This is a genomic window from Aliiroseovarius zhejiangensis, from assembly GCF_014656375.1.
GTDB classification, from domain to species: domain Bacteria; phylum Pseudomonadota; class Alphaproteobacteria; order Rhodobacterales; family Rhodobacteraceae; genus Aliiroseovarius; species Aliiroseovarius zhejiangensis.
Map to the genome: position 1 here is coordinate 339,498 of NZ_BNCH01000002.1, position 114,129 is coordinate 453,626.

Annotated in this window: 106 protein-coding genes, 2 tRNA genes and 1 other RNA gene (2 of these 109 running past the window's edge); 67 read left to right on the top strand and 42 right to left on the bottom strand. The window is 61.8% G+C overall.

Annotated elements, in window-relative coordinates:
* Positions 1–345, top strand: the 3' portion of a protein-coding gene (locus IE188_RS06365; protein ID WP_191285626.1) for a hypothetical protein. Its footprint begins 126 nt before the window's first position; only the last 345 of its 471 coding nucleotides appear in the window; the start codon falls outside the window, past its left edge; it ends in the stop codon at positions 343–345.
* An 18-nt stretch (positions 346–363) separates the two neighbouring features.
* Here the strand turns inward: IE188_RS06365 and IE188_RS06370 are convergent, their stop codons facing one another.
* On the bottom strand, positions 364–1,503 hold the full coding sequence (locus IE188_RS06370) for a PQQ-dependent sugar dehydrogenase (RefSeq protein ID WP_191285627.1): 1,140 nt from the start codon (positions 1,501–1,503) through the stop codon (positions 364–366).
* Between the two features lie 390 nt (positions 1,504–1,893).
* On the opposite strand from IE188_RS06370, the gene IE188_RS06375 reads away from it, so the two are divergent.
* Complete coding sequence (locus IE188_RS06375; protein ID WP_191285628.1) at positions 1,894–2,352, top strand: MmcB family DNA repair protein; 459 nt, start codon at positions 1,894–1,896, stop codon at positions 2,350–2,352.
* Between the two features lie 82 nt (positions 2,353–2,434).
* Here IE188_RS06375 and IE188_RS06380 read toward each other — a convergent pair whose 3' ends face one another.
* A complete protein-coding gene (locus IE188_RS06380) occupies positions 2,435–2,644 on the bottom strand; it encodes a DUF6324 family protein (RefSeq protein WP_191285629.1) in 210 nt (69 codons plus the stop codon).
* Positions 2,645–2,750: 106 nt separating this feature from the next.
* Between IE188_RS06380 and IE188_RS06385 the strand changes: the two genes are divergently transcribed.
* A tRNA-His gene (locus IE188_RS06385) sits at positions 2,751–2,827 on the top strand.
* A gap of 80 nt (positions 2,828–2,907) precedes the next feature.
* Here IE188_RS06385 and IE188_RS06390 read toward each other — a convergent pair.
* Together IE188_RS06390 and IE188_RS06395 are read right to left on the bottom strand one after the other, a co-directional pair.
* Positions 2,908–3,735, bottom strand: coding sequence for a hypothetical protein (locus IE188_RS06390; protein ID WP_191285630.1), 828 nt, complete (start codon positions 3,733–3,735; stop codon positions 2,908–2,910).
* A gap of 107 nt (positions 3,736–3,842) precedes the next feature.
* Positions 3,843–4,178: a DUF6476 family protein gene (locus IE188_RS06395; RefSeq protein ID WP_229836566.1), complete on the bottom strand. Its 336-nt coding sequence runs from the start codon at positions 4,176–4,178 to the stop codon at positions 3,843–3,845.
* Here IE188_RS06395 and IE188_RS06400 point away from each other — a divergent pair.
* The 6 genes from IE188_RS06400 (at position 4,177) to IE188_RS06425 (ending at position 9,714) form a co-directional block, all read left to right on the top strand.
* Positions 4,177–5,223, top strand: coding sequence for an RluA family pseudouridine synthase (locus IE188_RS06400; RefSeq protein ID WP_191285631.1), 1,047 nt, complete (start codon positions 4,177–4,179; stop codon positions 5,221–5,223). The two genes, IE188_RS06395 and IE188_RS06400, sit on opposite strands and share 2 nt — an antisense overlap.
* A 23-nt stretch (positions 5,224–5,246) precedes the next feature.
* Entirely contained in the window at positions 5,247–6,692 is a 1,446-nt protein-coding gene (gene cls, locus IE188_RS06405) for a cardiolipin synthase (RefSeq protein WP_191285632.1), read from the top strand.
* Between the two features lie 182 nt (positions 6,693–6,874).
* Complete coding sequence (rpoH, locus tag IE188_RS06410; protein WP_191285633.1) at positions 6,875–7,771, top strand: RNA polymerase sigma factor RpoH; 897 nt, start codon at positions 6,875–6,877, stop codon at positions 7,769–7,771.
* Between the two features lie 115 nt (positions 7,772–7,886).
* Positions 7,887–8,876: a Gfo/Idh/MocA family protein gene (locus tag IE188_RS06415; RefSeq protein ID WP_191285634.1), complete on the top strand. Its 990-nt coding sequence runs from the start codon at positions 7,887–7,889 to the stop codon at positions 8,874–8,876.
* Between the two features lie 11 nt (positions 8,877–8,887).
* The gene (locus IE188_RS06420) at positions 8,888–9,157 is read left to right on the top strand and encodes a DksA/TraR family C4-type zinc finger protein (protein ID WP_191285635.1); all 270 of its coding nucleotides are present in this window, start codon (positions 8,888–8,890) and stop codon (positions 9,155–9,157) included.
* 68 nt (positions 9,158–9,225) lie between these two features.
* Positions 9,226–9,714: a GNAT family N-acetyltransferase gene (locus tag IE188_RS06425; protein ID WP_191285636.1), complete on the top strand. Its 489-nt coding sequence runs from the start codon at positions 9,226–9,228 to the stop codon at positions 9,712–9,714.
* A gap of 73 nt (positions 9,715–9,787) precedes the next feature.
* Here the strand turns inward: IE188_RS06425 and IE188_RS06430 are convergent, their stop codons facing one another.
* Entirely contained in the window at positions 9,788–11,614 is a 1,827-nt protein-coding gene (locus tag IE188_RS06430; protein WP_191285637.1) for a M3 family oligoendopeptidase, read from the bottom strand.
* A gap of 186 nt (positions 11,615–11,800) precedes the next feature.
* Between IE188_RS06430 and IE188_RS06435 the strand changes: the two genes are divergently transcribed.
* Positions 11,801–14,341: a penicillin-binding protein 1A gene (locus IE188_RS06435; RefSeq protein WP_191285638.1), complete on the top strand. Its 2,541-nt coding sequence runs from the start codon at positions 11,801–11,803 to the stop codon at positions 14,339–14,341.
* Between the two features lie 578 nt (positions 14,342–14,919).
* Entirely contained in the window at positions 14,920–17,703 is a 2,784-nt protein-coding gene (locus IE188_RS06440) for a ribonuclease E/G (RefSeq protein WP_191285639.1), read from the top strand.
* Positions 17,704–17,761: 58 nt separating this feature from the next.
* Here IE188_RS06440 and IE188_RS06445 read toward each other — a convergent pair whose 3' ends face one another.
* Positions 17,762–17,989, bottom strand: a complete 228-nt coding sequence (locus tag IE188_RS06445; RefSeq protein ID WP_191285640.1) for a sulfurtransferase TusA family protein — start codon at positions 17,987–17,989, stop codon at positions 17,762–17,764.
* Between the two features lie 114 nt (positions 17,990–18,103).
* On the opposite strand from IE188_RS06445, the gene IE188_RS06450 reads away from it, so the two are divergent.
* The 3 genes from IE188_RS06450 to IE188_RS06460 all read left to right on the top strand — a co-directional run bounded on the left by IE188_RS06450 (position 18,104) and on the right by IE188_RS06460 (position 21,565).
* Positions 18,104–18,856 (top strand): cytochrome c biogenesis CcdA family protein, encoded by a 753-nt coding sequence (locus tag IE188_RS06450; protein ID WP_191285641.1) that lies wholly within the window; start codon positions 18,104–18,106, stop codon positions 18,854–18,856.
* A 76-nt stretch (positions 18,857–18,932) separates the two neighbouring features.
* On the top strand, positions 18,933–20,195 hold the full coding sequence (locus IE188_RS06455; RefSeq protein WP_191285642.1) for a hypothetical protein: 1,263 nt from the start codon (positions 18,933–18,935) through the stop codon (positions 20,193–20,195).
* The gene (locus IE188_RS06460; protein WP_191285643.1) at positions 20,192–21,565 is read left to right on the top strand and encodes a cytochrome P450; all 1,374 of its coding nucleotides are present in this window, start codon (positions 20,192–20,194) and stop codon (positions 21,563–21,565) included. Before IE188_RS06455 ends, IE188_RS06460 begins: the two co-directional genes overlap by 4 nt.
* A 3-nt stretch (positions 21,566–21,568) precedes the next feature.
* Here the strand turns inward: IE188_RS06460 and IE188_RS06465 are convergent, their stop codons facing one another.
* From IE188_RS06465 to ssrA, 7 genes are all read right to left on the bottom strand, one after another.
* Entirely contained in the window at positions 21,569–21,796 is a 228-nt protein-coding gene (locus IE188_RS06465; protein WP_191285644.1) for a ribbon-helix-helix domain-containing protein, read from the bottom strand.
* Positions 21,793–21,978: a DUF4169 family protein gene (locus IE188_RS06470; RefSeq protein WP_191285645.1), complete on the bottom strand. Its 186-nt coding sequence runs from the start codon at positions 21,976–21,978 to the stop codon at positions 21,793–21,795. Before IE188_RS06470 ends, IE188_RS06465 begins: the two co-directional genes overlap by 4 nt.
* Positions 21,978–23,372 carry a class II fumarate hydratase gene (gene fumC / locus IE188_RS06475; protein ID WP_191285646.1) on the bottom strand — a complete coding sequence of 465 codons (1,395 nt, stop codon included), beginning with the start codon at positions 23,370–23,372 and terminating at the stop codon, positions 21,978–21,980. The genes IE188_RS06470 and fumC overlap by 1 nt, the downstream gene beginning before the upstream one ends.
* Positions 23,373–23,513: 141 nt before the next feature.
* A complete protein-coding gene (locus IE188_RS06480; RefSeq protein WP_191285647.1) occupies positions 23,514–24,032 on the bottom strand; it encodes an SspB family protein in 519 nt (172 codons plus the stop codon).
* Between the two features lie 66 nt (positions 24,033–24,098).
* On the bottom strand, positions 24,099–25,367 hold the full coding sequence (chrA, locus tag IE188_RS06485) for a chromate efflux transporter (protein ID WP_191285648.1): 1,269 nt from the start codon (positions 25,365–25,367) through the stop codon (positions 24,099–24,101).
* Positions 25,368–25,665: 298 nt separating this feature from the next.
* A complete protein-coding gene (locus tag IE188_RS06490) occupies positions 25,666–26,091 on the bottom strand; it encodes an ester cyclase (protein WP_191285649.1) in 426 nt (141 codons plus the stop codon).
* A gap of 148 nt (positions 26,092–26,239) precedes the next feature.
* Positions 26,240–26,590: a transfer-messenger RNA gene (gene ssrA, locus IE188_RS06495) on the bottom strand.
* Between the two features lie 65 nt (positions 26,591–26,655).
* On the opposite strand from ssrA, the gene IE188_RS06500 reads away from it, so the two are divergent.
* Positions 26,656–27,474, top strand: a complete 819-nt coding sequence (locus IE188_RS06500) for a hypothetical protein (protein ID WP_191285650.1) — start codon at positions 26,656–26,658, stop codon at positions 27,472–27,474.
* Between the two features lie 7 nt (positions 27,475–27,481).
* Here the strand turns inward: IE188_RS06500 and IE188_RS06505 are convergent, their stop codons facing one another.
* Complete coding sequence (locus tag IE188_RS06505; protein WP_191285651.1) at positions 27,482–28,201, bottom strand: FadR/GntR family transcriptional regulator; 720 nt, start codon at positions 28,199–28,201, stop codon at positions 27,482–27,484.
* A 115-nt stretch (positions 28,202–28,316) separates the two neighbouring features.
* Here IE188_RS06505 and IE188_RS06510 point away from each other — a divergent pair, with 115 nt between their 5' ends.
* From IE188_RS06510 to IE188_RS06565, 12 genes are all read left to right on the top strand, one after another.
* Positions 28,317–29,069 (top strand): DUF2182 domain-containing protein, encoded by a 753-nt coding sequence (locus IE188_RS06510; protein ID WP_191285652.1) that lies wholly within the window; start codon positions 28,317–28,319, stop codon positions 29,067–29,069.
* A gap of 1 nt (position 29,070) precedes the next feature.
* On the top strand, positions 29,071–29,706 hold the full coding sequence (locus tag IE188_RS06515; RefSeq protein WP_191285653.1) for a DUF1326 domain-containing protein: 636 nt from the start codon (positions 29,071–29,073) through the stop codon (positions 29,704–29,706).
* Positions 29,707–29,728: 22 nt separating this feature from the next.
* A complete protein-coding gene (gene acuI / locus IE188_RS06520) occupies positions 29,729–30,721 on the top strand; it encodes an acryloyl-CoA reductase (protein ID WP_191285654.1) in 993 nt (330 codons plus the stop codon).
* Between the two features lie 169 nt (positions 30,722–30,890).
* Positions 30,891–31,340: a DsrE family protein gene (locus tag IE188_RS06525; RefSeq protein WP_191285655.1), complete on the top strand. Its 450-nt coding sequence runs from the start codon at positions 30,891–30,893 to the stop codon at positions 31,338–31,340.
* A gap of 196 nt (positions 31,341–31,536) precedes the next feature.
* Positions 31,537–32,763, top strand: a complete 1,227-nt coding sequence (locus IE188_RS06530) for an aminotransferase class V-fold PLP-dependent enzyme (protein WP_191285656.1) — start codon at positions 31,537–31,539, stop codon at positions 32,761–32,763.
* Between the two features lie 183 nt (positions 32,764–32,946).
* Positions 32,947–34,152, top strand: coding sequence for an SAM-dependent methyltransferase (locus IE188_RS06535; RefSeq protein WP_191285657.1), 1,206 nt, complete (start codon positions 32,947–32,949; stop codon positions 34,150–34,152).
* 140 nt (positions 34,153–34,292) lie between these two features.
* Complete coding sequence (locus IE188_RS06540; protein WP_191285658.1) at positions 34,293–34,733, top strand: TrgA family protein; 441 nt, start codon at positions 34,293–34,295, stop codon at positions 34,731–34,733.
* Between the two features lie 13 nt (positions 34,734–34,746).
* The gene (locus IE188_RS06545) at positions 34,747–35,868 is read left to right on the top strand and encodes an NUDIX domain-containing protein (protein ID WP_229836621.1); all 1,122 of its coding nucleotides are present in this window, start codon (positions 34,747–34,749) and stop codon (positions 35,866–35,868) included.
* 71 nt (positions 35,869–35,939) lie between these two features.
* Positions 35,940–36,977: a cysteine synthase A gene (locus tag IE188_RS06550; RefSeq protein ID WP_191285660.1), complete on the top strand. Its 1,038-nt coding sequence runs from the start codon at positions 35,940–35,942 to the stop codon at positions 36,975–36,977.
* Positions 36,974–39,463 carry a DUF3772 domain-containing protein gene (locus IE188_RS06555; protein ID WP_191285661.1) on the top strand — a complete coding sequence of 830 codons (2,490 nt, stop codon included), beginning with the start codon at positions 36,974–36,976 and terminating at the stop codon, positions 39,461–39,463. Before IE188_RS06550 ends, IE188_RS06555 begins: the two co-directional genes overlap by 4 nt.
* Positions 39,456–40,172, top strand: coding sequence for an alanyl-tRNA editing protein (locus IE188_RS06560; RefSeq protein WP_191285662.1), 717 nt, complete (start codon positions 39,456–39,458; stop codon positions 40,170–40,172). Before IE188_RS06555 ends, IE188_RS06560 begins: the two co-directional genes overlap by 8 nt.
* Before the next feature lie 123 nt (positions 40,173–40,295).
* Positions 40,296–40,385 (top strand) — tRNA-Ser (locus tag IE188_RS06565).
* Positions 40,386–40,432: 47 nt separating this feature from the next.
* Here IE188_RS06565 and IE188_RS06570 read toward each other — a convergent pair.
* The 3 genes from IE188_RS06570 to IE188_RS06580 form a co-directional block, all read right to left on the bottom strand.
* Positions 40,433–40,600 carry a DUF2256 domain-containing protein gene (locus IE188_RS06570; protein WP_191285663.1) on the bottom strand — a complete coding sequence of 56 codons (168 nt, stop codon included), beginning with the start codon at positions 40,598–40,600 and terminating at the stop codon, positions 40,433–40,435.
* Positions 40,584–42,116 (bottom strand): cryptochrome/photolyase family protein, encoded by a 1,533-nt coding sequence (locus IE188_RS06575; RefSeq protein WP_191285664.1) that lies wholly within the window; start codon positions 42,114–42,116, stop codon positions 40,584–40,586. Before IE188_RS06575 ends, IE188_RS06570 begins: the two co-directional genes overlap by 17 nt.
* Before the next feature lie 165 nt (positions 42,117–42,281).
* Positions 42,282–43,055, bottom strand: a complete 774-nt coding sequence (locus tag IE188_RS06580; RefSeq protein ID WP_229836568.1) for a DeoR/GlpR family DNA-binding transcription regulator — start codon at positions 43,053–43,055, stop codon at positions 42,282–42,284.
* Positions 43,056–43,227: 172 nt separating this feature from the next.
* Here IE188_RS06580 and phnD point away from each other — a divergent pair, with 172 nt between their 5' ends.
* From phnD to IE188_RS06640, 12 genes are all read left to right on the top strand, one after another.
* Entirely contained in the window at positions 43,228–44,202 is a 975-nt protein-coding gene (gene phnD, locus IE188_RS06585) for a phosphate/phosphite/phosphonate ABC transporter substrate-binding protein (RefSeq protein ID WP_191285666.1), read from the top strand.
* A 56-nt stretch (positions 44,203–44,258) separates the two neighbouring features.
* Positions 44,259–45,035, top strand: coding sequence for a phosphonate ABC transporter ATP-binding protein (phnC, locus tag IE188_RS06590; protein WP_191285667.1), 777 nt, complete (start codon positions 44,259–44,261; stop codon positions 45,033–45,035).
* Entirely contained in the window at positions 45,032–45,835 is an 804-nt protein-coding gene (phnE, locus tag IE188_RS06595) for a phosphonate ABC transporter, permease protein PhnE (protein WP_191285668.1), read from the top strand. The genes phnC and phnE (IE188_RS06595) overlap by 4 nt, the downstream gene beginning before the upstream one ends.
* Positions 45,832–46,641: a phosphonate ABC transporter, permease protein PhnE gene (gene phnE, locus IE188_RS06600; protein WP_191285669.1), complete on the top strand. Its 810-nt coding sequence runs from the start codon at positions 45,832–45,834 to the stop codon at positions 46,639–46,641. The genes phnE (IE188_RS06595) and phnE (IE188_RS06600) overlap by 4 nt, the downstream gene beginning before the upstream one ends.
* Positions 46,642–46,660: 19 nt before the next feature.
* Positions 46,661–47,566, top strand: coding sequence for an HAD-IIA family hydrolase (locus IE188_RS06605; protein ID WP_191285670.1), 906 nt, complete (start codon positions 46,661–46,663; stop codon positions 47,564–47,566).
* A gap of 162 nt (positions 47,567–47,728) precedes the next feature.
* Positions 47,729–48,142 (top strand): hypothetical protein, encoded by a 414-nt coding sequence (locus IE188_RS06610; protein WP_191285671.1) that lies wholly within the window; start codon positions 47,729–47,731, stop codon positions 48,140–48,142.
* A gap of 101 nt (positions 48,143–48,243) precedes the next feature.
* Positions 48,244–49,521, top strand: coding sequence for a PqqD family protein (locus IE188_RS06615; protein ID WP_191285672.1), 1,278 nt, complete (start codon positions 48,244–48,246; stop codon positions 49,519–49,521).
* Positions 49,518–50,105 carry a PepSY domain-containing protein gene (locus tag IE188_RS06620; RefSeq protein ID WP_191285673.1) on the top strand — a complete coding sequence of 196 codons (588 nt, stop codon included), beginning with the start codon at positions 49,518–49,520 and terminating at the stop codon, positions 50,103–50,105. The genes IE188_RS06615 and IE188_RS06620 overlap by 4 nt, the downstream gene beginning before the upstream one ends.
* Complete coding sequence (locus tag IE188_RS06625) at positions 50,106–50,771, top strand: response regulator transcription factor (protein ID WP_191285674.1); 666 nt, start codon at positions 50,106–50,108, stop codon at positions 50,769–50,771. It abuts the gene before it with no gap.
* Positions 50,768–52,153 (top strand): sensor histidine kinase, encoded by a 1,386-nt coding sequence (locus IE188_RS06630; protein WP_191285675.1) that lies wholly within the window; start codon positions 50,768–50,770, stop codon positions 52,151–52,153. The genes IE188_RS06625 and IE188_RS06630 overlap by 4 nt, the downstream gene beginning before the upstream one ends.
* A gap of 300 nt (positions 52,154–52,453) precedes the next feature.
* Entirely contained in the window at positions 52,454–52,870 is a 417-nt protein-coding gene (locus IE188_RS06635) for a universal stress protein (protein ID WP_191285676.1), read from the top strand.
* Positions 52,871–52,914: 44 nt separating this feature from the next.
* On the top strand, positions 52,915–54,582 hold the full coding sequence (locus IE188_RS06640) for a BCCT family transporter (protein ID WP_191285677.1): 1,668 nt from the start codon (positions 52,915–52,917) through the stop codon (positions 54,580–54,582).
* A 54-nt stretch (positions 54,583–54,636) separates the two neighbouring features.
* On the opposite strand, the gene IE188_RS06645 is transcribed toward IE188_RS06640, so the two are convergent.
* Genes IE188_RS06645 through IE188_RS06660 form a run of 4 tightly spaced genes read right to left on the bottom strand, consistent with a single transcriptional unit; the run spans position 54,637 to position 58,854 of the window.
* Complete coding sequence (locus IE188_RS06645; RefSeq protein ID WP_191285678.1) at positions 54,637–55,419, bottom strand: dimethylarginine dimethylaminohydrolase family protein; 783 nt, start codon at positions 55,417–55,419, stop codon at positions 54,637–54,639.
* A 14-nt stretch (positions 55,420–55,433) separates the two neighbouring features.
* The gene (locus tag IE188_RS06650) at positions 55,434–57,026 is read right to left on the bottom strand and encodes a 5-guanidino-2-oxopentanoate decarboxylase (RefSeq protein WP_191285679.1); all 1,593 of its coding nucleotides are present in this window, start codon (positions 57,024–57,026) and stop codon (positions 55,434–55,436) included.
* Positions 57,023–58,210: a pyridoxal phosphate-dependent aminotransferase gene (locus IE188_RS06655; protein WP_191285680.1), complete on the bottom strand. Its 1,188-nt coding sequence runs from the start codon at positions 58,208–58,210 to the stop codon at positions 57,023–57,025. The genes IE188_RS06650 and IE188_RS06655 overlap by 4 nt, the downstream gene beginning before the upstream one ends.
* Positions 58,207–58,854 carry a TetR/AcrR family transcriptional regulator gene (locus tag IE188_RS06660; RefSeq protein ID WP_191285681.1) on the bottom strand — a complete coding sequence of 216 codons (648 nt, stop codon included), beginning with the start codon at positions 58,852–58,854 and terminating at the stop codon, positions 58,207–58,209. The genes IE188_RS06655 and IE188_RS06660 overlap by 4 nt, the downstream gene beginning before the upstream one ends.
* A gap of 82 nt (positions 58,855–58,936) precedes the next feature.
* On the opposite strand from IE188_RS06660, the gene IE188_RS06665 reads away from it, so the two are divergent.
* Genes IE188_RS06665 through IE188_RS06680 form a run of 4 tightly spaced genes read left to right on the top strand, consistent with a single transcriptional unit; the run spans position 58,937 to position 62,077 of the window.
* Positions 58,937–59,737: an ABC transporter ATP-binding protein gene (locus IE188_RS06665; protein ID WP_229836571.1), complete on the top strand. Its 801-nt coding sequence runs from the start codon at positions 58,937–58,939 to the stop codon at positions 59,735–59,737.
* 32 nt (positions 59,738–59,769) lie between these two features.
* Positions 59,770–60,543, top strand: coding sequence for a transporter substrate-binding domain-containing protein (locus IE188_RS06670; protein ID WP_191285682.1), 774 nt, complete (start codon positions 59,770–59,772; stop codon positions 60,541–60,543).
* Positions 60,544–60,551: 8 nt separating this feature from the next.
* Positions 60,552–61,304 (top strand): ABC transporter permease, encoded by a 753-nt coding sequence (locus tag IE188_RS06675; RefSeq protein ID WP_191285683.1) that lies wholly within the window; start codon positions 60,552–60,554, stop codon positions 61,302–61,304.
* Complete coding sequence (locus IE188_RS06680) at positions 61,301–62,077, top strand: ABC transporter permease (RefSeq protein WP_191285684.1); 777 nt, start codon at positions 61,301–61,303, stop codon at positions 62,075–62,077. The genes IE188_RS06675 and IE188_RS06680 overlap by 4 nt, the downstream gene beginning before the upstream one ends.
* On the opposite strand, the gene IE188_RS06685 is transcribed toward IE188_RS06680, so the two are convergent.
* From IE188_RS06685 to IE188_RS06700, 4 genes are read right to left on the bottom strand one after another with little or no spacing between them, the layout of a single operon-like run.
* Positions 62,074–62,988 (bottom strand): alpha/beta fold hydrolase, encoded by a 915-nt coding sequence (locus IE188_RS06685; protein ID WP_191285685.1) that lies wholly within the window; start codon positions 62,986–62,988, stop codon positions 62,074–62,076. The two genes, IE188_RS06680 and IE188_RS06685, sit on opposite strands and share 4 nt — an antisense overlap.
* A 55-nt stretch (positions 62,989–63,043) precedes the next feature.
* Positions 63,044–64,063 carry a TRAP transporter substrate-binding protein gene (locus tag IE188_RS06690; RefSeq protein WP_191285686.1) on the bottom strand — a complete coding sequence of 340 codons (1,020 nt, stop codon included), beginning with the start codon at positions 64,061–64,063 and terminating at the stop codon, positions 63,044–63,046.
* A 13-nt stretch (positions 64,064–64,076) separates the two neighbouring features.
* A complete protein-coding gene (locus IE188_RS06695) occupies positions 64,077–65,390 on the bottom strand; it encodes a TRAP transporter large permease (RefSeq protein ID WP_229836572.1) in 1,314 nt (437 codons plus the stop codon).
* Positions 65,387–65,902 carry a TRAP transporter small permease subunit gene (locus tag IE188_RS06700; RefSeq protein WP_191285687.1) on the bottom strand — a complete coding sequence of 172 codons (516 nt, stop codon included), beginning with the start codon at positions 65,900–65,902 and terminating at the stop codon, positions 65,387–65,389. Before IE188_RS06700 ends, IE188_RS06695 begins: the two co-directional genes overlap by 4 nt.
* A 111-nt stretch (positions 65,903–66,013) precedes the next feature.
* Between IE188_RS06700 and IE188_RS06705 the strand changes: the two genes are divergently transcribed.
* A complete protein-coding gene (locus IE188_RS06705; protein ID WP_229836574.1) occupies positions 66,014–67,846 on the top strand; it encodes a Na/Pi cotransporter family protein in 1,833 nt (610 codons plus the stop codon).
* Between the two features lie 66 nt (positions 67,847–67,912).
* Positions 67,913–68,176, top strand: a complete 264-nt coding sequence (locus IE188_RS06710) for a hypothetical protein (RefSeq protein ID WP_191285688.1) — start codon at positions 67,913–67,915, stop codon at positions 68,174–68,176.
* A gap of 28 nt (positions 68,177–68,204) precedes the next feature.
* Here the strand turns inward: IE188_RS06710 and IE188_RS06715 are convergent, their stop codons facing one another.
* Both IE188_RS06715 and IE188_RS06720 read right to left on the bottom strand, forming a co-directional pair.
* Positions 68,205–69,983, bottom strand: coding sequence for a beta-N-acetylhexosaminidase (locus tag IE188_RS06715; protein ID WP_191285689.1), 1,779 nt, complete (start codon positions 69,981–69,983; stop codon positions 68,205–68,207).
* 1 nt (position 69,984) lies between these two features.
* Positions 69,985–70,740 carry a GntR family transcriptional regulator gene (locus IE188_RS06720; protein ID WP_191285690.1) on the bottom strand — a complete coding sequence of 252 codons (756 nt, stop codon included), beginning with the start codon at positions 70,738–70,740 and terminating at the stop codon, positions 69,985–69,987.
* Positions 70,741–70,961: 221 nt separating this feature from the next.
* Between IE188_RS06720 and IE188_RS06725 the strand changes: the two genes are divergently transcribed.
* The 11 genes from IE188_RS06725 to IE188_RS06775 all read left to right on the top strand — a co-directional run bounded on the left by IE188_RS06725 (position 70,962) and on the right by IE188_RS06775 (position 82,233).
* Positions 70,962–71,894, top strand: coding sequence for a carbohydrate ABC transporter permease (locus tag IE188_RS06725; protein WP_191285691.1), 933 nt, complete (start codon positions 70,962–70,964; stop codon positions 71,892–71,894).
* Position 71,895: 1 nt separating this feature from the next.
* Positions 71,896–72,738, top strand: coding sequence for a carbohydrate ABC transporter permease (locus tag IE188_RS06730; protein WP_191285692.1), 843 nt, complete (start codon positions 71,896–71,898; stop codon positions 72,736–72,738).
* A gap of 21 nt (positions 72,739–72,759) precedes the next feature.
* The gene (locus IE188_RS06735) at positions 72,760–73,965 is read left to right on the top strand and encodes an ABC transporter substrate-binding protein (RefSeq protein ID WP_191285693.1); all 1,206 of its coding nucleotides are present in this window, start codon (positions 72,760–72,762) and stop codon (positions 73,963–73,965) included.
* Positions 73,966–74,043: 78 nt separating this feature from the next.
* The gene (locus tag IE188_RS06740; RefSeq protein ID WP_191285694.1) at positions 74,044–75,144 is read left to right on the top strand and encodes an ABC transporter ATP-binding protein; all 1,101 of its coding nucleotides are present in this window, start codon (positions 74,044–74,046) and stop codon (positions 75,142–75,144) included.
* Positions 75,141–76,277 (top strand): Gfo/Idh/MocA family protein, encoded by a 1,137-nt coding sequence (locus tag IE188_RS06745; RefSeq protein ID WP_191285695.1) that lies wholly within the window; start codon positions 75,141–75,143, stop codon positions 76,275–76,277. The genes IE188_RS06740 and IE188_RS06745 overlap by 4 nt, the downstream gene beginning before the upstream one ends.
* The gene (locus IE188_RS06750; protein WP_229836576.1) at positions 76,274–77,278 is read left to right on the top strand and encodes an SIS domain-containing protein; all 1,005 of its coding nucleotides are present in this window, start codon (positions 76,274–76,276) and stop codon (positions 77,276–77,278) included. Before IE188_RS06745 ends, IE188_RS06750 begins: the two co-directional genes overlap by 4 nt.
* Entirely contained in the window at positions 77,275–78,327 is a 1,053-nt protein-coding gene (locus IE188_RS06755; protein ID WP_191285696.1) for a tagatose-bisphosphate aldolase, read from the top strand. Before IE188_RS06750 ends, IE188_RS06755 begins: the two co-directional genes overlap by 4 nt.
* Positions 78,324–79,235, top strand: coding sequence for an ROK family protein (locus IE188_RS06760; protein WP_191285697.1), 912 nt, complete (start codon positions 78,324–78,326; stop codon positions 79,233–79,235). Before IE188_RS06755 ends, IE188_RS06760 begins: the two co-directional genes overlap by 4 nt.
* The gene (locus IE188_RS06765; RefSeq protein ID WP_191285698.1) at positions 79,228–80,469 is read left to right on the top strand and encodes a class II D-tagatose-bisphosphate aldolase non-catalytic subunit; all 1,242 of its coding nucleotides are present in this window, start codon (positions 79,228–79,230) and stop codon (positions 80,467–80,469) included. Before IE188_RS06760 ends, IE188_RS06765 begins: the two co-directional genes overlap by 8 nt.
* The gene (gene nagA / locus IE188_RS06770) at positions 80,466–81,605 is read left to right on the top strand and encodes an N-acetylglucosamine-6-phosphate deacetylase (protein ID WP_191285699.1); all 1,140 of its coding nucleotides are present in this window, start codon (positions 80,466–80,468) and stop codon (positions 81,603–81,605) included. Before IE188_RS06765 ends, nagA begins: the two co-directional genes overlap by 4 nt.
* A gap of 145 nt (positions 81,606–81,750) precedes the next feature.
* On the top strand, positions 81,751–82,233 hold the full coding sequence (locus tag IE188_RS06775; RefSeq protein WP_191285700.1) for a fasciclin domain-containing protein: 483 nt from the start codon (positions 81,751–81,753) through the stop codon (positions 82,231–82,233).
* Positions 82,234–82,324: 91 nt separating this feature from the next.
* Here the strand turns inward: IE188_RS06775 and IE188_RS06780 are convergent, their stop codons facing one another.
* Complete coding sequence (locus tag IE188_RS06780; protein WP_191285701.1) at positions 82,325–82,816, bottom strand: hypothetical protein; 492 nt, start codon at positions 82,814–82,816, stop codon at positions 82,325–82,327.
* Positions 82,817–83,035: 219 nt separating this feature from the next.
* On the opposite strand from IE188_RS06780, the gene IE188_RS06785 reads away from it, so the two are divergent.
* Positions 83,036–84,919, top strand: coding sequence for an SLC13 family permease (locus tag IE188_RS06785; protein WP_191285702.1), 1,884 nt, complete (start codon positions 83,036–83,038; stop codon positions 84,917–84,919).
* A gap of 4 nt (positions 84,920–84,923) precedes the next feature.
* Here the strand turns inward: IE188_RS06785 and IE188_RS06790 are convergent, their stop codons facing one another.
* From IE188_RS06790 to IE188_RS06810, 5 genes are all read right to left on the bottom strand, one after another.
* Positions 84,924–85,709 (bottom strand): carnitinyl-CoA dehydratase, encoded by a 786-nt coding sequence (locus tag IE188_RS06790; protein ID WP_191285703.1) that lies wholly within the window; start codon positions 85,707–85,709, stop codon positions 84,924–84,926.
* The gene (locus IE188_RS06795; protein ID WP_191285704.1) at positions 85,710–87,740 is read right to left on the bottom strand and encodes an acetate--CoA ligase family protein; all 2,031 of its coding nucleotides are present in this window, start codon (positions 87,738–87,740) and stop codon (positions 85,710–85,712) included.
* A gap of 262 nt (positions 87,741–88,002) precedes the next feature.
* On the bottom strand, positions 88,003–89,163 hold the full coding sequence (locus IE188_RS06800) for an acyl-CoA dehydrogenase family protein (RefSeq protein ID WP_191285705.1): 1,161 nt from the start codon (positions 89,161–89,163) through the stop codon (positions 88,003–88,005).
* Positions 89,163–90,557 carry a carnitine 3-dehydrogenase gene (locus IE188_RS06805; RefSeq protein WP_191285706.1) on the bottom strand — a complete coding sequence of 465 codons (1,395 nt, stop codon included), beginning with the start codon at positions 90,555–90,557 and terminating at the stop codon, positions 89,163–89,165. The genes IE188_RS06800 and IE188_RS06805 overlap by 1 nt, the downstream gene beginning before the upstream one ends.
* The gene (locus IE188_RS06810) at positions 90,554–91,465 is read right to left on the bottom strand and encodes a BKACE family enzyme (protein WP_191285707.1); all 912 of its coding nucleotides are present in this window, start codon (positions 91,463–91,465) and stop codon (positions 90,554–90,556) included. The genes IE188_RS06805 and IE188_RS06810 overlap by 4 nt, the downstream gene beginning before the upstream one ends.
* Positions 91,466–91,545: 80 nt before the next feature.
* On the opposite strand from IE188_RS06810, the gene IE188_RS06815 reads away from it, so the two are divergent.
* The gene (locus tag IE188_RS06815) at positions 91,546–92,520 is read left to right on the top strand and encodes a GlxA family transcriptional regulator (RefSeq protein WP_191285708.1); all 975 of its coding nucleotides are present in this window, start codon (positions 91,546–91,548) and stop codon (positions 92,518–92,520) included.
* On the opposite strand, the gene IE188_RS06820 is transcribed toward IE188_RS06815, so the two are convergent.
* From IE188_RS06820 to IE188_RS06835, 4 genes are read right to left on the bottom strand one after another with little or no spacing between them, the layout of a single operon-like run.
* Positions 92,495–93,151: an NnrU family protein gene (locus IE188_RS06820; RefSeq protein WP_191285709.1), complete on the bottom strand. Its 657-nt coding sequence runs from the start codon at positions 93,149–93,151 to the stop codon at positions 92,495–92,497. The two genes, IE188_RS06815 and IE188_RS06820, sit on opposite strands and share 26 nt — an antisense overlap.
* Before the next feature lie 39 nt (positions 93,152–93,190).
* Positions 93,191–94,150 carry a glucokinase gene (locus IE188_RS06825; RefSeq protein WP_191285710.1) on the bottom strand — a complete coding sequence of 320 codons (960 nt, stop codon included), beginning with the start codon at positions 94,148–94,150 and terminating at the stop codon, positions 93,191–93,193.
* Positions 94,147–95,478: a GH1 family beta-glucosidase gene (locus IE188_RS06830; RefSeq protein WP_191285711.1), complete on the bottom strand. Its 1,332-nt coding sequence runs from the start codon at positions 95,476–95,478 to the stop codon at positions 94,147–94,149. Before IE188_RS06830 ends, IE188_RS06825 begins: the two co-directional genes overlap by 4 nt.
* Positions 95,479–95,511: 33 nt before the next feature.
* Complete coding sequence (locus tag IE188_RS06835) at positions 95,512–96,573, bottom strand: LacI family DNA-binding transcriptional regulator (protein WP_268246018.1); 1,062 nt, start codon at positions 96,571–96,573, stop codon at positions 95,512–95,514.
* Between the two features lie 285 nt (positions 96,574–96,858).
* On the opposite strand from IE188_RS06835, the gene IE188_RS06840 reads away from it, so the two are divergent.
* From IE188_RS06840 to prfB, 6 genes are all read left to right on the top strand, one after another.
* Positions 96,859–98,211, top strand: coding sequence for an ABC transporter substrate-binding protein (locus tag IE188_RS06840; RefSeq protein ID WP_191285713.1), 1,353 nt, complete (start codon positions 96,859–96,861; stop codon positions 98,209–98,211).
* A gap of 83 nt (positions 98,212–98,294) precedes the next feature.
* On the top strand, positions 98,295–99,290 hold the full coding sequence (locus IE188_RS06845) for a carbohydrate ABC transporter permease (protein ID WP_191285714.1): 996 nt from the start codon (positions 98,295–98,297) through the stop codon (positions 99,288–99,290).
* Positions 99,287–100,423, top strand: coding sequence for a carbohydrate ABC transporter permease (locus IE188_RS06850; protein WP_191285934.1), 1,137 nt, complete (start codon positions 99,287–99,289; stop codon positions 100,421–100,423). Before IE188_RS06845 ends, IE188_RS06850 begins: the two co-directional genes overlap by 4 nt.
* Before the next feature lie 3 nt (positions 100,424–100,426).
* Positions 100,427–102,085 (top strand): alpha-amylase family glycosyl hydrolase, encoded by a 1,659-nt coding sequence (locus IE188_RS06855; RefSeq protein ID WP_191285715.1) that lies wholly within the window; start codon positions 100,427–100,429, stop codon positions 102,083–102,085.
* Complete coding sequence (locus tag IE188_RS06860; RefSeq protein ID WP_191285716.1) at positions 102,086–103,195, top strand: ABC transporter ATP-binding protein; 1,110 nt, start codon at positions 102,086–102,088, stop codon at positions 103,193–103,195. It begins immediately after the preceding gene.
* 90 nt (positions 103,196–103,285) lie between these two features.
* On the top strand, positions 103,286–104,413 hold the full coding sequence (gene prfB / locus IE188_RS06865) for a peptide chain release factor 2 (RefSeq protein WP_191285717.1): 1,128 nt from the start codon (positions 103,286–103,288) through the stop codon (positions 104,411–104,413).
* A gap of 24 nt (positions 104,414–104,437) precedes the next feature.
* Here prfB and IE188_RS06870 read toward each other — a convergent pair whose 3' ends face one another.
* A complete protein-coding gene (locus IE188_RS06870; RefSeq protein WP_407648178.1) occupies positions 104,438–105,241 on the bottom strand; it encodes a lytic murein transglycosylase in 804 nt (267 codons plus the stop codon).
* 214 nt (positions 105,242–105,455) lie between these two features.
* Between IE188_RS06870 and IE188_RS06875 the strand changes: the two genes are divergently transcribed.
* Positions 105,456–106,244, top strand: coding sequence for a DUF2189 domain-containing protein (locus tag IE188_RS06875; protein ID WP_191285718.1), 789 nt, complete (start codon positions 105,456–105,458; stop codon positions 106,242–106,244).
* 99 nt (positions 106,245–106,343) lie between these two features.
* Here the strand turns inward: IE188_RS06875 and IE188_RS06880 are convergent, their stop codons facing one another.
* The 4 genes from IE188_RS06880 to bcp form a co-directional block, all read right to left on the bottom strand.
* Positions 106,344–106,856: a bactofilin family protein gene (locus tag IE188_RS06880; RefSeq protein WP_191285719.1), complete on the bottom strand. Its 513-nt coding sequence runs from the start codon at positions 106,854–106,856 to the stop codon at positions 106,344–106,346.
* Positions 106,846–108,150 carry a M23 family metallopeptidase gene (locus IE188_RS06885; protein ID WP_191285720.1) on the bottom strand — a complete coding sequence of 435 codons (1,305 nt, stop codon included), beginning with the start codon at positions 108,148–108,150 and terminating at the stop codon, positions 106,846–106,848. The genes IE188_RS06880 and IE188_RS06885 overlap by 11 nt, the downstream gene beginning before the upstream one ends.
* A gap of 204 nt (positions 108,151–108,354) precedes the next feature.
* The gene (locus IE188_RS06890; protein WP_229836578.1) at positions 108,355–109,242 is read right to left on the bottom strand and encodes a ferritin-like domain-containing protein; all 888 of its coding nucleotides are present in this window, start codon (positions 109,240–109,242) and stop codon (positions 108,355–108,357) included.
* On the bottom strand, positions 109,239–109,721 hold the full coding sequence (gene bcp / locus IE188_RS06895) for a thioredoxin-dependent thiol peroxidase (protein ID WP_229836581.1): 483 nt from the start codon (positions 109,719–109,721) through the stop codon (positions 109,239–109,241). The genes IE188_RS06890 and bcp overlap by 4 nt, the downstream gene beginning before the upstream one ends.
* A 118-nt stretch (positions 109,722–109,839) precedes the next feature.
* On the opposite strand from bcp, the gene IE188_RS06900 reads away from it, so the two are divergent.
* Both IE188_RS06900 and queA read left to right on the top strand, forming a co-directional pair.
* Entirely contained in the window at positions 109,840–113,469 is a 3,630-nt protein-coding gene (locus IE188_RS06900) for an AsmA-like C-terminal region-containing protein (protein ID WP_191285721.1), read from the top strand.
* Positions 113,470–113,532: 63 nt separating this feature from the next.
* A protein-coding gene (queA, locus tag IE188_RS06905) for a tRNA preQ1(34) S-adenosylmethionine ribosyltransferase-isomerase QueA (protein ID WP_191285722.1) crosses the window boundary here: on the top strand, positions 113,533–114,129 show its 5' portion. It continues 465 nt past the right edge of the window; only the first 597 of its 1,062 coding nucleotides appear in the window; its start codon is at positions 113,533–113,535; the stop codon falls past the right edge of the window.

The window sequence follows — 114,129 nt, forward strand, 5'->3', positions numbered from 1 at the left end:
ACACCACATCCGTTGGGTGACCCGATGCACTGCATCCAGTCCGAGCGGCTGCCAAGCGAGGCCTTTTGTGCTCCGAATGGCGGATGGGGGCTGTTGAATGATGCCGGGGTTCCGGCGCTTGTGTCGGTCACCATGGATTGGAAAACCGCGCATGAGCATCAACTGGGCAAACTGACCGCGATTGCTGGTCCCAAGGCGGTGCGGTTCAATGCGCAACATGGCGTGGGCACAGGCAGCAATCTGAGCTATGAATGGAAATTCACGCTCGACCGCCGCACGGGCGATGCAACCTGGTTCTCAAAGGCGGGTGAACGGGTGCCCTATCGTTGCGAGTTGCAAGGTTGAGACCGGGGCAAGGGCCGTTCAAGGTGCCGTCAGGCGCAGGAGCCGTCCGCCTTTTCTGTCCTCCAGGACCCAAAGCGCCCCGTCCGGACCTTGTTCGACGTCGCGCAGGCGGCGGTCCCAGCTGAAGCGTTCGACCTCGCGCGCGGTGTCACCATTTATCTTGACGCGGATCAGCGCGCGGCTGACCAGACCTCCGATCAAGGCATCCCCCCGCCAGTCAGGAAACATATCGCCGTCATAGATCGCCAGCCCGGATGGTGCGATACTGGGCACCCAGAAGGCGGCTGGCGCGGCAAACTCGGGGCGCGTGTCGTGGTCGGGGATCGCTTTTCCGCTGTAATGGTCGCCCATCGACACAACAGGCCAGCCATAGTTCCGGCCCTTCTTGATCAGGTTCAATTCGTCCCCATGGCGCGGCCCCATCTCGTGCGTCCAAAGGCGGCCCTTCGCGTCAAAGGCAATGCCAAGAAGGTTGCGGTGGCCAAGGGTCCAGAAGCTTTTTGCCAGGTCGCCCTTGTTTTGAAACGGGTTGTTGCCCGGCACTGAGCCATCATCGTTCAGCCGGATGATCTTGCCAAGCGCCATGTCCCAACGCTGCGCCGGGGTCTGCTCCTGCCGGTCGCCCGAGGTGATGAACAGCTTGCCCGCCTGCGCTGAGCCTTTCGGGCCAAAAGCGATCTTGTGGGAAAAATGGCCGGACCCCGGCCGATGGGGATGCTGGCTCCAGATCCGTTGCAGGTTGGTCAGGGCAGGGCGGTTTCCCCGGACAAGCGTGCCGCGCACCACAGCGGCCCCGCGCGTCACCCCGCCATCCCGGCTTTCCACAAAGGACAGGTAGATCAGCCCGTTCTTGGCAAAATCGGGGTGTGGCACGACGTCCCCCATCCCGCCCTGCCCCCCGACGACAACGCGCGGCACGCCGCGGACGGCGCGCCGTGTGCCATCGGTTGTCACCAGGAACAGTTTGCCTGGCCGGGTGGTGACCAGAAGCTCTGAATTGCTGATGAAGCTCATCGCCCAGGGGCGATCGAACTGGGCAATCTTGGTCGCAGTCAGTGTGCTGCCGGCGCTGCCTTCGGTGGTGAAGGCCACGGCGGTTGTTGCCAGGGCGATCAGGGCGGACAGGTTCAGGAACAGGGCAAGGGTCAGGCGTTTCATGGGACCTCCGGCGGGCGTGGTTGCAGGTGTGCAGGCAGTCTAGGACAAACGGAGATGATGCCGCGAACACAACCATGTGAGCCGCCGGGACGGTGCGACAAACCGGGAAAGAAAGGCGGGGAAAGGTGGCGGAACCGCACGCATCCGTCGGGGTCTGAATTCCCGAGGACCTGTATTTACAGGTGGGCGCCGGGTAACCGGACCAGGATCCGGACAGAGCCAGCTCCCTCGGAATTGCTTAAGGCCACTGGAATTGTACCCACGTGAGACGAGAAGGGCAGAAGCCGCCTCGACCTAGATAGGCGGCACGTAATGGCGTTACAAGGGGAGAGTTCGGAAGGATTGGTGAAGCGGTTGACAAAATGTTCACGAAATGTTCATGCTTGTCGCATGGAATTACCACATCAAACCCTGATGCCCGGCCAGGTGCTGGCGCGCGGTGTGTGCCGCCACATGCTAAGCCATGGGTTCGTCACTGTCGAAGAGCTGGTGCCGACGCGGGGGCTGCGGGTGGACGTGATGGCGCTTGGTCCCAAGGGCGAGATCTGGGTGATCGAATGCAAGTCCTCTCGGATGGATTTCCTGTCGGATCAGAAATGGCAGGGTTATTTGGAATGGTGTGACCGCTATTTCTGGGCGGTGGACGCCGATTTCCCGACCGAGCTTCTGCCCGAAGAGACCGGTCTGATCATCGCGGATGGGTATGATGCCGAGATCCTGCGCATGGGGCCGGAGGACAAACTGCCGCCCGCCCGCCGCAAGGTGATGGTGCAGAAATTTGCCACCCATGCGGCGCGCCGGCTGCAGGGGTTTCGCGACCCCGGCGTCGCGGCGCTTGTGAATATCTGACGTAACAGGGGCGTTGCCCCTGCGCGCGAAATCCTTCGGGATTTCACGCTACCCCAGGATATTTCTGGCCAGAAGAAGCCGGTTATTTCTTTTTTGATTTGGCGCTGTCGGCCAGGGCGCGGGCCTGCTGGGCGGCGACGCGCAATTCTTCGGCGATTTCCTCGGCCTCTTCCGGTTCGAAATCCATCGGCAGTTCGACCCCGCCGCCTTCGACGTAGAGCCGCACCATCCCAAGCGACGTTGGGCCGATCTGAAGGTTGGCGTCGATGTCGCTTTCGTCGTTGATGCCCATGTCTTCTCTCCTGAAAAACTCTCCTTGGGGTTAGAGGCGTTTCGTGCATTTTTCAAGCGGCGACCTCTTGCAATGCCCGCGCGTGGCGGGTAAATGCGTCCTGCGTGCCGACATAGCTCAGTAGGTTAGAGCGCTTGATTGTGGATCAAGAGGTCCCCCGTTCGAGCCGGGGTGTCGGTACCATTCTTTCGCGACAACCCGAAGCATGCATCTGCTTGCCAGTGTCCTTGGCGAAATGCCGTTGGCAGAGGCGCATCAAGGCGTCATAGGTCTTGCGCTTCGGTCCAGTCGTCGGGAAACCAGGCTTTGATCAGGCCGTCCGTATCGGCATTGAGCAGCGCGGCAACCAGGCGCCGAAAATCCGGGTCTTCCACGTATCGTGGCCACCGTTTCGATTTGGAAATGGTGTCGACATCCTGTTGTCGATCAAACGAACTTCCGCCACCGGCAGTTGTCATGGCGCCCAGATCCAGTCTTTTTGGGTCAAGCCCGACGCTTTCCAGAATGTCTTTGCGATAGGTTTGATCGGCGCCCCATTGATCATAGATTACCGGGTGCACATCATCTTCGGATGCCGTTTGCAGATAGGCTTGATAGGTGCCTGGCAGCCAGGCTTCCAGATGTTCAAGCGACTTTCTCAATCTTGGGGGTCTCGTGATTTCATTCCGCAGTTTCGTCAGACTGGAAGCGATCAGATTGAGCGGGCTTCTTATGATCAGAAAATCGGCTGTCGGTTGAGCATTGATGCCGCTTTCAGCGTGCAGCCGGGCCCGTTCTTCGGGTCGCGGTGACATGATCTCATAAGAGATGATCAGGTCCGTTGCGGAGGATCTCTTGTCAAGCAGCCGGTGGAAATGATGGTTCTTTTCGCGATGGATATTGGCGCGATGTTTGCGCAGATGGCCGTTGTGGACGAAGTTGCAATACGAAAACCCCGTGAATGGATCGCCCTCGCGGCAATTGTTCAGGAAGATGGTTGTCTCGATATCGATGTTTCCCATGAACCATTCGATTATAGCGTGGTTGCCAGATCGCGGAATGCCGAAGAAACGCCAAACGCGCGGGTTTGTTGGAAGGATTTCGGTGGTCATGGCGTGGATGTGGCGTCTTTCATGTCGGGTCTGCGCGCGAGCGGGCGCAGTCACTATCGTTGAATAAGCGCAGGGAAATCAACGCCTGACTGCATGAAGCCGAGGCTTTACCTGATCTTGACCCGCTTGGTCAGTTGGCCGTTGGTGCGGTCAAAGATAAGGATGTCGCCATCCGACACCACCGCGATCCAGTCCGGGCCGAAGGTCACGGCCTGGGCGGTTGCGCCATCGGGCAGGGTGATCTGGTCGGGCAGGGTGGGTAATGTGCTTGTTTCGGGCGCGGTTTGCGAGAACCGCATCACCACGACCGTGACCAGCACGACGAGCGCCACGATCGTCGTAATCGTCATTGCCGTCACCAGCGTCTTCAGGTATCGCACGGTGCCTGTGCCGATGCTGCCTTCAAGGGCTGCGTCCAGATCCTGTTCAGGAGTGTCGTTCATGTCGTCCTCGCACCGTATCATTGAGGTGATCATCGCGGAGAACCCGCCCAAGCGTCTTGATAAGGCGATTGCGCGCGATGTGCCAGAGGCAGCGAACCTGTCGCGGTCGCGGCTGGCGCGCTTGATTGCTGACGGGGCCGTGCAGCGCGATGGTAAGGTGATGGACGACCCGCGCGCGAAGGTGGCCGAGGGCGATGTGTTCGAAATTCACGTGCCCGAGGCCGAGGAAAGCCATATCGGGCCGGAAGACATTCCGCTTGAGATTGTCCATGAGGATGCTGATTTGATCGTGGTGAACAAACCGGCGGGCATGGTGGTTCATCCGGCACCGGGCACGCCGACGGGCACGTTGGTCAATGCGCTTTTGCATCATTTCGGGAGGGAATTGTCCGGTGTTGGCGGGGAAAAACGCCCGGGCATCGTGCATCGCATCGACAAGGATACTTCGGGTTTGTTGGTGGTGGCCAAGTCGGATGCGGCCCATCACGGGCTGGCCAAGCAGTTCGAGGCGCACAGCGTCGAGCGTCGGTATCATGCCGTGACCCATGGCGCGCCTGACAAGGGCGACCCGCGTCTGGGCGGCATCAAGGGCACCAGTTTCGAGCCGGGCAACATCCTGAAAATCACCACGCAACTGGCGCGGCACAAGACGGATCGGCAGAAGCAGGCGGTGCTGTTCTCGGGTGGGCGCCACGCGGTGACGCGGGTCCGCACGGTCGAGGTATTCGGCGACCCGGCGCAGGCGGCACTGATAGAATGCTGGCTGGAAACCGGGCGCACCCATCAGATCCGAGTGCATATGGCCCATGCGGGGCATGGGTTGATCGGTGATCCCATTTATGGCGGGCGGCGGAAGTTGAACGTCAAGGCGATCGGTGCAGAGGCGGTCGAGGCGGCGCGCGCCTTCCCGCGCCAGGCACTTCATGCGGCAACGCTGGGGTTCATCCATCCCGTCACCGGTGAAAACTTGCGCTTTGACGCACCGATGCCCGCAGATATGGTGGCCCTGATCGATACGCTGCGAGCGGGTGCACAGACCCACTGACAGTCGCGATGCAAGAGGCGAGCATGACCAACCTTTCCTGGGCATCCTGGGGTGCCATCTGGGCTGTCCTGCTGTTCGCGGTGGACCTTGCGACCATCGCGCGGGCGGTCACGCGAGAACATCGCTCGCCCGCGTCGCGGCTGGCCTGGAGCGTGGTGATCATGACCCTGCCGCTGGTGGGGGTGATTGCCTATTTCTTTCTTGGCGACACCAGCGCCGATCGAAAATCAGACAAGAAGCTCAAGGATTTACGGCGTGAGCTTCGCCGGCGGCCCGATGCGGATATGCCGCAGGCCAACCTGCCCCTTTTGTATCGACAGGCGTTTGCGCGCGCGGCGTCGGTGAACGGGTTTCAGCCGGTTTCGGGCAATCGGGCGCGGGTGACGACCGACAGCAACGAAAGCATGGACTGGCTGGTGGACGATATCGAGGCCGCCACGGATCATGTGCATATCCTGTTCTATATCTGGCTGGCGGACGGCAATGGCACCCGCGTGGCCGAGGCGCTGATCCGCGCGGCGGGGCGTGGGGTCAAGGTGCGGGTGATCGTCGACGGGCTAGGATCGCGGCGGTTGTTGTCCGATCCGCTATGGGCGCGGATGAAAGAGGGCGGCGTTGATACCGTGGTTGCCTTTGCCTTCCGGTTTCCGCTGATTTCGGCGTTTATCCGCAGGCTGGATATCCGCAACCACCGCAAGATCGTGGTGATCGACCATGCCACCACCTATGTGGGCAGCCAGAACTGCGCGGATGCGGCGTTTCGGGTGAAGGCCAAATACGCGCCCTGGGTCGATGTCATGTTGCGTGTGACCGGCCCGGTGGCCTGGCAGGCACAGCGGCTGTTCGTGTCGGACTGGATGGTCAATGGCGGTGACGACATTGCCCGGTATCTTGACCATGTGCCCGAAGTGCCGAAAGAGGGCTTCCCGGCGGTGATGGCTGGCACGGGACCGACCGAAAGCGTTCAGGCGGTGCCGGACATGATGCAGATGCTGCTGGCCGCGGCCCAGCACGAGGTGATCATCACCACTCCCTATTACGTGCCGTCCGAGGCGCTGCACCAACAGATCTGTGCTGCCGCCCTGCGCGGGGTGCGGGTGCGGTTGAATGTGCCTGCCACAAATGACAGCCTGATCGTTGCCTTTGCCTCGCGCAGTTTCTATCGGTCTCTGCTGAAATCCGGGGTCGAGGTCCATGAATTTCAACCCGGTCTGTTGCATGCCAAGATCCTGAGCATCGATGGCACCGCCGCCCTTGTCGGGTCGCCGAACCTTGACCAGCGAAGCTTTGATTTGAACTATGAAAACAGTATGATGCTGGTCGATCCTGATGTGGTGTCCGAACTATGCCAGAAGCAGGAAGCCTTCATCAATGTGTCCTTGCAGGTGCAGGCGGATACGGTTGTGAACTGGTCGGTGCCACGGCGCATCCTGATCAACAGCATCGGCATGTTGTCTCCGCTTCTTTGAGTTGTCTGCAACTTACTGCACGAGGTTGTGAGGTTTCATGTCATCCCCTTTCCTTTTTGCCGGCGGGGGATCATATCTGGATTAAGAAATATGTTGATAGCTCGCTTGATTTCGCGGGGTTCGGGCTTATCTTGATGTTAAGCCTCGCAACATTGCGGGAAAGTGAGGGAGAGTAGGTCTAGATGAGCAACTATAAAAACTTGCCGGCCCCGACGCCGGAAGGTGGCTTGAACCGCTATCTTCAGGAAATTCGGAAGTTTCCGATGCTCGAGCCGGAAGAAGAATACATGCTGGCCAAACGCTGGGTGGATCATCAGGATCGCGAAGCGGCGCACCAGATGGTCAATTCCCACCTGCGGCTGGCAGCCAAGATCGCCATGGGCTATCGCGGCTATGGTTTGCCGCAGGCCGAGGTGATTTCCGAGGCGAATGTCGGCCTGATGCAGGCGGTGAAACGCTTCGACCCGGAAAAAGGGTTCCGCCTGGCGACCTATGCCATGTGGTGGATCCGTGCCTCGATCCAAGAATATATCCTGCGGTCGTGGTCTTTGGTGAAACTGGGCACAACCTCGGCGCAGAAGAAGCTGTTTTTCAACCTGCGCAAGGCCAAGGCGCGCATCGGTGCGCTGGAAGAGGGCGATCTGCGCCCGGAAAACGTGGCACGGATCGCCAATGACCTGAATGTCACTGAAGACGAGGTGATCTCGATGAACCGGCGGCTGTCGGGCGGGGATGCGTCACTGAACGCCACCGTGTCTGCCGATGGCGAAGGGTCGATGCAGTGGCAGGATTGGCTGGAAGACGAAGACGCCGATCAGGCCAGCGACTATGCCGAACAGGATGAATTGCAGGTCCGGCGCGAATTGCTGGCGAAAGCCATGGACGTGCTGAACGAGCGCGAAAAAGACATCCTGACCCAGCGCCGTCTGCAGGACAAGCCGGTGACGCTGGAAGAACTGTCCGGCGTCTATGACGTCAGCCGCGAACGCATCCGCCAGATCGAAGTGCGGGCATTCGAAAAGCTGCAAAAACGGATGCAGGAACTGGCAGCGGAAAAAGGACTGCTGGAAGAGGCCTGATCCGGCCCTGACTGCGCCCGTGCGGTGTCTGCCGCAATGTTTACCACCGGACCGACCCGCGATAGGCTGGGTCGGTCATCTTTTTTGTCAGGGCATCACGTCGCAGGGGCATCACATGGTCAAGGTTCTGAACTGGGGCGTTCTGGGCGCATCGAATTTTGCACGAAAGCAGATGGCCCCGGCCATTCATGCCGCGCGCGGGGCGCGACTGGTGGCGCTTGCCACGTCGGATGCGGGGAAGGCGCGGGGGTTCACGGCGTTCTGCCCGGATCTCAGGGTCCATGACAGCTATCAGGCGTTGCTGGAGGACCCGGGTGTGGACGCTGTCTATATTCCCTTGCCGAACGCGTTGCATGTGGAATGGGCGCAGAAAGCGGTGCGCGCGGGCAAGCATGTGCTGGTAGAGAAGCCCATTGCCATGACGGCCGCCGAAATCGACGATCTGATCGCGCTGCGGGACGACACCGGGCTGTTGATCGCCGAAGCCTATATGATCGTGCATCACCCGCAATGGATCCGCGCCCGCGAACTGGTGCAATCAGGCGCAATTGGCACGGTGGAACATGCCGAAGCGGTGTTTTGCTATGACAACCGTGCCGACCGGGCCAATGTGCGCAACGACCCGGCACTGGGCGGCGGCGGCATTCGCGACATCGGCGTTTACACCTATTCCTCGGTGCGCTTTGCGACCGGGGCCGAGCCGATTGACCTGTTGGCGCGGATCAGGACGGAAAACGGCGTCGACACCTGGGCGCAGGTGGTCGGGCAGATGGATGGGCCATCGGGGCGGTTTACCTATTCGGCCATGACGTCGATGCGCCTGTCCCCCCGGCAAGAGGTCGTGATCCAGGGCGATCGCGGCCAGATGCGTCTGACCGCGCCGTTCAATCCCGGCATCTTCGGCCCGGCGGAACTTGACCTGCGGCGCCCTGACGGCACCCGCACCATTGAAAACTGGCCGCAGGACAACCAATATATTCTGCAGATCGAAAACTTTGGACGCACGGTGCAAAAGGGCGCGGACTATCCGTGCCCGTTGGAGTTTTCGCGCGGCACGCAGGCGATGATCGACCGCGTGTTCGATGTGGCTGTGGACATAGGCTGACGGAGGGTGACATGGCAGGAGGTTGGGCACGCGACGGTGCGGTACAGGACCAGATTGACGCCTCGATCCAGGATGAACTGGCCCGGATGAAAACCCGGTCAGGCCCGGTGGGCGACAGCCTGACCCATTGCGCGGAATGCGAGGAAGAAATCCCCGAAGCCCGCCGCCGCGCCATTCCCGGTGTGAAACTGTGCATCGACTGCATGCAGGAACGGGATGCCTCTTTCAAAGCGCGTCCGGGGTTCAACCGACGCGGATCGAAAGACAGTCAGTTGAAGTAAGGGAGTGGTGTTGGCAACGGTGGCGGTGGGCCCATACCTCCCGTGAAACGCTGTGTTAGAGTGTCAGAATGACAGTCGCCAGCAAGTACGAATTCCGCAAAGTGACGATGGGCGATCTGCCTATGCTGTTGGAGTGGCAGGCGCAGCCACATGTTCGCGAGTGGTGGCATTCAGACGAACCGTATGATGAGGAAGAAATAAGCGATCCTCGTGTGTCTCGTTGCATCGTCTCGGTTGATGGACGTCCATTTGCCTTCATGCAGGATTACTCCGTCCATGAGTGGGAAGAGCATCACTTTGCACATCTTCCAAAAGGCACGCGAGGGATCGACCAATACATCGGCGATTCCAAGATGATTGGAGTTGGGCATGGGACGGCTTTTATCGGCGAGAGAATGGGCGTTCTCTTTGACAGCGGTGCGCCGGTGATCGCGACCGATCCTCACCCGGACAATGAACGGGCGATTGCGGTTTACAAGAAGCTGGGGTTTGAACCGTCAGGGCAACCTCAAGAGACGCAATGGGGTCGCATACTACCGATGCTGGCCAGGCCTTAAACGCGGAGCTGTGAACGGCGGCAGAATCCGCAATCCCGCCATTCCAACCCTTCAGGGGCGCTGATGCCCGCGCTCAGTCCTCCATCGCTTCCAACTCGTCGATGAACCCTTCGATCATCGACAGCCCCTTGGCCCAGAAATCCGGGTCCGAGGCATCTAGGCCGAACGGGGCCAGAAGCTCTTTGTGGTGTTTCGACCCTCCGGCTTTCAGCATCTCGAAATACTTGTCCTGAAACGCCGCGTAGCCTTCTTCATATGCCGCGTAAAGCGCATTCACCAGACCGTCGCCAAAGGCATAGGCATAGACATAGAAGGGGGAATGGACGAAATGCGGGATATAGGCCCAGAAGGTTTCGTACCCGTCCATGAATTCGAATGCCGGGCCAAGGCTTTCGCCCTGAACGCTCATCCAGATGTCGTTGATCTGGTCAGGGGTCAATTCACCTTCGGCGCGGGCGGCGTGCAGCTTGCATTCGAAGTCATAGAACGCGATCTGACGCACGACCGTGTTGATCATGTCCTCGACCTTGCCGGCCAGAAGCACCTTCTTCTCGGCAGTGGTCTTGGCCTTGCTCAAGAGTTTGCGGAAGGTCAGCATTTCGCCGAACACGCTGGCGGTTTCGGCCAGCGTCAGGGGGGTCGATGACAGCATTTCACCCTGATCCGCGGCCAGCACCTGGTGGACGCCGTGGCCCAATTCATGCGCTAGGGTCATCACGTCACGCGGTTTGCCCAGATAGTTCAGCATGACATAGGGGTGCACGTTGGTGACGGTGGGGTGGGCGAACGCGCCGGGTGCTTTGCCCGGCTTCACGCCCGCATCGATCCAGCCATCGGTGAAAAATGGCTTGGCGATCTCGGCCATGCGCGGGTCGAAATCGGCATAGGCGTCCATCACGATCTTTTCGGCATCCGGCCAATCGACCAGCTTGTCATCTTCCATCGGAAGCGGCGCGTTGCGGTCCCAGACCTGCATCACGTCCAACCCCAGCCACTTGCGCTTCAACTCGTAATAGCGGTGTGACAGGCGCGGATAGGCGGCGACCACGGCATTGCGCAGCGCCTCGACCACCTCGGGTTCGACATGGTTGGCAAGGTGGCGCCCGGTCTGCGGGGTGGGCATTTTGCGCCACGTATCTTCGATCTCTTTTTCCTTGGCGAGCGTGTTGTGAATGCGCGCGAACAGCTTGACGTTTTCGCCCAGCACGCGGGCGATTTCCTTCGCCGCTGCTTCGCGTGTGGCGCGGTCCTTGTCGCTCAACAGGGTGGTTGTGGCTTCCAGCCCGCGGTCCTCGCCGTTGACGGTGAACACGAGCCCCGCCACGGTTTCGTCAAAGAGCGTGTTCCAGGCAGATGCCCCGACCGCGGATTTGTCGTGCAGAAACTGCTCCAACTCATCGGACAGCTGATAAGGGCGCATGGCGCGCAGCCGGTCGAAGATGGGCTTGTAACGGGCCAGTGCCGCGTTGTCGGCAAACCAGCCGTCCAGCACGGTGTCGTCGATGCGGTTCACTTCCAAAGAGAAAAACACAAGCGGCGCGGTAAAGACGGTGATCTTTTCCTGGCAGTTTTGCAAAAACTGCGCGCGGTCGGCATCGGTGGTTTTCTGGTAATACCGCAGTCCCGCAAACGACATGATGCGCCCGCCGATCAGGTCGATCTGTTCATAGGCCTCGATGCAGGCCAACATGCCAGCGGCGTCCAGCCCGGCCAGTTTGCCCTGATAGGTCGCGGCGAAATCGGCGCAGGCTTTCTCCAACCACTCCATGTCGCGCGACAGTTCCGGGGCGTCCTGCGACGCATAGAGGTCGCTCAGATCCCACTCGGGCAAGCCTTCAAGCGGGATATCACCGGATTGTGCATTGGCATCGCGGACGGGGAAGGGAAGGGTGGTAAGCATCGGACCTCCGGTTTTGTGTCTGGGTCAAGACATAGGACGCAGGCCGGGCAGTTGCAATCCGCCCCCGCCGTACGTGGCGTTTGCCGCGACAAAGGGCGCAAAATGGCCGATTTTCCCCGCCAAGGGGTTTTGACCCGGCCCTGCGGTCCCTTTATAGGAAGGAAGCACTTTTCAAAGGACGCGCGCGTGATCAGATTCATTCTTGGCATATTCGGTGCCGTCTTTACCGGCATCACGCTGGCTGTCTTCATGGCCGCACTGGTGATCGGCGGCGTTTTCTGGATGTATTCCAGAGACTTGCCCAGTCACGAACAGCTTGCCACCTATACGCCTGCCACCATCAGCCGGGTCTATTCCGGCGAAGGGCAGTTGATGGACGAATTTGCCCGCGAACGCCGCCTGTTCACCCCGGCGGACGAGATTCCGGCGCTGGTGAAGCACGCCTTTATCTCGGCCGAGGACAAGAATTTCTATACCCATGCCGGGTTCGACCCCCGCGGGATCGCCGCCGCCGCCGTCGAAGCGGCGCGCGGGGGAAAGCTGCGCGGCGCGTCCACCATTCCGCAGCAGGTGGTGAAGAACTTCCTGCTCAGCTCTGAACGGTCGGCGGAGCGCAAGATCAAGGAACTGATCCTGTCGGTGCGGCTGGAAAGCACCTTGTCCAAGGACGAAATTCTGGCGCTGTATCTGAACGAGATTTTTCTGGGCCAGAACTCATACGGTGTGACGGCGGCGGCGCAGACCTATTTCAACAAGACGCTGGACGAATTGGAGCCGCATGAGGCCGCAACGCTGGCCTCGATGCCGCAGGCGCCCAGCAACTTTCACCCGGTGCGCGCGAAAGAACGCCTGATGGCGCGGCGCAACTATGTCCTGCGCGAGATGTTCCAGAACGGCTATCTGGACAAGGCGACCTATGATGCCGAGGCCGCCAAGCCTCTGCGGTCGGTTCAGAACGGCGACTTCCCGGCCTTCCGCGAGGCGCTGCCGCCGCGTGACTACTTCACGGACGAGATTCGGCGTCAGTTGAGCCGCGATTTCGGGGAAGAGGAGTTCTTTACCGGCGGCATGACCGTGCGGGCCACCGTCGACCCGGACTTGCAGCAGGTGGCCGCCAAAAGCCTGCGCATCGCGCTTGAGGATTACGACCGCAGCCGGGGCGTCTGGCGCCCGTCCGGCGTGACGTTGCCCGCCGAAGTGCTGGGCGACGAGGCGTCCTGGCGTGCAGCCCTGGCCGATACCCGGTTCCCGCGGGACATCGAAGGCTGGTCACCGGCGGTGGTGCTTGAGGTCGGCAGCAGCGATGCGCGCATCGGCATCGAAGGCGTGGACGAGGACGAAGACGGCCACTGGATCCCGGCCAAGGATGTGACATGGGCGCGCCGCCGCAATGAAGACGGAAGCCTTGGCCCCCGCGCACAGGTTGCTGGTGATCTGCTGAAGGTCGGCGAGGTCGTGCATGTGCGCCAGATGACCAGCGATGATGACGGCAGCTTCATCCGCTGGACCTTGCGACAGGTGCCCGAGGTGCAGGGCGGATTCATGGCAATGGACGTGAACACCGGCCGGGTGATCGCGATGCAGGGCGGCTTCAGCTATCAGCACTCGGTCTTCAACCGGGCGACGCAAGCGACACGCCAGCCGGGGTCGAGTTTCAAGCCCTTCGTCTATGCCGCCGCGCTGGACAGTGGATTTTCGCCTGCCACCATCGTCATTGACGCCCCGATCGAGGTGGTCGCGGGGGGGCAGATCTGGCGGCCCAAGAACTACTCCAACCGGTTTTATGGACCGACGCCCTTGCGCACCGGGATCGAACAGTCGCGCAACCTGATGACGGTTCGTCTGGCGCAGGAAATCGGCATGGATACCGTGGCGGGTTATGCCGAGCGGTTCGGTGTCTATGACCGGATGAACCAGTTTCTGGCGAACTCTCTGGGGGCCGAAGAGACGACGCTTTTCCGCATGGTCGCGGCTTACGCGATGTTCGCCAATGGCGGCGAGCGGGTGGAACCCACGCTGGTCGACCGGGTGCAGGACCGTTGGGGCAAGACGATCTATCGCCATGACGATCGCCAATGCACCGATTGCAGCGATCCGACGCTTGCCAGTGGTCAGGCGCCTGCGATCGTGTCGGACCGCGAACGGGTGATGAATGCGATCACCGCCTATCAACTGACCTCGATGCTGCGGGGCGTAGTAGAACGCGGCACGGCGCGTGGCACGGTGAACCTGCCGGTGCCGACGGCTGGCAAGACCGGCACGACCAATGATGAGCGCGACGTGTGGTTTGTCGGCTTTACCTCGAACATCGTGGCGGGCTGCTATATCGGCTATGACCGTCCACGCACCATGCCCGGCACCTCCGGCGGCGGGATGTGCGGCCCGGTGTTCCAACGCTTCATGCTTGAGGCAATCAAGGAATATGGCGGGGGTGAGTTCAAGGTGCCGCCGGGCGGGCATTTCATCAAGATCGACCGCTTCACCGGCGCGCGCCTGCCGCCGGATGCGTCAGGTGATCATGTTGTGGCCGAGTATTTCCGCGATGGTGAAGAGCCGCTGTTTGGCGTGATGTTCGACGGTGGCTTTGCGATGGGGGCCAACCTGCCCATGTTCAACCGTGGTGAAACGGATGATGGCGCGACGAAGGTTCAGACCTCGACCGGCAAAACAGTGGTGGTGCCGGGCAAGGCTGATTTCGGGTCTCTGTCGTCGGGCGGGCTATACTAGGCAGGGAGTTACAGGCGATGCGCCTTCGGTGCCGTTCGCGCCTATGGCCCCGTGTGGCGCAATCATCTGCACGGAGATGCATTTTGCCCATTGTCATTCCGACCCCTGACCACGTATGGTCCTTTCATGGCGGATCGCGTCTTTGCACCCGACCGCTGACGAGAGTTTCGTTGTTTTGCTGACCGAATGTTGGCCAAGGCCGCAGGCCGGGGCAAAACAAACCGAGAATGCTCTGGAACGCGCCCGGAAATGGGCTGGCTGCCAGAGCGCGAAATTGACGATCACGGAGGTAAGCGCCCGCAAGGCCGTTGTTCCGGGTCCGAAAATCCGCCCGACGTCTGACACCAGACCGGGCAAAAGAATGGGTCGCGCACGGGGTCTGGCCACTCCAGCCCACCGCAAGCGTGACCGGAGAAGAAACGCGATGATGCGCGAGAGGATCGAGCAAACTCAGAAGGCAGGGCGCAAGCCCCTGACCTTGTTGCCGTATCCCACGCATCGCTTCGCCCTGACAAGACACCCCCAAAACCGTGCGCTTCCGCCTGGAAGGGCGCGCGTCGGGGGTGCGGAAAGAACATATGCCCAAGAAGATGCTTATCGACGCCACCCATGCGGAAGAAACCCGCGTTGTGGTGGTGGACGGAAACAAGGTCGAGGAATTTGACTTTGAATCAGAAAACAAACGCCAGCTAGCTGGCAATATCTATCTGGCCAAGGTGACGCGGGTCGAACCGTCGTTGCAGGCAGCCTTTGTGGATTATGGCGGCAACCGCCACGGCTTTTTGGCCTTTTCCGAAATCCACCCTGATTATTATCAGATCCCGGTCGCGGACCGCGAGGCGCTCTTGGAAGAAGAACGCGCCTATGCCGAAGCCATGGCCGAGGAAGAGGAAAAACCCAAATCGCGCCGCCGCCGGTCGCGCGGCCGATCCCGCGCGAAGGCGGAAGAGGTCAAATCCGATGATGCCGTGGCCACCAAAGAGGTCGACTCCACCGGCTCCGGTATGGATGTCATTGACCTGGACAATGGTGAAGGCGACCCCGAAGAAGGCCGCTCGCCGATGGAACTGGTTGGCGACACCCCTGTCGAAGAACCTACCGATGGCTCGGATGACGATGCAGTCCTGACAGATGCGGCCAGCGACAGCCCCAAGGTCAAAGACCAGGCATCGGACACGTCGGACGACAGCGACGACAGCGACGACGACGACGATGATGACGACGACGCACCGCTGGATGCCTCGGAAAAAGACGACCAGATCGAAAGCGTCGCCGATGATGACGCCGTCGAGGATATCCGCCCGCGCCGCAAACCGCGCCCGAAACGCTACAAGATCCAGGAAGTGATCAAGGTGCGCCAGATCCTTCTGGTGCAGGTCGTGAAGGAAGAACGCGGCAACAAGGGCGCGGCGCTGACCACCTATCTGTCGCTGGCCGGGCGCTATTGCGTCTTGATGCCCAACACGGCGCGCGGCGGCGGGATCAGCCGCAAGATCACCAATGCCGCCGACCGCAAGAAGTTGAAGGAAATCGCCGCCGAGATCGACGTGCCCAAGGGGGCGGGTCTGATCGTGCGCACGGCGGGGGCCAAGCGCACCAAGTCGGAAATCAAGCGTGACTACGAATATCTGCAACGCCTGTGGGAACAGATTCGCGAGCTGACGCTGAACTCCACCGCACCTGCGAAAATCTATGAAGAAGGCAACCTGATCAAACGCTCGATCCGCGATCTGTATTCGCGCGAGATCGACGAAGTGTTCGTGGAGGGCGAGGCAGGCTATCGCACCGCCAAGGACTTCATGAAGATGATCATGCCGTCCCACGCCAAGAACGTGAAGCTGTATCAGGACCAGATGCCACTGTTCGCGCGCTATCAGGTTGAAAGCTACCTGTCGGGGATGTTCAGCCCCACGGTGCAGCTGAAATCCGGTGGCTATATCGTCATTGGTGTGACCGAAGCTCTGGTGGCGATTGACGTGAACTCGGGCCGAGCAACGAAAGAAGGCTCGATCGAGGAAACGGCGCTGAAAACCAACCTTGAGGCCGCCGAGGAAGTCGCGCGCCAACTGCGTCTGCGCGACCTGGCCGGTCTGATCGTGATCGACTTCATCGACATGGAAGAACGCCGCAACAACAACGCGGTTGAAAAGCGTCTGAAAGACAAGCTGAAAACCGACCGTGCGCGCATCCAGGTGGGCCGTATCTCGGGCTTTGGTCTGGCGGAAATGTCGCGCCAGCGTCTGCGCCCCGGCATGATCGAGGCGACGACCCAGCCTTGCAACCATTGCCATGGTACGGGCCTGATCCGCTCGGACGACAACCTTGCCTTGTCGATCCTGCGCCAGTTGGAAGAGGAAGGCGTGCGCCGTCGCTCGCGCGAGGTTCTGGTGAAGGCTCCGGTCGGCATCGTGAACTTCCTGATGAACAACAAGCGCGAGCATATTGCGCAAATTGAAGCGCGCTATGGCATGGCGGTGCGGATCGAAGCCGATCCGTTCCTGATCTCGCCCGATTACTCGATCGAGAAGTTCAAGACAGCCACCCGCGCCGTGCCGGACGCCTCGGCAACGGTGGTGTCCGTCGATGCCTCGCTGATGGAGGATATTGACGAGGTCGAAGACGCCGAAGTGATTTCGGAGGACACGAGCGAGGACGAACAGAAGCCCAAGAAACGTCGCCGCCGCCGTCGCCGTCGTCGGTCGTCCAACGGGGATGACGCGCGGCAGGACAACCAGAACGGCGACGCGTCCGAGGACAATGACCCATCGGACGAGGTCAAGGACACCGCGGCAACGGATGCCGACGCCGAGACCCCTGCCGAAGACAGCGACGACAAGCCCAAGCGCAAACGCGCCCCGCGTCGCCGGTCGAAGAAAGCCGATGATGAAGCGGCCGGTGAAACAGGAGCTGCGGACGCATCCAGCGAAGACGCGCAAGCGACGGCTGAGGTTGAGGCGGAAGAAAAGCCGAAGCCCAAGCGCGCACCCCGTAAACGGGCAGCGAAACCGAAGGCGGAAGAAGCGGCGACCGATGCCACGGCAGAAGTTGAGGTGGAAGAGGCACCGAAGAAACCCGCGCGCAAGTCACGGGCCAAGAAGCCCAAAGAGGACGCTCCCGCAGAGGCTACGTCGGCTGAGAAGTCAGCGCCGGAAGCCGAAGTAAAGCCCAAGAAAGCACCACGCAATCGGGCGACCACGTCACGAAACAACGAAGACGACGCGGCAGTTGACGCGACCACTGCCGAGAAAGCGCCGGAACCCGCAATGGCAAACGCCGCTCCGGCGACCCCTGCCGAGCCCGAGGTGAAAGCCGACGAGCCGCCCAAGCCCAAGCGCAAGGGCTGGTGGTCGCTGGGCAGCTAAGCAGCCATGCCGATAGACAGGGAAAGGCCGGGCAACTTGTCCGGCCTTTTCGTTTCCGTCATCCCTTGCGGATGAAGTAATGGGTGGCGTTGCCGTGTTCTTCCTGCCCCAGAAGGTCGTGCCCCTGTTCGGCGCAGAAATGCGGCACGTCGATCACCGCCGCCGGATCGGTGGTTTGCAGGCGCAAAACCTGCCCCGTTTCAAGCGATTTCAGACGCTTGCGGGCCTTCAGCACAGGCAGGGGGCACAGCAACCCCAGCGCATCAAGATCGTCGTCAAACTCCATATCTTCCCATAGGCCGTCGGGGTGGACCTGTCCATCGGGCAGGTGAACCAATTTGTCGCGCAGTTGTGACAAAGGGGCAGGTGACGACGCGGCCTTCCCGCGCTATGTGAGGGTATGTTTGGATTTGACCTTATCGACGCCAGCCTGCTGCCGGCCTTGATCATCGCCTTCGTGGCCGGGATCCTGAGTTTCCTCAGCCCCTGCGTGCTGCCCATCGTGCCGCCCTATCTGGCCTATATGTCCGGCGTCAGCATGGGCGAGATGACCGAGGGGCGGCAAGCCGCCCGCAAGGCCACACTGGCCGCTTTGTTCTTCGTCATGGGCCTGTCGACGGTGTTTCTGTTTCTTGGCTTCGCGGCATCGGCCTTCGGGGCGTTTTTCCTGCAAAACCAACAGCTTTTCGCCACGTTCGCCGGAATCGTCGTGATGGTGTTCGGGGCGCATTTTCTGGGCGTGATCAATATCCCCTTCCTCAATCGCGAGGCGCGGCTTGATGCGGGCGACCAGGGTGGAAGCGCGTTCGGAGCCTATCTGCTCGGGCTGGCCTTCGCCTTTGGCTGGACCCCGTGCATCGGGCCGCAACTGGGTGCGATCCTGTCGCTTGCCGCGTCGGAAGGATCGGTTGCGCGGGGCACCACGCTTCTGGCGATCTATGCTGCCGGGCTGGGCATTCCGTTTCTGCTGGTCGCGGCATTCTTCCCGCGCATGACCGGGATGATGAATTTCATGAAACGGCATATGGAGCGGATCGAGCGGATCATGGGGCTGCTTCTGTGGACTATCGGGTTGATGATGCTGACCGGGGGGTTTTCGCGATTCTCCTATTGGCTGCTTGAGACATTCCCGGCACTTTCCGCACTTGGCTGAGCAGGAAGTCCACGCAAGGGCTTAATTTCGACTGTTTTTCCGGATAGCCTTGCGCTGAAACAGACAGGCCGGAACCATGCATGCCACCGACGACCGACCGCCCGGAAAACCCGCCCAGGTGCGGCGTCGCCAGGTGTTTTACATTCCCGGCTATGACCCGATTCACCCGCGCCGATATCGCGAGTTGTATCGCAAGGAGGGGGCGGCGCAGGCGGCGATTTCGGGTTATCAGATTGACCTGATCGGGCGGCAGCGTTCAGGCAGCTACGGTTGGCAGGTGACCGGCCGGATCGACGGGGTTGAAACCGAGGCCGAATTCGACGTGCTGGTCTGGGCCGACATCGTTCGTGACAGCATGAAGTTGAACATCGCACAGACCTACCTTCTGATGGCGCGCACGGCGTGGACCTATATCGCGACCGGCGCGTTGTGGCGCTTGATGCGGTTGCGCAAGGGGCCGGTGATTGCCGCGCTTTACCCGGTGGGCATGTTAATGCTGCAACTGGTTCTGGCCCTGCTTCTTGGGCATATTCTTGGTCATGTCGCCGCGTTTTTCGCGGTCCATGTCACATTTAGCGCCATTGCGATGGTCGCCGGTTACTGGATCGGGTTTGCCGTGACCGTCGCGGTTCTGCTGCGCTGGTTTCGCGCGGTAGATAACAAGCTATATGTTTACTACCTGATGCACGATTATGCCTATTCCGCGCGCTCGAAAGGGGCCAACCCGCCAGAGTTGGAGGCGCGGATGGCGCTATTTGCCGACCAGATCGAACGGGCGCTGCACACGGATGTGGATGAGGTTTTGGTGGTGGGCCACAGTTCCGGCGCGCATCTGGCCGTATCCGTGCTGGCCGACCTGCTACGGGCGGGTCGGGTGCCGCAGGATGGCCCCGCGCTGGCGTTTCTGAGCCTTGGGCAAGTCATGCCGATGGTCAGCTTCCTGCCCGATGCGCACAGGCTCAGGCGCGACCTGCATGAGTTGAGCATGCAGACCCGTGTCGCATGGGTGGACGTGACTGCGCCGGGGGATGGCTGTGCCTTTGCGCTGTGTGATCCGGTGGCGGTGACAGGGGTGGCGCCCGATCAGGGCAAACGCTGGCCGCTGGTGGTTTCTGCAGCGTTCACAAAAACGCTCAGCCCCGAACGCTGGAAGGCTCTGCGCTGGCGCTTTTTTCGGCTGCATTTTCAATATCTTTGCGCCTTTGATCGTCCTGGAGATTACGATTATTTTCAAATTACCGCTGGCCCGATGACCCTTGCAGACCGCTATCGCAAGCGCCGCCCGTCGGCCAGCCGGATCGAGAACCCGGTGTCAAAATACACGAGCATGGCGGCATGACGACGCCCTTGCCCCCCAAACCGCCCTCGCGTGCCGGGCGGGTGTCGCTTTGGCGTTACGCGAAACTGTTTCGCCGTGATATCCTGTCGGCCCAACCGGCGCGGCTCTATCGCGCCTGGATGGCCGAGTTTCGTACGCCGTTCTTCCGCAGTTTCCTGTGCAACGACCCGACGCTGGTCGAACTGGTGCTGAAGAAACGCCCCGACGATTTCCCGAAATCCGACCGCATCCGCGAGGGGCTGGCACCGCTGTTGGGCCAGTCCGTCTTCGTCACCAATGGCGAGGTCTGGAAGCGGCAGCGCCGCATCATAGACCCCGCGTTCGACGGTGGGCGGTTGAAAGAGGTGTTCCCGGCCATGTGGGATGCTGCCGTGTCTGCCGTGGACCGCCTGCGCCCTGTGGCGGACGGCTCCCCCGTCGAGATGGAAAGCCATGCCAGCCACGCCGCTGCTGACGTAATTTTTCGCACGCTGTTTTCGATCCCGATCGAGCATGAGGTCGCGGGGCAGGTGTTCACGAAATTCCGCGACCACCAGCGCGCGCAACCTGTGATCAATCTTGGGGCGCTGTTGCCCTTGCCGCGCTGGATGCCCCGGTTTCACCGCGCACGGGCCAAACAGACCGCGCGCCAGATCAGGGGTCTGATCCACGACCTGACCGCCGACCGCATGGCCGAGATCAAAGCAGGCACGGCGCCCGACGATCTGGCCACCAAGATCATGACGACGACCGACCCCGAAACCGGCGGCCGGTTCGATACCGACGAGATGGTCGATCAGGTGGCGATCTTCTTTCTTGCAGGGCACGAGACCAGTGCCTCGGCCTTGGCGTGGACGCTGTATCTGTTGGCCCTCAATCCTGATTGGCAGGATCGGGTGGCAAGCGAAGCAGCGCATGAAATTGATCCTGAAAAGATCTATTTCTCGGTCATGTCGCGGCTGCGCCTGTCGCGGGACGTGTTTCGCGAGGCGCTGCGCCTCTATCCCCCGGTGCCGATGATGGTGCGCGAGGCAAGCTGCCCCGAACAGTTCCGGGGACGTGACGTGCCGAAGGGCAGCCAGATCGTGCTGAGCCCCTGGCATTTGCACCGGCATGAACGGCTGTGGGAGGATCCCGATGCCTTCAACCCCGCCCGGTTCCAGACGGCGAATGGAAAATCCTGCCTGCGCAACGCCTTCATCCCGTTTTCCAGCGGGCAAAGGGTGTGCCCCGGGGCCGGCTTTGCGATGATCGAAGGACCGTTGATTCTGTCGATGCTGGTGCGGGCCTTTCGGTTTGAACTGGTTCAAGACCGGCCCGCGATGCCTGTGGCGCATCTGACGGTGCGGGGCAGGGACGGGATCTGGCTGTCCCTGACGCCGCGCGAGTGAACCTCAGCCCTCGGACGGTCGTCTGTAGTGATCGAGCACATACACTCGAATCGCCGAAGCCAGCCCCCTGTCCACGCCGCGTTTCTCATCCACTTCGGCAGCGAGCGCGTTCAGGGGCAGTCCGCGTGCCTTCGCAATCTCGCGAAATGCCTGCCAAAACTCCGGCTCCAGCGAAACCGACGTGCGATGCCCGCGCAGGGTCAGCGAGTGTTTTTCGGGGCGCGAACTCATACTGTGTCCGGGTCTTTTCTGTGACCGTCCAACTGTCGCTGCATTCGGGTCTTCTCCGCGCGCTCCATGGCTTTCTGCGCCTTGCTGCGCCCATGTTTGACGGCGTTTTCATCAGCGCGGGCCTTTCGCGCGGCCCGCGCCTTTTCTTTCCGAAACCGGTTCAGATTGACCGGTTCCGCCATCAGTCCTTCGGGCCGATCATCTGTTCGGGGCGCACAACCGCGTCAAAGGTCGCCTCATCCACGAACCCAAGCGCAATCGCCTCTTCCTTCAGGGTCGTGCCGTTTTTGTGCGCCGTCTTGGCCACCTTGGTGGCGTTGTCATAGCCGATGGTCGGGGCCAGCGCCGTCACCAGCATCAGGCTTTCCTTCATCAGCTTGTCGATGCGCGGCTCGTTGGCCTGGATGCCGTTCAGCATCCGCTCGGTGAAGCTGTCGGCCGCATCGCCCAGAAGCTGGATGGATTGCAGCAGGTTGTAGCTCATCATCGGGTTATAGACGTTCAGTTCGAAATGCCCCTGGCTGCCTGCAAACTTGATCGCGGCATCGTTGCCCATCACATGCGCGGCCACTTGCGTCAGCGCCTCGGCCTGGGTCGGATTGACCTTGCCGGGCATGATGGACGAGCCGGGTTCATTTTCCGGCAGGATCAACTCGCCCAGACCCGAGCGCGGGCCGGAGCCGAGAAAACGGATGTCATTGGCAATTTTGTAGCACGAACCCGCCACGGTCGCCAAAGCGCCCGACATGAACACTATCGCGTCATGGGCAGCCAGAGCCTCGAACTTGTTGGGGGCGGTAACAAAGGGCAGGCCGGTGATGCGAGCCATATTCGCGGCGACTTCCTCGCCCCAGCCCTTGCGTGTGTTCAAACCGGTGCCGACAGCCGTGCCACCCTGTGCCAGTTCATAAATGCCGGGCAGGGCCAGCTTCACCCGTTCGATGCCCTGACGGATCATATGGGCATAGCCCGAGAACTCCTGCCCAAGCGTCAGCGGGGTGGCGTCCTGCGTATGGGTGCGGCCGATCTTGATGATGTCCTTGAACTCGTTTTCCTTGGCTTCAAGCCCGGCCAGCAGTTTTTCCAGACCGGGCAGCAGCACGTCACGCACGCTCATCGCGGTGGCGATGTGCATCGCGGTCGGGAACGTGTCGTTCGAGGATTGGCCCATATTGCAGTGATCGTTCGGGTGCACCGGGTCTTTCGATCCGATCACGCCGCCCATGATTTCAATGGCGCGGTTGGCGATCACCTCGTTGGCGTTCATATTCGATTGGGTGCCGGACCCGGTTTGCCACACGACCAGCGGGAAGTTGTCGTCGAACTTGCCAGCCACGACTTCCGATGCGGCCTGAATGACGGCATCGGCAATCTTGCCATCCATCGCGCCCGCGGCTTTGTTGGCTTCTGCGCAGGCCTGTTTGATGACACCAAGGGCACGCACGATGGCGGTGGGTTGCTTTTCCCAGCCAATCGGAAAGTTCATCAAAGAGCGCTGCGTCTGTGCGCCCCAGTATTTGTCGGCAGGAACTTCAAGAGGGCCAAAGCTGTCGGATTCTGTGCGGGTCTGGGTCATGTCAGGGCGCCTTTATTTGCAAAACCGAGGCCGTTGTACACGACTGCACACCAAATTCAATGCTGGTAGCGCCCGAACCGCGTGGTGTGGCAATGCTGTCGGAGATTGGACCGTGTCGACAGGGGCAGGCGGGGCGGTCCGCTATTTGCGAAAGCTGTCCAGCCGAACGATCTCGGCCTCTTTGTGGGATGGGTCCTGGGCGTCAGCGTCCGTGTCGGGCGCATCGCGTTCCGGGTCGGCGACGGGCGCGGCCTCTTCCGCGATCGCGTCCTGATCTCCGGCAAGATGCAGGTCGGGGTGGTGGTCGTCCTGCATTTCGAACCGCAATCCGAATTCCACCGACGGATCAACGAAGGTGTTGATCGCATCGAACGGAATGAACAGCGTCTCGGGCGTGTCGCCAAAATTCAGCGTGACGGAAAACCCGTCCTCGCTGACGGCCAGGTTTTCGAACCAGTGCTGCAAAACGATCGTCATGTCGTCGGGAAACCGATCATGCATCCAGTTCGCAATCTCGACCCCGTCATGGCGGGTGTCGAAATTGATGAAGAAATGATGTTCACCCGGCAGGCCAGACGCCGCGACATCCCCCAAAACCTTGCGGATCAGGTCGCGCATGGCGTCATGCATCAGGTTTCCATAGTCGATGGTGTCGGACATGAGCGGTCTTTCTGCTGTCTGGGTCCAGAATACGGGATTCGGTGGCGATGAAAAGGCGCAAGATGATCACGCGGTCAGCACGAACAACCCCGCGCCAAGGGTCGCCATGATCGCCAGTGTCAGCGGCAGCGAGACGCGCAGGGCAAGCAATAGCAGAGCGGCGGTGCCAGCCAGGCCCAGGGCGGTCGCATTCAGGCTGCCCGGCTCAGGCAGGGTGGGGGCGAACACATTGTCCGCGCGCGTCACATGATCGAAAAAGACATGCAAGGCAAACCACAGAGACAAGTTGGCGATGACGCCGACAACCGCAGCGGTGATGGCGTCCAGCGCCGCGGTCAGCCGGGGTCGGGTGGTCAGCCAGTCCAGATGGGGGGCCGCGACGAAGATCCACAGGAAACAGGGGATGAAGGTGACCCAAAGTGTCATCGCCGCCGCCAACAGTGCAAGAACCGGGCCGGACAGGCCATGACCGGCCATATAGCCCACGAACTCCGTCACCAGAATCAGCGGGCCGGGCGTGGTTTCGGCCAGCCCAAGCCCTTCCATCATCTGCGCGGGGCTCAGCCAGCCATGGGTGGTCACGGCCTCTTGCGCCATATAGGCCAGCACCGCGTAGGCACCGCCAAAGCTGACCACGGCGAGTTTCGAGAAGAACAGCCCGATAGCGGTCAGGCTGTCCGCGCCAAATCCGTGTGCCAGCAAAAGGGGGGCAAACCACAACGCCAGCCAGAGGGCTGCTTGTTTCAGTGTGCGACCCAACGTCGTCGGCTGTGCCGGTCTTGGCGTGGCGGGCAGTTGGCCCGTAGATCCGCCCGCGAAACCAATCCCGATCGCGCCGGCAACCAGGATCACCAGCGGAAACGGCGCGTCGAAGGCATAGAGCGCGATGAACGACGCCATCGCGATGGTCCCGTGTGACCAGTGGCGCAGGGTTTTGCGGGCCAGTCTGAACAGAGCTTGCAAGACCACGATCACCACCGTGGCCTTGACGCCCAGAAACAGGGCTTCGGCCAAGGGCAGTTGCCCCCAACGGGCATATGCCGCCGCCAAGACCAGCATGACCAACGCGCCCGGCAAGACGAACAGCAACCCCGCGATCAACCCGCCCGGCACTCCGCGCAGCCGCCACCCGGCATAGGTGCACAACTGCATGGCCTCCGGGCCGGGCAGCAACATGCAGAAGGACAGGGCATTCAGGAACTGCCGCTCGGTCAGCCACGGGCGGTCCTGCACAAGTTCGCGGTGCATCACCGCGATTTGCGCCGCCGGACCACCGAAGGACATCAATCCGATACGTGCAAAGATGCGGGTGAGCTCGGGCAGGCCGGGCGACATATGCGGTTCGGGAGGAGGAGACACGGGTGGTGGAGGCGAGGGTGGAGGAGGGGACAAGGGCGGGCAAGGCGGCATGACCGGATAGGGCCCTGATCCGCACCCATTGGCAAGGGAAAACCGCCCGGTGCCATACGCGACCAGAGGGGAACACCAAGGCAACGCAGCCCTGCATGCCCAAGGCCTTGAAGGTGACCACCCGGACCACATCCAAGCCCGGCGGCACCACCCGCGCAGTTATCTGCCCACGATACGGGCGCACAGGCGCGTCACCCTTCGCTGGTGTGGGTCAGGCGCAGCGTCAGGCTGCGATCCCTTCGCCTGACAGGCACAGGGCCAGGCTGTCCGGCGGCAGATATCCCAACTGTTCGAAAAAGGTCAGAAAGTCGATCTGGTTATAGGCTTCGACAATCTTGCCATCCGACATACGCGCCATGATCTGGCCGGTGGTCTGCACAGGCTTCTGGTCCGCCAGCGTCACCGCTAGGACGGTGAAGGTCGCCCAGACCCAGTCGCCCAGCTCAACCTCGCGATCAAAACGGACTTCGCTGATTTCGACCTGTGCCAGAACGGCGGCACCCAGGGCATGAAAATCTTCGGGCCCGACACCGAAATCCATCACCCCCTGCGCTTCGAAGTCGGGGGCAAAGAAACGCCCGATTGCATCCAGATCCTGCTGTACCCAGACACGGTCATACCATTGTTTCAGAAGCTCCAGATGGGCCACGTGCTGTTCCTTCCAAGTTCATGTGTTTCGGTTTTCAGACCTCCGAATCTAGGCCAAAAGCATTAAGGAGGTGTAACCGGCAATCCGGGCAACCCGGTCAGGCTGGACATGGGTCAGGCTTGGCGCATGTCTGGGGTACCTGGGGGAAGGTGCAGGCTTCTGTTGCCAGGTGCCTGCGAACCCCGCCTTACGCTGCTAGGCCTAAGGACTTAGGTTTCGGCGACCCGAACTGCTTACGCAGCCAGAGCCATTGCCGGAGCTTTGTTGTCGTTTGCAACTAGCTTAAGTGAACCGATAACGGTGGTATCTCACCGAGACAAAGCAAACCCCTTTAGACGTCCGTCGATCCTGTTTCGCCCCCAGAATGCCCAAACGAAGCATATTGGTGGAGGCGCCGGGTACCGCCCCCGGGTCCGATCCGCTTATTACGAGCGCGTTTATGTCCATAGTCCCGAAGGACAGATCATATGTAAGGGCTTGGAGAGGGATTGAAAAGGGGGGGCTGTACAGTATGCTCGCCCTAAGTAGCTGAAGATTTTCAACCAGCACATTAAGAGAGATACGTTGCCCGCTTTTATTCGACTACTTTGCGACAGAGTGGCGCTGCTTTTTGCGCTCTGGATACCTTACATTGCCGCCGGGTTCGTCTTCTCAGCTCTCTTTGTTTGGCTCAGTAGCCACGTAAACCCCGACCCCTGGGTGTTGCCCGCGATGCAGTTTGCCACCGCGTTGTGGACTATTGTCAAACTTGTACTGTTGGTTCTGTTGATCATTGCTTACTGGCGCGCACTGTTTCTGGGTGAAGAACCACGACTAAAGGGACTGCGCGTAATTCCAAAGGTGTTTCTTGCTGTTTTTTGGCGCGTGTTGCTCATCGCAACGATCGCTACATTCTTTGCGCAGGCGACCTACTATCTGAGCTTTCGCATGATCCAACAGACACTACAGAATGTGCTCAGCGGATCTCAGTATTTGATTTACTATTCCGGCGTTAGCTTTGTGATCTATTCGGTTGGCACCTATCTACTGTCACGTGTTTGTTTGGGGATTGTCTCGATATCAATTGGGCGATCAACGCTTTCGGTCTTAGCTTCGTGGGAAGGGACACGCTCGTTTCGACGTGATATCGTGATCTTGTCTATTCAACTCGGCGCTGTGGTGTCTTTGCTTTACGCAGGAAATGCGACCTTCCAAACGAGCTTAGCGCAACTAGCGCACGGTCATATGCCTGTTTTCGCGATCAATATGGCTTCGAGTGTTTCCTCGGTTCTCGCCTCACTTGTTGTTATTTGGTTTTTGGCCTCTGCGATGGCCATCGCGTATTCTCGGTCTGTTGAGATTCCGACGAAAACCATTGAAAATGTTGATGCTGTGAAAAGATAAACTAACGTCACCGCGTCGACATGCGACTTTGCCCCAACTCAACCGTATACTCAGCCAGCTCGGACAAGATGAGGTCCGCCCGCGACCCATCCGCCCCCTCAATCGCATCCGCCAGCCGTGTATGCAGTGCCACGATCCGGTCCCGATCCCGCTGCGTGTAGGTGATCATGTTCATCAGGGGCTGCATGGCTTCAACGGCGCCCGCCAGTTGATAGGACAGCACCGGATTGCCCGCCCCATCCACCAGTGCGCGGTGAAACGCCACGTCCGAGGCACAGAACGCCTCGTCGGTCAGGCCGGGCTGCGATTGGCGGTGGATCTCGGCGCGCATGGTGGCCACGTGGTCGGGGGTGCGGCGCCGGGCGGACAGGGGCGCGCAGGCCCGTTCCAGCGCATAGCGCGCCTCGCACGCCGTCTCAAAGTCCACGCTGTTCATCGACAGAAGCAGGGTCGAGGTGGTGATCTGCTGGCCATATGCCTCTTCAAACGACATCCGGTTCACGAAGGCCCCGCCAGACGCGCCGCGCTGGGTGCGAATGAGGTTCTGGGCGGCCAACCGCTTTAACGCTTCGCGCACGGTCGAGCGCCCGACGCTGAATTTGTCGCACAGCTCGGCCTCGGACGGCAGGCGTTGATCGACGATCAAATCACCCTCGATGATAGCGTCACGAATGGCCTCGGCGATCTGCTTTGACAGGTCCTGATTGTCGTCCAGATCGGTTTTCACGCAGCGTCACTCCTTAATTGTCTGACAATTGCTTGCCCTGTGGTCAATTGTCAGACATTATCATTCCGACTCGAAAGATGGGGGAACCATGTCCGTTTCGTCAAGGATAAGAACCATGCAGGCGCCGCATTGGCTGGCGCTGTTCGGGCTGATCCTTGTGGGCTGGGGGCTGCTCTATGCGATGGCGCTGCCACCCGACGCGTTGGAGCTGTCACGTATCTATGGTGCCGACTTCTGGCGGTCAATTTGCATCGTGGCGCCGGATCAGGCCGGGTTTGCCGGGCTTTTTGCAATGTGGGCGGTGATGTCTGCCGCGATGATGGCCCCGACGGCGTTGCCCAGCTTTGCGACCTATGACGATCTGATCGCCTCAGGCGCAGGAACACGGCAGGGATTTGTGCAATTGGTCGCAGGCTATCTGGCGGTCTGGCTGGGCTTTGCCGCCATTGCGGCGGTCGGGCAGTTGCTGCTGTTTCGCGCAGGGCTTCTGTCGCCGCTGGGCCAGAGCGTATCGCCGTGGCTGACGGGGGGATTACTGATCGGGGCGGGGGTGTATCAATTCTCGTCGCTGAAGGACGCCTGCCTGTCCAAATGCCGCCAGCCGATGACCTTCTTCATGCAATACTGGCGTGCGACCCGTTGGAACGCCGCCGCGCTGGGCGTGCGCCTGGGGGCACTTTGTCTGGGCTGTTGCTGGGCGCTGATGCTGTTGGGCTTCGTGGGTGGTGTGATGAACCTGGCCTTCATGGGGCTGGCCACCCTGATCATGATTTTTGAAAAACTGCCCGATCTGGGCCGCTATCTGACCCGCCCCCTGGGATGGGCGCTGATCGCGGGCGGGATCTGGGCCTTGTTCCCGGGAGGTTGATATGGACGGAACGCAAGTTGGACAAGTGGAATGGACCATCAAGGGAGAGCTGATTCTGAACTGCAACTGCACGGTCTTCTGCCCCTGTGTGGTCAGCCTTGGCAAGCACCCGCCCACGGAAGGGCACTGCCAGACATGGGGCGGGGTGCGGATCGACAGTGGGCAATATGGAGACATCGACCTGTCTGGCCTGAACCTTGGCCTGATGATCGAGATCCCCGGCAATATGGGGCGCGGGAACTGGAAAGTGGCGCTGTTCGTCGATGATCGCGCCAGTGACGACGCCTATGAGGCGTTGGTGACGATCTTTTCCGGGGCGGCCAAGGGCACAACAGGTCTGTTCCAGATGCTGGTGGGCGAGTTTCTGGGCGCCGAACGCCAGCCTGTCACCTATGAGACCGAAGGCAAAACCCGCCACATCACCGTGGGGCGCAAGATTGCCGGCGTGGTGCATCCCGTGGACGGGGCCAACCCGGACGAGGATATCGTGATCCGCAACACGCAATACTGGATGGGGCCGGACATCACCGTCGCCACCGCCACCAAGGGCAAGCTGCGCGCGCATGGACGGGTCTGGGATTTCGACGGGCGATCCGCCGAGATCTGCCAGATCGACTGGAAAGGCCCGGGGCGCTGAACTCTGCTGAAGGAGAGAGATTATGTTCAAAGCACTTGTGATGGAGCAGGACGAGGCGGGGCTGGCCCAAGCCTCTCTCAAAGAGATATCCGAGGATCAGTTGCCCGACGGCAATGTGACCGTCGCGGTCGAATATTCCACCGTGAACTACAAGGACGGATTGTGCCTGTCGCCCAAGGGCGGGGGGCTGGTGCGTCATTATCCCCATGTGCCGGGCATCGACTATGCAGGCACCGTGGAAGCGTCGGATGACGACCGATACAAGCCCGGCGACAAGGTGGTTCTGACCGGCTGGCGCGTGGGCGAGGTCACATGGGGCGGCTATGCCCAGAAGGCGCGCATTGACGCGGACAAGCTGGTGCCGCTGCCCGACGGTCTGACCACCCGGCAGGCGATGGCTGTGGGGACGGCGGGGTTTACCGCAATGCTCGCCGTGATGGCGCTGGAAGATCACGGGATGAAACCGGGGCAGGGGCCGGTCCTTGTCACCGGCGCAGCCGGCGGCGTGGGATCGGTCGCCACCGCGATCCTTGCCAATCTTGGCTATGACGTGGCCGCCGTCACTGGGCGACCCGATCAGGCGGCGTATCTGAAGGGGCTCGGGGCGTCGTCCATCGTGCCGCGTGAAGAGCTGAACGAGACCACCAAGCGCCCACTTGAGGCCGAGACCTGGGCGGGCTGTGTGGATGCCGTGGGCGGCGACATGCTAGCCCGCGTGCTGGGGCAGATGAAATATGGCGCCAGTGTCGCCGCCGTGGGGCTTGCCGGGGGGGCAGCCTTGCCCGCGACGGTCATTCCGTTCCTGCTGCGCGGGGTGAACCTTTTGGGGATCGACAGTGTCATGCAGCCTTATGACAACCGTCTGCGAGCGTGGCAGCGTATTGCCAGGGACCTGCCGATGGACAAGCTTGAGGCCATGATAAACCCCGCGACTTTGGAAGACCTTCCCGCTCTGGGCGCTGATATCCTGAAAGGGCAGGTCAAGGGGCGCGTTGTTGTGGACGTGAACGGCTGATCGTTCACGCCCCGGTATGAGACGGTTCGTCGCGGCGCGAATTGACGCATTCCTTGTCTTGAATATATCGCGTAGCCCTTGCGGCGGGGCATGTCGCCCCGCCCGCTGACGCGTGGATGGCAATCCCTCTGCCGTGTGCGGGCTCACCCGTTATTCAAGGACAGATCACATGACCAAGTTTTCGCTCAAGACGACCCTGACCGCCGCCGCAATCGGGCTGGCCGGGCTGGCCGGCACCGCCCATGCGGATGACGACGATACCCTTGTCACCATCCTGACCGCGCCTGAAGCACAGACCCAGATGATGGCGATGGTGCTGACGATGAAATCCGCCGAACAAGGTGCTGCGCCGCATGTGATGTTGTGCGGACCCGCCGCCGATCTGGCGCTGAAAGACGCCCCCGAAAGCGCGACCGCCCCGCAAAAGCCGCTGGGCGTTGGACCGCAGCAGTTGATGCAGAAAATCATGGGGATGCCGGGCGCAAAGGTCGAGGTCTGCGCGATCTATCTGCCTAACAAAGGGGCCGAAAAAGACGTGCTGCTGGACGGCGTGAGCGTTGCCGCGCCAGATGCGATGGCAGCCGCGATGCTGGACGCCGACACGTTGATGAGCCTTTAAGCTCACGTCACACAGCCATTGGGGCAGGGCATCACCTTGCCCCTCTGCGCCCTGGCGCCCCGGTGTCGTGCGAAGCCGCGACGCTTGACCCGTTCTCATATGGCAGATAGCCAGAAAGCGTCCGGGGCGACCGCGCGCCTGCAAGCGCGCCCTGTTCCGTCAGGAACCCCACCAGATCTGATGCGAAGGAGCCGCCATGAGCGAGTTGGACATCACTTGGGTGCGCGCCCAGTTTCCGGCTTTCTCGGAGCCGACGCTGCAAGGGCTGGCGTTCTTTGAAAATGCTGGCGGGTCGTATACCTGCAAGCCGGTGATCGACCGGCTGACCCGGTATTACCACCAGCGCAAAGTGCAGCCCTACGGCCCCTATGACGCCTCGCGTCTGGCAGGGGACGAGATGGACGAGGCCCGGACACGTCTGGCCGCTATGATGGGGGTCGATACGGATGAGCTGAGCTTTGGCCCGTCAACCACGCAAAACACCTATGTGCTGGCGCAGGCGTTTCGCCGGTATCTGCCCGAAGGTTCGGCCATAGTGGTGACCAATCAGGATCATGAAGCGAACTCTGGTCCGTGGCGACGGCTTGCGGAGGACGGGGTCGAGGTTCGAGAGTGGCAGATTGACCCCGACACGGGCCATCTGGACCCGACGGCGCTGGACACGCTTCTGGACGACGGAAAGGTCAAACTTGTCTGCTTCCCCCATTGCTCGAACGTGGTGGGCGAGGTCAATGACGTCACCGCCATCTGCGCCAAGGCGCGTGCAGCGGGGGCGTTCACCTGTGTCGATGGCGTCAGCTACGCCCCCCATGGGTTTGTGAATGTCGACGCGTTGGGCGCTGATATCTATCTGTTTTCCGCCTACAAGACCTATGGGCCGCATCAGGGGATCATGGTGATCCGCCGTGCGCTGGGCACGGCACTGCCCAATCAGGGGCATTTCTTCAACGGGGACGTGCTCTACAAACGATTCACCCCTGCCGGACCCGATCACGCGCAGATCGCGGCGTCCGCCGGGATGGCGGATTACTTCGATGCGATGGCGGCACATCACGGGATAACCGGCGAAGCGTCGGCGCGGGCGGCCGGGGTGCACGACCTGATGCGCGCGCATGAGGGGCGGCTGTTGCAGCCCTTGCTGGATTATCTGACCTCGAAAAACTCGGTGCGCTTGCTGGGGCCGTCGCGGGCAGAAGGCCGCGCCCCGACGATCGCGATTGCCACGCAACGCCCGGCGGCCGGGCTGGCCGAACGTCTGGCGCCGCTGGGGATCATGGCCGGGGGCGGCGACTTCTATGCCGTGCGGGCGCTGACGGCGCTGGGCATCGACCCGGCGCTGGGCGTGCTGAGGGTCAGCTTCACCCATTATACGTCTGAAAGCGATGTGGCTAAGTTGATGGATGCGCTCGATCGCGTTCTTTGATAGTAACTAATATCAAAGAGTTGAGCAGAGAACTTAATGTATGTAGCGGGCGCCCTCCATCCCCCGTCATAGGTTTTTGCAGTCGCAGCAGGTGTTGTTGCAGCTGCAAAGCAACCATCTTGTCAGCCACGCCCCCTCCGTCCTAGCCTTGAGCAGGACGGATCGCGAACATTGGGGGGTGATATGATCCTGACCAGCACGGCGGGGCAGACGCATTTGCCACGCTATTTCAGCAATGTGTTCGAGATCGCATGCCGGATGAATCGCGGGCGGCTGGATTTCGTGATGCCGGACGGGCGCCGGTTTCGTGCCGAAGGGGCGCATCCGGGCTTTGTTGCCGAATTGTGTGTGCATGACGCGGATGTGTTCGCCCGCCTGATCCGCGAAGGCGATCTGGGCTTTTGCGATGCTTATATCGACGGCGGCTGGTCCACACCGGATTTGCAGGCGTTTCTGGACCTTTTGCAGGACGACAATGACGTTCTGTATGACGGGTTTCCCGGCCAGATTTTCCTGCGCGCCTATGAACGTATGCGCCACCTGATGAAGTCCAACACCAAAAGCCGGGCGAAGAAGAACATCAGCTATCACTATGATCTGGGCAACGATTTCTATGCGCTGTGGCTGGATGACACAATGACCTATTCCTCGGCGCTGTTTCGCAGCGGGCAGGACAGTCTGGAAAAGGCGCAGGAGCAGAAATACGCCTCGATGATTGACCAGATGGGGGTGGGGCCGGGCGATCATGTGCTGGAAATCGGCTGTGGCTGGGGCGGCTTTGCCGAGCATGCGGCAAGGAAAGGTATCCGCGTCACGGGCCTGACCATCAGCCAGGAACAACATGACTTCGCGGTCGAGCGTATCCGGAAAGCCGGACTGTCCGATCTGGTGACGATCAAGATGCAGGACTATCGCGACGAAAAAGGCCAGTATGACGGCATCGCCTCGATCGAGATGTTCGAGGCGGTGGGCGAGAAATACTGGCCGATCTATTTCGGCACCGTGCGCAAATGCCTGCGCCCCGGCGCGCAGGCCGTGTTGCAGATCATCACGATCACCGAAAAACGGTTTGACGTCTATCGGAAGGGCGTTGATTTCATACAGAAATATATTTTTCCCGGTGGGATGCTGCCGTCCAAGACCGTGCTACGTGCTGAGGTCGAAAAAGCCGGGCTTGCGTTTCGCAACCAGATCGCATTCGGGGAAAGCTATTCGGCGACGCTCAGGCGGTGGCACGAGGTGTTCAACGCGAAATGGGGGCAGGTCGCGGCCCTTGGCTTTGATGACCGTTTCAAACGGATGTGGAACTTCTATCTGACCTCCTGCGCGGCGGCCTTTCATTCCGGCAATTGCGACGTGGTGCAGGTCACGCTGAAAAACCCCGAGTGACGCAGGTGGCACGGGCACAGGTGCATCAACGGGCGTGGTTCACGTGTTACTGCGCGACATTCGCCGTCAAATTTGCCTTAAAATGGCCATAACAACCTGTGAAAACACCGGCTGAACGGCCGATACTGCAGGAGGTCTTGATGCCCACAGCCGCGAAACTGGTTGCTGCCCTGATCCTGTCCGCGACAGGGTGGTTCTGTGCCGAACTGATCAAACCCCTGATGGAAGAAGGCCGCGATCTGTCGAAACTGTCACCGATTTTTGCTTTGGTGGGGTTGTTTGTCGGGTGGAAATTCCTTGGTCCGCGGGCGGATCGGCGGCTGGGCAGCGTGGGGGCCAACGCCTTCACCACCGCTTTGGTGCAGGCCGGCGTTACGTTCTTTATCTTTGCCTTTGCCATCATGATCCAGCAAAGTCTGCGCAAGGCCTATGACGGGCCGATCGAGGCAGTGCAGGATATTTTCATGATCAGCGTGGATTTTTATCAGAAATACGCGACGGGAGAGGTCATGGTCGCGGTTCTGCTTGGTGGGGGGCTGGCGTCGTGGTGCGCCTTCAACGCTGCGCGCAAATGGGGCTGACCCGGTGACGACGATGTTTTTCTATGGCACGCTGTGCCATCTGCCGCTGCTTGACCTTGTGCTGGCCGGTGAACGCTATCGCACGCGCCCCGCAACTCTGCCCCGTCACCGGATCAGTTGGGTCAGGGACCAACCCTTTCCCACCATTCAGGAAGATGCGGACGCGACCGCCCACGGTCTGCTGGTCGAAGGGCTCAGCGACACCGCCCGCGCCCGGCTTGATTTCTATGAGGGCGGGTTCGATTACGCGCTGAAAAAGGTTGCGGTGAAGCCCGACGGCACAACCGAACCCGTGACCGCCGAAGTCTATTTCCCCGCGCCAGGCCTGTGGACGCCCGGTGCGCCGTGGTCTTTGGACGATTGGGTCGCGGAATGGGGCGAGATGACGTTGGAAGCGGCGGACGAGGTGATGTCCTATTTCGGCAAGATCTCGGCGCAAGTGGTTGCCCAGCGGTTTCCGATGATCCGCACCCGTGCAGCCAGCCGCGTGCGGGCGCGTGCCAGCACCACGCCCACCACCCTGCGCGCGGATTTCGGGGCAGGTGATATCGACGTCCACGCCAGCGCGCGCCCCTATGCTGGGTTCTTCACGATGGAGGAGCAGGACCTCGCCTTTCGCCGCTATTCCGGCGAGATGAGCGAGGTGGTCCACCGCGCGGCCTTTGTCGGGGGCGATGCGGTGATCGTCCTGCCCTATGATCCCGTCCGTGACAGGGTGATGCTGGTCGAACAGTTCCGCATGGGACCGCATATGCGCGGCGATCCGCACCCCTGGACGCTGGAACCCATCGCGGGGCGCATTGATGCGGACGAAGCACCGGAAGACACGGCGCACCGCGAAGCACACGAAGAGGCCGGTCTTACGCTTGATCGTCTGATCGCCCTGCCGCACCACTATCCCAGCCCCGGATCGAACACCGAGTATTTCTATACCTTCGTCGCCCTGTGTGATTTGCCAGACGACGCTGCGGGGGTCGGTGGCGCCGAAGCCGAGGCCGAAGATATTCGCAGCCATGTGATCCCCTTCGATCACCTGATGGCGCTGGTGGCCAGCGGCGAAGCGGCCTGCGGTCCGTTGGTCCTTTGCGCGCTTTGGCTGTCACTGAACCGTGAGGCGGTTCGCAGGCGAAGCTGACCTGCGCCCCCTTGAACCCCAATCTGCCAACCCCTACAGATTGTAGGGAAACGCGACACATGGGGCAGAGAATGGATATCAAGCAGGACCTGGAAGCGACCGTCGGCAACACGCCGTTGATTCGTCTGAAAAAAGCGTCCGAGGAAACGGGCTGCGAGATTCTGGGCAAAGCCGAATTCATGAACCCCGGTCAGTCGGTCAAGGACCGCGCGGCGCTCTTTATCATCAAGGATGCGGTGGCGCGGGGCGAATTGAAGCCGGGCGGCACGATTGTCGAAGGCACGGCGGGTAATACGGGCATCGGCCTGGCGCTGGTCGGTGCCTCGATGGGGTTCAAGACAGTGATTGTCATCCCCGAAACCCAGTCCGAGGAAAAGAAGGACATGCTCAGGCTGGCTGGTGCCGAACTGGTGCAGGTGCCCGCCGCCCCCTATCGCAACCCGAACAACTTCGTGCATTACTCGCGTCGTCTGGCCGAGAAGCTGGCCAAGACCGAACCCAACGGCGTGATCTGGGCCAATCAGTTCGACAATACCGCCAACCGCGACGCGCATATTGAAACGACCGGTCCCGAAATCTGGCAGCAAACCGACGGCAAGGTCGACGGGTTCGTCTGCGCAGTCGGGTCGGGCGGCACACTGGCGGGTGTCGGCATGGCCTTGCAGCCCAAAGGCGTCAAGATTGGCATCGCCGATCCGATGGGCGCGGGTCTTTACAGCTATTACACCACCGGTGAGATCGCGATGGAGGGCAGTTCGATCGCCGAGGGGATCGGGCAGGTGCGGATCACCAGGAACCTTGAAGGGTTCACCCCCGACATGGCCTGGCAGGTGCCCGACGAAGAGGCGCTGCCCATCGTCTTTGACCTGTTGCAGGACGAGGGGCTGTGCCTTGGCGGGTCATCCGGGATCAACGTGGCCGGCGCCATCCGCATGGCGAAAGAGATGGGGCCGGGGCATACGATTGTCACCATCCTGTGCGACTATGGCACCCGCTATCAGTCGAAACTGTTCAACCCCGATTTCCTGCGGGAAAAGGAACTGCCGGTGCCGGGTTGGCTGGATCGTGGCCCCGTGTTGCTGCCCGAGGTGTTTGAGGAGGTCGAATGACCCGCCTTCTGACGGCCGTATTGGCGGCCTTTCTGCTGATTGTCACCGCGTTTGGGGTGCTGGCTCAGGACGGGGCCGAGCCGGAGGCCGAGCGCCCCCCGGCCTATGTGGTTCGCGATGACGGATCCCCGGATTACGCAGCATGGGATCGAGTCGCGGACCGTGCCGAACAGGCCATCGAGCAAGACCGCGTCTCGGACAAGGTTCTGGATGATCTGCGGCAGGAACTGACCGACTGGCGCAACCTGTTCAGCGATGCGCAGAAGGAAAACTCGCTCCGCATCGACACGCTGAAGACGCAATTGTCGACCCTGGGACCGGAACCGGAAACCCCCGGATCGGAACCAGCGGTCCTGACCCAAAGACGCAGCGAGTTGACGACCAAGCTGAACGCCGCGCGCTTGCCCGTGCAGGAGGCGGAAGAAGCCCATTCGCGCGCGGATGTGCTGATCCGCGAGATTGACGCGCTGATGCGGTCGCGCCAGACCGATCAGATGTTGGCGCTGGGTCCAAGTCCGATCAACCCGGCGCTTTGGCCGCAGGCGTATAACGATCTGAAAACGACCCTCGGTCTTGCCGTCTCCGAGATACGCGAAAGCTGGGGCAGCGATGCGCAACGGCAGGATCTTCGCTCGGACCTGCCGCTGACCTTGCTGTTTCTGGTGATTGCCATCCTGCTTCTGGTGCGCAGTCGGGTCTGGATCATGCAGCTTGGCGACATGGCGCGCGCCCGGCGGCGTGGATCGGCGCGAGGTGTGATCGGCTTTATCGTTTCAATCGGGCAGGTGCTTGCGCCGATGGTCGGGATATTCGTCCTGATGGTGGCGCTGAACCTTGCGGGCGTTCTGGGCCTGCGTGGGCAGGTGATTGCGGATGTGCTGCCCTGGTTCGGGTTCAGCCTGTTCAGCAGTCTTTGGATCGGCACCCGCCTGTTTGCCACGGAAGGCGGTGGCACGCCTTTGATCGACATGCCGCGCGCCGCGCTGCGCACGGAGGCGCGTGTCAACGTGGCGCTTCTGGGGATGCTTCTGGGCTTCTGGCCGATCCTGACTGACCTGTCGGCACAAGAAGGCTATTCCGCTGGCACGTTTTCGGTGCTGGCCTTCCCCGCCATCCTTGCCACCGGATATCTGCTGATGCGGGTGGGCCGGACCCTGAACAATCACATCAAGCTGCACGCCGAAGGGGACAGCCGAACCTTCCGGGAGCGTGCCGTTCTGCTGATGGGCCGCGCCTGTGCGCTGGTTGGGATCGTCACCCCGGTGCTGGCGGCCATCGGCTATACGACGCTGGCCACATCGCTGCTGTTTCCGATGGTCCTGACCATGGGCATGATTTCGGTGCTGGCGTTGGTGCATGTGTTCTTGATCAGCCTCTATGGCACCGTGCGCAAGATCGACGAAACCGAGGCCGATCAGGCCCTTCTGCCGGTGCTGATGACATCGGTACTGGTGTTGTTGTCGCTGCCGATCCTGGCGCTGATCTGGGGGGTGCGGCCGACCGAGTTGTCGGAGCTCTGGGCCACCTTCCAGCAAGGCTTCCAACTGGGCGAAGCGCGCGTGACGCCTCGCACGTTCATGGTCTTCGCACTGATCTTCGGCATTGGCTACGTGGCCACGCGGGTGATGCAATCGGCCCTGCGCAGTTCGATCCTGCCGAAAACGCGGCTGGACAAGGGCGGTCAGAACGCCATCGCGGTCGGCGTTGGGTATCTGGGGATTTTCCTTGCCGCGGTGATCGCCATTACGACGGCGGGCATCGACCTTAGCTCGATCGCGATCATCGCCGGTGCCTTGTCAGTCGGCATCGGATTCGGCCTGCAGACCATCGTGTCCAATTTCGTGTCGGGCATCATCCTGCTGATAGAACGCCCGATTTCCGAAGGCGACTGGATCGAGGTCGGCGGACAGATGGGTTATGTGCGCGACATATCCGTGCGCGCGACCCGGATCGAAACCTTCGACCGCACCGACGTGATCCTGCCCAACAGTGACCTTGTGTCAGGGGTGGTGACGAACTTCACGCGCGGCAATTCGATCGGGCGGGTGATCATTCCGGTCGGTGTGGCCTATGGGTCCGATACGCGGCGCATCGAAGCCATATTGCACGAGATTGCCGAAAACCACCCGATGGTCACGGTGGATCCGCCCCCGTCCGTGGTGTTTCAGGGCTTTGGCGCCGATAGCCTGAATTTCGAAATCCGTGCGATCCTGAGCGATGTCAATTTCATGTTGAGCGTGAAGAGCGAGATCAACCACGAAATCGCCCACCGCTTCGCCGAGGAAGGGATCGAGATCCCGTTTGCACAGCGCGACATCTGGCTGCGCAACCCCGAGGCGCTGACCGGCGCCGCCCCGGCCAAACCGGCCGAGGCCAAGGACACGGAAGTCGCCCCCAGACCAGAGGCGGCAACGCCCGCCGCATCCACCGAGATGCTGACCAGCGAAGACATGGATGACGCCAGCGGCGAGGACGGCGATGACTGAGGCCCTGTTTCGTCAGGACGCTTATCTGCAGCAGGCCTCGGCCCATGTCGTTGCGCACGCGGCGCGGGGCGTGGTTCTGGACCGGTCGCTGTTCTATCCGAATGGCGGCGGGCAGCCGGGGGATCGCGGCAGCCTGCGCTGGGAGGGCGGGGCGATGGAGGTGGTCGACACGCTGAAAGGTGACGGCGAAGACATTGCTCTTGTCCCGCAAGACGGTGCGGACCTGCCCCCTGTGGGCACGCAGGTCATGCAATCGCTCGACTGGGAACTGCGCCTGCGTCACATGCGGATGCACACCGCGTTGCATTTGCTGTCCGTGGTCATTCCCTTGCCCGTGACCGGTGGCCAGATCGGGTCGGTGAAATCGCGTCTGGATTTCGCCATGGAAGAGCCGCCCGAGGACAAGCAGGCGCTGGAGGATGCGCTGAACGCGCTGATCGCCCGTGATCTTGAGGTCAGCGAGCGTTGGATCACCGACGCCGAACTGGATGCCAATCCCGGTCTGGTAAAAACCATGTCCGTTCAACCCCCGAAAGGGGCAGGGCGCGTGCGTCTGGTGCGGATCGGCACGGCTGAGGAGCAGACCGACCTGCAACCCTGCGGTGGCACCCATGTGCGCCGCACGTCCGTGATCGGGCCGGTGCGGTTCGGCAAGGTCGAAAAGAAAAGCCGCCTGAACCGGCGATTCAGCATCCACCTGGCGGACTGATTCGAGCCAAATCCGCCAACGCCTTCGCCATACAGGCCCGTCCGGGCCGTGGTACGACAATCCATACGGAAAAACACAATGACCGCTTGAACCCGCTTGGGTTTTTGCTGTAGCAACGCCCTCGGACAGGTGGCCGAGTGGTCGAAGGCGCGCGCCTGGAAAGTGCGTAGGCGGGAAACCGTCTCGAGGGTTCGAATCCCTTCCTGTCCGCCACTTTTCCCAAACCTGCGATCTTGTCATGCGGCTGCGGTCGGTTTTTCTCATGGGTAGTGGGGACGATGCCGGAGAGGGCGTGAACCGCGACAACACCGGCAGCGGAGCGCGCGATATCGGATCTGCGTCCTGACCTTTGCCCATGTCCTGCGCCCGGCAAACGGGCGCTGGCAGGTCGGGCATGTTTTCCAGTCCGGTTCAGACGTTTTCACCATTGTCCAACGCCTTGAAGAATCGGACACTGTCGTCGCGGATCGCCTTTCGTTTCTGATCCGTCATGCGATCGAGGGAGTTGTAGGCAAGACCCATCCGCGGATTGCCCCGCAGTTTGTCAGCGTTTCGGTCGATGAAGTCCCAATAGAGATAGTTGAACGGGCAGGCCTTCGGGCCGTTTTTCTGGCCGACATTGTATGAACACCCGTCACAGTAATTCGACATTCGCTTGATATAGGCGCCACTTGCTGCATAGGGTTTGGAAGCCAGAACACCGCCGTCGGCGAACAGCACCATGCCATGCACATTGGGCAGTTCCACCCATTCATAGGCATCGGCATAGACCAGCAGGTACCAGTCATTGACCTGCGCCGGATCGAGTGCGGCCAGAAGGGCAAAATTGCCCAGCACCATGAGCCGCTGGATATGATGCGCATAGGCGTTCTGCCGGGTCTCGGTCACGCATTGGCGCAGGCAGTTCATCCGCGTTTGGGCGTCCCAGTAAAAGTGCGGCAGATCCCGCGTGGCCTCGAAGAAATTGGCGTTTCTGTAATCGGGCATCCTGAGCCAATAGACACCGCGCACATATTCGCGCCAGCCCAGGATCTGCCGAACAAACCCCTCGACCGCGTTCAGGGGCGCATCGCCGGAATGATAGGCCCGTTCCGCCGCACGAATGCATTCCGACGGCGTCAGCAGTCCGCAGTTCAGATAGAGGGCGATGTGGCTATGAAACATCCAGGGCTGCCCCTGTATCATCGCGTCCTGAAAAGTGCCGAACTGCGCCAATCGCGTGTTGATGAACAGGTCAAGCGCATCCAGCGCGCCTTCGCGGGTCACCGCATAATGGAAGGGGGTAAGATCGCCGAAATGATCCGAAAAGCTCGCGTCAACCAGCGCCATCACCTCGCGGGTGATATCATCGGCGGGCTGTTCATAGGGGTCGGGAATGTTCAACCCCTGCGTAGGCGGCGCGAGGTTTTCGTCGTCAAAATTCCATTGACCGCCGATTGGTTTTTCGCCGTCCATCAGGATGTCGTGTTTTCGGCGCATCTCGCGATAGAAATACTCCATCCGCAGTTGTTTGCGCCCTGCGGCCCAGTTTTCAAACTCCGTGTGAGTGGCCAGAAAGCGGTCATCGGGCCGGATGTCGACAGGCACGCCAAGCGTATCCGACCAAGCACGCATCTGGGACAGCAGGCGGTACTCGCCCGGTTCGGTGACGATGATTTCGGTGATGTCGAACCGATCAAGCGCCCGCTGCACCTCGTCCAGCAGTGATCCTGCGTTCGCGGGATCGTCATATGTGGTGTAGTGAACCGTCAGGCCGTCGCTTCGCAAATCATGCGCGAAATGGCGCATGGCAGAAAACAGGAACGCGATCTTTTTCTTGTGATGTTTGACATAGGTGGCTTCGGCGCGGACTTCACACATCAAGATGATATCGTCTGCGGTGACGTCGTTCAGGCTGGACAGGTTTTTGCTCAACTGGTCGCCCAGGATCAAGCGCAGCTTCATGCGGTGGCTCCCATCTCTCGTCCGGTGCTGTTGATGTTACGCGGGGGCAGGGCGGTTGGATCGGATTCTGTTCCGCACAATCCGCATCTGCCTTCATGTCGGCGCGCCGATCCTCCGATGCGCCGGACACGCCGGACCTTGGGGGGGCGGGGACGGCGGTTCGTCTCAGGCGACCAGAACACGCACCTTTCGCGCCCGCAGCGCGTCTGACAGGGGTTTTTCGGGCCGTTGATCGCTGATCAGCGTGCCGATGTCGTCAAGCCGGACCACCTGCTCCAAATGGGTGCGGCCGAACTTGCTGGCATCCATCAGGAAATGGTGGTTCGCACTTTGACGCATCATGGCACGTTTGACAGAAGCAAACCCGGCCACCGCTTCGCTGACGCCCGTGTCGCTTAAACCGGCGGCGCCGATGAAACAGGCATCGACATTATACCCCGCCAGATAGTCACAGGTTTCGGTGCCGATCACTGCGGCCTCGCGAGGCAGGTAATCTCCGGGGGTCAGGCGCACGGAGGTCGCGGGGCTCTGGCCCAGGATCATCGCCACTTGCACGCTGTTGGTGATCACCGTTACCCGCGTTTGCTGAAAGGCCAGCGCCCGCGCAAATTCCATGGTGGTCGCGCCCGCATCCACCATGATCGAGGTGCCCTCGGTCACAAGCGAGGCGGCAAATCGGCCAAGACGCTCGCGTTCAGCCACGCGTTCGTGGCGGCGTTCGTCCAGGTCACGATGCGACCCTGCGTGGCGTGCCGACGCCCCGCCATGGGCGCGTTGCAACAGGCCGTCGCGGCCAAGGTCTTCGATATCGCGGCGCACGGTTTCGGTGGTCACACCAAACTGCCGGGCCAGATCGGCAACCCGGACATGGGGCTTCAGCTTCAGCTCCAGCAGGATCTGGTCGTGCCGTTCCTGCTTTTTGTAGCGTCGGTTGCTCAAGGGGTGTCCGCCTTTACGCTGATGCTGTTTCGGCCCGTTCGGGGTCAATTTACTTTGGCTTTCCAAAATTTGCACATGATTTATCTTGCATATCGCAAATATCGGTGGTGTCATCCCCACAACTGAGCCCGGCGTGCCGGGCGCAGACAGAACAATCTGGGAGGATCAAGACATGCACAAACAGACCGCATATGGAACGACGTTGCTGGCGGTGATTGCCTTTGCCGCAGGCGCGGCCATGGCGCAGGACGAAACCGCCGCGCTGGACAGTCAATACACTGATGCCGATGGTGATCTGGTGGCCGATGCGCCAACCGATCCCAGCCTGCTGAAAGACCCCGATACGCTCGTCTTCGCCTATACACCGGTGGAAGACCCGGCGATTTACGAAGACATCTGGAACCCGTTCATCGAACATCTGGAAGAGGTGACCGGCAAGGACGTGCAGTTCTTCGCCGTGCAATCCAACTCGGCCGAGGTCGAGGCGATGCGCTCGGGCCGTCTGCACATCGCGGGCTTCTCGACCGGCCCCACCCCCTTTGCGGTGAACCTGGCCGGTGCGGTGCCCTTTGCGATCATGGGCGGGGATGACGGGCAGTTTGGCTACAAGCTGCAAATCTATACCCAAGCCGACAGCGACATCAAAGAGGTGCCGGATATGGCGGGCAAGCGCATCGCGCATACCTCGCCCACCTCGAACTCGGGCAATCTTGCGCCGCGCGCGCTGTTCCCCGATCTGGGCGTCGTGCCGGATCAGGATTACGAGGTCAGCTATTCCGGATCACATGACCAGTCGATGCTGGGCGTCGTCGCGGGTGACTATGACGCGGCCCCGGTGGCCTCCGAAGTGGTCGACCGGATGGCCGAACGCGGGCTTTATGACCCGGCCGATGTGCGCATCGTGTGGGAAAGCGATCCGTTTCCGACCACGTCCTATGCCTATGCCCACGACCTAACGCCGGAGTTGAAAGAGAAGATCGAAGAAGCCTTCTTCACTTTCGAATTCGCCGGCACCGCACTGGGCGACGAGTTCACGGGGGTCAGCAAATTCATCCCGATCACCTATAAGGATCAGTGGAAAGTGATCCGCCAGATTCAGAAGGCAAACGGTGTGGAATACACGCCCGAAGGCCTTGCGGCGGAATAAGACCTGCGCGTTCGGGGCCGGTGCCATGCCACCGGCCCCCTTAAAGGAGCCAGCATATGTTGAAGATCACCGACCTGGTCAAACGCTACGGCAAGGGCGACCCGGTTCTGAAAAACCTCGACCTGACGATCGAGGGCGAAAGCGTCGTGTCCATCATCGGATCGTCCGGGGCGGGGAAATCGACGCTTCTGCGCTGCATCAACCGACTGGTGGAGCCCACGTCGGGCAGTATCGAGCTGAACGGAACCGAACTGACGACCCTGCACGGGCGCGAGCTGCGCGCCGCGCGGCGCAAGATCGGGATGGTGTTTCAAAGCTTCAACCTTGTGGATCGCCTGACGGTGATGGAAAACGTGCAGTCCGGGCGGCTGGGCTATATCTCGACCTGGGCGGCCGTGATGCGCCGCTATCCGAAAAAGGATATCCGCCGCGCCTATGAGTTGATGGAGCGGGTGGGCATCGCCCATTATGCCGACAAACGCGCGGATGAGTTGTCCGGCGGCGAACGGCAGCGTGTCGGCGTGGTGCGCGCCCTGATGCAAGACCCTGAAATCCTGCTGGCGGACGAACCCACCGCGTCGCTGGACCCCAAGACTTCTGAACAAATCATGGGGTTGCTGCGCGATCTGGCGGGCGAGCTGAAACTGCCGGTCCTGATCAATATCCACAACGTGACCGAGGCCAAGATTTACACCGACCGTATCGTCGGGATGCGCTATGGCCGTATCATCTTTGACGACACACCGGACAGTCTGGATCAGGAGGCGATGGATCAGATCTACTCCGGCAGCCCCCATGCCGACCGCAAGACCGACATGAAAGAAGCGTCATGAGCAGCACGCCGGACACGCCCGATACCTGGCGCAAGCCCCCCTTCATCGCCAATCGCTGGCTGCGTTGGGCGGTTTATCTGGGGATCATCACCTATATCCTTTGGGTGGGCGCCAGCATGCCCATCGACTGGGAGCGGGTCGCAGACGGCCTTGGCCGCGCCAAACGGATTTTCGGCGGGGCGTTCCCGCCTAGTTTCGACCGCAGCGGCTTGTTGATCGACGGTTTTCTGGAAAGCCTGAAGATCGCGCTTCTGGCGACCGCAGGCGGGGTCGCCCTGTCGGTCCCGATTGCCTTCATGGCCGCGCGCAATATCGCGCCTTTGCCGATCTATTACCTCGGACGGGCGATCATCATCATCGCGCGCAGCTTTCATCCGGTGATCGTCGCGATCATCTTCGTGAAGGCGGTGGGCTTTGGCCCCTTTGCAGGGGTGTTGACGCTGATCGTCTACTCCATCGGTTTCGTCGCCAAGATGCTGGCTGAACGGATCGAAGAGATCGACTTTGGTCAGGTCGAGGCGATGCGCGCCGCCGGGGCGCCGTACCTGTCGACGCTGGTCTATGCCATCATGCCGCAGATTATGCCGCGTCAGATCGGCCTGTCGATCTATCAGCTTGATTCCAACCTGCGCGCCTCCGCCGTCGTCGGCATCGTTGGTGCTGGCGGCATCGGGGCCACGCTGGCCAATGCCTTCGGGCGCTATGACTATGACTTCGCGCTGGCCATCACCATTGTGATCGTAGGCGCGATCCTGATCTCGGAAGGGGTCAGCGGCATGATCAGGAAACGCATTTCATGAGCACGATTGCCGAGAAATTCGGGCGCGAGGACTGGTCGCGTTTTACCTTCAAGCAGCGAATGCAACGCTATGCGATCTTCGCATTCAGCGCGCTGGTGCTGGGCTGGGCCTTGGGGTCGATTGACGTGATCTGGGCCTGGGTCTGGGATGCACCCGAGCAAATGGGCGATCTGTTCGGCCGCATGTATCCGCCCGACCCCAGCAATCTGGGCGACATCCTGCGCGTGCTGCTGGAAACGGTGAACATCGCCACCTTTGCGACGGCGCTTGGCGTCGTGGTGTCGCTGCCGGTTGCCTATCTGGCGGCGCAGAACACCACACCCAACCGCGCAACCCTGTGGCTGGGACGGCTGATCCTTGTCACCTCGCGGTCAGTCAACACGATCATCTGGGCGCTGTTGTTCGTGGCGATCTTCGGCCCCGGTGTGGTGGCCGGGATCCTCGCCATCATGTTCCGGTCCATCGGCTTTATCGGCAAGCTGCTGGGCGAGGCGATCGAAGAGATCGACAAACGCCCCGTCGAGGCGCTGGAGGCCACCGGCGCATCCCGCTTCAAGGTGATCGTCTATGCGATCATCCCGCAGGTCATGCCCACCTTCTGGGCCGTGGCGATCCTGCGCTGGGACATCAACCTGCGCGAATCCACCGTGCTGGGTCTGGTCGGGGCAGGGGGGATCGGCATCATCCTGCAAGGCGCGATTGATACGTTCAACTGGCCCGAAGCGGCGATGGTTCTGCTTGCGATCCTGGCCCTTGTGGTGCTGGGCGAAGTCGTGTCGGCCTTCCTGCGCCGTCGCATCCTGTAGGGCACAGGTTGTGAACCGGATGACAACCACAGACGCCGCGACCGCGTTCGACGCCTATCTGTCGGTGCGTCACCGTCTGCCCGACGCCGGGTTCGATACGCAACCCCAAACGGCATTCACGCTCGAGGGCATTGCGGACCCATACGACCTGATCCTGTTCGATGCCTATGGTGTGCTGAATGTGGGCGAGACCCCGATCGCCGGGGCCGCCGACCGAATCGCCGCCCTGCGCGCAGCGGGCAAGCGCGTCATGGTGGTGTCCAATTCCGCCGGATACCCCAAGGCGCGGATGATGGAGCGATATGCGCGCCTTGGCTTTGATTTCACGCCCACCGAGGTCGTCACCAGCCGCGAAACCCTGCTGGCCCATCTGGCCGGACAACCGCCTCTGACATGGGGCATGATGCTGAACATCACCAACGGGACGGACGACCTGACGGGCATCGACGCCCACGAACTGGGCGACGACCCCATGGCCTATGACGCGGTCGACGGCTTTCTGCTGATCGGCGCGGATGGTTGGACCGATACAAGGCAAGCGATGCTGACGGCCAGCCTGCGCGCCCGTCCGCGCCCGGTCGTCGTCGGCAACCCCGACATCGTCGCCCCCCGCGAAGGCGGGTTGTCGCGTGAACCGGGCTTTTTTGCGCACCATCTGGCCGACGCCACCGGCATCACGCCGCGATTTCTGGGCAAACCCTTTCCCGAGATTTTCGACCTGGCGCTGGCGCGCCATACACCCACCCCGCACCCGTCCCGCGTGTTGATGGTGGGTGACACATTGCACACCGATGTGCTGGGCGGGCGGCATATGGGGTTTGCCACGGCGTTGGTGATGGATCACGGATTGCTGGCGGGTATGGACGCAAGTGACGCCATTCAGCGCGCGGCGATCACCCCTGATTTCATCATCGGTCGGATCTGAGCCGGACGGCAGAGCGCAAACGCCGCTCACGGGCCTGTCAGGTCTTGGGCCTACCTGACAACTTGCTGAAGCGCGGGGTCAGCAGTTCTTGAAGTCGCCCATGATATGACGCCCGTGTCAGGGCAAAAAACAGCCCGACCACGCAAAGTAAAGGAGAAGATCATGACCCGGAACGCGTCCACCCCCCAAGTCAAGAAACCCCTGTCCCGGCGCGCGGCGATGCTGCGGTTGGGGGGCGTCGCCGTGGCGGCCTATGTCGTGCCCTCGATGACCGTTCTGTCCGCAGCCCATGCCAGCAGCGCCAGCCCGGCCAGTAAAGCCACGCGTCCGAGCCCGACATCCAAGCCCAGCCCGACATCCAAGCCCAGCCCGACGTCCAGCCCCAGCCCGACGTCGAAGCCCAGCCCCGCCAGCACCCCCAGCACACCGAGCGGTCCGACCACGCCAACTGGCCCGTCTCCGGTCAGCGGGCCAAGCCGTCCCGACTATTCAAAGATCGTCGACCGCGACAGCTGCGAAGCGGCCGGTGGACGCTTTGATGCCGGTGCAAATACCTGTACGGTGCGCACACGATAATCGGCCCCGGTGCCAACACCGACCCGGCCAGACCGCGACCGCCCTTGGATCAAGGGCGGTCGATTTGGCGGGTCGGGGCGCAAGCAGAAAGGAAATCCCACGTGGCGCGAACCAATCTTGTCACATTTGAAGGTTTGCAGGCCCCGATCGCCTTTCAGGATGCCGTATCGCTTGAGCGACTGGCGCAGGACATTATCCCGTCCTGGCCAAGGGAAGCGGCACCCGGTGGCGCCCCGGACGCACCCTTTGCGCGCCTGTCGCCAGCTGGGAACGACAAATGGCAGGTCGATATCGCCGCCGATCCTGATGGCACGCGCATCTGGGATGATGTGGACGCGCTGTGCGACCTGATATCGGAAATGGCCTGGCAACGACTGCGCGCTGCCCCGGAGCTTTTATGCCTGCACTGCGCTGCGGTCGCCTTTGGCCCGCGTCTGGTGGTGTTTCCCAACGCAAGACGGGCGGGCAAATCCACCCTGACCATGGCACTGGCACATTTGGGACTGACCGTGTTCACCGATGACTTCCTGCCGGTTGAGATCGAGGCCGAGGACGGTCGCCTGCTTGGAATCGCCAACGGAATAGCGCCCCGCCTGCGCTTGCCTTTGCCTGACGGGTTTTCCGAAGCCTTCCAGACCTGGGTCGCACGTGATCCCGGCCCGGCGAATGCGCGCTATAAATACATGACCGATGTGCCGATCGCCGAGGGCCAGCGCCGCCTTCCTATCGGGGCGGTTGTTGTGCTGGACCGGCAGGACAGCCCCACCGCACCCCGTCTGGTGTCCGCTTCACCTGCCGATGTGATGCAGGTGATGATCCGGCAGAATTTCTCGCGCGATCAGCACGCGGGGCGGATCCTGACAGCGGTCGAGGCGGTGACGCAAACGGCGCCCCTGTTTCGCCTGGAATATTCCAGCGCCGAGGAAGCCGCAGACTGGCTTGCCCGGTCTGAGAAGCTGCGCGATCTGCCCGAAGCGCGGATCGCGCACGGGGTTTCGGATGAGCTCGTGCAGTCCTATGACCGGGACGCGGCTCCGGGACAGCCCTTCGATCCTTTGGCGATCTATGCTCGGGCGCCCGGTCTGGTCGAAACCCAGGTCGAGGACACGTTCTTTCTGGCCGATGCCAATGGGCAGGCGATCCACCAACTGAACCAGGGGTCGCTGGCCATCTGGCGAATCCTGGACGAACCGGCCAGCCTGGACGAGGTGGTCGAGGTCATGTGCGCGGCCTTTCCGCAGATCGACCCGGACCAGATCCGGATTGATGCAACCCAGTGTTTGCAACTGTTTGCACAGGCACGGCTGATTGAAATGGCAGGGAATCGCATGGCAGCGTCCCAGATCGACCAGAACGCCCAACACAGCGGGCGCGGATGACGCGCAAAGACCTCATATCCCGTCGTCAGGCGCTGGCCCGCATCGGGCTGGGGGCTGCGACGGCCTATGTGGCCCCGGCAGTGCTGGGGCTGAGCCAGGCGCGCGCCTCAACCGCGTCGCCCGCCAGCCGCGCCACACCCCCAAGCCCGGCCTCGGCCCCCAGCCGTGCGTCGCCGCCCAGCAAGGCCTCGCGCCCCACCGCGCCGACGGGACCATCGGGCAATGACGAACCCGGCGCGGGCAATGGCGGGGGCGGGGGCGGATCTGACGCCCCCTCATCCGTGTCCGGTCCGTCGGGAAGCCGTGACGATTGTCGGCTCTCCCGGTCGGGTGGGCAGATGACGATTTCTAGGCAGGAATACCGGCAGGCGCAGGCGGCAATCCGGCAAGGTCAGGCACGGCCCCTGGGCGAGATCGTGCGGATCGCCCAACGCCGCTATCCTGGCCAGCCTGTGCGCGTCGGGTTTTCGACAAACCGGGGCGAGCCGCAGTACCACATCCAGATCGTCACCGGATCGGGCGAAGTGATCGCCGTAACGATTTCCGCGCGATCCGGCACCATACTCAAGGCGCGGAGATGCTGAATGAGGGTCTTGATCGTAGAAGACGAAGCAAAGATATCCGACCTGATTGCGGCGGTGCTGGAAAGCGAAGGGTTCATTGCCGAAGTGGCGCAGGATGGCAAGCAAGGCTGGTTTCTGGGCAGCACCGAATCCTATGTGGCGGCGATACTGGATATCGGCCTGCCCGAGTTGGACGGGCTGTCGGTGCTCAGGAACTGGCGGTCCGAAGGGGTCGACATGCCGGTGATCCTGCTGACAGCGCGCAGCAGCTGGAACGAACGCGTCGCGGGCATTGATGCGGGGGCCGACGACTATCTGGGCAAGCCGTTCCAGATGGAAGAGCTTGTCGCCCGCCTGCGCGCGCTTTTGCGGCGCAGCGGGGCGCAGAAATCCACCGTGCTGGAAACCGGGGATGTGCGGCTGGACATGAAACGCATGCAGGTCACGCGGGCAGGGCGACCGGTCAAGCTGACCCCGCTGGAATACCGCCTGCTGGCCTATGTCATGCACAATCCGGACCGCGTGATCAGCCAGTCGGAACTGGCCGAAAGCATCTATTCCCGAGACCAGGAACCGGACAGCAACGCGCTTGAGGTGCTGGTGGGCCGGTTGCGGCGCAAGCTGGGCGAGGACATCATCCAAACCCGGCGTGGATTTGGATATGTGTTCACCAGGTCTGAGCCATGACCTCGTCGCTCAGCCTTCGCCTGTTGCTTCTGGCCATGGTGTCCACAAGCGTGGCCCTTGTCTCGACCGCGCTGTTCCTGAACCTGCTGTTTCAGGAGTATTTCGAGGACCGGATCGCGCAGGAACTGGACACCCACCTGTTCATGATCACGGGCCACCTTGGCATCGACGACACGGGCGCAGTGGCTTTGGCGCCGATAGCCGATCCACGCTTCGATCAGCCCTTGTCCGGCTATTACTGGCAGATCCAGATCAACGACGATCCACCGATGCTGTCGCCCTCGTTCTGGGCCGCGCCGCTCGACGTGCCGCGCCCGCAAGCCCAGGGTCAGGTGCAATATGACCGGGTCGAGGTCGATGCCGAAACCCCGCTGTCGCTGGCCAGTTGGCGATTGTCGATGGGCGATCCGACACATGCGCAGGACGTGTTCGTGATGGTGGCGATGGACCGCTCTGACATTGATCTGTCGGCGGCAGGATTTTTCCGCAGTTCCGCATTGTGGCTTGCGATCATGGGGGCGGTTCTGATCCTTGCGGCGTGGGTGCAGGTGCGGCTGGGGCTAAAGCCGCTTGAAAAGATCCGTGCCGAGGTCACCCAGATCATGACCTCGTCTAACTCCCGCCTGTCACACGACTATCCGCGCGAGGTTCAGCCGCTTGCCCGCGAGGTCAACAACCTGCTGGATGCCAACGAGACCGCGTTGGAAAAGGCGCGCACCCATTCCGGCAATCTGGCGCACGGGTTGAAAACCCCTCTGACCATCCTGCAGAACGCCGCGCACACCCTGCGCGGAAACGGAGAGGCGCAGATTGCGACCCATATCGAGACCGAGCTTGAGAATATGCGCCACATTGTCGAGCGCGAGCTTGCCTCGGTGCGCAACAGCGCGACGGCGCGCCGGTACAGCCGCGTGAAACCGTCTGCCCAGCGGTTGGTGAATGTTCTGAAACAACAACCCAACGCCGCGCATATCACCTGGGAGCTCGACCTGGTGGACGACGTTCTGGCGCCGTTCGACCCGCACGACCTGACCGAGTTGCTGGGCAACCTGATGGACAATGCAATGAAGTGGACGCGGGATCACATCCGCGTGTCCGCAACGCATGACGGGGATCGGGACGTGCTGCGCATCGACGACAACGGTCCGGGAATTTCAGAAAGCCTTCGGGGGCTGGTGCTGGAGCGCGGAAAGCAATTGTCAGACGATCAGACCCGCGCCGCCACGGAGGCTGACGCGCAAGCAGGGTCAGAGCTGGGGGCCGGGCTTGGCTTGACGATCGTTCACGACATGGCAAAGACGGCCGGATGCACGCTGGACCTGTCACGAAGCCCATTTGGCGGGTTGTCGGTCGGGCTGAGTTGGCCCCGTTTCAGCCCCTGAACGGCCTGTGATCCTTGGTTGCTCTGCGACCAGACATCTGGCACGGCGGATCGGGTGTGTGTAACCATACGGTTGCGCATTGTCAGCCCTTGGGTATTGCCAATGCAGGGGCGAAACCATGCAGGTTTAGACATTGGGTTGATTGTCAATGGTTTGAGTGCAAGACTGGCGCCGACAGACGGGTCGTCTGCCCGGCATTCGCGCCGGCAACAGATGCGGCCGGTTTGCATTGTCGTGACGCGACCGTCACGGCACCCGGCAACAAGCGGCGTTCCATCGCCGTCGGATACAGGAGGGACAATGTTCAAGAAAATCTTATCACCGGTCGATCTTGCCCATGTCGACAAACTTAACAAGGCGCTGGCCGTCACGGGCGAATTGGCCCGGACCTACGGGGCCGAGGTCTGCTTTGTCGGTGTCACAGGGTCCACGCCCAGCGAACTGGCCCGCACTCCAGAAGAGTATCGCAAGCAACTTGAGAGTTTTGCCGCTGAACAGCGCACGACTCTGGGGGTGCCGACATCAAGCCACGCGATCGTCAGCCACGATCCGGCGGTGCAAATGAACCAGGAGCTTGAGGACGCGGTGACCGAAATCGGGGCCGATTTGGTCGTTATGGCGACACACCCCCCCGGCGTGAGCGACTATTTTTGGTCTGGTCACGGGGCACATCTGGCCGCGCACAGCGCAGCCTCGGTCATGCTGATCCGTGGCTGATCGCGCGCATTCCACGCGCACACAAAAAACAGAAAGGACGCCGTATGGTCGACCAATCACCCGACACGGAGGAGCTTGAGGGCATTCCCAGCCCGGATGGCACCACCCAACTTATTGAAACTGAATATGAAATAGGAGAGGACAACGTCGAAGGCAGTCTTGGCCCCTTCGGCTTTGACATTCACAACCCAGTCTTTCTGATCTCGGGTCTTTCGATCGTCGCCTTCGTGTTCTACACGCTGGCGCTGCCCGAGCAATCAAACGCGCTGTTCAGCTGGCTGTTCGGCGCCGTGACCAAGGGCTTTGACTGGTTCTTTCTTGGCGCTGCCAACATCTTTGTCCTGTTCTGCCTTGTGCTGATCGTCACCCCGTGGGGCAATGTGCGTCTTGGCGGGACCGAGGCGACACCCGATTACAGCTATATCGGGTGGTTCGCGATGCTGTTTGCCGCGGGCATGGGCATCGGGCTGATGTTTTATGGCGTGTCCGAACCGATGAGCCACTTCTCGTCCTCATTGGGCGGCACCGCGGCAGAGGATGGCGTGCGCACCGACTGGGCCCCGCTTGGGGCCGCTGCCGGAGATACGGATGCAGCCGTACGCCTTGGTATGGCCGCGACGATCTTCCATTGGGGTCTGCACCCCTGGGCGATCTATGCCATCGTGGCGCTGTCGCTGGCCTTGTTTTCCTATAACAAGGGTCTGCCGCTGACGATCCGTTCGGCCTTCTATCCGATATTTGGCGATGCGGTCTGGGGCTGGGTCGGTCACATCATCGACACGCTGGCGGTGTTTGCCACGCTCTTTGGTTTGGCGACCTCGCTGGGCTTTGGGGCCACGCAGGCGAATGCGGGTCTGAACGAGCTGTTTGGGTTGCCGGTCGGATCAACAACCGAGGTGGTTCTGATCTCGGTCATCACCGCGATTGCGCTGGTCTCGGTGCTGCGCGGTCTTGATGGCGGCGTGAAGGTGCTGTCGGAAATCAACATGGGTCTTGCTTTCCTGCTGCTCTTGTTCGTGTTGTTGGTCGGCCCTACGGTCTATCTGGTGAAGCTGTTCTTCAGCTCGCTGGGGGCATATCTGCAATACCTGCCGGCGCTGTCCAATCCGGTCGGACGTGAAGACGTGAACTTCATGCAGGGCTGGACCTCGTTCTATTGGGCGTGGTGGATCAGCTGGTCCCCCTTCGTGGGCATGTTCATCGCCCGCGTCAGCCGGGGCCGGACGGTGCGCGAGTTCATCATCTGCGTTCTTCTGATCCCGTCGATGGTCTGTGTGTTGTGGATGACCGTTTTTGGCGGCACGGCGCTGCATCAGGTCATCAATGACGGCTATACACTGGCGCAGGAAGCGGCGCTGGAACTGAAACTGTTCAAGATGCTGGACGTGATGCCGCTGGCCGGGATCACATCGCTGGTCGGGATCATGCTGGTGGTCGTGTTCTTCGTCACCTCGTCGGACTCCGGTTCGCTGGTGATCGACACGATCACGGCAGGGGGCAAGATCGACGCCCCGGTGCCGCAGCGCGCCTTCTGGTGCATCTTTGAAGGGGCGGTGGCCATCGTGCTTCTGCTCAGCGCAGGCGGGTTGCAATCATTGCAATCCATGGTGATTTCCACCGGGTTGCCGTTCACGGTGGTGCTGCTTTTGATGTGCGTCGCCATCGGCAAGGGGCTGTCGTCCGAGCGGCGTTCAGTCAAAGACGCCGCATAAGGCACCTATGTGGACCGCCCTGCATCGGGGCGGTCCATATCCGTCCCCGCCACCTCAGAACCTGAGCGACAGGCAGGACATGCCGCCATCCAGTTTGGCGCATTCCGAATTGTTGATTTCCACAACCTCGAACCCGGCTTTGTCCAGCATCTCAGCCGTGCGGGGAAAGCCCGCGGGCATCAGCACAAACTGGTTGAAGCGGATGCTGTTGGCCGCGGCCTCTTCCCCGTCCGCCACATGCAGAACACGGTAGCCGTCAAAGCAGCCCGACGCATCCAGCCGCTGGGTGGCCAGGATGGTGTCCCCATCCAGCAGCGAACAATCGGTCTTGAAATGCAAAACGCCCGGCGGGGTAAAAACCTCGCGCAGGTTGTGCCCCCAATCGCTGACGATCCGGGTCAGTTCGGCAACGCCAGCCGCATCGGTCCGGTCGGAGCGTCCGACAAGGATTTCGCGCCCCGTGACCAGAATGTCGCCCCCTTCAATATGACCCGGTCCGACAATTTCCCGCACGTCGTCATAAAAGTCGCGCAGGGCAGGGGCCATATGCGCCACTTCCCCCATGCGGCTGGGGGCTCCCGGTCGCATCAGAACCGCGCCCCGGGGCAGACACAGTGCTGTGTCTTCGACGAAGACCGCGTCGGGAAAGTCCTCCAGCGGGGGCAGTTCGACCACCTCGGCCCCGGTCTTTTTCAAGGTCGCGACATAATGCGCGTGATCCCTCAGCATCTGGTCAAGGTCCGGCGTGCCGGTGTCTTCGGCGCGCAACCCGTCGGTGATGCTGGCCGAGGGGCGGCGGGTGATGGCGCGGGTGAACTCATAGGTCGGGTCGGTCATCGGGGCCTCGATTTCTAATTGGAATGCGCAAGATTGGGGGCGCGGATGTCGATCAGGGTCGGGCCGGATACAGCACGTGCCGCGCCGAGTGCTGCGGCAATCCCATCCGCCTCGCAGCGCCAGAACGGGATCCCGCAGGACCGGGCCACATGCTCGAAATCGGGTGGCGTCGGGTCGCAGCCCACGACGGCCACCCCCGCCGCCTGCATCGAGGTCGCGATTTCCTGATAGCCATGATTGTTCCAGATCACGAAGGTGATCGGCAGGTTTTCATCCACGGCACACATCAGTTCGGGCAGGCTGAACTGCGCTCCTCCATCGCCGGTCAGGCAGATCACCGGCGCGCTCGGGTCCGCAATCGCTGCGCCAATCGCCGCCGGAATGCCGTATCCCAGCGCCCCGAACCCGGTTGCGGCATTGAACCAGCCGCCGGGCCGGTCGTGGTCGTAATAGAGGTTTCCGGCATAGATCGGCTGCGCAGAATCCCCGACGATGATGGCATTGGAAACGGTGTCTCGGACCACGTTCAGAACACGGGTCAGCGCCTGCATCTCGGGGCCGATCTCGTCATAGGCGGCGCGTCGGGTTTCTTCGGCACGCTGGGCCCCGTTCCGGATTGCGTCCAGATCGGTTACGTGGTCGCCCAGCGTCGTCAGCACCTGCGTAGCATCGCCAAGGATCGGAACCTCGGCGGAGTGGCGGGCCAGTTGATCGGGGCACAGATCGATGCGGATCAGGTTTTTCAGCACCGGCATCTTTCCGGTGGCATACATATCGTAATCCGTCGGCCCAAGCTCGGTCCCGACCGCCAGCACCACGTCAGCCGCGCCGATCAGGTCGCGCACCGCCGGAAGGCTGGGGCTGGCCGGGACACCCAGCGGGTGGGCATACATGACACCACGCGCATTTACGGTCTGCACGACAGGTGCATCCAGCCGTTCGGCCAGCTCGCGCAACGCGAGGGCCGCCGCGCGCGCGCCACCGCCTGCCAGAATGACGGGCGTGCGTGCCTTGGCCAGCAGATCCACCGCGCGAGCGATTTTGGCTGTATCCAACTCGCGATCAAGTAGGGGGGCAGGGGGCGGCACATCCTGCGTCACCTGTTGTCCCGCCACATCCAGCGGAATGTCGATATGGGCTGGGCCGGGTCGTCCGGCCTGCATGGCGGCGAATGCGGCATCTAGTGCGGGCGCAAGGCTGTCAGGGCTGCTCACCCGTTCCGACACCAGGGCGACGCGGCGCGCCAATGCCTGCTGGTCGGGCAATTCGTGCAAATGACCCAGACCCTTGCCAAGATCGGGCAGGGCGTTCATACCCGACACCACCAGCATCGGCACGCTGTCCGCGCGGGCCTGGCCCATTGCGGTCAGCGTGTTGGTCAGGCCCGGCCCGGTGATCACGAAGGCCACGCCGGGCTTGCCGGACACCCGCGCATAGCCATCGGCCATAAACCCGGCGCCCTGTTCATGCCGGGGCGTGACATGGCGGATCGACGATGCCGCCAGCCCGCGATACAGCTCGATCGTGTGGACGCCGGGAATGCCGAACACGCAGGTCACATCGCGGTTTTCCAATTCAGCAACAAGGGCTTGTCCGGCGGTCTTCATGCTGTCTCGCGGTGCAGATGGGCGGCGTGGTCGATGATCCGGGTACACGCGGTATCAAAGGCGTCGTCATCGACGGTCAGGGCGACGCGCACCCATCCGTCCAGCGTGGTGCCGAAAGACGCCCCCGGCATCACCGCGACATGGGCGTGCTCCAACAGATGCAAGGCATAGGCGTGGCCGCTCATCCCGGTCGAGGACACGTCGATCATGGCAAACATCCCGGCCTGCGGCGTGTGCACCACCAGATCGCTTCCCCCGCCCAACCGGTCGGCAAGGTGACGCGCGCGGGCGGCAAACCGGCGAGCCATGCCCGGGGCCACCTCGGACCCCTCGCGCACGGCCTGTTCGGTCATGTCCGCGATAAAGGGCTGGTTGCCGAACAACATGGTCTCGGCCAGCGTCAGCAGCGCATCGGTGAACGCCTCGGGACCGACGCACCAACCGCTGCGAAAGCCGGGTGCGGCATGTGATTTCGAGATCGACGAGACCACAACCACCCGATCCGCAAGCTGCGCGCGCGACAGGGGAGAGGTGAAGGTTTCGCCGTCAAACACCAGGTCCTCATAGACCTCGTCCGAGATGATCCACAGATCATGCTGCAATGCCAGCGCGCCAATGGCGTCGATGTCAGAAGCTGTCAGAATGGACCCGGTGGGATTGTGCGGCGTGGTCAGCAGGATCGCGCGGGTTTTGGGCGTGATCCGGGCGGCGATGTCGTCTGCGGCCAGCCGAAAGCCGTTTTCCGGGCGCAGCGGCACAGGAACCATGTCGGCCCCGCTGGCGCGGATCACGCCTTCATAGGTCGCATACATCGGATCACCCACCAAGACCTCGCACCCCGGTTCGGCCAACCCCATCAAGACGGTGAACAACGCAGTTTGCGTGCCGGGAAAGCACATCACCTGATCGGCGCTGATCGCACGCCCCGTCCGGTGTGTATAGCGTTCTGCCAATGCGCTGCGCAGCCCGGGCTCGCCGCGCCCGTTGGAATAGCCGGTGCGCCCGGCCTGCATGGCCGCGGCTGCCGCGTCGATCAGGGCCGGCGGAGTGGGCACATCAGGTTCGCCAATCGTCAGCTCGATCACGTCACGCCCCTTGGCGCGCAAGGCTCGTGCCCTGACGTGAACGTCCCATTTCGCACCGCCCAGACCGGCAAGGCGGCGGGTAATCTCTGCGTATCTCATGATGGATGTCCTGTTTCCTGCAAATCCAAGCCGATGATCGCGCTGATCGAGCGCAATCCGATCCGGGGCAGCTCTCCCGGTTCAAACGCATCGGGCAACGCGCCGCCCTCCATCCACAACCCGTCGATCACCGCATTGCAGGCGATCGCCAGATGTCTCAGATGCGTGGGGGTCGTGGTGATGTCTGCCTCGGCCAGGGCCATGGCAATCAACCCTTCCAGACGGTCGCGAAAATCGTGGTAGGTCTGTTCGTGGATGGCGCACATCCGCGCATCTTCGCGCACCTTGTTCAAAAAGCTGGCCCAAAGCGAGACCGACGCCGGATCGACCACCGGCGGGCGCAGACCTGCCGTCACGAACGCAGCCAGACGCGCCCGGGCCGTGGTGCCCTGGGATACATCGGGCGCCGTGGTCAAATCGGTCATGCGCCCCATGTGAAACGCATAGGCCGCTGAAATCAGGTCTTCCTTTGATGTGAAATAATGTCGAATCAAGCCTTGCGTGACATTGGCGCGTTCGGCGATGGCGCGCACGGTGGCACCCCGCACCCCGTGTTCGGCAATCAGCGCAAGCGCGGCCTGGATCAACGCGTCCTTGCGTTGTTCGGCAGGTTCGCGCCTGAATTTGCGAGGGGTCTGTGTCACCGCATCTCTCGACAGTCTAATTATACGCTTGCATAATTGCGGAAATCGCGGCTTACTACAAGCCGGAAATCGGGGGGTAATGATGGCAACGCCGGACGTGACGGCCAGCGAAACACCGGTGCAAGCCGAAGAAACCGAAGCCATTCGGGTAACGGATCTGCACAAGTCCTTTGGCACGCTCGAGGTGCTGAAAGGGGTCTCGCTGACGGCGCACAAGGGCGATGTCGTGGCGATCATCGGGGGCAGCGGGTCGGGCAAATCGACCTTTCTGCGCTGCATCAATTTCCTTGAAACGCCCAGCTCTGGCCAGATCGTCATCAATGGCGAAGAGGTGCTGATGCGCCCCGACGGAAGCCCCGTCAAGCGCCGTCAGATCGAACGCATCCGCACGCGGCTGGGCATGGTGTTTCAGGCCTTCAACCTTTGGACCCACCGCACGCTTCTGGAAAACGTGATCGAAGTGCCGGTGCATGTGTTGAAAGTGCCGCGCGACAAGGCGATTGAACGCGCGAAAGAGCTGTTGGAGCGGGTCGGGCTGGGCGACAAGGCCGATACGTTCCCGTCCTACCTGTCCGGCGGGCAGCAGCAGCGGGCGGCGATTGCGCGCGCGTTGGCGGTTGACCCCAGCGTGATGCTGTTTGACGAACCGACCAGCGCACTGGACCCGGAACTTGTGGGCGAGGTGCTGACCGTGATCCGCGATCTGGCGGCGGAGGGGCGCACCATGCTTCTGGTCACGCACGAGATGAAGTTTGCCCGCGAAGTGGCAACCCATGTGGTGTATCTTTTTGAAGGACGGATCGAAGAACAAGGCCCACCGGCCGAAGTGTTCGGCAATCCGAAATCCGCACGACTGCAACAATTTCTGAAGACAGTCGGCTAAGACCAATGAAACCTACCAACGGGAGATTACCAATGAAACTCAAGACATTACTGGCTGCAGGTCTGACCGCATCCGCGCTGACCGCCGGGGCTGCATCGGCAGACGAGGTCAAGATCGGTATCGCCGCCGAACCCTATCCGCCCTTTGCTTCGCTTGATGCCTCGGGCAACTGGGTTGGCTGGGAAGTCGAGGTGATCGACGCCATCTGCGCGGCGGCGGAACTGGACTGCGTGATCACGCCGGTGGCGTGGGACGGGATCATCCCGTCGCTGACTGGCCAGCAGATCGACGCGATCATGGCGTCTATGTCGATCACCGAAGAACGCATGAAAACCATTGATTTCAGCGATCCTTACTACAACACGCCCGCCGTGATCGTGGCCGACAAGTCAATGGATATTGAGCCGACACCGGAATCGCTTGCAGGCAAGATCGTCGGCATTCAGGCATCGACCATCCACCAGACCTATGCCAACACCTATTTCGGGGATGCCGCCGAGATCCGCGTCTACCAGACCCAGGATGAAGCCAATCAGGACCTTGTTGCGGGCCGCATCGACGCCACCCAGGCTGACAGCATCGCGATGGCGGATTTCGTCAACTCGGACGCGGGCCAGTGCTGCGAAATCAAGGGCGCCGTCGCCAATGACGAAGCTATTTTGGGCAAGGGCGTCGGGGCCGGTGTGCGCAAGGGCGATGATGCGCTGCGCGAAAGCCTGAACAAGGGGATCGCCGCAATTCTGGCCGACGGCACCCATGCCGAGATCACGTCGCGCTACTTCACGACCAGCATCTATAGCGAGTAATCCTCGGTTTGGAGCTGATCCTCGACACGCTTGGCCTGGCCAAAAGCGCAGAGCTTCTGTCGCTCAGCCCTCCGGGGTGGGGCGGCAACCTTCTGCGCGGCCTCGCCAATTCGCTTCAGATTGCCTTGGGGGCCTTCGGGTTCGGGTTGGTGATCGGGCTGTTCGGCGCGTCGGGAAAACTGCATGGCGGGGTGGTCGTCCGTGACCTTCTCGCCATTTATACAACGGTGATCCGGGCGGTGCCGGAACTGGTGTTGATCCTGATCCTCTATTACGTCGGCACCGATCTTATCAATCAGGCGGCAAGCGCGTTGGGATATGGCCGCGTGGAGATCAGCGGCGTGGTGGCCGGGATCTGGGTCTTGGGCATCGTGCAAGGTGCTTACGCCACCGAGGTGCTGCGCGGCGCCATTCAAGCGATCCCGCAAGGCCAGATCGAGGCCGCGCGCGCCTTCGGCATGCCGCCCCTGATGCTGATGCGCCGGGTGACGATCCCGGCGATGATGTCCTATGCAACGCCGGGTTTGGCAAATCTTTGGCTGATTGCCACCAAGGACACCGCCCTTCTGGCCATCGTGGGCTTCAGCGAACTGACGCTTGAAACCCGGCAGGCGGCGTCCAGCACCCGAGCTTATTTCACCTTCTTTCTGGCAGCCGGCGCGCTTTACATGATCGTCACGCTGTTTTCCGGCGCGATCTTTGCGCGGATCGAAAAATGGGCGCGCCGGGGGCAACCATCCTTGCGGGAGGCGGGCAAATGACCGGATGGCGCAGCCTTCTGCAACCGCACCGCATCGTGCTGATGGCGCTGTTTGCCGGGCTGGTGGTCTGGTGCGCAGTCTCGCTGCGCTGGGACTGGATACCGCAATACACACCGCTGGCGATTGAAGGCGCTTGGCGGACGATCTGGATTTTGGTCGTGACCACGGTGGCCGGGTTTCTTCTGGCCATCCCCCTTGGCCTCGCCCAAGCCATTGGGCCGTGGTATCTGTCGGTCCCGGCCAAAACGTTCTGCACGATCATTCGCGGCACGCCGCTTTTGCTGCAAATCTGGTTGCTTTACTATGGGCTGGGCTCGCTGTTCCCGCAAATCCCGTGGATCCGTGGCAGCGAGCTGTGGCCCTATCTGCGGCAGGCCTGGCCCTATGCGGTGCTGGCACTGACCCTGTCCTATGCGGGCTATGAGGGTGAGGTGATGCGCGGTGCATTCGCAGGCGTCAACAAGGGGCAGTTGGAGGCCGCCAACGCTTTCGGCATGCCCCGTTTCACCATGTTTCGCCGCATCTGGCTGCCGCAGGCGATCCGCAATGTCCTGCCGACGCTGGGGGGGGAGACGATCCTGCAACTCAAGGCCACGCCACTGGTGGCAACGATCACGGTGGTCGAGATTTATGCGGTCTCTTCCCGCGTTCGGTCTGACCTGTTCATCGTCTATGAACCGCTGCTGCTGCTGGCCCTGTTTTACATGATCATCGCGGGCATCATCGCGCTTCTGTTCCGGCGGTTCGAACTGAAGACGGGCAGTCGGGTTTAGAGGCTGATCGTCGCCAACGTGTCCAACGCAATATCCAACACCTCGGCGTTGTTGGCATCCATCATCATCATATGACTGTTGCCGGGTCTGAATGCGGAAGTCCCAAGGACGCGCGAGGCATTCTTCTGCTTTGCAAACCGATCCCACCCCAGAGCGCGGGCCTGCCAGTCGGGGTCGGAGTCAAGGAAATCACCAGCGCAGATCACGATGGGCGGATTGGGCGCGTGGTTTGCCTCATCAGGCAGGCCAGAGGGTTCAAGGGCAATGATCCCCATGAACCGTTCCGGGGCGCAGGACAATGCGTCAAAGGTCACCTCGGCCCCTTGGCTGTGACAGATCACCAAGGCCGGTCCGGTCCGCTCCAACACCGCTTGCAAAGCTGCGGATTGAAGCGGCGTCGTGCTCAACCAGCGCGGCACAAACTGGCGCGCAAGGGTTTCGAAGTGGTCCACGGGAAAAAGCTGGCCGGGGAAGGGCGTGCGCGTGGCAAAGCCGTTGGCGGGGCCGATGCGGAACAGCGTCCACGCTTCTTCAAGGCTGCGCAGGATGGGGTCGCCGTCCCACTGACCCGGCGCAAACCCTGCGCGGCCCCGTTCGACATTATCGATCACATGCACCTCGTATCCGCGCGTGAGCAGAAGATGCAGCCAGCCGGGCCGCCCGTCCGGCGTCGTCTCCCAACAACTGCCGGACATCCCACCACCATGGACCAGCACCGCGGGCGGGCCGGGGCGCCGGTCTTGCGGCACGAAATATTGCACATAGGCATGTTCGACGGCGAAATGGCCGCGCGGATCGACGGTGAAGGACACGCTGCGGGTGAACTGCACCTTGCGCGGGATGCCCTCGGACACATGCAGAAGCCGTCCGCCCACGGTGTAGGATCCGAAATCTTTCAGAGCATAGCTCACCCGGCCTCCTTCGTCCCAATTGGCCGCGCCTCGGATCGGGACGCGGCGCATAGGATCAATTCAGGTCGGTAAGGTTCTGATATTCGCGATAATTCGCGGCATAGGCGCGGTAGCTGTCGATCACGCGCTTGAACATCTCGTCCTCGGCGGATTTTTCGGCATAGACCTCGTCAGCGGCGGCGCGCAACGCCTCCATAACGCTGTCGGGCAGGCGGGCGACGTTCACGCCATTGACGCGGAACCCTTCCAGCACCTCGCTTTGCGCGCCAGCCGCAGACCCCAGCGCGTAAAGGTTCGCGTCATTGCACGAAACTTCGATCGCGGTGCGCTGGCTGTCGGTCAGGCCATCCCATTTGTCCTTGTTCATATAGAACTCGATAAAGCCCGCTGGTTGGTGCCAGCCGGGGAAATAGTAATTCTTGGCCACCTTGTCGAAACCCAAGAGCTTGTCGACCAGCGGGAAGCTGAGTTCGGTCGCGTCCAGCCGTCCGGTTTCCAGTGATGTGGAAATCTCGCCCGTGGGCAGGGACATGGCGTTCGCGCCCAGCTTGGCAAGGATATCTCCCCCCAGTCCGCCGATGCGGATGTTCAGCCCTTGCAGGTCCTTGGGGGCGTTGATTTCTTTGGTATACCAGCCACCCGCTTCGGACAGGATCACGCCACAGGCCATGGGCACAAGGTTGTAGGGGGCATAAATCTCGCGCCACAGCTCCAAGCCGCCGCCATGGTGCAACCAGCTGACATAGGACAGAGGGTCGCCCCCGAACGGCACCGATCCGAACAGGGCGGCAGCGGGTTCCTTGCCACTGGCATAGGCGGCAAAGGACCAGCCTGCATCAATCGCGCCGACGCTGACATTGTCGAAAATCTCAAATGGTGGCGACATTTCACCGGCCAGCAGGTATTTGAACTCCACCTCGCCCCCGGTCAGGGCAGAGACGTTTGCCACGAAACGTTTGGCGGTGGGATCCAGCACCGGCAGACCGCCAAAGGCGCTTTGCAGGTTGAAGGTCTCGGCCGTTGCGCTTGACGCGGCAAGGGTGGCGACAGTGGCCAGCATGTAGGTCGTTTTCATAAGGGTCCTCCCATTAAGATGACGTAAGCCCGGTGATCAAACCGGGAAACAGGATCAAGAGCACAAGCACCAGCACCTGAAGCGCGATGAAGGGCAACACGCCGCGATAGATTTGCGGTGTCGTCAGGCTGTTGCCCGCCGCACCACGCAGATAGAACAGCGAAAAGCCGAAGGGCGGGGTCAGGAACGAGGTTTGCAGGTTCACGGCCACAAGAATGCCGAACCAGATCAGAAGAGTGTCACCCGTCAGCCCATTGCCGAAATCCAATCCCGCCACGATGGGCGCAAAGATGGGCATGAGGATAAGCGTAATTTCCAGCCAGTCCAGCACGAAGCCCAGAATGAATATCGCGCCCATGACCACGGCCAGCACCGTATAGGGGCCGGTGCCGAAGGCGGTGATGCCGGCCTCGACCAGATCATCGCCGCCGACGCCTTTGAAGACGGCGGAAAAGCAGGTGGCGCCGATCATCACGAACAACACGACCGATGTGGTGGTGACGGTGCGGGTGGCGGCCTCCATCAACATGGCAAAGCTGAATCTGCGATAGAGCAGGGTGATCAGAACAGCGCCGAACGCGCCAAGGCCGCTGGCTTCGGTTGGGGTGGCGAGCCCGGCAATGATCGAGCCAAGGACCGAGATGACCAGCGCCAACAGCGGGGCGAGGTCGAAGATCAGGCGTGGCAGTGAGATGCGGTCGTGGCGGGGTTGCGCGGGCAACCCGCGCGCGCGCCAGATGATGAAGGCGCCATAAGCCAGCACCAGCAAAAGCCCCGGCCCGATGGCGCCCGCAAACATGTCGGGAACCGGGGTTTGCAACTGATCGCCCAAGACGATCAGCATGACCGAGGGCGGGATCAGGATGGCCAGCGTGCCGGATGCCGCGACCAGCCCTGCCGAGGTTTGCTTGTCATAGCCGACCTCTTCCAACCGGGGCAGGGCCAGCAGGGCCAGCAGTACGACCGACGCGCCGACGATGCCCGAGGAGGCCGCCAGCAAGACCCCGATCACCAGAACCGAAAACCCCATCCCCGCCGCACTGCCGCCCAGGGCGCGTTGGGCGGCTTTTAAGGACCGTTCTGCCGCGCCCGAGATTTCCAAGATCAGCCCCATGAAGATGAACATCGGCACCGCGACCAACAGCCAGTTGGACAGGACATTGGCGTAGATGCGGCTGATCAGCAGGTTGAAATAGGCAATCGGCAGGTCCGAGATCAGGATAAACAGCGCCGCGGACCCCGCCAGCACCATACCCACGCGATAGCCGGCGAAAATCGCGGTCAGGGTCAGTCCCGCCATCGCGAGGGGCAGCAAACTGTCGCTCATCGGCTGGCCCGGATCAGGCGGAGGGTCTCGATCAGGATCGCGACGGCCAGCAGCGCCAGCCCCAGCGGCAGCACCGCCTTGATCAGCCACAGGTCGTTCAACCCGCCATTGCGTCCGCCTTCGTCCGAGGACCAGGCGCGCATCATGAAAGACCACGCCGCGGGCAGCCCCAAGGCAAAGAACGGAGCCGCGAACAGCAAGTTGCCCAGAAGATCAATGCGCGCGCGCGTCCGGTCGCTTCGGTTTTGATACAGGAAATCCACCCGCACATGTTTGTTTGCCAGCCAGACTATCCCGGCCGGAATCAAGCCGGTGATGACCAGAAGATGCCATTGCAGATCAAGCAGCGAGTTCAACGTGACGGCCTTGCCCAACAGGGGCAGAGGCGATGTGATGCTCAGGATAGGATTGATGTCGAACGCGCTGCACACGACCTGCACCACGATCGCGCACATCATCGCGATCAGCGCAACCGCCAGTATCTTCATCGTGGCTGATTTCAGTCGTTCCAATGCGCGCCCCCAATTGGGCCACAGGGAACGATAAATTTCCCCCGGGCGCAATGTTTCAGTGAATTGACCTGCGACAAGGCAGAGGCCACGCGGGCGCGCGATCATGCCGCCATGATGAAGAAACTTCTGTTGCCGGTGATCCTTCTGGCGCTTGGCCTTGGCTTCTGGCTCAGCCGTGATTTTCAGGAAATCGCGGCCGGCGTCGCCATATTCCTGTTTGGCATGCTGATGCTGGAAGACGGGTTCAAGCTGTTCAGTGGCGGGTTCCTTGAAAGCCTGTTGGAAAAAGCCACGGCCTCGGTCCCCCGGTCTATGGGATTCGGGATCCTGTCGACCACAATCATGCAGTCCAGTTCGCTGGTGTCGGTGATCACCATATCCTTCCTCTCGGCAGGGCTGATCACGCTGATGGCGGGGGTCGGGATCATCTTTGGCGCCAATATCGGCACCACCACGGGGGCGTGGCTGGTGGCGGGGTTCGGGTTGAAGGTCAACATCGCCTCTTTCGCGCTGCCGATGCTGGCGGTGGCCATCGTGCTGGTGTTTCAAAAGAACAAATACCTGCGCGGGGCGGGTTTGGTTCTGGCCGGGCTGGGTTTTCTGTTTCTGGGCATCCACCACATGAAAGAGGGGTTCGACGCCTTCAAGGGCCAGTTCGATCTGACCCGGTTCGCGATGACCGGGCTGGCCGGGCTTGTGGTCTATACGCTTGTCGGGGCGGCGGCCACGGTGGTCATGCAATCCAGCCATGCCACGATGACCCTGATCATCACCGCGCTGGCGGCTGGGCAGATATCCTATGAAAACGCACTGGCGCTGGCGATCGGGGCGAATATCGGCACCACGATCACCGCGATCATCGGGGCGATGACGTCCAATTATCAGGGCAAGCGGCTGGCGCTGGCGCATCTGATCTTCAACCTGGTGACCGCCGGTGTTGCGCTGGTTTTCCTTGCGCCGATCCGTGATGGCGTCGATCTGGTTGCCGCCGGTGTCGGGATCCCGGGCACGGATTACGCCCTGAAGCTCGCCGTGTTTCACACCATCTTCAACACGCTCGGAGTGGTGCTGATGCTGCCGCTTCTGCCCCGTCTGATCGGCTTTCTGGAACAGACCATCCCGTCCCCGGTCGAAGATCTGAGCCAGCCGAAATACCTGACCGAAGCGGTCGACGAGTTTCCGCAGACCATCGCCGTGGCCATGCGGCACGAGGTCAAACACCTTTATGACAACGCGGTCGAGCTGATCCTGCACGGGCTGAACCTGCACCGGGACGCGGTGTTTTCGTCAACCGACATTGCCGCGACCGTCCGGGCCAGCCGGAAACCGTTCGAATTTGACATCGACGAACGCTACGAGGTGCGGATCAAGACGCTCTATTCCGCCATCGTCGAATTTGCCACGCGGATCGGGGCCAAGGATATGCCCGCCGATGTGATGGACGACATTTACACGTTGCGTGACGTGGCCGGGCGGATCGTGCGCGCAGTGAAGGCGGTCAAGCATTTGCGGCGCAACGTCACCCGCTATACCACGCGTCGGCAGGGGGCCGTCACCGATATCTATGACCAGTTGCGCATCGAGATCGCGCGCATTCTGGTCGAAATCCGCAACCTTGACATGGCCGACCCCGATGACCGTTCCAGCCTGTGGCTGGATCAGGAACGCATGCAGGTGGAAACAGATGAACGCGAGGCAAACACGCGGATCGAGGCCCTGATCCGCCAGCGCGAACTGGATGCCGCGGTTGCAACGTCGTTTCTGAACGATTCCAGCTATGCCTATTCCGCGATGCGCGATCTGCTTGGGGCTGCGCGGGCGTATTACATCGCACAAGAGGACGCAATGGCCGAAGTCGAACGCATTCTGGCGCTGGATGATGACGAGTTGATGGCCATCGTCATGGAGGCGCTTCGTGACAAGGAAAAGGGGGGCACCCGATAAGGGCAGCCGCCCATGCTGTCGTCGCCCCGGGGGCCTGAACGGCCCGACACCGAAAAGGAGACCATGATGGGACTTGAAAGCACGACCGAAAAACTGGACAGCTATTTCGCGCGTCTGGAACAGGGGAAAGCGCAGAAGATCAAGCCGACCCATGTCGAGAAGATCATGCAGAAGCTGGAGTCCAAAGCTGCCGCGCTTCGATCCGATCTTGAAGAGACCACGAAAGAACCCAAAAAACAGCGGTTGCAGCAGAAGATTGACCTTGTGAACGAACAACTGGACCGCGCCCGCTGGCTGCGAGAGCAGATCGCGGGATCCGAACCGGATTGATCTGTCAGGTGGGCAAAGCAGCCATGTATCACCCGGCCCGGTCGACCGGCCATATGCGTTGATAGCTGACCGCAAGGCGCGTCAGGTCGTCGGCGCTGATCGGATCCACCTGCCATGCCTTGACGGCCACACCCAACATCCGGGGCATCAGCATCGGCCAGAGCTGGCTGTCTTCGGTCGTGAACTCGGACCAGAAGGTGCCTTGCACCCCGATGATCCTGTCAGCCAGTGCAGGGTCGGGAACCGGATCCCAGTTGATCGTGTCGGCGAGCGATATAAACGCCGCCCAGCTTGCGCCCCAGTCGTCGGGATCGGCGCTGTGCGCCATGTCCAGATAGACATGCTGGGCGGGCGACATCACCACGTCATAACCCGCGCGGGCAGCCTCCAGCCCCGGCCCTTGTCCGGTCCAGCTGAACAGGATGGCGTCATGTCCGATACCGCCGTTGGCCCCTTGCGCGGCCTCTTCCCAGGCGGCGGGGCGCTGGCCATTCTGAACGACCGTTTCAGCGAGTTTTGCGATGGTCCAACCTTGCAGATCTTGCGTTGTCTCCAAGCCCTGTTCCTTCATCAAGGCACGCGCCTTGGGCGAACCCATCCATGTGTCCTTGGGCAATTCGTCACAGCCCAGATGCAAGAGGCCGAAGGGAAACAGGTCGCCGACCTCTTTCGCAATGGCGTCAAGGACGTCCCATGTTCTGGGCATTGCCGGGTTCACGCAATTGCCCTGGTACCCCTGCACCGAGGTCTCGGGACCGTTATCGGCCGGGTCGCGCATGTCGGGGAACACATGGGTCATGGCAAGCGCGTGGGCCGGGGCTTCGATTTCCGGCAGCACTTCGATGTTCAGGGTCGCAGCACGGGCGATGATCTGGCGGGCCGTCGCCTTGGAATAACTGCCGCCCGCCTCGATAGCGCCCGCGAACAGGGCGGGCAGCAGATGACCTTCGCCGCAGAACGCCGTCTTCTGCCAAAGCGCGGGGAAGCTGTCGATTTCCAGCCGGAACGCCTCGTCATCCGCGAAATGCCAGTGGAAGCGGTTCAGTTTCAACAGCGCCATCAGGTCCAGAAGATCCAGAATGGTCTGCGGTTGGTAATAATGGCGTGCGGTGTCCAGATGCTGCCCGCGCCAGCCAAATCGCGGGGCGTCGGTGATCACGCCACAGGGCAGCGGCCCGGCCCGCATCAGCGTCAGAAGAGTGACCCCTGCATAAAACCGCCCGCCGTAGTCACCCGCCGTGATGTGAATGGATTTTGGTGTGATCTCCAACCGATAGGCATCTGCGGCCATATCGGCGGTCGTGATCCTGACGGGGAAACCGCCATCAAACCGCCACCCTCGCCGGGCGGCCAGATCGGCAACGGCTGTCAGGGCGTCGTCACCACACTGCACCCCGGTCACCGCAACCGTGCCATCGCTGGGCGTCCAATTTACCGGTTGCGGCACAAGGGGCAGACCGTCAAAGGGGCCAAGGTCGGGCAGGGCGGGCGGCACGCAGCCTTTGGGTCGGTATGGCAGGGCAATTACCTCGCCACGAATGCGCAGATAGGGGCCAAGCGGCAACCACGCCCGGTTGGCCGCGCGGTGGCCGTCGGTGTATTCCACCACCACCTCGTGCGGGTGGCCTGCTTTCAGGTCGGGCAGGGCCACTTCGGTGAAACTCCCCATCCCGCGCAGCCGTTCACCGCCTTTCGTGGCCGTCATCGGCGCCATGCCGGAAAAGCAGAAAACCGGGGCTGCAAGGTCCCGATCCGAGGTGATGGTACAGATCATTTTCGCACCGTCGAGGCGGCAGGTATAGTCCATCTCAGTCCAGCCTCAGTTCTGACACGAAGTCATAGATATCAGAGCGATAGAGGCCGCTCGTGAACTCGATCGGGCGGCCGGTGCTCAGATATCCGGTGCGCTCGATCTTCAACACCGCCGCGCCTTCGGGCAGGTTGAACATCTGGGCGTCCGCGGCGGTCAGGTTGGTTGCGGTGACCCGCTGAATGGCGCGGGTGGGGGCCTGACCCGTCTTGCGCAGAAGCGCATAAAGCGAGACGTCGATCTGTTCGGGGTGGGGCAGAATAACACCGGGCAAGGACGAGCGTTCCAGCGCCATCGGTGTGCCGCTGGCGCTGCGCAATCGTTCGATCCGCGCCACGCGATCATTGGCGGACAGGCCCAGCGACATCATCTCTTCGCTGGTGGGGCGAAACAGACCCAGCAACAGTGTTTCACTGGTCGAGGTCATGCCACGCGCCTGCATATTCTCGGTGAAGGACACGAGCGAGGACAGGGATTGTTCCAGCTTGGGTGCGGCGGCGCGCACGAATGACCCGGCCCCCTGACGCTGTTCGATCAACCCGTCCTCGACCAGTTTTGCGATGGCCTTGCGCACGGTGACGCGGCTGACATCGGCGGCCTCGGCCAGGTCGCGTTCGGGCGGAAGCTGATCGTCCGGGCCAAGATCGCCCGACTGGATCGTCGCCCTGATATGGCGGTGCAGTTGCAGGTAACGCGGCCCGCGCCCCTGCTGATACCATGCCTTCGGTGAAAGCCATTCAGTCTGCGTCTGCATCTTGTGTCCGATCCTGTTTGGTATCAAAAAATAATACCAAAGAAACTCGCTTGGCAAGACATTAGTTCGATGCAGCTACTTATCTGGTAGTTAACGCACTGAAATGGCCAGTATATTCACAGAGGTGCATTTATTGGTATTATAATGGTAGTCAAAATAAGCCTATAATGGTATGAATTGGTACACGCCTCGATTCGCCGGGGCGCCATGGGGGGACATAGATGGCAGACGTGATGCACGCAGAAGAGTCGTCAACGGCAAAGGGCGTACGCAAAGCCTTGCCTGAAAGCGTGTTCGCCTGGCTTCTGGTCGGACCCGCCATGATCTTCATCGCTGTCATCGTCGCCTGGCCCCTGGCCGAAACCATCCGCCTGTCCTTCATGGAGGCCGGGCTGGGGGGCGAGACATTCGTCGGCCTTGCAAATTACGAAGAGCTGGTTGAGAGCCGGAAGTTTCACCAGACCATCGTGCGCACCTTCTACTGGATGTTCCTGTCGGTTGCGCTGAAGCTGGTGCTGGGCCTGATCGGTGCGACGCTTCTGAACGCCGCCATTCCGGGGCGGGCGCTGTTTCGGGTGCTGGTCATGCCGCCCTGGGTCATTCCCATCGCTATCGGCTGTATCGGCTGGCTGTGGCTTTATAACGGCTATTTCGGCGTGCTGTCCGGTGTCATGATGCACCTTGGCATCACCGATGCGCCGTTCGAATTTCTGGCCCACAAGCAATCGGCCTTCTATTCCGCCATCGTCACCGATGTCTGGGTCGGGGTGCCAATGGTCACACTGTTCTTTCTGGCCGCGATGCAGGGTGTCAGCCGCGACTTGTACGAGGCCGCCTGGGTCGACGGGGCAGGGCGCTGGTATCGGTTCCGCCGCATCACAATCCCGCAGATCATGCCGGTGATCGTGTCGATGTCGCTTCTGTCCGCCATTTTCACCTTCAACAGTTTCGAGATCATATGGATCCTGACCGAAGGCGGCCCGCGCGGCGCGACCACCACGCTGATCGTGGATACCTACAAGACCGCCATCGGCAATTACAAGTTCGGAGAAGGCTCTGCGCGTGCCGTGATCATCGTGCTGCTGCTTGGTCTGTTCTCACTCGCCTATCTGTTCTTCCTGAACAAGGTGAACAAGAAATACGGAGTGAAGTAAGATGATGGACCGCTACACCAAGCTGCAGATGGTCGGTATCTATGTCTGTATCGCCGTTTTCCTGACCTTCATCCTGCTGCCGTTTTTCGAGATGTTCATGGCGTCGCTGCGCCCGCTCGAACACCTGTTCCGCAGCCCCTATCAGTTCTGGTCAGACGATTTCAGTTTCGATGCCTACAAGCAGATGTGGGTTACGGTGCCGCTCTTGGGCCGCTACATCTTCAACTCGATCTATATCTCGTTCATGGTGACGGGGCTGACGATGATCTTCGTGGTGCCCGCCGCCTATGCCTATGCGCGGTTGCAGTTTCCATTCAAAAACCTGTCCTTGGGCCTCTTTCTGGGTGTCAACATGTTCACCGGTGCGGTGCTTCTGATCCCGCTTTATCGCGTGTTGCGGACCATGGGGCTTTTGAACACCTATTGGGCGATGATCGTGCCGGGCGTGGCCTTCCTGATCCCCACCGGCATCTGGCTGCTGCGGTCCTATCTTGAAAAGATCCCGCGCGAGCTTGAGGAAGCAGCCTTTGTTGACGGGGCGTCGCGCCTGTACACCCTGCGCCGCGTGGTGCTGCCCCTGGCGGTGCCGGGCCTGATCGTGGTCGGTGTCGCCGTGTTCATCGGCGCCTATGCGCAGCAATTCCTGTTCGCCATCACCTTCAACCAGACCCGCGAGCTGCAACCGCTGCCCGCCGGTCTTTACGAATTCATCGGCTATCAGTCGGTGACCTGGAACGAGATGATGGCCGCGGCCCTGGTGGGGGTTCTGCCGGTCATGGTCATCTTCCTGTTCCTGCAAAAATACCTTGTCGCGGGCCTGACGGCCGGTGCGGTCAAGGAATGATCCAACCAAGGGAGAGATAAAATGAATGGAACCAAACTGTCACTGGCGGCGCTCTTGCTGACCGGCTCGGCGCTGACCGCCACGGCTGATACGACCGAACTGCACTTCATCATGTGCGGCGGCGAAGTGCGCGAAGCGGATCAAAAAACCGTGGATGAGTTTATCGCCAAGCACGAAGGCGTTACCGTCAATCTGGAGGCCGTGCCGTGGGGCACCTGCCAGGACAAGTCGCTGACGTTGGCGGCAGCCGGTGATCCGCCGTCGATCGCCTATATGGGCTCGCGCACACTGCGCCAGATGGCCAATAACGACCTGATCGTACCGGCGCAAATCCCTGCAGACGCCCCGTATCAGGAAGGTGTGTTGAACACCGTCACCATCGAAGGGCAGGCCTGGGGCTATCCGCACGCGTTCTCGACCAAGGCGCTGTATATCAATTGCGGCATCATCGAAGAAAGTGGTCAGGAATGCGTCGCGCCCAAAACCTGGGACGAGATGTATGCCATGGCCAAAGGGGTTGTTGACAACACCGACGTGGCGGGCGTCGGTCTGGCCGGTAAGGATTTCGACAACACGATGCACCAGTTCCTGAACTACCTCTATTCCAATGGCGGCGTTGTGATCGACCCGGCCACTGGCGAGAACAAGCTGGACAGCAAGGAGACCCGCGAAACGCTGGAATTTTACGGCAAGCTGGTCGATGTCGCCCAGGAAGGCCCGACCGCGTGGGAGCGGGACCAGCTGCGCGACCTGTTCAATGACGGCAAGATCGCCATGTATGTGCAAGGCCCGTGGGGTTATGGCCAACATAACGAAGACATCAACCAGTTGGTGGCCCCGGTGCCGGCCGGCCCGTCGGGGGAAAGCGGCACGATCCTGATCACGGACAGCATCGTCGTGTTCAAGGGCACGGGCCACGAGGATCTGGCGCATGAACTGGCGCAGATGATCACCTCGGGCGACAGCCAGTATGATCTGGACAGCAGTTGGGGTCTGACGCCGATCCTTGATTATGCCGCGCTGGGCAGGACCGATCTGTATTATGAAAGCGGCATCTGGCCGAATTTCACCGCAACGATTTCGACAGGTGGCCCCGAGCCGCTGGTTGAAGACTTCAAATCGCTGCAATCGGTGTTCACCAACATGGTGCAGGGGATCATCCTGAAGGATGACACCGTGGACAACCTGGTGACCATCGCGGGGGAAGAGTTGGACGAGGCGCTTTGATCTCATCCCCGCTGGTTTGGGCGGCGTCCAACGTCGCCCAGGCCGCCTTCGGATCTTTAGAAAAAGGACGGTTTGACCATGGCTACGCTTGACCTGAACGCGATCAACAAATCCTTCGGCGCGGCGAAGGTGCTGCACGACATCAGCCTTGCGATCAAGGACAAGGAGTTCGTGGTGTTCGTCGGCCCGTCGGGCTGCGGTAAATCCACCTTGCTGCGCATCATCGCCGGGCTCGAGGAAGCGACATCGGGACAGATCGTCATCGGCGGCACGGATGTCAGCACCGCCAACCCGGTGGATCGCGGTATCTCGATGGTGTTCCAGTCCTATGCGCTGTATCCGCATCTGAGCGTTTACGAGAACATCGCCTTTCCCCTGCGCGTGCAGAAGATGGACTCCGCCGAGCTGGACAGCCGCGTGCAGAAAGCCGCAGGTATTCTGCAACTGACCGACAAGCTGCATCTGAAACCGGGGCAGTTGTCGGGTGGTCAACGCCAGCGGGTCGCCATCGGGCGGTCGATTGTGCGCAATCCCAAGGTATTCCTGTTTGACGAGCCGCTGTCGAACCTCGATGCCGCCCTGCGTGGTGACATGCGCGTGGAACTCAGCCAGCTGCACCGCAATCTGGACGCCACCATGGTCTATGTGACCCACGATCAGGTCGAGGCGATGACCATGGCCGACCGGATCGTTGTCCTGAATGCGGGCCGCGTCGAGCAATTCGGCAGCCCGATGGAGCTGTATCACCACCCGGCAACGAAATTCGTGGCCTCGTTCATCGGCCAGCCCAACATGAACCTGATCCCGGCCCGCGTGGCAGGTGTGGACGGCTCCGGCGTCATGGTTGAACTTGATGGTGGCCACCGCATGGCATTGCCCGTCGCGTCAACCACAGTGAACAAGGGCGACAAGGTCGAGGTCGGCATTCGCCCCGAGCATGTCAGTATGGGCGATAGCGGTCTGGATATCTCGGTCAACGTGCTGGAGCGTCTGGGCGGCACCTCGATCACCTATGGCACCATTGGCAACGGCACACGCTTCTGCGCCGCATTGCCCGGCGACGCGCCGATCGAAGAGGGGCGCAACCTGACGCTGAGTGTGGCGCCGGAGAACTGCCATGTCTTTGATGCCAATGGCGACGTGTTGCGCCGTCAGGCCGCACCGGAGATGGTGGCATGAAAGTCGTCACTGCCGGAATTGGTCTGCGTGCAGGCTATGTCCTGTCGATCCTGAAAGAGGCGATGCCCGAGGTGGAGTTCGTTGGGTATTACGACCCGCAGCCGTCGCATCTGGAGATGATCGGCACGGACGTTCCGCGGTTTGACGATGTGGCTTTGATGCTTTCGGACACGCAGCCGGACCTGTTCTTCGTCGGCTCGCCCAATGTCTATCACCTTGAACATATCAGGCTGGGGCTGGAAGCTGGGGTGCGGATATTCACCGAGAAGCCGGTGGTGACGACGCGCGCGGACACGTTCGAACTGGCCCGGCTACTGGCCGAACATGGTACCGATCAGGTGATGGTGGGGCTGGTGTTGCGCTATTCGCAGCACATGGTCGATCTGCGCGCGGTGCTGGACCGGCTTGGCCCCATCGCCTCGCTGGAAGCGAACGAACATATCCCGCCCTATCACGGTGCGTTCTTCATGCGCGACTGGCGGCGTAAAAGCGCGCTGTCCGGTGGCTTCATGCTGGAAAAATGCTGCCACGATCTGGATATCTACAACATGGTCACACGCTCACGGCCCATGCAGGTGGCGAGCTTTGGCGGCAAGAAATCCTTTCTGCCGGAGTTCGCCCCCACCACCAACACCGAGACCGAGATCGCGCAGCGCAAGTCAAGCGTATGGAAAAGCGCCCCGGACCCCTACAACTCGGATGGCGATATCATCGACTTTCAGACCGCGATCCTGCGCTATGAAAGCGGGGCGTCGATGGCATTTCACACCAATCTGAACGCGCCCGACGATCACCGGCGGTTCTGCATCTTCGGGGCCTTGGGGATGGCCGAAGGTGACTTTGTGCGTGGCTATCTGAAGGCCACGGCGCGCGATGGGTCGGTGATTGCCGACCATGACTATACGACGATGGAACAGAAACATGCCTCGGCGCATTACGGGGCGGATCACATGATGGTCGCGGATATTGCCGATTTTCTGCGCGGCAAGACTGACAGCCTGCCCGTCGGCGTGGTCGATGCGCTTGAGGCCGGACTGGTCGCCATGGCGCTGGACGAGGCCCGGATCAATGGCGGCGTGGTCGACCTGCGCGGCACTTGGGAAGAATTTGACAGCTATGGACTACGCGCATGAGCATTGAGACGAAAACCCACGGCCATCTGATGGCCAGCGAAAGCGCCGAGGCGCTGAAGGTGTTCTGCCAAGCCGCCACGCAAACGGTGGATGCAGGCAGGCTGGCGGATGCGAAGGCGATATACACCATCGCGCGCGGATCGTCGGATGCGGCGGCCAATATCCTGTCCTACGAGCTCATGCGCGAGCTGTCTGTGCCTGTCACCTCTCTGCCGCCGTCGGTGTTTTCACTGGGAGCGGGGGTCAACATGGACGGCGCGGGCGCGCTGGTGATCAGCCAATCGGGGGCCAGCGACGATCTTGTCCGGGCCGCCAAAGGTGCGCGCAGCAATGGGGCCGACGTGGTGGCAATCACCAACCAGCCGGACAGCCCGGTCGAAGCCGCATCGGAAACCACTGTGCCCATCGGGGCAGGACCGGAACTGGCGGTGCCCGCCACCAAAACGGTGATCGGGTCGGTTGCCGCCGGGATGGCGCTGCTGGGCGGGATCAAACCTGAGTATAAACTGCGCGCCGAGGCCTCGGCAGAGGCACTCAGGGGGATCACGACCCATCATCCCCGCGCCAAAGCCTTGCAAGCGGCCCTTTTGCGGGCGCGCAATGTCTATGTGATCGGACGCGACACGGGCCACGGTGCGGCAATCGAGGTGGCGTTGAAGCTCAAGGAATGCTGCGCGCTGCATGCCGAGGACTATTCTGCCTCCGAGGTGCTGCATGGCCCGCTCCAACTGGCGACCAATCCGCTGATGGTGCTGATCCTCGATACGGGATCAGATCACATTCAGGAGAGCCTGGACAAGGCCGAGGCCCGGTTCCGCGCGGTTGGCTGCGATGTGCATCGCATCTCGCCGGCAGATATTGGCGTATCGGACCTGACGCCTGCTGCGGCGGCAGCGGTTCTGCTGGCGGTGATGTATCCGGTGATCCTGAACACCGCGCTGGCGCTGGGTCTGGATCCTGACACCCCCGAAACCCTTTCGAAAGTGACGCAAACGACATGACGACTGCTCTGGACAATTGGGCCACATGGGCCGAGATCCATCGCCAACCTGCCATCTGGTCGGCTTGGGGCAAGGCGCTGGACGTGGACGGGCTGCGCGCCTGGATCAAAAGCGTCGACCATGACGAGGTCTGGTTCTGCGGGGCTGGCACTTCGGCCTATATCGGTGACATCATCGCGGCAGGTGTGCCGGGGCTGCGGGCCGTGCCCAGCACCGATCTTGTGGCTGCGCCAAAGGCGTTCCTGAACGGCGTGAAGCCCTTGGTGGTCAGCTTTGGTCGGTCGGGCAACAGCACCGAAAGCATCGGCACGCTGGATGCGTTGGACGCGCTGGCGCCGGATGCGCCGCGGCTGCATATCACCTGCAACAAGGATGGCGCGCTGGCGACGCGCGGCGCGCAAGGGCCGATGAAAGTGATCGTGTTGCCCGAGGCCACGCATGACGCGGGCTTTGCGATGACCAGCAGCTTTTCAACCATGCTGTTGACCGCGCTGGCCCTGTTTGACGCGCCATGCAATGTACCGTCGCGGCTGGACGCGCTGGCGGGGCATTTATCCACCCTTCTGCCGCAGTTTCGCGGGATGCCGCGCCCTGAACGGGCTGTCTATGTTGGCGCTGGCCCTTTGGCCTTTGCCGCCCGCGAGGCGGCGTTGAAGGTGATGGAACTGTCCGCCGGACAAATCCCGGCGCTGTGGGACAGCACATTGGGCTTCCGCCACGGCCCGAAATCCTTTGTGAGTGACGACACCGCGATCACGGTGTTCACCAGCCCCGATGCCCCCACGCGCGACTATGATTCCGATCTGGTGGCCGAGCTGCGCGCGCAGTTCCCGCAGGCGCGGGTGATGGCGGTCGGTCCGGGTGGGGATATCGACATTCCCATGCCCTTCGGCCCCACCTGGGCGGCGCCGCTATGCGTCGCACTGGCGCAGGTGACGGGCGTGGAATGGGCGGGCGCGCTGGGGTTGAACGTGGATGATCCGTTTTCGGGTCAGGGGACGCTCAGCCGCGTGGTGTCGGGCGTGAAGCTCTATCCGGTGGCGTCATGATCGCGACCGGCATTGATCTGGGCGGCACCAAGATCGAGGTGCAGCTGTTCGGCGATGACTGGGCGGTGGCCCATCGCCATCGGGTGCCGACGCCCTCTGATTATGGTGATCTGGTCACGTCCATTGCCGAGCAGATCCGTTGGGCGGATGAGATTGCGGGCCGGTACGTTCCCGTCGGCGTGGGGGCTGCCGGGCTTTTGCACCCTGTGACCGGTCTTGCGCTGACCGCAAACCTTCCCGCATCTGGCAAGCCGTTTCAGCGTGACATCGAGGCCGCGATCGGACGCCCAATCACCTATGTCAACGACTGCCGCGCCATGGCCCTGTCCGAGGCGGTGTTCGGCGTCGGGCAGGGGCGGCGCACGGTCGTGGCCCTGATCCTTGGCACCGGCATCGGGGGCGGCATCGCCGTGGACGGCACCATCCTGCAAGGCCCGACCATGACCGGGGGCGAGTTCGGCCACACCGCTGCGCCCGCGCATCTTGTTGCCAAATACAACCTGCCGATCGTGACCTGTGGGTGCGGTCGCCCCGGCTGCACCGAGACATACATTGCCGGTCCGGGGATGAGCCGACTGGCCAAGGCCCTGACCGGCGAAGACATCGACCCGCCCCAGATCGCCGCACGCCGCACAGGCGACATGGCGCAGGTCTGGACGGTCTGGTGCGAAATGGCCGCCGAACTTCTGCACACGCTGACCATGATGGTCGATCCCGATCTGATCGTTCTGGGCGGCGGGCTGAGCCAGATTGACGGTGTGGTCGATGACCTGACCGCCGCCGCCGCGCGGACACAGATCGGTGATTTCGGCACCGCGAAACTGGTTCTGGCGCAGGGTGGCGACACCAGCGGTGCCCGCGGGGCGGCCTATGCCGCATGGCAGGCGGAGGGGTCGCAAGATGGCTGACGCGCTGCGTGACATCATTGCCCGCAACAGGGCGGGCAGGCGGGCCGCCATCCCGTCCGTGTGTTCGGCGCAACCCGATGTGCTGCGCGCCTCGCTGATGCGGGCGCAGACCCTTGATCGCCCCTTGTTGATCGAGGCGACGAGCAATCAGGTCAATCAGGATGGTGGCTATACCGGGATCACTCCGGATGGGTTCATCGGGTATGTGCACGAGATTGCCGACAAGGCCGGTGTGGACCGCGACCGCATCATCTTCGGCGGCGACCACCTTGGCCCGCAAGCGTGGCGGTCATTGCCCGCCGATGCCGCGATGGAGAAAGCGCGCGCCCTGGTGCGTGACTACGTCAAAGCCGGGTTTCGCAAGATCCATCTGGATTGTTCGGAAGGGTGTGCGGGCGAGGCCGCGCAGTTGGGCGACGCAGAGACCGCCGCCCGTTCCGCCGACCTCGCGCGGGTCTGTGTTTCGGCGTGCGACGGCGACACCACCGGGCTGTTGTTCGTGGTCGGCACCGAAGTACCCCCACCGGGTGGCGCGCGCGTGGACGAAGACGGGGACATCCCGCCGACCGACCCGGCTGCCGCCAAGGCCACGCTGGCCGCGCATGGCGACAGGTTCGGAGATATGGCGTCGATGATCGGTGGATTGGTCGTACAACCCGGTGTCGAATTCAGCCCCACCGCCGTGCATCACATGCCGCTGGACCGTGATCCGGGCCTTCTGGCCGCACTGGACGGCTGGCCGGGTGTCTGCCTGGAGGCGCATTCGACCGACTATCAACACCCTGCCGTCTTTCCGCGACTTGCCGAGCTTGGCTTTGCTTTTCAGAAAATCGGCCCCGCATTGACCTTCGCCTATCGTCAGGCGCTTTATGCGCTGGATCAGATTAGCACATCGCCCGGCGCGCTTCAGGCGGTGATGGAGCGGGTGATGACGGATAACCCCACCTATTGGCAGGGGCATTATCACGGGGATGCCGACGCGCTGTCTCACCAGCGCCATTTCGGGCTGGCCGACCGCATCCGGTACTATTGGCCCGATCCGGCGGCGCAAGCGGCAGTGGCGGCGTTGCGCGACGGGTTTGACGGCCCGATTGCAGACATAAAGCTGCGCGAGGTGTTCAGTGAAGATGTGCTGACCCGCGCCGAGCACCTGACGGGCGACCACGTACAGCGACTGATAGACGCGCAGATACAGCTTGCGCTCGATCCGTATTTCTTTGATGAGGCGACATGATGGAGCTTTGGATCACCCCCGACCGCCTGTTTGATGGCCGCGACCTGCACAGCGGAAAGGCTGTTCTGATCCGGGATGGCCGGGTCGTGGAATTGTCCGATGCTCGCAAGGATGCCGTGCGTGTGCCCGGCCTCTTGACCCCCGGCTTCGTGGATCTGCAGGTCAATGGCGGGGGGGGCGTGCAGTTGAACTCGACCCCGACGCCCGAGGGGATGCAGATCATCGCGGATGCGCATCGGACTTTCGGAACGGTCGCGGTCCTGCCCACGGTGATCACCGACCTGCCCGAAGTTCTGGACAGCGCAGCCGACGCGACGATCGCGGCGAAGGGGCAGCCGGGGATCATCGGTCTGCACATCGAAGGCCCGCATATCGCCATGGCACGACGCGGCACGCATTCGCCCGATCTGGTGCGCCCGATGGATGCGCGCACCATCAACACCGTGGGCCGCTTGCGCGATGCGGGTGTGTCCGTGATGATCACGCTGGCTCCCGAAGCGGCCACAGCCGACCAGATTGCCCAACTTGTCAGGATGTGCGCGGTTGTCTCGCTGGGTCATACGGACGCGACGGCCGAGGTGATGAGGGCCGCCTTCAAGGCCGGGGCAAGTTGTGCCACCCACCTGTTCAACGCCATGTCGCCGATGGTGGGGCGTGCGCCCGGAGCGGTGGGGGCGGTGATCAACTCGACCCATTACAGTGGGATCATCTGCGACGGTCATCACGTGGCGGATGAAATGGTGGGGCTCGCCATCCGTGCCCGCCCGGTGCCAGACCGCATGTTTCTGGTGTCTGACGCCATGGCGACCGTCGGGGGGCCGGAACATTTCAACCTCTATGGGCAACACATTGCTTTGAAAGAGGGCCGCTTGATCAATGCCGAAGGCAGTCTGGCCGGCGCGCATGTCACACAGGCCGAAGGGGTCAAGCGGTTGGTGGATCGCACCGGCACGTCATTGACGCAGGCGTTGCGGATGGCGACCTCGGTCCCGGCCGATTGCATCGGTCAGCCTGACATCGGGCGGCTTGTGGGACGGCCCGTCGAAGATGTGATCCTGCTGGATGATGACCTGTATCTGACCGGCGATCTTGCGGCAGTTCTTGGCGATCTGAAGCATGTGACGGCTGCTGGCTGACCGCGTTTGAATGCGAAACATTCCCGTGAAAATCCTGGGTTTGGACGCCTTTCAGAAAAAATAATTCAGCGCAGAGTGATCCACCTCGCGCCCCTTTCCGTATCCTCGATACAACTTCCAACTGGGATACAGAAAAGGAAACAACATGCTTCGCAGAACCTTTCTTTCGATCACCACCGCCGCGCTTCTGGCCACCCCGGCCATGGCCGACAACCACTCCATGGACATCGTGGACACCGCAGTCGGTGCCGGCAGCTTCACCACGCTGGTCGCCGCGGTTGAGGCCGCAGGCCTGGTCGACACCCTGAAAGGCGAAGGTCCGTTCACCGTATTCGCCCCAACGGACGACGCCTTCGCAGCTTTGCCCGAAGGCACGGTCGAAACGCTGCTTATGCCTGAAAACAAGGATCAGCTGACCGCGATCCTCACGTACCACGTGGTGCCCGGCAAGGTCATGTCCGGTGACATCGCAGGCAAGAGCATGGATGTCGAAACCGTGAATGGCGCCAAGGCCATGGTCGACGCAACCGACGGCGTGAAGATCGACGGCGCGAATGTCGTTCAGGCAGACATCGAGGCCTCGAACGGCGTGATCCACGTGATCGACGCGGTGATCATGCCCAAGTAAGCGAACCCTCTCGCGGAACGAAACCCGGCAGCTGGGACATGCTGCCGGGTTTCTCTTTTGATAAATTGGTCAATGAAAAGACTTTGATGGGTTAATGAAAATCAGTGGCGTAATCGGGTGCAAACTCCGGCCGGTCCTGCAGGTCGGCCCGCGCGATCTTGGTCAGCACGACGACCTTGCCCACAGTCGGGTCGATCACTGAAAACTCCGATGACTGCGCGGCGACGCGCTTGACTGCGACGCCATCCGCTGTCGGCACGGACAGGACCATTCCGCGAACGTCGCCCTCGGCGCTGACCATCAGTTCGGCCACGTGCCCGGCGAAATTGCGTGCCGTGTCATAGACCGGGGCACCCAGGATCGGGTTGAGGTCGTGTTCATAGATGTTCAACCGACCCGCGCTCCGACCCACAAGAACGGGGTCAAAGGCGGCAGGCAGGGCAAGTTCAGGGCGCAGGCCCGAGTTTGGCCCCGTATTGGGCCCCGTATCAGGCAGGGTCTGCAAGGCCATTGCCGACAGGGCCGAGGCGGCGGTGATCGCAAGGGCGATCGGGAACAGTTTTTTAGCTCGTTTCTGTTTCATGGGGGGTCAACGCGGCTCTTGTTAAAAAGTTCCCGGATCGAAACGACACCGATCCGCAGGCGCGTGCGCGTCTGCGCGGGGCGCGATGAACCCAAGCCTGAACCTTGGGCAACCAGCGTTGAAATCCTTAGAGTTTGATTTCAGGCGGACGTTCCCCCTAAGTTAAGATACGGGTGATGATCACGGCGCAAGGATCGTGGCACACCATGGGGGGACAGCATGGAAACATTGACCTTTTCGCTTGAGATGGGTGTCGTCTGCGCAATGCTGGCCTTCACCGTTTTCCTGTTCGTGACCGAAGTCGTACGGATCGATCTGGCCGCCATCCTGATCCTCGTGATCCTGGGCATCCTGAGCTATATCCCCGCCATGTCCAATCTGGCCGAGGTCAGTCACCTGTTTGACGGGTTTGCCTCGAACGCCGTGATTTCGATCATTGCCGTGATGATCGTGGGCGCGGGGCTGGACAAGACCGGGTTGATGAACAAGGTCGCCGCAACGATCATGAAGCGCGGCGGCGCGACCGAGGCGCGCATTCAGCCCATCGTTGCGGCCACCGTGGGCGTGATTTCCAGCTTCATGCAGAATGTGGGCGCGGCGGCGCTGTTTCTGCCGGTGATCAGCCGCATCTCGACCCGCTCGGGCATTCCGCTGAACCGACTGGCGATGCCGATGGGCTTCTGCGCGATCCTTGGCGGCACCATGACGATGGTCGGCTCGTCCCCCTTGATCCTGCTGAACGATCTGATCGAAACCGCGAACACCAGCTTGCCTGACGCGCAGCAAATTCCGGCCTTCGGGCTGTTTTCCGTCACCCCCATCGGCGCGGTTCTGATCCTGAGCGGTATTCTCTATTTCCTGCTGCTGGGGCGCTGGGTGCTGCCCGAGCAGGCCTCGGCCGACCGGGCGTCCGTGGGGCAGGGCATGTCGGCCTATCTGAAGCGGGTCTATGGCATCAAAGCCAATGTGTACGAGGTTGACGTGCCTGCCAATAGCCCGCTGGTTGGGCAAATCCTTGCGGATGTGAACCTTGAAAACAACCTATACATCATCTCGACCTTCTATCGCGGCAAAACCTCGATGGTGCAGGTGCTGACGGCCGAGATCGCCGCCCCGTGCCGGTTGGCGATCATCGGGAAAAAGTCGGTGGTCGAGACATTTGCCAAAAGATACGGACTGTCGATCTTTCCGGAACTCGATGTGTTCGCAGAAGAGTTTGCCCCCACCAATGCAGGCATCGCCGAGATCGTCATCCCCCCTGAAAGCAAGCTGATCGGCAAATCCCCGCGTGAACTTTTGCTGCGCAAGACCTATGGCCTGTCGCTTTTGGCAATTCACCGGGGCGAGGAAACGCTGAGCCATGTGGAAACCGAAGATCACAAGCCCACCGCGATAGGACTGGTGAAGTTTCAGGTGGGTGACATGCTGGTGGCCCATACCCGCTGGGACAACCTGACAAGATTGAAGGAAAACCGGGATTTCGTGATCATCACATCGGACTTCCCGCAAGAGGAATTGCGCCCCCACAAGGTCGGTTGGGCGCTTCTGTTCTTCGCCATCTCGATCTCGATGATCCTGTTCACCGATATTCGCCTGTCTCTTTGCCTGTTGACCGGCGCGGTCGGGATTCTGCTGTCGCGCGTGATCTCGATCGACGAGGCCTATCAGGCGGTCGGCTGGAACACGGTTTTTCTGCTGGCAAGCCTTATTCCACTGGGGCAGGCGGTGCATAACACCGGCACGGCGGAATGGATCGCGCAGCAGATCCTGACGCTTCTTGACGGCTGGCCGCTTTGGTCTTTGCAGACCGGGATTGCGATCCTGGCCACCGCGTTTTCGCTGGTGATGTCGAATGTCGGGGCGACGGTGCTTCTGGTGCCGCTGGCGGTGTCCATCGCGGTCGCCGCCGGGGGGGATCCGGCGCTGTTTGCCCTGACGGTGGCGATCTCCACGTCAAATTCCTTCATCATCCCGACCCATCAGGTGAACGCGCTGATCATGGGGCCGGCAGGCTACAAAGTGAAAGATTTCGTCAAAAGTGGCGGCGTGATGACGGTGATCTTTCTGATCGTGTCGCTGGTCATGTTGAACGTGGTGTTCTAAGCCGTCACTTGCCCTTCCAGACCGGATCGCGTTTTTCGGCAAACGCGCGGGCGCCTTCCAGCTGATCTTCAGACCGATAAAGCCGTTCCACGGTTGCAAACTGGCTTTTTGTGATCCGGTTCATCGCGTCCTGAAACTTCATATCCTCAGCCTCGCGCACAATCTCCTTGATTGCGGCGTTGACGAGCGGCGGGCCAGACGCGATGAGCGCGGCCATCCTGCGTGCCTCGGCCATCAGGTCGGCGGCGGGGTGGATGTGGTTGATCAAGCCCCAGCGCGCGGCCTCGTCCGCGTCCAGCCAACGGCCGGTGAACAGCATCTCCATCGCGATGTGATAGGGGATGCGCTTGGGCAGCTTGATGCTGGCGGCATCGGCCACGGTGCCGGATCGGATTTCAGGCAGGGCGAAACTGGCGTGATCGGCGGCCAAGATGATGTCGGCGGACAGGGCAAGCTCCAACCCGCCGCCGCAGCAGATGCCATTTACCGCAGCAATCACCGGTTTATTCAGCCCGCGCAGCTCCTGCAAGCCGCCAAACCCACCCAACCCGTAATCACCATCAACCGCGTCGCCGTCCGCCGCCGCCTTCAGATCCCAGCCGGGGCAGAAGAATTTTTCGCCCGCGCCGGTGATGATCGCCACGCGCAGGTCGGGGTCATCGCGAAACGCGGTGAATACCTCGCCCATGATGCGGCTGGTGGCCAGATCGATGGCATTGGCCTTGGGGCGGTCCAGCGTGACCTCAAGCACATGGCCGTCGCGGTGGGTCTTGATGGGGGTGTCGGTCATTCAACTGTCTCCTGTTCGGATAAGGGCGTCGGCGGCCACCGCGCGGTCCGCGGTGACGATCAGGGGGTTAATCTCGATCTCATGCGCGGGTGATGCCATGACAAAAGCCTGAACGGCCATCACGGTGTCAAGCACCGCCTCCAGAGCGGCGGGCGCGGTCCCGCGATAACCCTTGAGCAGAGGTGCAATCTTCAGCCGCATCAGGGCGTCGCGCACCTCGGCTCGGGTTGCGGGCACAAGAAGCGACTGGCTGTCCTGCAACAGCTCGGTCAGGATACCACCCGCCGCGACGGTCAGCACAAACCCATGCGCCGGGTCGCGGGTGACGCCGACCAACAGCTCGGCAATGGCGCCGGTGATCATTTCCTCAACCAGAAAGCTGTCGCAGGTCATCGACGTGGCGGCCGCGCGCACTGCATCTTTGTCCGTCAGGTTCAGCTTGACCGCACCTGCTTCGGTCTTGTGGGCCAGCCCTTCGCCCTTCAAAACGACCGGAAAGCCGATGTCGCTGGCCAGCCGGGCAATCTTGTCAGGGCTCTCGGCACGATGGGCGCGCGGAATGGTCACGCCGTGGCGGGACAGAGCCACCTTGGCCTGCGCCTCGCTCAGCGCGCCGGTGCACCGTGGTTCGGCCAGAAACACTGGTTCGGGCCGGGTGTGCGGACGGCCAAGGGCAGCGGCGACCTCGATCGCGTCCATCGCATGGTCAAGACCGCACTGGGGCACGATCCCCTCAGCCACAAGCCGCTGCGCAATCCGCTCGGGCATGTTCTCGGACAACGTGGCAACGATGCCCATCGGCACCCCGCTTGCTGCGTGGGCCTGTTTGACAGTGTCAATCACCACATCCCAAGCCGCCGCCGAGCAGCGATCACCACGCGGAAAGTCGAGCACCACAAACCCAAATCCCAAGTCCGGGGCCATCATGGCGGTGAATGTCTCGGCCATGGCAGGGGCGTTGCCCCAGATATACGTGTGGTAATCCAAAGGGTTGGCCAGCGCGACCATCGGCCCCAAAGCGGCGCGCAAGCGGGCGGCGCGGTCGGTATCCAGCGGTGGAAAGCAGATGCCTTTACCGTGGGCCGCATCTGCGACAAGGCTCGCCTCCCCCCCCGAGCATGACATCGAGGCCACACGATTTGATGCAAGCGGCCCGGCCACATGGACGAGCTTCAATGCCTCAAGAAAGGCGGGCAGAGATGTGACCTGCCCAATGCCAAGGCGCGAAAACAGGGCCCGCGCGCCCGCGTCACTTCCCGCAAGCGATGCCGTGTGCGAAATCGTCGCTGCCCGCGCGTGATCGGACTGCCCGACCTTCAGCGCGATAATCGGCTTGCCCAGCTTGCGTGCCCGCGCCGCCAGATCCTCGAGCGCGCGGATGTCGCCGATCCCTTCGATATGCAAACCCAGCGCGGTGACACGAGGGTCATCCAGCAGGGCCGCACCGATCTGTGCCAACCCGACCTGCGCCTGATTGCCCGCCGTGACCACATAGGCCACGGGCAGACCACGCGTTTGCATGGTCAAATTGATCGCGATGTTCGAGCTCTGGGTGATCAGCGCCACGCCGCTCTGACAGGGGATGCCGCCATGCTGATCCGGCCACAGGGCCACACCGTCCAGATAATTCAGAAACCCATAGCAATTCGGCCCGAGGATCGGCATTTCGCCTGCCGCGCCCAGCAATTCCGCCGCAAGCGACGCCCCTGCGGCACATTCGCTGCTGGCTTCGGCAAAGCCCGAGGCAAAGCAGACCGCACCACCTGCCGTGCGGTCGGATAGGGCGCGGACCACCTCGATCGTCGCGTGCCGATTGACGCCGATGAAGCACGCGTCCGGCGCGGAAGGCAAGGCATCAACTGTCGGGTATGCCGGCAGGTTGCCCACCGTTTCATGTGTGGGGTGCACCGGCCAGATATCGCCCTTGAAACCGACCTTGCGGCATTGTTCAATCACATTTGCACACCAAGCGCCGCCACCAATGACGGCAATCGACCTGGGTCGCAGCAGACGTGAGAGATCAGGTTGCATGATCGCATCCACGGGCGAATGGGTGGATGGTGCGGGGGCGCTGCCCCCCTTGGCCGTTGGCCAATTCCCCCCGGGATATTTCTGGACAGAAGAAGCAACGATTTATTAACCTTGTCCGCGCATAAGGAACGAGCGGTACAGGCGGGGACGCCGATGACCGCGCCAGGAGAAGCACGATCAGGTGTTTCAACGCGCGGGGGGATCCGATGGGTCCTCCTGCGTTTCTTCTGGCTTCAAATATCCTCGCCGAAGGCATTGAATCTCATGCTCCCAGGGGGCGAAACAGGTCGCGACTGATGATGTGGCGCTGGATTTCAGATGTGCCGTCCCAGATGCGCTCGACGCGGGCGTCGCGCCAGAACCGTTCGATCGGGAAGTCGTTCATTAGGCCCATACCACCAAAGATCTGTAGCGTGGTGTCCGTCACGCGGGCCAGCATTTCGGAGGCGTAGAGCTTGGCGGAGGCGATTTCGCGGTTGGCGGGCAGGTTCTGGTCCAGTCGCCACGCGCCGGAGAGGGTCAGCCAATCGGCAGCGTCGATTTCAGTGATCATGTCGGCGACCTGAAAACTGACGCCTTGGAACTTGGCGATGGGTTGGCCGAACTGCTTACGCTCGGCGGCGTACTCTAGCGCCATGTCAAAGCAGCGTCGCGCACGGCCCACGCAGAAGGCCGCCACCGTCAGGCGCGTGGCATAGAGCCATTCATTCATCACCGCAAAGCCGCCATCGACCTCGCCCAGAACCTGCGTATCGGGCAGGCGGCAATTGTCGAAATCAAGGATGCAATTCTTGTAACCTTTATGGCTGACCGAGGCATAGCCGTCGCGCACCTCAAACCCGTTTGTGCTGCGGTCGACCAGAAAGCAGGTGATGCGCTTCTTTGGCACTTTCGGGGTGTCATCGACACCTGTCGCAACGAAAACAATAAAGAAATCAGCATGATCTGCGCCAGAGATGAAGTGTTTTGACCCGTTCAGCACCCAATCGCCGCCATCCCGTACAGCCGAGCATTTCATGCCCCGCACGTCCGATCCGGCGTCCGGTTCGGTCATCGCCAGCGCGTCCATCCTCTCGCCCCGCACGGCGGGCAGCAGGTAGCGGTCACGCTGATCGCCTGTGCAGGCCATCAGGATGTTCTGCGGTCGCCCGAAGAAATGGGTCAGCGCCATTGACCCGCGCCCAAGTTCGCGTTCCACAAGCGTGAAGTCGAGGTGGCTGAGCCCCGCGCCGCCCACCTCTTCAGGGAAGTTGCAGGCATAGAAGCCCAGTTCGATGCATTTTTGCTTGATCTCTTGCCCCAGCTCGTGCGGCACCTGGCCGGTGCGTTCGACGAGTTCTTCGTGCGGGTAAATCTCGTTCTCGACAAAGCTGCGCACGGTCGAGACGATCATGTCCTGTTCTTCCGACAATCCGAAATGCATCAGGTAGTTCCTCTCGCGTGCAGGGTCGCTAGTGTTTCGACGCGGGCTTCCACATCGGCGCGGGGCGGGCAGGATTTGCGCGTGGTCAGGTCCACATGCAGAAGGAACTGGTCGCAGGTGGCCAGAAGGCTGTCGTCAGCTTTGCGGCGCATCTCGTGCCACAGGCGCAGTTTCTTGCCCTCGCCAAGCGTCACTGTGCTGTCGACGTAAACCGCTTCGCCCGCGTGGCATTCATCCAGATACTTGATGTTGGTCTCGGCGGTGAAAAAGCTGAGGCCTGAGCCGATGTAATCCGCATCCGCGCCCACATGCGCCATCACGCGGTCGGCGGCGTCGGAAAACACCTGCCCATAGCGCCCTTCGTTCATGTGGCCATTATAGTCGGTCCAGTCGATGGGCACGTCACGGGCGACGGTGCGCAGGGGGGTGGTATCGGTCATGGCGTGCCACAGGTCCGCTTCGTGGTCGCGGACCACGCGGCCCGCGCCAGACCCCGGACCGCGCGCCTTCAAGGCGCGCAGGATCGACACGAGGTTGTCATCGCGAAGCCGCTCCAATTCGCGGATCGACATATGGCCGGATTGCGCGTCGGATTGGTCTGCGATCAGGTCGACCAATTCGTCGGTGAACTCCGGCACGTCCATCAGTTTGGTCCACGGCCAGGACAGGCAGGGGCCGAACTGCGCCATGAAATGTTTCATCCCCGCTTCGCCACCCGCGACGCGGTAGGTTTCAAACAGGCCCATCTGCGCCCAGCGAAGGCCGAAACCCATGCGGATTGCCTCGTCGATTTCCTCGGTGTTGGCGATGCCGTCCTTGACCAGCCAGAGCGCCTCGCGCCAGACGGCTTCCAGGAAACGGTCGGCGATATGGGCGTCGATTTCCTTGCGGACCTTCAAGGGGAACATGCCGATACCGCTTAGGATGTCGGCGGCGCGGGCGCAGGTGTCGGCGTCGCCTACAAGCTCGATCAATGGCAGAAGATAGACCGGGTTGAACGGATGCGCGACAATCGCACGCGCGCCTTTTTCGTTCAGTTCCGAGGGTTTGAAGCCTGATGTTGACGATCCGATGATCGCCTCGTCGGGGGCGTATTGCATCAGGTCGGCCAGAACCTTGTGCTTCAACTCCAGCCGCTCCGGCACGCTTTCCTGCACCCAGTCGGCACCTGCAACAGATTGGGCCAGATCGCTGTGATAGGTCAGCCTGCCTTCCGGCGGAAGCGCGGTGTCGTAAAGCCCGGGCAGGGCGCGGCGGGCGTTCATCAGAACTTCGCTGATCTTGCGTTCGGCCTCGGGGTCGGGGTCGAACACGGCGACGTCCCATCCGTTCAGCAAAAACCGCGCGGCCCAGCCGCCGCCGATCACGCCGCCGCCGATAATGGCCGCCTTCATTTGGGTGCCCTTTTCACCAGCCCCAGCTTTTCGCGCACTTCGCCAGGGCCAATCACGCGCGCACCCATGGCTTCGATGATACCGCGCGCACGGGTGACAAGCTGTTCGTTGGTCGCAAGCTCGCCCTTGCCCAGCCACAGGTTATCCTCAAGCCCCACGCGCACGTTGCCGCCCGCCAGCACGGCGGCGGCGGCATAGGCCATCTGGTTGCGCCCCAGCGAAAAGGCCGAGAACGTCCAGTCGTCCGGCACATTGTTCACCATCGCCATGAAGGTGTTCAGATCGTCGGGCGCGCCCCACGGCACACCCATGCACAGCTGCACAAGGGCAGGGGCGTCCAGCACGCCTTCTTTCACCAATTCCTTGGCGAACCACAGATGGCCGGTGTCGAATGCCTCGATCTCGGGTTTCACGCCAAGGTCGGTCATCATCTGCCCCATGGCGCGCAACATGCCGGGGGTGTTGGTCATGACATAATCGGCCTCGGCAAAATTCATCGTGCCGCAATCCAGCGTGCAGATTTCGGGCAGGCATTCGGCCACATGGGCCACACGTTCGGCCGCGCCGATCATGTCGGTGCCCGCGTCGTTCACCGGCATCGGCGCATCGGTTGGGCCGAAGGTGATGTCGCCGCCCATGCCGGCGGTCAGGTTCAGGACCACGTCCACATCGGCATCGCGGATGCGGTCCGTGACTTCGCGATAGAGCTTCAGATCGCGCGAGGGGATGCCTGTCTCGGGGTCGCGCACATGGCAATGCACGATGGCGGCACCCGCCTTCGCAGCAGCAATCGCGCTGTCGGCAATCTGTTTGGGGCTGCGCGGCACATGGGGGGATCGGTCCTGCGTGCTGCCCGACCCCGTCACGGCACAGGTGATGAAAACGTCGGTGTTCATGGAGAGCGGCATGGTGTCCTCGGCATCTGGTTCGCGTGTTCATTTATGATGTCCGGGATTGACGGGCGTGTTATGCAGAATTAATCAAAATTATGCAGGTTTGGTCGAAATCCACTCAAAAACCACGCCGTATCGGCTTTTTGCTGTTCGATCGCTTCTCGAATCTGGCGCTTGCCAACCTGTTGGAGCCGTTGCGGGCGGCCAACATGCTTCTGGGTCGGCAGGCCTATGAATGGCAGATCGGTGCGCCGGAGAACGGTGTGGTTCACAGCTCCAGCGGCTTGCCGGTGATGCCGACGGTGCGGCTGTCGGATCTGGGGCCGGGGGATACTCTGTTTGCTGTGGCGAGCTATGATTATCAGGCCCATGCCACGCCGGGCAATGCCAAGACCCTGCGCGTGCTGGCCGGGCGGTTTCAGACCATGGCCGGGGTTGATACAGGGGGCTGGCTTTTGGCGGCGGCGGGGCTGCTGGACGGCGGGCGGGCCACCATCCACTATGACCTGTTGGACGCGTTTGCCGAACGGTTCCCGACAATCGAGGTGGAGCGCGCCCGTTGGGTCAAGGATCGCGACCGGATCACGTGCAGTGGCGGAATGGCGGCCTATGAGCTGGCCTGTGACCTGATCAAGGACGATCACGGCGCAGCGCTTCTGTTAGAAGTCACGCAGCTGTTCATGTCCGACAGCATGACCACGCCCCATGCCCTGACCCGGGTGCGCGGTGACCGCCGGGTCGAGGTCTGCCTGCGCGAGATGGAGGCGCATATCGAAACGCCCCTGACCATCCCGGATCTGGCCCGCCGCTCGGGCTGCCGGTTGCGCGATCTGGAACAGCGATTCGCGCGTCACTTCGGGGCCACGCCCCGGCAGGTCTATCGCCGGTTGCGGCTGAATGCGGCGAAACGGATGCTGGCAGACGGCGGCACCTCGATTGCCGAGGTGGCGCTGCGTGCAGGCTATGGCGATGCGAGCGCCTTTGCCCGCGCCTTTCGTGCTGAGTTTGGCCTGACCCCGCGCGACGCCGCGCGCGATGCCCCGGTTACAACAGCGGCTCGACGCCGATGACCGGGCCGTGCAGCCACAGCAGAAGGGCATAGAGCGCCACGGCAATGCCGACGCGGATCAGGCCGCTTTGCGTGATCGTGATCTCGCGCCGCGTATCGGCCAGCCGTGACCATTCATCCGCACCCAGAATGCGCTTCTTGCGCCGGTCGATGATCCACATTCCCAGAAGGGCAAAACCTGCAAACACCACGAACAGGATCACGTGGGCCAAGTTGCCATTGGGAACCATATGCCCGAACGCCCACAGAAACAGCGCGACCAACAGAGGATGGCGCATCCAGCCGATCAGGCCGGGATTGTCGGGGTCGAAGCGATCATTGTTCGACCCCCCGAAAGACAGTGGATTGGGGCGGCCAAGCGCCAGTGCCGCGATCACGCAGACCAGAAACATCACGGTCAGCGTCACGTGGTTTTGCCACGGCTCCCAATCCCAGAGCCCTACAAAGGGCGCGCGCCCGGCGGCCACGATCACCAACGCCAAGACGGCAATCGACAGAAGCGAGTAAGCGAAGGTGAAGCCCCGCGCGCCCAGCAAGGAGACCAGCCGCGATTTCACCGCTGGGCGGACGGGAATGGAATGGGTCAGGAAAAACACAAGAAACGCCAGGAAATACGCGCCCCATCCGATCATGGTGGCCTCCGATTGATGCTGTTTGCCGAGGGTCTTCTATTACTGATTGTCGGTGCGTGCCAGAAAATGTGCGCAGCCGGACAGTGCGGCATAATCGTCCTCGACCAGACGGACGGAAAAGGCGTTCAGAAATTCGCCAAACCGCCCTTTGTCAGTCATTGCCGCGTCAAACCCGCAGCGGTCAAACCACGGGGCCACCGCGCGGGACATGCCGCCGATCAGATAGATGCCGCCAAAGGGCAGAAGCGTCAGCGCCAGATCACCGGTTACATTGCCCAGGGCGGTGACGAAGGCCCCAATCGCGCGCAAGGCCACGGGGTCGCCCGCATCGGCCTGGGCGAATATCTCGGCCGTGATGGCGGTTTTGCCGTCGCCCGCCCGGTCCGAAGCCCAGGCATAGCACCGCTCCATCCCGCGCCCGGACAGGATGTCTTCGACCCCGACATGGCCCAGCCTGGCCTCGAGGAATTGCGACAGGTCCCACTGGTCTGCCCCGCGCGCGGCGAAGGTCAGGTGCCCGGCCTCGGACGGCGGCACGAACCGGCCCTTGGCGGTCTGAAACACCGGGGCGCAGTTGAACCCGGTGCCCACGCCAATGACCAGCATGGCAGCGTTGGGGTTCTCGTCCGCGCCTTGTTTCAACGTCACCAGATTGTTCGGGTCGATATGCCCCAGCGCATGGCCCTGTGCCTGCAGATCATTCATCACCGCGCCGCGATCCGCCCCTGCGACAAGCGCCAACCGGTCCTTGTCGATGTCCCAATTCAGGTTGGTCAGACGCCCCGCGCCGTCCTTGACAGGGCCAGCGATGGCCACCGCCGCCCGCTTGCAAGCGGGGTGGCCTTGACCGTCCAGATAGGCCGCCAGCAATTGCGGCAATCCGTCATGATCGGCGTTGCGGTGCTTGACGATGCTGTCGGTCAACAGGTCTTTGCCACGGGCAAGGGCGACGCGGGTATTGGTGCCACCCACATCGGCGACAAGCGAAAGGGAAGTCATGGGCGCGTCAGGGCCTTTCTGAGTGCATGATAGGACGCCTTGGGCGTGCGTGTCAGGGTCTCGAAATCAACATGGACCAGCCCGAAACGCGGCGCATAGCCCAAGGCCCATTCATAATTGTCCAGAAGCGACCAGGTAAAGTAGCCTTTGACCGGGACGCCTCCTGCGATGGCATCCTGCACCACACGCATATGATCGGCCAGATAGGCGATGCGGTCGGGGTCATGGGTCGGATCGCCTTGGCGCTCCACCAGCCCGGCCATCCCGTTTTCGGTGACATAGATGGGCAGGGATCCGGTGTACTCCGGCACCGTTTTAAGGAAATGGGCCAGCCCGTCCGGATAAACCTCCCACCCCATGGCGGTCTTGGGCAGGGGGCCGTCATGCTCGCGCGTTGCGGGCCAAGGGGCAGAGGGGTCATCCACCGGGCCATAGATCTTGCGGGTGTAGTAGTTCACGCCAATCCAGTCGATGGGCGCCGTGATAGAGGCGAAATCATCCTGCCAGCCGGGGGGAAGATACGGTTCGATCCCCTCCAGCACCTCGGTCGGATAGGTGCCTTTTGTGATGCCCGACAGGAAGAACCGGTTGTAGATCGCGTCCTGCACCAGTGCGGCGCGCTGCGCGCCCGCGCTGTCATCGACAGGGGCGGCAAATTCCATGTTGCAGACCGCGCCCAGGTTGGACATGCCCAACCCGCGCATCACCTCGATCGCGCGGCCATGGGCCAGAAGAACATGGTGCATGGCGCGGGCGGTGGCGCGGATATCGCGCAGGCCGGGGGCATGGTGGCCCTCAAAATGGCTGAGCCATGACACGCACCAAGGTTCGTTGATGGGCGCGGCGGACCAGACCCGATCTCCGATGCGCGACATGATAATTTCGGTGAAATCGGCAAACCAACTTGCAATATCGCGATTGCGCCAGCCGCCCAGATCAGACAGCGGCGAGGGCAGTTCCCAGTGATACAGCGTCACGGCGGGTTTGATGCCACGTTCCAACATCCCGTCCACCAGCCGGTCATAGAAATCCAGCCCTGCCGGGTTGGGGGTGCCACGCCCCTCGGGCAGCACCCGCGCCCAGGAGGTCGAGAAGCGGTAAACGTCGAACCCGGCGCCCTTCACAAGATCCAGATCCTTGGCCCACAGGTCCAGATGTCCACAGGCCACGGCCCCGTTTTCAGCCCCGGCGACATTGCCGGGTGTGGCGGCGAAATCATCCCAATGGGTGCGCCCGGCACCGCCCTTGGCATGGCCTTCGATCTGATAGGCCGAGGTGGCGGTGCCAAACAGGAAGTCACTTGGAAAATCAGTGCGATGTGGCAGCATCTTCATGTCTTTCTGGGGTATATGGCCTTGTGGTCAGCCGGTTTCCATCCGAAGCGGCGCGGCGGGGCCGGTCGACCGCCCCAGGGTCAGGTCGGCCTCAAGCAGGATGTCGCGGGGGGTGTCCTTCCCTTCGATGATATCGACCAGCATGCGCGCCGCCTTGCGCCCGGCCTCGCGCACCGAGGACCGTGTGGCGGTATAGACAGGAATGTCGGCCCCGTTCCGAAAATAGCTGAGTTCATCATCATGGGTGATCAGCGACACGTCGCGCCCCATGCGCAACCCCATCTCCTCGATCCCGCGCCGCACACCAATGGCGGAGATCATCGAACTGACCAGAATGGCGGTCGGCGGGTGCGGCTGAGCCAGAAGCCCGCGGGTGATATCATGGCCCTGTGCCTCGGTCATTTCGCCTGCAAACATCAGGTCTGCGTCAGGGGCGATGCCGCGTGCGGTCAGCGCCGCCTCGTATCCCGCGCGGCGGCGGATGGCGAAATCCATATGTTCCAGCCCGTTGACCAGCGCGATGCGCCGATGCCCCAGATCCAGCAAAAACTCGGTGGCCCGCTGAAAGGCGCGTGTGTTGTTCACGTCCACCCAGGCATAGGGCGCATCCATCTCTGAACTGCGCCCGTGGACGACGAAAGGCAGGCCAAGCGCATTCAGAAGAGGGATGCGCGGATCGGTCAGGGTGGGGGCATGCAGGATGATGCCATCCACGTTTCGCTTGGTCAGAAAACTGCGATAGGCGGCTTCTTCGTCGGCATCGGGGACGACGGATAGCAGCATGTCATAGCCGTTGCGGGAATAAACCTCGCCCGCGCCCGCGATGAAGTCACCGAAAACGGGATTCACCATTTCGTGCTTGGCGCTGATCGGGATCACGTGCCCGATCGCCATGGCGCGCCCGGTGGCCAGAGACCTTGCCCGCGTGTTGGGCGCATAACCATGTTCGCGCGCCGCGGCGGCGACCCGTTTGCGCGTGGCTTCCGACACTTCAGGATAGCCGTTCAGCGCGCGGCTGACGGTGGTCGGGGACAAGCCCAGAAGATCGGACAGTTCTTTCAGGGTCATGGGTCGGGCGCGACGCTCCAAAGCGGTTTGAGTACCCGTCAGGTTAGCGAGCCGAAGGACAGCGGTCAAAGAAAGTTTGACGAACTGACATTAAAACAAGCAATTTCTTCTGGGAGTTCGTTTGCGCTAACATCAATGTTGACAGGTTGGGGGGTTCTGCGCAACCTTGGGATATTCAAAGCGGTTTGGAAAGATTGCGAATCTGCTTTCCGTCCGGTTTGGTGAATTCACCAGGCGCAGCAGGCGCCGGGGCCGCGGGGCGGTCTCAAAAACCTGGCAGGTCCGGTCGGACCATTGGGAGGACAAATGAAACACGTATTCTACGCAAGCGCGGCAGCGTTGGCGCTGTCGGCAGGCATGGCGCAGGCTGACCAGCATCTGAAATTCGCACCCGGTGAAGGGGCGTTCAGTTGGGACAGTTTCGAAGCCCTGAAATCCATGGATCTTTCAGGTGAAGAAATCTCGATCCTTGGTCCTTGGCTGGGGCCGGACAAGGAGCTGATTGAAAGCGTCGTTCACTATTTTGAAGAGGCCACCGGCGCGGATGTGGAATATTCCGGTTCGGACAGTTTCGAGCAGCAGATTGTGATTGATGCCGAGGCGGGCAGCCCGCCCAATATCGCGATCTTCCCGCAGCCCGGTCTGGCGGCGGATCTGGCCTCGAAAGGCCTGTTGGCGCCGTTGCCCGCAGAAACCGCCGACTGGATTCGCGACAATTATGCCGCCGGGCAAAGCTGGGTCGATCTGGGCACCTATGCGGGGGCCGACGGGGCCGAGGCGCTGTACGGCTTCTTCTACAAGGTCGATGTGAAGTCTTTGGTTTGGTATGTGCCCGAAAACTTCGAGGATGCAGGCTATGACGTGCCGCAGACGATGGAAGAGCTGAAGGCGCTGACTGATCAGATCGTTGCCGATGGCGAAACGCCCTGGTGCATCGGGCTGGGGTCAGGCGGCGCCACGGGCTGGCCCGCGACCGACTGGGTCGAGGATATGATGCTGCGCATCAACACGCCCGAGGACTATGACGCCTGGACGACGAACGAACTGCCCTTCGATGACCCCAAGGTGATCGCCGCGATCGAAGAGTTCGGCGCCTTTGCCCGCAATGACGATTACGTGTCGGGCGGGGCGGGTGCCGTGGCGACGACCGATTTCCGTGACAGCCCGCAGGGCCTCTTTGCCTCGCCGCCGCAGTGCTACATGCACCGTCAGGCCAGCTTCATCCCGACCTTCTTCCCGGAAGGCACCGAAGTGGGTGTGGATGCCGATTTCTTCTATTTCCCGGCCTATGCGGAAAAAGATCTGGGCAAGCCCGTTCTGGGCGCGGGCACCGTCTGGGCGATCACCAACGATTCCAAGGGTGCGCAGGCCTTCATGGAGTTCCTGAAATCCCCCATCGCGCATGAAGTATGGATGGCGCAAAAGGGCTTCCTGACCCCGCATACCGGCGTCAACACCGAGGTCTATACCGACCCGACGGTGGCCAAGATGAATGGCATCCTGCTGAACGCCGACACATTCCGGTTTGATGGGTCCGACCTGATGCCGGGGGCCATTGGCGCCGGTGTGTTCTGGACGGGTATGGTGGATTACGCCGGTGGCAAGGACGCAGCCGAGGTGGCCGCGTCGATCCAGTCAACCTGGGAGTCGATCAAGTAACCTTTCAAACGCATATCCCCGGCGCCTGAACTGGTGCCGGGGATCACTAGGTTTCGCACCGCCGGGCGGTGACAGGGGGGACTATGGACCAGTTGCTTTTCGCGGTTTCAACCATCATCGTGGGCGTCTTCGGTTGCGTCGCCTATTTCTATTTCTCGAACATTTTGCTGGACCGGATCTATCCCGCCAAAGGGCCGAATGCAGGGGCAAATATCAACAAGGCCAATGCCATCCGGCCCTGGTTGTTCGTGTTGCCCGCTCTGCTGGTTCTGTCGCTGTATCTTGTCTATCCGGTGTTTTCGACGTTCTTTCTGTCGATGCGGGATACGCGGGGGGAGTTCGTCGGCGTAGACAATTATGTCTGGCTGGCCGGCGACGACAAGTTTCGCGAAAGCCTAGGGAACAACCTTCTGTGGCTGGTGATCGTGCCGGCGGCATCGACCTTCTTCGGGCTGGTTGCGGCCGGGCTCACAGACCGGATCAAGTGGGGGTCGGTCGCGCAAAGTCTGATCTTCATGCCGATGGCGATCAGCTTCGTCGGCGCCTCGGTCATCTGGAAATTCATCTATGACTATCGCGGAGACAATCAGGGCGAACAGATCGGCCTTTTGAATGCGATTGTCGAAGGGCTGGGCGGCACCGCGCAAACCTGGATCACCATGCCGTTTTGGAACAACATTTTCCTGATGATCATCCTGATCTGGATCCAGACGGGGTTCGCCATGGTGATCCTGTCCGCCGCGCTGAAGGGGATCAGCGAAGAAACCATCGAAGCAGCCTATCTGGACGGGGCCTCGCCCTTGCAGATTTTCTTCAAGATCAAGATCCCGCAGATCTGGGGCACCATCGCGGTGGTCTGGACCACGATCACCGTCACCGTGTTGAAAGTGTTCGACATCGTGTTTGCCATGACCAACGGCCAATGGGGCACGCAGGTTCTGGCCAACCTCATGTATGACTGGATGTTCCGTGGCTCGCCCGATTTCGGGCGCGGGTCAGCCATTGTCATGGTGATCATGGTGTTGGTGACGCCGGTGATGATCTGGAACATCTCGAACGCACATAAGGAGAACCGCTGATGGAAATGGCTGGCACTAAATCCCGCCTGACATGGGCGGTCAACCTGGCCGTCGGGTTTCTGGTCCTTTTGTGGATCATTCCCACCTTCGGCCTTCTGGTAAGTTCGTTTCGCGACCGTGATGCGATTTCGACCTCGGGCTGGTGGACGGCGCTGTCGGCGTCCGAGCAAAACGTCATCGTGCGGGCGGATGCGCCCGACAATGCCAGGCCGGACGGCGCGGTCTGGGTTCTGACCGGCAATGTTTTCGACAGTGGCAGCGGCAATGTCACCGCATTCGGCATCACATCGCGCGAACCGGAAGCTTTCGCCCCCGGCGAGGTTGCGACCCATGCCCGCGGCCATCAGATCACCGTCGAGGCCAATGGCGATTACCGCATCACCTATCCCGAAGAGCCGTCCGGCAATCGCGGCCAACGTCTGTTCGTACGTGCAGAAAGTCCGCCCAGCTTCACCCTGGACAATTACCGCGAGGTGATGTTTGCCGAAGGCATGGGCAAGGCGCTGTTGAACACGCTGACGGTGACCATTCCCGCGACCATCATCCCCATTCTGGTCGCTGCCTTCGCGGCTTACGCGCTGGCGTGGATGGAAATGCCGGGCCGGGCGCTGTTGATTGCCGCGATCGTGGGGCTTCTGGTGGTGCCGCTACAGGTGGCGTTCATCCCGCTTCTGAAACTTCACAACAATATCGGGATCGGCAAGGGATATCTGGGCATCTGGCTGGCCCATACCGGGTTTGGCTTGCCGCTTGCGGTGTTTTTGCTTCGAAACTACATGGCCGGGTTGCCGGGTGAAATCATCGAAAGCGCGCGCGTCGACGGCGCGTCGGATTTCGCGATCTTCCGCAAGATCATCCTGCCGCTCAGCTTCCCGGCGCTGGCGTCCTTTGCGATCTTTCAGTTCCTGTGGGTCTGGAACGACCTGCTGGTGGCCAAGGTGTTCCTGGGCACCGGCGAGGATCAGGTCGTGATGACCGGGCGCATTGTCGATCTGCTGGGGTCACGCGGGGGGGATTGGGAAATCCTGGCGGCCTCGGCCTTTGTGTCGATCGCGGTGCCGATCGCGGTCTTTTTCTCACTGCAACGCTATCTTGTGCGCGGTCTGTTGGCCGGCTCGGTCAAAGGGGGCTGAGACATGAATGCAAACGTCGCGAAATGCGATCTGGTCCATCTTGAAAAATCGCCAGACTGGTGGCGCGGGGCGGTGATCTATCAGATCTATCCGCGCAGCTTTCAGGATGACAGCGGCGATGGCGTTGGCGATCTGAAGGGCATCACGCGCCGCTTGCCCTATATCGCGTCGTTGGGGGTGGATGCGATCTGGATTTCGCCCTTCTTTACCTCGCCGATGAAGGATTTCGGATATGACGTGTCCGACTATTGTGATGTGGACCCGATGTTCGGCACGCTCGCGGATCTCGAGACCTTGGTGCAATCGGCCCATGGGCTGGGTTTGAAAGTGATGATCGACCTGGTGCTGAGCCACAGTTCGGATCAGCACCCATGGTTTGCCGAAAGCCGCGCGGATCGCGATAACGACAAGGCGAACTGGTATGTCTGGGCGGATGCCAGGCCGGACGGCACCCCGCCAAACAACTGGCTGTCGATCTTCGGCGGCCCGGCCTGGACGTGGGACACGCGGCGCTGCCAGTATTACCTGCACAATTTCCTTGTGTCGCAACCGGACCTGAATTTCCACGAACCGGCGGTGCAAGAGGCGTTGCTGGATGTCGCCCGGTTCTGGCTGGAACGTGGTGTGGATGGGTTCCGGCTGGACACGATCAACTTCTATACGCACGACGCCCAGTTGCGCGACAATCCACCCTTGCCGCCCGAACGCCGCAACAGCTCGATTGCGCCAGCGGTGAACCCTTACAATCATCAGGAACATATCTACGACAAGAACCGCCCGGAAACACTGGAGTTCCTGCGCAAGCTGCGCGCCGTGATGGACCCTTATGGCGCCGCCGCCGTTGGCGAGGTGGGCGATGCCCAACGCGGGCTGGAGATCATGGGCAAATACACCGCGGGCGACGACCTTGTTCAGATGTGTTATGCGTTCGAGCTATTGTCGGGTGACCGGCCGGATGCCACCAGCATCGCCGCTTTGATGGATCGGGTGGCAGAGGTGGCGCGGGACGGCTGGGCCTGCTGGGCCTATTCCAATCACGATGTGGTGCGCCACGCGACGCGCTGGAACCTGACGGAAGAGGCGCAAAAACTCTTTGCAACGCTTTTGATGTGCCTGCGCGGGTCGGCGTGTCTGTATCAGGGCGAGGAACTGGGTCTGACCGAGGCCGAACTGTCCTTTGACGACCTGCAAGACCCCTATGGGATCGAGTTCTGGCCCGAATTCAAGGGCCGCGATGGCTGCCGCACCCCGATGGTGTGGGAGGCGTCGAACAGTCAGGGCGGCTTCACCACGTCGGTCAGACCATGGCTTCCGGTCGCGTCGGACCATCTGCGCCGCGCGGTGGCTGTTGCAGACGAAACCCCCGGATCGCTTCTACATCACTACCGCCGCGCGATTGCGCTCAGGCGGGCGCATCCCGCGCTGGCAAAGGGCGCCATGGAGGCGATGCGCGTGGAAGGCACGGCGCTGAGCTTCCTGCGACGGGCAGGGGATCAGGTGCTTTGGTGCGCGTTCAACCTTGGCGACACGGATCAGACCGTGACCCCGCCCGAAGGCGCATGGGCGGCGGTGGATGGAACGCAGACCACGCTGACGGCGCGCGCGCCTGTGACGCTGGGTGCCTGGCAGTCGCTGGTGATGAAACCCGAGGGAGACAAGTAAATGGCCAATCTGACACTGACCAATGTCGTCAAGACCTATGGCAAGGTGAATGTCCTTCGCGACATCAACCTGGACATCTCGACCGGAGAGTTGATCGTGTTCGTCGGCCCCTCGGGTTGCGGCAAGTCCACCCTGCTGCGGATGATCGCGGGGCTTGAGAAGATCACCGATGGCACGCTGCAGATCGACGGCGAGGTGGTCAACGACGTGCCCCCCAGCCAGCGCGGCATTGCGATGGTGTTCCAGTCCTATGCGCTGTATCCGCATATGACCGTGCGCGACAACATGGCTTTTGCGCTGAACATCGCCAAGAAACCGAAGGCCGAGATCGACGCGGCGGTCGATCGCGCGGCAAAGGCGCTGCAACTTGACCCGTATCTGGACCGCCTGCCCAAGGCGTTGTCCGGCGGGCAACGGCAACGGGTTGCCATCGGGCGGGCCATCGTGCGTGACCCGAAGGTCTATCTGTTCGACGAACCGCTTTCGAATCTCGACGCCGCTTTGCGGGTGGCGACCCGGATCGAGATCTCGCAACTGAAAGAGGCGATGCCCGAAAGCACGATGATATATGTGACCCATGATCAGGTCGAGGCGATGACCCTGGCTGACCGGATCGTGGTGCTGGCCAACAAGGGCATCGCGCAGGTGGGCAGCCCGCTGGAGCTTTACGAACGTCCCCGCACAGAATTTGTTGCCCAGTTCATCGGATCGCCCGCCATGAACCTTTTGCCCGGCACGATCACCGCCACCGGCCCGCAGACCGAGGTCACGCTGGACGCGGGCGGCGTGGGCAGGGCGGATATTGCCACCACCGAAGCCGACATGGGCAAACAGGTCAATCTGGGCGTCCGGCCTGAAGACCTGGTGCAGACCGATGGCGACGCGATTTTCACCGGGAAGGTCGAAATTGTCGAAGCCCTGGGCGAGGTCACGCTGTTGTACCTGCCCGCGAAAATGTCGGTGGGCGAGGGCGCGGACAGCGCCAATCAGACCCACCTGCTTGCCAAATTGCCGGGGATTCACGAGCAGTTGAAAGGTCAGACCGTGAGCCTGACGGCGGACCCCTCGAAGCTGCAGATTTTCCATGACGGGGTGACGATGCGCGGTTGAGTTTTGCACCCGCGGCCTGCGCGCGCATCTTGCCCATCCGCGCCCCTGTTGATATTGCGGGGGACAGGTTTTCGGACAAGGGACGCACCCATGCGGGCAGAGGCTCAGAACAACGTAGAAGCCATCGAAAAATCCCTGGCGCTGTTGCGCCAGCGGATCGGTTGGGACACGGCCGAACATCGGTTGGAGGAATTCAACGCGATGACCGAAGACCCGGATCTGTGGAACGACCCCGACCGCGCGCAGAAGCTCATGCGCGAACGGCAGGCGCTTCTGGATTCCGTCAACAGTTACAAGGTCATGGCACAGGATCTTCAGGACAATATCGACCTGATCGAACTGGGCGAAATGGAAGAGGACACCGAGGTCGTGGCGGATGCCGAAGCCGCTCTGGCCAAGCTGGTCGAAAAAGCCGCCGCCGCCGAGCTGGAGGCGCTTCTGGACGGCGAAGCCGACAGCAATGACACGTTTCTGGAAATCAACGCGGGTGCCGGTGGCACGGAAAGCTGCGACTGGGCGTCGATGCTGGCGCGGATGTATGTCCGTTGGGCCGAAAAGCACGGCTATAAGGTCGAGCTGCAATCGGAAAGCGCAGGGGACGAAGCGGGGATCAAATCCGCCGCCTACAAGATTTCCGGGCACAATGCCTATGGCTGGCTGAAATCGGAAAGCGGCGTGCACCGGCTGGTGCGCATCTCGCCCTATGATTCAGCGGCCAAGCGGCACACGTCGTTCAGCTCGGTCTGGGTCTATCCGGTGGTGGACGACAATATCGAGATCGAGGTGAACCCGTCCGACATCCGCATCGACACCTACCGGTCATCCGGCGCGGGCGGGCAGCACGTGAACACGACCGATTCCGCTGTGCGGATCACCCACCTGCCCACCGGGATCGTCACCACCAGTTCGGAAAAATCCCAGCACCAGAACCGCGACATCGCCATGAAGGCGCTGAAATCGCGGCTCTATCAGATGGAACTGGATCGCCGCAACGCCGCGATCAACGAAGCGCATGAAAACAAGGGTGATGCGGGCTGGGGCAACCAGATCCGGTCCTATGTGCTGCAACCTTACCAGATGGTGAAAGACCTGCGCACGGGGCACGAAACCTCGGACACCAAAGGTGTGCTGGACGGCGATCTGGATGCGTTCATGGCCGCCGTTCTGGCGCAGGATGTGGCCGGGAAATCGCGGGCCGAGGCGAATTTGGACGACTGATATAAGGCGAATGCCGGTGATGGATCAGCCGTCGATCCGCGCCGCCATGATCGCGATGGCCTGCTGATAGACGCTGGCCGCGTTCCATTCCTTGATCACGCGAAAATTGGGTTGGCCCTGTTGATACCCCTTACCGGGTTTCCAGCCCTTCTTGCGCAGGAAATTTGCGGTCGAGGCCAACGCATCGGCAAGGTTGTAAAGGTCCACGCGCCCATCCCCCGATGCGTCGATGCCATAGGAATAGGCATTGCCCGGCAGGAACTGCGTATGGCCCAGCTCTCCATGCTTTGCGCCGCGCGTATTGGCGGTGATCGTGCCCCGGTCAACCAGCTTCAGCGCCCCGATGGCATGGGGAATGAAAAACTGCGGTCGGCGGCAATCATAGGCCAGCGTGGTGATCGCCGAGACCACGGGCGTGTCGCCCATGAAGCCGCCAAACCCCGTTTCCATCCCGTGAATGGCCAGAAGCACCCCGGCAGGCACACCGAAGTGTTTTTCCAGCGACTGATAGAAGCCCGGATTGCCGGCCTTTCGCTTGCGGCCCTGCGCGACGATCGTGTCGGCCCCGCGCACCGACATGAACTTGGACAGGGAATACTTGAACGACTTCTGGTTGCGGTCGGCGCGGATCGTCGCGGTGGAATATTGCGCCGAGGCCAGCGCCTGCAACCCGCGCTGTCCAACACCGGCGGCCTTGGCGTCTTTGGCAAAATCGGCCTTCCAGCGTTCAAACCCGCTGGCGTTGTTTCCGCAGGGGGCGCCTGCGGCCATCGCGGCGCTGAGTGTCAGCGCAGAGCCCGCAATAATGAGAGTTTTGAAAACAGACATAAATTCAATCCTTCGTTCGGCTTGGCCGAGTGTATGACATTTGAAGTTTGGGTAAAGGCTTTGCGTTCACCATCACAACACGAAACGCGGCGATCCCGTGCCGCGAACGCGCCGTGAAACACATTAACACATTCAGAATCTTGACGGATCGTGCCGAAGCCGCAAAACTTGTGCCACGCGCGACAGTGGATGAACCCACGCCCCAGGAGGTGCAATGTCTGACTCTTCCCATCCCGTGGCCTCGGTGCCGCCAAATATCGAACAAATCGGCTTTGAGGACATCATCGCGGCGTTGAAGGCGGGGCTGCGTGATTTCACACGCGCGCCCGCCTTTGGCCTGTTCTTTGCCGGGTTCTATGTGATCATGGGCATCGTGATCTATCTTCAGCTCGATGTGCTGGACCAAAGCTATTGGATCATTCCCGTCGCGCTGGGGTTTCCGCTGCTGGCGCCGTTCCTGGCGGTCGGGCTTTACGAGGTGAGCCGACGGCTTGAGGCCGGCGAGCCCCTGGACTGGGCGCAGGTGCTGGGGGTCGTGTTCAACCAGAAGGATCGGCAGTTTCCCTCCATCGCCATGGTGATCATCATGATCTTCATGTTCTGGGTCTTTGTCGCCCATCTTGTCTTTGCGATCTTCATGGGGCTTGAGCCGCTGACCAATATCACATCAAACTGGCAGGACGCGATTCTGAACCGCAATGGCATCACGATGCTGGCGGTGGGCACGGCGGTCGGGGCGGTTCTGTCATTTTGCCTGTTTTCGCTGACCGTGACCAGCTTGCCGCTGCTTCTGGACCGCGAGTTGGATTTCATCACCGCGATGATCTATTCGTTCCAGTCGGTCTTGCAGAACCTTGTGCCGATGCTGGGCTGGGGGATCATCATTTCGGTGCTGATGCTGATCGGGATGCTGCCCTTTTTCCTGGGGCTGTTCGTGGTCTTGCCGATTCTGGGTCACGCCACCTGGCACCTGTATCGCCGTGTGATGAGCTTCGAGGAATAGGCGAACGCGTCCGGACGGCGCGGGACAAGGCACCCGGAGCCGCAAATGATAGAAGGCCGCCCACCGGGCGGCCTTGTGCAGTTGGAATTGTAAATCGGATCAGCCGTTGTCGGGTTTCGCACCCGCAGGGGCTTGCGGTGCCGGTTTGGCCCCGCCCAATGGGTCGTCCTGACGCTGTACCGAGCCTTCGAAATGGGCGCCGCTTTCGATGGCGATGGTTTTGTGGATGATGTCACCTTCGACGCGCGCGGACGAGGTCAGGCGTACTTTCAGGCCCCGCAGGCGGCCAATGATGCGGCCATTGATCACCACGTCATCGCCGACGACCTCGCCCTTGACGGTGGCGGTTTCACCAATCGTCAACTGATGGGCGCGAATGTCGCCTTCCACCGTGCCTTCGACCAGAATATCACCGGTCGACTTGACGTCACCCTTGATCACAAGGTCCGACGACAGGGTGGATGCGGGCGGCTTGACCTTCGGAGCAGCCGACGACGGTGCGGGCGGAACAGCCGGGGCAGAGGATGCGGGCTTGTCCGACTTTGCCTCGGTTGTGGTTTCCTTGTCACCGGCTTTGGGGCCGGGTTCATTGATCCTGCTTTTAGAGAACATCTTTTGCTGCCTTGATATAGACCATCGGGTTGATGGGCTTGCCACCGACGCGCACTTCATAGTGAAGATGCGGTCCGGTCGACCGCCCGGAGTTTCCAATATCACCAATTCTATCCCCGCGCGAGACCCTTTGTCCTTTTTGCACATTCATGCGCGAAAGATGGGCGTATCGCGTCTCGATACCGAATTCGTGCTGGATCTTGATAAGCCGCCCATAGCCCGAGCTCCACGAGGCGCTGATCACGACGCCATCGGCGGGGGCATAGACCGGGGTGCCGATCGGGGCGGCGAAATCGGTGCCGTTGTGCATCCGGCCCCAGCGCGAGCCGAAGCCCGAGGTGAAGCGGAAACCGGATTTCACCGGCATTCCGAAGGGCATCTTCTGTGCGGCGATGCGATACAGGTTCATCCTGTCCAGCTCGCTCAGAATGTTGTTGGCGCGTTCGGCGTCGGGGTCGGGCCCCTGGCCGCGCGTCGAAAGGATCAGCGGAGTCAACGGGCCGCCCTGACCTGAATAGCCGCGCCGCACCTGATCCAGAATGTGATCCACCGACATGCCGGATTTGGCGAACATCTTGTCCAGCGGCTCCAGCGAGATCGTCACGGCGTCTTCAAGCTGGCGGAAAATCTGATCGTTGCGTTCGTCGCGCAGGCGGGCTTCATACAGCATGTCCTGTGCGAACCGTTCAGCTTCAACCGCGTTTTGCGCGACAAGGTCGCGTTCGGCGGCGGTGCGCGACAGTTCCGATGTCAAAAAGGCCAGGGTCGCGTTGGTCTGGGCAGGGGCCGCCCCCGGTCCGCTGGCGTTCTGATCTTCCTGTGCGGCGGCCAACATGGTCTCAAGACTGTCTTTCGCCTTGTCCCGTTCGCCCATGGTGCGGCGCAACGTGGCCTGGATCACGCCGATTCCGGTCTCGAACTCCTTGCGCCGTTCCTCGGAGGCCAGCAACTCGCTTTGCATCTCGGAAATTTCGCTGAGCGCCAGGTTGAACCGCTCCTGCGCGGCGGCGGCTTCGGCGGCGCGGGCGTCGCGTTCTTCGGACAGGGTTTGCAGGCGCTGTTCATACAGGCGTTTGTCACGCTGCGCCTGATCGCGCATGTTGCCGGAGCCGATGGAATCCATCAACAGAACGGCGGTGGCGATGATCGACCAGGCGATGAAAGCGGCCGAGCCCGTCCAGCCAAGGGCCTGCGTCAGCGGAGAGAGTCGGATGAACCGCGTGCCGGTTTCAGAACGCAGAAAAAGCCGCTGTTCCGGAAAGACGCGTTCAAGCAGGTGGTTAACCTTGTTCATCCAGCTGATATGCAAGTCCGAAGCCCCGAATTCATCCCTTTGATCCCGTGTCCTTGGGATATCCAGCTTCTGATCGTGATCCCCGCAGACCCGTGGTCCTTAACGTGGGTGACACATTCACGCAAGGGATTTTGAATTTCCTTAACAATTGTCAGGGTTTCAAGCGAGAATCTGCCGACGCGCCGCCGGGAGGGGCGCCGCAGGTCAATCCGGTGTGCCGCGGCTTTGTGGCGGGGTTTCACCGGCCAGGGGCCAATAGAAATCCGGGGGCAGTCCGGCTTCGGCGCGTTTTTCTTCGTTGAACGGGGGCTTCAGGGCACCGTGGAAATACCTGCGCACGAGGTTATGAAAAGTGTCTTTCGGGTCCAGTTCGTGACGCCCGCACAGGAAATGAAACCACTTCGAGCCATAGGCAACATGCCCGACCTCTTCGGCATAGATCACCTCAAGCGCGGTCACCGTGTCGTCCAGTTTCGCCTTGCGGAACACCTCGATCATACCGGGGGTCACGTCTAGCCCGCGCGCCTCCAGCACCATTGGCACCACCGCCAGACGCCCCAAAATATCTTGCGCCGTATCCTCGGCGGCACGCCACATACCCGCATGGGCGGCGAGGGCGCCATAATGGCTTCCCAATGCTTCAAGACAGTCGCTTACCAGATTGAAATGTTTGGCTTCTTCGTCTGCCGCCTTGACCCAGTCATCATAAAATCCCAGCGGCATTGGCGTATCGGTGAACCGTGCGATGATGTCCCAGTGCAGATCCACCGCATTCAGTTCGATATGCGCCACAGCGTGCAGAAGCGCGATCTGCCCTTCGCGACTGCCGGGGCGGCGGCGCGGCACATCGCGCGGGTGCTTCAACGCGGGCCGATCCGGGCGGGCGGGGAAATCGGGCGGGGTGGCATGACCTATGATCTGTTCGCGATCGTTGAGCGGCGCAATGATCGCGCCGCTTTCGCGTGCTGCAAACCACTCGGCGGCATATTCGCGGGCCAAGGCGGTCTTCTCGCGCCCGTCGGCGGTGCGCAAGACCGCATCGGCCATTTCTGCAAGCGGGCGCGACAGGCCCGTCATACCTTCACCGTTCATGCGCCGACCAATGCACGGGTGGCAGCCAAAACCTCGTCCGCATGGCCTTTCACCTTCACCTTGGGCCAGACCTGCGCAACCTTGCCATCCGACCCGATCAGGAAGGTCGTGCGCGTGATGCCCATATAGGTGCGTCCATAGTTCTTTTTCTCGCCCCACACGCCGTAGCGTTCGCAGACATCCCCATCCGCATCTGACAGAAGCGGCACGCTCAGGTCTTGTTTCGTGCGGAAGTTCTCGTGCTTTTTCAGGCTGTCCTTCGAGACACCGAACACATGCGCCCCCAGCGCGCGAAACTCCGGCAACAAGGCCGAGAAATCCAGCGCCTCGGTGGTGCAGCCGGGCGTGTTGTCCTTGGGATAGAAATACAACACCACCGGCGCCGGGGTCAGGTCGGACAAGGTCACGGGCGCGCCGCCGTCCTGCGGCAGGGTGAAATCCGGCGCAATATCGCCTGTCTTCAGCATGTTATCGGTCATGGTCTTGGCTTTCCCTGTGCTCTGTCACTAGTGTTTCCCGAACTTTCCTTCTATGCCGTTTCGTATCAGGATGAAAGGCACGCGGCCGCAGGGCCAAACGGGCATCTGGACGATCTGCATGACCAAAGACGACACCCCAACGGAACACGAGGACGCAAAAGACCGGCGCCCCGATTGCGATGGCCCTGATCGTGGTGACGACGTGTGCTCGGTGTCGGGGGAAGAGGCTGAGCCGGTCCCAGAGAAGACCGGGCAAGATGAGCAGCAGGATGACGCGGACCTTTCGGACGCCGATGCCAGGAACGATGACGCCACGACCTCGTCAGAAGATGATGCGACAGAAGAAACCGCCGCCCTGGTCGCCACGGCGCGACCCTCGCGCCGGAAGAAAGCCAGGGGGTTGAAGGGCCACGAAATTCCGCCCGAGCAGCGGGCGCGCCGTCGCAGGCGTCTGAAATGGCATTTCGGCATCTGGTCCTTCGTGATGATCGCCCTTGCGGCGCTGTTCCTGGCGCTTTTGTCCATGTCGGTCACAGGGCATGTGTTTGTGTTGCCGAAATGGGCGACCGAGCGGATCGAGCAGAAGATCAACAGCCAGACCAACCGGGTGAAACTGTCGCTGTCCCAGGTTGAGCTGGGCGTGACGCGGCTGGGTCTGCCCCGGTTGCGGCTGGTCGATCTGGGGGTGCGCGATGAAACCGGGCTTGAGATCGGCCGGCTGAACGCCGTCGAAGGCTCGCTTTTGCTGCGCCCGGTCCTGTCGGGGCGGGTGGAACCGGCCAGCCTGTCGCTGCGCGGCGCGCAGATCACCATCCGCCGCAGCCGGGACGGGTCGTTTGATTTGAGTCTGGGGCAAGGCATCGGGGCCAGCGGTGACCTGGCGTCCGTGCTTGATCGCATCGACGCGGTGTTTACGACGGGCATCCTGGCACACACGGACAGCATTTCCGCCACCAACCTGACCATCACGCTGGAAGACGCGCGCACCGGGCGTCTGTGGCAGGTGACCGATGGGGCATTGAAGATCAGCCAAACCGCGCAGGCGGTCGACATGACGCTGTCCTTTGACGTGTTCAACCAGACCGAAGAGCTGGCGGAAACAGTGCTGGGCTTTCGCTCGGTCAAGGGCAGTTCGTCGGCACGGCTGACCGCAACCTTCAAGAATGCGCGTGCGAGCGACATTGCCGCGCAGACGCCGCTTCTGACCTTTCTGGGTCTGGTGGATGCGCCGATTTCCGGGGCGCTGCGCACGGTGATTGACGAGACCGGACAGGTCTCGGGCTTGGCGGGGACGCTGGAATTCGGGGCTGGCAGCCTGTCTCCGGACCCCGCCGCCAGGCCGGTCAAGTTCACCGGTGGCAAGGTCTATCTGGACTATGACCCCGAACGCGAACGGATGAATTTTGCGCAGGCGACGCTGCAATCGGACTGGGGCGAGGTTCAGGCGGACGGGCATTCCTATTTGCGCGGGTGGTCCGGCGGTTGGCCGACCGAGTTGCTGGGCCAGTTGAACGTGACCCATGCACGGATCAGCCCGCCCGATGTCTTCGAAGCGCCGCTGGTGCTGGGGCAGGGATCGGCGGATTTCCGGCTCGGCCTTGCCCCGTTTCGTGTCGATGTCGGGCAGTTTGCCATCACCCATGACGACGCCCTTGCCACGGGCACGGCTCGGATCGGGATTGGCGACGATGGCTGGTCGGTCGCCATTGATGCCGCCGCGGGTCACGTCAGCCCCGAACAGGTCACGGCATTCTGGCCCCTGACCAACGGGCAGCGCACCCGTCTGTGGGCGCGCGATAATGTGACAGAGGGACGGTTCACCAATGTGACCGTCGCCTGGCGCAAACAGCAGGGCCAGCCCGCCCACACCGCGCTGAGCGCGGGGTTCGAGGGCGTGACCGTGCGCGCGGTGAAAGAGATGGTGCCGATCGAAAATGCCTCGGGCCAGTTCACGATCGACGGGCGGCGGCTGGTGGTCACGGCGGATCAGGGCGTCTTGCGTCCGAAGGATCGTGCAGGCCGGGTGGCGGGGGTGCTGGACGCCTCGGGAACGAGCTTCATCATTCCCCAGATGGCACGCCGGCCGGACGATCCCGATGAGCCGCGCCCGCCGGTGCCGGCCTGGGTGGATCTGGCGGTTTCCGGCCCGATGAAAGCGGCGCTGAACCTTCTGGACGACAAGCCGTTTCGCATTTTTCGCGACGCACCCGAAGGGGCGCTTGGCCCCGATATGGCCCGCGGGCGCGTGTCGCTTGGTGGTCGGATCGACATTGCCATGCAGCCAAAAGTGCCGCGCAGCGCCATCGACTATCGCCTGGCCGGGACGCTGAGTGCGGTGAAAAGCGACACCATCGTGAAAGGGCGTTTGCTGGAGCTTCCGCGCGCCGATCTGTCTGTCAGCACCGAGGGCGTCCGCATCGCAGGGCAGGGGCGGTTGTCGGGCGTGCCGGTGTCGGGCACGTGGTCACAGGTTTTCGACGATGGAAGATCGACCGGGACGTCCACGGTATCGGGCGAGGTGACGCTGAATCAGGCCTTTCTGGATGCGTTTTCCATCGGCCTGCCCGCCGGCAGCGTGTCCGGCGCGACCAAGGGCAGTTATGAAATCGCATTGCAGCGCGGCGAAGCCCCGCGCATCACGCTTGAGGCACCGCTGGCCGGGGTCGGGCTGAACATCGCGCCGCTGGGCTGGTCGAAACCTGCGGGCCGCGCGGGGTCGCTCAGCCTGTCGGGCAGGCTGGGATCGGCCCCGGTGATCGACGATCTGACGCTGCGCGCCCCGGACCTGGACGCCAAGGGCAGCGTGATCATGGCCGAGGGCGGTGGGCTGGTCGCGGCCCAGTTCGACAGGGTCACTCTGGGCGGGTGGCTGGACGCGCCAGTGACGTTGACGGGACGCGGCGCGGGACAGCCGGTTGCGGTCACGGTCAAGGGCGGCACGGTCGACATGCGCAAGGCCACGCTTGGGTCGGGCCGGGGCGGTGGTCAGACCGGGGCGCCCGTGCCGATCTCGCTTCTGCTGGACCGGCTGGTGATTTCGAAAGGGATCACGATCAACGGCTTCGATGGGGACTTCACCCGCGCGCGTGGCGGGTTGAACGGCACGTTCCGCGGTCAGATCAACGGCGGCCCGGCCATTCGTGGCACCGCCGCCCCGCAGCCCAAGGGCACGGCTTTTCGGCTGACCAGCCAGAATGCCGGGGGCGTGCTGCGCGCGGCGGGTGTGCTGAAAAACGCCCGCAACGGCACGATGGAGCTGATCCTGGCTCCGGGCGGAGGGAAGGGCGTTTACGACGGCAATCTGAAGATCCAGAATATCGACGTGCATGATGCCCCCGCGATGGCCGAACTGCTGTCCGCCATATCGGTCGTTGGCCTGCTGCAACAACTGGGTGGGCAGGGCATTCCGTTTACCGATGTGGATGCGCGCTTTCGGTTGGATCCCGACAAGATCACGATTTACGAGGGGGCCGCGACGGGGCATTCCATAGGGATCTCGATGGATGGCTACTATTTCCTCGGCTCGGGTCAAATGGACATGCAGGGGGTGATCTCGCCTTTCTATGTCGTGAACTCGGCCGGGCGCATCTTTGCCCGCAAGGGCGAAGGGCTGGTCGGGTTCAACTATACGCTCAAAGGCACCGCCGCAGATCCCAAGGTCGGGGTCAATCCCCTGTCACTGTTCACGCCGGGCTTTTTCCGTGACATCTTCCGCCGAAACCCGCCCACGCGACCCCAGCCGGAGTGACCGGCCACATGCGCCAGAACGAACCCGTTGACGCCGGACGCCAAGCCCCCTAAACGCGCCGCCATGAAGCTGAGTGATTTCGATTTTAACCTGCCGGACGACCTGATTGCTACGCGACCGGCGCGCCCACGCACGGCCAGCCGCCTGCTGGTGGCGACACCGCATCGGATGGTGGACGCACAGGTCAGCGACCTGACCAACTGGCTGCGTCCCGGCGACCGGCTGGTGCTGAATGACACCAGGGTCATTCCCGGCCGCCTGTTCGGCACCCGCACGCGACCCGGACAAGCCCCCGGCGAAGGTGTGGCGAAGATCGAGGTCACGCTTTTGTCCCCCAACGGGGCAGGGCAGTGGCACGTGATGGCCAAGCCTTTGCGCAAATTGCGCGACGGGGATGTCATCACCTTTTCGGAAAAGCTCTGGGCGACCTATCTGGGGCGCGACGATGATCAGGCGCTGATTTGCTTCAACATTGAGGGCGATGATTTCGACGCGGCGCTGGCTGAGGCGGGCAAGATGCCTCTGCCACCCTATATCGCCGCCAAACGCGCGGCGGATGCGCAGGACAACGAAGATTACCAAACCGTCTTTGCCCGCCACTCCGGTGCGGTGGCAGCGCCCACGGCGTCGCTGCATTTTGACGATGCGCTGCTTGATCGG

Bases quoted from the DNA above. Each gene is read 5' to 3' on its own strand.
- IE188_RS06370 (WP_191285627.1), bottom strand. From the start codon at position 1,503: ATGAAACGCCTGACCCTTGCCCTGTTCCTGAACCTGTCCGCCCTGATC.
- IE188_RS06375 (WP_191285628.1), top strand. From the start codon at position 1,894: ATGGAATTACCACATCAAACCCTGATGCCCGGCCAGGTGCTGGCGCGC.
- IE188_RS06380 (WP_191285629.1), bottom strand. From the start codon at position 2,644: ATGGGCATCAACGACGAAAGCGACATCGACGCCAACCTTCAGATCGGC.
- IE188_RS06390 (WP_191285630.1), bottom strand. From the start codon at position 3,735: ATGACCACCGAAATCCTTCCAACAAACCCGCGCGTTTGGCGTTTCTTC.
- IE188_RS06400 (WP_191285631.1), top strand. From the start codon at position 4,177: ATGTCGTCCTCGCACCGTATCATTGAGGTGATCATCGCGGAGAACCCG.
- IE188_RS06395 (WP_229836566.1), bottom strand. From the start codon at position 4,178: ATGAACGACACTCCTGAACAGGATCTGGACGCAGCCCTTGAAGGCAGC.
- cls (WP_191285632.1), top strand. From the start codon at position 5,247: ATGACCAACCTTTCCTGGGCATCCTGGGGTGCCATCTGGGCTGTCCTG.
- rpoH (WP_191285633.1), top strand. From the start codon at position 6,875: ATGAGCAACTATAAAAACTTGCCGGCCCCGACGCCGGAAGGTGGCTTG.
- IE188_RS06415 (WP_191285634.1), top strand. From the start codon at position 7,887: ATGGTCAAGGTTCTGAACTGGGGCGTTCTGGGCGCATCGAATTTTGCA.
- IE188_RS06420 (WP_191285635.1), top strand. From the start codon at position 8,888: ATGGCAGGAGGTTGGGCACGCGACGGTGCGGTACAGGACCAGATTGAC.
- IE188_RS06425 (WP_191285636.1), top strand. From the start codon at position 9,226: ATGACAGTCGCCAGCAAGTACGAATTCCGCAAAGTGACGATGGGCGAT.
- IE188_RS06430 (WP_191285637.1), bottom strand. From the start codon at position 11,614: ATGCTTACCACCCTTCCCTTCCCCGTCCGCGATGCCAATGCACAATCC.
- IE188_RS06440 (WP_191285639.1), top strand. From the start codon at position 14,920: ATGCCCAAGAAGATGCTTATCGACGCCACCCATGCGGAAGAAACCCGC.
- IE188_RS06445 (WP_191285640.1), bottom strand. From the start codon at position 17,989: ATGGAGTTTGACGACGATCTTGATGCGCTGGGGTTGCTGTGCCCCCTG.
- IE188_RS06450 (WP_191285641.1), top strand. From the start codon at position 18,104: ATGTTTGGATTTGACCTTATCGACGCCAGCCTGCTGCCGGCCTTGATC.
- IE188_RS06455 (WP_191285642.1), top strand. From the start codon at position 18,933: ATGCATGCCACCGACGACCGACCGCCCGGAAAACCCGCCCAGGTGCGG.
- IE188_RS06460 (WP_191285643.1), top strand. From the start codon at position 20,192: ATGACGACGCCCTTGCCCCCCAAACCGCCCTCGCGTGCCGGGCGGGTG.
- IE188_RS06465 (WP_191285644.1), bottom strand. From the start codon at position 21,796: ATGAGTTCGCGCCCCGAAAAACACTCGCTGACCCTGCGCGGGCATCGC.
- IE188_RS06470 (WP_191285645.1), bottom strand. From the start codon at position 21,978: ATGGCGGAACCGGTCAATCTGAACCGGTTTCGGAAAGAAAAGGCGCGG.
- fumC (WP_191285646.1), bottom strand. From the start codon at position 23,372: ATGACCCAGACCCGCACAGAATCCGACAGCTTTGGCCCTCTTGAAGTT.
- IE188_RS06480 (WP_191285647.1), bottom strand. From the start codon at position 24,032: ATGTCCGACACCATCGACTATGGAAACCTGATGCATGACGCCATGCGC.
- chrA (WP_191285648.1), bottom strand. From the start codon at position 25,367: ATGTCGCCCGGCCTGCCCGAGCTCACCCGCATCTTTGCACGTATCGGA.
- IE188_RS06510 (WP_191285652.1), top strand. From the start codon at position 28,317: ATGCAGGCGCCGCATTGGCTGGCGCTGTTCGGGCTGATCCTTGTGGGC.
- IE188_RS06515 (WP_191285653.1), top strand. From the start codon at position 29,071: ATGGACGGAACGCAAGTTGGACAAGTGGAATGGACCATCAAGGGAGAG.
- acuI (WP_191285654.1), top strand. From the start codon at position 29,729: ATGTTCAAAGCACTTGTGATGGAGCAGGACGAGGCGGGGCTGGCCCAA.
- IE188_RS06525 (WP_191285655.1), top strand. From the start codon at position 30,891: ATGACCAAGTTTTCGCTCAAGACGACCCTGACCGCCGCCGCAATCGGG.
- IE188_RS06530 (WP_191285656.1), top strand. From the start codon at position 31,537: ATGAGCGAGTTGGACATCACTTGGGTGCGCGCCCAGTTTCCGGCTTTC.
- IE188_RS06535 (WP_191285657.1), top strand. From the start codon at position 32,947: ATGATCCTGACCAGCACGGCGGGGCAGACGCATTTGCCACGCTATTTC.
- IE188_RS06540 (WP_191285658.1), top strand. From the start codon at position 34,293: ATGCCCACAGCCGCGAAACTGGTTGCTGCCCTGATCCTGTCCGCGACA.
- IE188_RS06545 (WP_229836621.1), top strand. From the start codon at position 34,747: ATGTTTTTCTATGGCACGCTGTGCCATCTGCCGCTGCTTGACCTTGTG.
- IE188_RS06550 (WP_191285660.1), top strand. From the start codon at position 35,940: ATGGATATCAAGCAGGACCTGGAAGCGACCGTCGGCAACACGCCGTTG.
- IE188_RS06555 (WP_191285661.1), top strand. From the start codon at position 36,974: ATGACCCGCCTTCTGACGGCCGTATTGGCGGCCTTTCTGCTGATTGTC.
- IE188_RS06560 (WP_191285662.1), top strand. From the start codon at position 39,456: ATGACTGAGGCCCTGTTTCGTCAGGACGCTTATCTGCAGCAGGCCTCG.
- IE188_RS06570 (WP_191285663.1), bottom strand. From the start codon at position 40,600: ATGGTGAAAACGTCTGAACCGGACTGGAAAACATGCCCGACCTGCCAG.
- IE188_RS06575 (WP_191285664.1), bottom strand. From the start codon at position 42,116: ATGAAGCTGCGCTTGATCCTGGGCGACCAGTTGAGCAAAAACCTGTCC.
- phnD (WP_191285666.1), top strand. From the start codon at position 43,228: ATGCACAAACAGACCGCATATGGAACGACGTTGCTGGCGGTGATTGCC.
- phnC (WP_191285667.1), top strand. From the start codon at position 44,259: ATGTTGAAGATCACCGACCTGGTCAAACGCTACGGCAAGGGCGACCCG.
- phnE (WP_191285668.1), top strand. From the start codon at position 45,032: ATGAGCAGCACGCCGGACACGCCCGATACCTGGCGCAAGCCCCCCTTC.
- phnE (WP_191285669.1), top strand. From the start codon at position 45,832: ATGAGCACGATTGCCGAGAAATTCGGGCGCGAGGACTGGTCGCGTTTT.
- IE188_RS06605 (WP_191285670.1), top strand. From the start codon at position 46,661: ATGACAACCACAGACGCCGCGACCGCGTTCGACGCCTATCTGTCGGTG.
- IE188_RS06610 (WP_191285671.1), top strand. From the start codon at position 47,729: ATGACCCGGAACGCGTCCACCCCCCAAGTCAAGAAACCCCTGTCCCGG.
- IE188_RS06620 (WP_191285673.1), top strand. From the start codon at position 49,518: ATGACGCGCAAAGACCTCATATCCCGTCGTCAGGCGCTGGCCCGCATC.
- IE188_RS06625 (WP_191285674.1), top strand. From the start codon at position 50,106: ATGAGGGTCTTGATCGTAGAAGACGAAGCAAAGATATCCGACCTGATT.
- IE188_RS06630 (WP_191285675.1), top strand. From the start codon at position 50,768: ATGACCTCGTCGCTCAGCCTTCGCCTGTTGCTTCTGGCCATGGTGTCC.
- IE188_RS06635 (WP_191285676.1), top strand. From the start codon at position 52,454: ATGTTCAAGAAAATCTTATCACCGGTCGATCTTGCCCATGTCGACAAA.
- IE188_RS06640 (WP_191285677.1), top strand. From the start codon at position 52,915: ATGGTCGACCAATCACCCGACACGGAGGAGCTTGAGGGCATTCCCAGC.
- IE188_RS06645 (WP_191285678.1), bottom strand. From the start codon at position 55,419: ATGACCGACCCGACCTATGAGTTCACCCGCGCCATCACCCGCCGCCCC.
- IE188_RS06650 (WP_191285679.1), bottom strand. From the start codon at position 57,026: ATGAAGACCGCCGGACAAGCCCTTGTTGCTGAATTGGAAAACCGCGAT.
- IE188_RS06655 (WP_191285680.1), bottom strand. From the start codon at position 58,210: ATGAGATACGCAGAGATTACCCGCCGCCTTGCCGGTCTGGGCGGTGCG.
- IE188_RS06665 (WP_229836571.1), top strand. From the start codon at position 58,937: ATGGCAACGCCGGACGTGACGGCCAGCGAAACACCGGTGCAAGCCGAA.
- IE188_RS06670 (WP_191285682.1), top strand. From the start codon at position 59,770: ATGAAACTCAAGACATTACTGGCTGCAGGTCTGACCGCATCCGCGCTG.
- IE188_RS06680 (WP_191285684.1), top strand. From the start codon at position 61,301: ATGACCGGATGGCGCAGCCTTCTGCAACCGCACCGCATCGTGCTGATG.
- IE188_RS06690 (WP_191285686.1), bottom strand. From the start codon at position 64,063: ATGAAAACGACCTACATGCTGGCCACTGTCGCCACCCTTGCCGCGTCA.
- IE188_RS06695 (WP_229836572.1), bottom strand. From the start codon at position 65,390: ATGAGCGACAGTTTGCTGCCCCTCGCGATGGCGGGACTGACCCTGACC.
- IE188_RS06705 (WP_229836574.1), top strand. From the start codon at position 66,014: ATGATGAAGAAACTTCTGTTGCCGGTGATCCTTCTGGCGCTTGGCCTT.
- IE188_RS06710 (WP_191285688.1), top strand. From the start codon at position 67,913: ATGGGACTTGAAAGCACGACCGAAAAACTGGACAGCTATTTCGCGCGT.
- IE188_RS06715 (WP_191285689.1), bottom strand. From the start codon at position 69,983: ATGGACTATACCTGCCGCCTCGACGGTGCGAAAATGATCTGTACCATC.
- IE188_RS06720 (WP_191285690.1), bottom strand. From the start codon at position 70,740: ATGCAGACGCAGACTGAATGGCTTTCACCGAAGGCATGGTATCAGCAG.
- IE188_RS06725 (WP_191285691.1), top strand. From the start codon at position 70,962: ATGGCAGACGTGATGCACGCAGAAGAGTCGTCAACGGCAAAGGGCGTA.
- IE188_RS06730 (WP_191285692.1), top strand. From the start codon at position 71,896: ATGATGGACCGCTACACCAAGCTGCAGATGGTCGGTATCTATGTCTGT.
- IE188_RS06735 (WP_191285693.1), top strand. From the start codon at position 72,760: ATGAATGGAACCAAACTGTCACTGGCGGCGCTCTTGCTGACCGGCTCG.
- IE188_RS06740 (WP_191285694.1), top strand. From the start codon at position 74,044: ATGGCTACGCTTGACCTGAACGCGATCAACAAATCCTTCGGCGCGGCG.
- IE188_RS06745 (WP_191285695.1), top strand. From the start codon at position 75,141: ATGAAAGTCGTCACTGCCGGAATTGGTCTGCGTGCAGGCTATGTCCTG.
- IE188_RS06750 (WP_229836576.1), top strand. From the start codon at position 76,274: ATGAGCATTGAGACGAAAACCCACGGCCATCTGATGGCCAGCGAAAGC.
- IE188_RS06755 (WP_191285696.1), top strand. From the start codon at position 77,275: ATGACGACTGCTCTGGACAATTGGGCCACATGGGCCGAGATCCATCGC.
- IE188_RS06760 (WP_191285697.1), top strand. From the start codon at position 78,324: ATGATCGCGACCGGCATTGATCTGGGCGGCACCAAGATCGAGGTGCAG.
- IE188_RS06765 (WP_191285698.1), top strand. From the start codon at position 79,228: ATGGCTGACGCGCTGCGTGACATCATTGCCCGCAACAGGGCGGGCAGG.
- nagA (WP_191285699.1), top strand. From the start codon at position 80,466: ATGATGGAGCTTTGGATCACCCCCGACCGCCTGTTTGATGGCCGCGAC.
- IE188_RS06775 (WP_191285700.1), top strand. From the start codon at position 81,751: ATGCTTCGCAGAACCTTTCTTTCGATCACCACCGCCGCGCTTCTGGCC.
- IE188_RS06780 (WP_191285701.1), bottom strand. From the start codon at position 82,816: ATGAAACAGAAACGAGCTAAAAAACTGTTCCCGATCGCCCTTGCGATC.
- IE188_RS06785 (WP_191285702.1), top strand. From the start codon at position 83,036: ATGGAAACATTGACCTTTTCGCTTGAGATGGGTGTCGTCTGCGCAATG.
- IE188_RS06790 (WP_191285703.1), bottom strand. From the start codon at position 85,709: ATGACCGACACCCCCATCAAGACCCACCGCGACGGCCATGTGCTTGAG.
- IE188_RS06795 (WP_191285704.1), bottom strand. From the start codon at position 87,740: ATGCAACCTGATCTCTCACGTCTGCTGCGACCCAGGTCGATTGCCGTC.
- IE188_RS06800 (WP_191285705.1), bottom strand. From the start codon at position 89,163: ATGCATTTCGGATTGTCGGAAGAACAGGACATGATCGTCTCGACCGTG.
- IE188_RS06805 (WP_191285706.1), bottom strand. From the start codon at position 90,557: ATGAAGGCGGCCATTATCGGCGGCGGCGTGATCGGCGGCGGCTGGGCC.
- IE188_RS06810 (WP_191285707.1), bottom strand. From the start codon at position 91,465: ATGCCGCTCTCCATGAACACCGACGTTTTCATCACCTGTGCCGTGACG.
- IE188_RS06815 (WP_191285708.1), top strand. From the start codon at position 91,546: ATGCAGGTTTGGTCGAAATCCACTCAAAAACCACGCCGTATCGGCTTT.
- IE188_RS06820 (WP_191285709.1), bottom strand. From the start codon at position 93,151: ATGATCGGATGGGGCGCGTATTTCCTGGCGTTTCTTGTGTTTTTCCTG.
- IE188_RS06825 (WP_191285710.1), bottom strand. From the start codon at position 94,150: ATGACTTCCCTTTCGCTTGTCGCCGATGTGGGTGGCACCAATACCCGC.
- IE188_RS06830 (WP_191285711.1), bottom strand. From the start codon at position 95,478: ATGCTGCCACATCGCACTGATTTTCCAAGTGACTTCCTGTTTGGCACC.
- IE188_RS06840 (WP_191285713.1), top strand. From the start codon at position 96,859: ATGAAACACGTATTCTACGCAAGCGCGGCAGCGTTGGCGCTGTCGGCA.
- IE188_RS06845 (WP_191285714.1), top strand. From the start codon at position 98,295: ATGGACCAGTTGCTTTTCGCGGTTTCAACCATCATCGTGGGCGTCTTC.
- IE188_RS06855 (WP_191285715.1), top strand. From the start codon at position 100,427: ATGAATGCAAACGTCGCGAAATGCGATCTGGTCCATCTTGAAAAATCG.
- IE188_RS06860 (WP_191285716.1), top strand. From the start codon at position 102,086: ATGGCCAATCTGACACTGACCAATGTCGTCAAGACCTATGGCAAGGTG.
- prfB (WP_191285717.1), top strand. From the start codon at position 103,286: ATGCGGGCAGAGGCTCAGAACAACGTAGAAGCCATCGAAAAATCCCTG.
- IE188_RS06870 (WP_407648178.1), bottom strand. From the start codon at position 105,241: ATGTCTGTTTTCAAAACTCTCATTATTGCGGGCTCTGCGCTGACACTC.
- IE188_RS06875 (WP_191285718.1), top strand. From the start codon at position 105,456: ATGTCTGACTCTTCCCATCCCGTGGCCTCGGTGCCGCCAAATATCGAA.
- IE188_RS06880 (WP_191285719.1), bottom strand. From the start codon at position 106,856: ATGTTCTCTAAAAGCAGGATCAATGAACCCGGCCCCAAAGCCGGTGAC.
- IE188_RS06885 (WP_191285720.1), bottom strand. From the start codon at position 108,150: ATGAACAAGGTTAACCACCTGCTTGAACGCGTCTTTCCGGAACAGCGG.
- IE188_RS06890 (WP_229836578.1), bottom strand. From the start codon at position 109,242: ATGAACGGTGAAGGTATGACGGGCCTGTCGCGCCCGCTTGCAGAAATG.
- bcp (WP_229836581.1), bottom strand. From the start codon at position 109,721: ATGACCGATAACATGCTGAAGACAGGCGATATTGCGCCGGATTTCACC.
- IE188_RS06900 (WP_191285721.1), top strand. From the start codon at position 109,840: ATGACCAAAGACGACACCCCAACGGAACACGAGGACGCAAAAGACCGG.